Raw genomic sequence first — 115343 nt, 5'->3', positions numbered from 1 at the left:
GTATGTAAACGAACAACTTTTGCAATAATTAAAAATACGCCGATTAAAACAAAACTAAAGCCAATCATGTTAGCAGACATATAGTAACCTCCTATTCTATTAACAATCTAGCGACATTTAGAGAAACGACGCCAAAATTATTATAATAGAAAAGGAAGGGTCACTACAAGTGCAAACACTTTATTCCAAATATTGCGATTATTTCAATTTTAATATGAATTCTTCTATGCCATCATCTGGATACACACCCATGCGCGGAATTTCTAACCGATTAACTTCTTGATCCGCTTTTTTATATACAACAGTAAATGCAAGATCGATCCCGACATTATCCAAAGCCGTTAGATTAGCTTGGTCATACACACCATAAGGATAGGCAAACGCACGCTTCCTTCCGTCAAGCTTATTAATACTTGTTAACAAATCGGATTCTACTTCTCTTTGATCATGTGTAAGTAAATAGGGGGTGCCTGTTTCAGTTTGTTCATGTAATGCATCTGTATGACTTTGATACTCAAAAACATCAGCACCTGCTATGATATCATCTTCACTTAAATAGAGTGCATCCCCACTAGCAACCAAACCTGTTATTAAAAAAATGCTAGCAAAGAAATCATGACGTTTTAGGATCGGATAAGCGACCGTGTAATTATCTTTAAACCCATCATCAAAGGTGATCAATACACTTTTCTCTGGGATATCTAGCTCGCCATTAATAAATTGTTTAAACTCTTTTAAATTAAGGGTAACGTATCCTTGCGTAGCTAAATAATCCATCTGTTCTTCGAAGGCTTCACGACGAACAATCGTATCATACAAGCGCCCCTTTTCATCATAATGCCAGGGTTCAATATCTTCATCAGCTAAGATACGATGATACATTAATACAGCAACGGATTTAGCCTCTTCCCCTTCTTTTACATCAAATGGACGGGCGACTTCACTCCAATCCCCTTGTTTAACCATTGGTAGCGACCACTCGCGATTTAAATGTATTGGTGTATTTGTTAAGGCTTGGATAAAAGAGGGACCCATTAAATTGAATAACCCAATCATTGAAGCGATAAAACAAAGGGTAAAGATCATATTAAACTTCACAAAACACCCTCCTCTAATTGCAGCTGACCAACCCGTCGTGAAACATGCCAACTCTCTCTATTTCTAAAGTAGAGAAAGGTTCCGCAGATGACAAATAGAATCCCTAGTAGACGATAACTAACAACCTCGAATGGAATAAACAGACCGATTCGAATATAATCTCGAAACCTGTATCGAAAACCAAACCTTCCACTTACAACAAGTGCAACTATACTTTGATAACAGGCCATTAGCAAACTAATTAATCCTAGTGTTAATGGAATAATTAATGGTGTTTGATAGATAAGTAATGTAAAGGGAATGAAGATCATAAAGAAAGCATTAACCGTCCCTAACAAAAGCGAATCGAGCAACAAATAAAGAGATGGTAGGCATTTCATTTGTCGAAAGAAACGATACCGATATGTGATCACACAGTCAATAAACGCTTTTTGCCACCTCATTCTTTGATTAAATAAATCGGAAAAAGTCGAAGGACACTCTGTAAAACAGGTAGCCTTGGGCACAAATATGAGTTTCTCACCGGCACCTGTTTTTTTTATTAACTGCTGGATTTTCAATGTAATATCCATATCTTCTCCAACGGTTCGGCGGTACCCCCCTACCGCAATAAGCGCCGATTTCTTAAAGGTTCCAAAAGCGCCGGCAATGACGGTAATTGCCCCTAACTTAGACTGGACATGTTTATGCAAATAAAAGGCTGTTAAATATTGCAGCACTTGAAAACGAAGTAGGCCCGATAAACTAAACGTCGGCAACTTGCCTCGCATGCCTTGTCCAATATGGACAACACCACCAGCCGCTATAACCTTTGGATCAATAAATGCTTGTTGCATCTCGACAATCGCATCGGGAGCTAAAACACTGTCAGCATCTAGTGTGACCACTAATTCATGTTTTGCATAATCCACACCTGCATTAAGTGCATCAGCCTTCCCTCCATTCTCTTTATCTATCACATATAAATACGGATAACGTTTAGATTGATAGATGGCTTTTACTGTTTGATAATTTAGCTCCCCTCTTAGCTGTCGTTTAGTGCGTACTAATTTTAACGCTTTTTTCAAAACATGAAAGGTACGATCACTAGAACCATCGTTAATAAAAATAGCTTCAAAATGCTGAGCATGACTATTTAAAATGCCAGATAGACAATATTTAATTACTTTCTCCTCATTAAAAGCGGGAATTAAGATCGAAACTGATTTTAGAGCGTCGTCTCTTTGCTGCGGATAATGCTTCTTGTTCTGAAACAACGGAATAAACATATACAGTAATTGAAATATGAGAAACAGTGCATATAAAACCAAGGCAAACCATAGCATTAGCGTTCACCTTCTTTCAGTTGATAAACACGAATATAATCCACTTCATACGTTTGAGGAAATTTCGTTGTTTCATCAGGTGAACCTGGCCAATCCCCTCCAACTGCTGTATTTAAGTAAAGGTACATCGGCACTTGTGGGACAAAGGATGTTGTTCGATAACGCTCTACCCCATCAATTAACCAAATCAATTCATCTTTTGACCATTCCAAGACAAACGTATGAAATGTTTCCGAAAAATCAGGCCCTTTAAACGAAGCAGAATCACTTCTCAAGCGATCGTTCTCCAACCCATGTACAACCATCCAGACGCGATCAGGCTCATGACCTAGTAATTCGATAATGTCAATTTCAGGTAACCATGTTTCATCTTGGTTAGGCAGCATCCAAAAAGCGGGGAATATCCCTTGTCCCCGAGGTAGTCTTGCCCGGATTTCAACACGGCCATATAAAAAACGCCATTTGTCTTTTGTATGTAACGCACCTGATTGATAACTTTTATTCGTCTCAATCCGTAACTTCCCTTGGTCAACCTTCACTTGATTCGGATGATAGAATTGCAACTCATTGTTTTTATCTAGCCAACCTTCTTCTAATGTCCATTTACTTCTATTTACTTGCTCACCTTCAAATTCGTCTCGCCAAACTAACTGCCACTTAGGATGTAAAAAGCAAGTTGCTGTTTTTCTTTGATTAAGAAAAAGACTACTCATCTGATGATCAACTGCAGTCAATGTACTAGGAAAAGTATGATATGAAACCCTTAATATTTGTAAACCGATTAATGCCAACAAGCCTAACGTACACTTTAATACCCCTATCTTCATGCCCATCCCCCCCATTATCAATTGCTTCTAGTAATATATGGAGGGGATAATAGGATTAGAACTAGACTTTAGAAATGTGCATCGATAAATTTTAAATATTAATATTCTACTAGATTATCTTTAAAGGACAAAAAAGCATTTGATCACCAAGAATCGGTGATCAAATGCTTTTTCTTTCATTTTAGGCTAGTTATGTCCAGGCGATTTTATTTATTCAATCTCTTTTCTTCTTTTATAATCTTTAACGTAAACGTCCACGGCTTTAAGTGCCTCGACCACTTGATCAGCAGTCACCTCAAATGGCATATTTGTCATGGTATCGTTTGGATCGACTGCCAATTCTGCGACACGTTTCAAATCTTCATCTGAAGCCTCATCTAAATGAAGGGCTTCCATTGTAATCGGTAAGTCAAGTTTAAGCATAAAATCAATATAACGTTCAAGCTCTTCAATAGGTCGATTTTCTAGGACGAGCTGTGCAACAATACCATAAGCAACTTTTTCACCATGCGACATACTATGAATGTCACCGTGAAGTGCTGACAGTCCATTATGAATCGCGTGTGCGCCAGCTATACCACCATTCTCGAAACCTAATCCACTCAATAAGGTATTCGCTTCGACAACAGCTTCAAGAGCAGGGGTAACGACTTTTTCTTTATTGGCTGCATAGGCTTGGATACCGTACTGAAATAATATCTCTTCACATTTTTCAGCAATTGCATAACCTGCAATCGTTGCTTTTCCATCGTGCATATTCTGACCGTGTGCCTGTCTTGTCGCTCGCGCTTCAATTAATGTTGCTAAAGCATCTGAAATACCTGACGCCAGCATATGTGGTGGTCCTTGTGAAATGATACGTGTATCATTCATAACAAGGTCAGGGTTTTTATCATAAAATTGATATTTTTCAACCTCACCATCTTCTGTATAAATCACAGATAACCCAGAAGTTGGCGCATCTGATGAAGCCAATGTATTAAAGATGAGCATCGAAGCATCTAACTCTGCTGCCACAGCCTTTGCAGTGTCTAGCGCTTTACCCGTACCGACACCTAATACAGCATTAACATCATCTTTTTCTCCAATCTCTGTTATGCGCTCAATTTCTTTCATCGAACACTCGCCTTGAAAGGTTACTTTTGATATTCCGAACCCATCATTTTCTAATTCATGAATTAAATCATCTCCGCAAATTTCTTGCACGTTTTCATCAGCAAGTACAAGCACCTTCTTACCATATGGTTTAATATAGTCTCCAGCACGTGTCAATAAATCTTTTCCTTGAACATATCGACTCGGACTTCCAAAAATTATATCCAATGTAACCTGTCCTCCTTTGATTTTACAAACATAATGACGCTTGGTTATTGTATACCCAGTAATTGGAGCACTAAACATGTAATGAACGGATGATTGTCGCTTTTATAACATGTGAGCCAACTATTTCTCTATCGAACAATGCCCTATTCCCTATTCATATTTTGATAATTAGCTTCGCTTGTTCATGTATTCTTTCCCACGATGGAAGAAAAAAGACTGTGATATTCTCTTACAATTATGTAGTAAGAATATTCAGTTTATTATAAGATAACAACATATTCATCATGGCAAACGCTAAGGAGATGATGAAATTAGCACATTTATATGTGGGAAGGTGAGCTTTTCTAAACCTCACCTTCCACACCAATGTAGATGTTCACGCATTTAATCACATTTTTAATGATGTAAATGCGATTAACATGTCGCATTCCCCCTGTTCTCAGGCGACACCAAAACTTTAAGACCCTCATTAAATGAATGAGGGTCGTTTTTTTTGCTTTAATGATCAAAAGATTAACAGTGATAAGATCAATATATTTAGTGTCAAGTATAAGAAAAACTTACAAACTCAATAAAGGAGTGAACAAATCTGCGTTTTACCTAAGAGATACTAAATTTAATAGGTCATCCCTTCTATTTCAAAATGCCCGTCTGTTATTTTCTCACCATCTCGATAGATTCGAACAACGTAGCGGCCTGGTTCAAGCATGTCTTGACTCGGGTCATATAAATAGTCATAAAAACGTTGCCATGATGGATCAACACGCACTTCAAACTGACCAAGCATTTGTTCACCTGTCTCCAGTGTCTCTAGAACATGAACCTCTACACGTGATGCACTAATTCTTTCTCCGAATTCAACTTCATAATAAATAAGTTCATCTTGTGAAAAAGTATCTTTAATACCCGTCACACCACTAGGGCCTTCATCTGTTCCAAACACAACACCAGCCGTTAAAAAATAAGCATACATGGTTATCATTGCAAAAACAAATAAGATTAGTGAACCAAGTGCAAGTAGCACGCCAGGAACACTTGTCCCACCTGCTAGACTTATATCTCGCTCAGTTGCCTGCGTCATTTCAAAATCAGCTAATTTCTTTTTCGCATGACGATAATAGAGCGCATTCCCATATATACCAATTAGCACAGTAGTCCCGATATTAATAAGTGGTGCTAATATACCTAACAGGTCATCATTATCTAGAATAACTCCAATTAAACCAACAATAAAATATAATAGAAAAATAGCAAATATCGGTTTAAACATTCGACGATAGCCTAACCAAAAAATTCCCAAAAAGAAACCTGCTCCATTCCAACTTGCCGTTGTCGCAGGATCATGGGCAAACTCCCACTTTTGTTGATAATACGGATATTTCTTTCCAACAAAAGTAGCCAGCATTTGATCTTCACTTGATTCATCTGAAGTCACGCTGTCATTTAAAGATTGACCGCAGGCTCTACAAAAATTTTCCTCAACTTGATTCTCTCTCCCACAATTTGGACAATACATATCCATCCCTCTCTCTATTTTTAATAAAAATACTATACCATAATTATTGATTTTTTAAAGCTAACTTTTGAATTGGGCTAAAATAACTATAAAAACACATATACATGCTTTTTTATGTTTAAAAGGAATACTTAACTACTCAACTTTCGCCCACTGAAATAGTCATTCACCCCTCCCTGATCGTGTTCAATAGCGGTATTCAATAGGTTTGTTGACTTTACTTCTGCATGGATGTGTCGCATACGTTTAGAACGTGATTTCGTTTCGAAAAGCAATGGCTTCGCTTTTCGCGGGAATGGCTTCAGCTCGTGCTATTCCCACAGGATAAGGAAAGCGGCGTCGATCATACATTGCACGAAGAAAATCGTTCTTTATTTTCGAGGAGTCTTTGTATTTTTCCTGCGCTTTGTCCAGATTGTTCGGATTTTCATTACTTCTGTTTCGTTTTGTCTCCCCCTTTCTCTTATGCTATCTTGGCAGAATCCGAAAATTTAGATGAGAAAGTTGAGATAACGATAATACACCCCCAAACACTTGACTTTCAGTCTGTTTGGGGGAGCTCAGTATACAATATTTCTATGAAACGTTCTTGCGATTTTTCCATTTATTTGATAGATCATCAAAATAAGTATAAACAACAGGAATGAGTAACAACGTGAAAATGCTTGAAACGGTTAAACCAAAGATGACGGTAATCGCCATCGGTTGTTGCATTTCCGCACCTTCTCCAATCCCAAGTCCTAACGGAATCATCGCAAGTACCGTTGTTAGTGTCGTCATTAAAATCGGACGTAAGCGAGACGTACCGGCATCAATAATTGCTTGATGGCGATCGATATCACGTCGGCGTAAAATGTTAATGTAGTCGACAAGAACAATCGCATTATTCACAACAATCCCTGCAAGCATAATAATACCAATAAAACCGACAATACTTAGTGGTGTGCCCGTTATAAATAATCCACCAATGACACCAACAACTGAAACAGGTAGTGAAAACATGATAATAAATGGCGTCAAGAAGTTTTCAAATTGTACAGCCATAACGACATATACCAAGAATATTGACAACAATAGCACTAAAGCCAATTCAACAAATGCTTCCTCCATATCTTCAGCTTGACCACCAATCGTGTAATGATAGTCTTCCGGAAAATCAAAACCACTTAATTGGGCTTCAATCGCACGAGAAACTGTCCCGAGGTCATAACCAGCAATATCCGTATTAATCGTTACCATAGGTTGCTGATTGCCACGTTGCAATGAAGCTGGGGCTTGTGTTTGTTCAAGGTTAGCCACTTCATTTAATGGGAGATTCGCGCCAGTCTGTGTTTGAATCGATAAATTTTCTAAATCACTAATTGTATCATGATTAGCGTCAGGATAAATTAACCGTACATCAATATCATCACCAGCTTCTCGATATCGCATCACCGTCTGCCCGGATAGACGCATTTGTACCTGATTTAATATAGCCGCTTCATTCAGCCCATAGCGAGCAGCCACTTCACGATCAACACGGATTTCCATTTGTGGTTGGACTTCGTCGATAGAGGTGGAAGGATTAAATACACCATCAACTTCTTCAATTTCAGCCAATACCTCAGTAGCTAATTCATTTAACACCTCGTGTTCAGGACCTTGCAGTTCAATCGAGATCGGATCGCCCATCGACATGTCAGTCATTGCACTAACTGTGATTTCAGCACCTGCTATATTTTGAAGGTCATCATCAAGCTGTTGAACAAGTTGATTCGTTGTAATATCGCGTTCGCTAGCAGGAATTAATTCAAGCGTAAATGAAGCTGAATTGCCACTACCACCGGCTCCCGTCATTCCTCCCATCATATCGCCACTACCAATAGATAGATTATTGATGCGAATCAGATCCTGATATGCATCAATACGCTCATTAACTTCTAATGCAATAGATTCGGTATGATCAGATGTGGTGCCAGCCGGTAGATCAACATCTATACTAATTTGACCTTGATCTCCTTCTGGAATAAATTCTGTCCCAACAAAGGGAATAAGGGCTAAGCTACCCACTACAAGCAATATGGTTACTAATACCGTTGTCTTTCTAAACCGTAATGATTTTTCAAGCGCATGTTTATAGCCATTTGTTAAGCGATCTAAGAAACGATCAAACCAATAACGACGCCCTTTACCATTATCCCCTTTAATATCAACTAATAGTTTAGAAGATAGCATTGGTACAAGTGTAATTGCTACTACAAGTGCAGCAATTAATGCAAAAGCAACCGTTGCAGCTAGTGGGATAAATAACTCTGCCGCTATCCCTGAAACAAATATCATCGGTAAGAATACAACTAAAGTTGTCGTGGTTGAAGCAATAACCGCTGGTGCAAGTTCTGACGCTCCTAACTTAGCAGCTCCAAATCGAGAATAACCGCGTTGACGATAAGAAACAATATTCTCAAGGATAACAATTGAACTATCAACCATCATACCAATTCCTAGAGCCAACCCTCCCATCGTCAAAATATTTAACGTTTCACCTGTAAAATAAATCAAACTAAATGTTGCAATAACCGCTATTGGAATTGATACACCGATCACTAATGTTGCGCGGATGCTCTTCAAGAAGAGTAATAAAATTAATAACGCAAACACGCCACCTAAAATAATATTCTGCACAACCGATTGAATCGAAAGTCGAATAAACTCAGAGTTATCATAGACTAAGTCAAGCTCTACATCGCTAGGTAAAGCATTATTAATTGTATCAACACTAGCCAATACATTATCCGACACATCAACCGTGTTACTATCCGATTGTCGCATAATTGATAGCACAACAGCTTCTCGTCCATTAACTAAGGTCGTATCTGGCGTTGTGAACGTATCTTCAATTGAAGCTAAATCTTCTAAATGCAAAATCGATCCTTGCTCTGTTTGAATAATCGTTTTAGCAATCTCCTCAACAGAATGATAGCTTCCATCGATTCGAACTTGAAGGTTTTGATCCCCCCGTTCAATGGATCCTGCTGAAGCCGATTGATTCGATTGACCGAGTGTTTGCATGATCTGCTCCGCACTCACCCCATATTGTTGCAAACTTACTTCGTCTAATTCAATATTAATAATACGCTCTTGCCCGCCTTCGATCGAAACGGATGCTACACCAGCTTGACGCTCAATTTCTGGTGCGACTTGATCATCAGCAATCGTTTGAATCCGTGCCAGATCATCTCCTGATAGACTGACAGCCATAATCGGCATTTGATTAGGGTTAAACCGTAGTACATTCGGGTCACCAGCATCATCCGGTAAAAAGCCACTGACTTGATCAATCCGCTCGCGTACTTCAAGTAAAGCATTATCTAGATTTGTACCCATTTCAAACATCATAATGACTAATGAAGAACCCGTATTTGACTGCGTTTGAATCGATTCAATCCCTTCTATCGTTCCTAGCGCTTGTTCAATCGGCTCACTCACTTGATTTTCAACATCTTCTGGGGCAGCTTCAGGATATTCAATACTAACAACCGCAATCGGTAAATCAATATCTGGCATTAAATCAATGGGTAAGCCCCGTAATGAGATGAAACCTGTTGCAATCACTGCCAATACAAGCATAATCACACCAACCGGGCGCTTTACCGACGTTTCTACTAACTTCACGATTCAGCATCCTCCTCTGCTACGTTAACAGGCATGCCGTCATCTAATGTTAATTGCCCACTAATAACGACTTGATCTTCCGTTTCAAGTTCAGCTTCAATCGCAGTATAGTCAGATTGAATCATGACAACATCAATATCGACGCGCTCTACATGATCATTGTTAACAATATAAACAAATGCTTGGTCCCCATCTTCATTTAAAGCAGCTGTAGGAATTAACAGCGTATCTTCGATGGTGCGCTCTGCTATATGTACTTCAATAATCGCACCCACTTTCCAATCATGATCATTTTCCGCTGTTAAAGTTACAGTAAACATCCCGGTATCACCAGGCAAAACACTAACTTTGTCCACAGTCGCTACACCAGCTTCTTCTTGATCACGACCATAGATCTCAACTTCATCATCAACGGCAAATAAATCAGCATTTGTTGCTGTGACGTCAAGATCAATCAATAGTTCGTCAAGTGAAACAATGATTAGAGCGGGCTCTTCATCAGTTAATATATCGCCTTCTTCTATCGTCAAATTTGCCACTTGTCCATCTGTACCTGCCGTTAACTCTACTTCCATGCCTGTCTCCATCGCTGTATATGTAATCAGTAGATCATCTTCCTCTACTTGATCACCTTCGGCAACATGAACCTGGTCAACTTCACCGATCATTGGTGCAATCACTGGATGTGTTTCGCTCGGTGATGTTCGACCATAAAATTGTTTATCAACAACTAAATCCCCTTCAGTAACTGCATCCGTTTCAACAGTGACGATTCGTTCAGTTTCTTCCGCTTGTTCATCCGTCTCGTTAGAGCAAGCTGCTAATAATACAAGAAACGTCACTAAAATGAATATACTCTTTCTCATCTCTCTTTTCCTCCTCAAATCTAGTAACATCAAGTTAACCTTTCAAGTTAGGTATAATTTTTTGTTTGAACACTTGAATATATTGATATAATTCTGGAATAGCACTTAATTCATGAATGATACCCCTTAATAACATTGGATTGCTTTCGTCTTTTCTTAATTCACGTTTTAAAAGTACGACAATATCTTGTAGTTGACTTTTTTCTTCTGGGTCCCGATCTAAGCGAGCAATTTCAGCACGAAGCTGATCACAGTGGCCAGCGATTGATAAACCAGTATCTGCCTGTTTAATTCCTAACTGCTCTTCAGTCATTTGTGGAGACGGTTGATCCTCTAATAAGCCTAGTACAACACTTTTTAAACGCTCTACGATAAAAGTAGCCAATTGATCGGGGTCAAACTGCAACTCATACAGAACGATAACCTTGATATATCCTTGCATCAATCCATCATAAATAACTGAACAATCCATTAAATATGGAATAATCTTCTGACCATAAATATCTAACATGTGTTGCCTAGTTAGATGATAAATTTTTCCAATCACTTGTTTAGCTATTTGATCAATATTTTCGCCTACATTTAGGTTATCCCTAACACTCATCAACATATACCCTTTATGCTGACTAACCAACTGTAAGAACAGTGCTGTTTGTTTTACCAGCTTATCTTCCGGTGTACCTTCCTCCTCATTAATAGTATCTAGCTTCTCCATTACCATTTTGACATAATAATCAACAATCTCAGCGGTTAAGGCTTCTTTTGAAGCAAAATACAGATAAAATGCACCTTTGGATACCCCACTTTGTTCAACAATTTCTTGGATTGAGGTTGCATGATAACCTTTCCTTACAAACAACTTGATACTTTCTTCCAGTATCCGTTGCTTTTTCTCTTGCATACACCCACCTCTTTCACATATGACTGACCAGTCAGTCATTGTCGGTAATAAGAGGGTATCACACATTTTATATAGGAGCAAGCCGTGTAATTTGTAACTAATTTGTGAAGATGTGGCTGATGGAATAGAAATGAAAACGAAGAAATTATGATGCGTGTGACAATAGAGCATGGACTTGTAACCTTAGTCTGCTCATTAGCTTTTGGATCTCCTTCTTCTTGACATGCATTTTCACGGTAAGCAGTTCATAAGCCTTAAGTCTTTCAAGCAATCGATGGGGTTCAACATCTAAAAGTGTCATTGAGCGATACTTGTCATATGATTAAACAGTTCAACAAGAGAATCAAAATAATAATTAATATTTAAAAGGCCACAAGGGCAGTCGTTAACGCAAACCCATTTTGTTATCAAGCGCATATATTGCTCGACCATTTTTTTGTCCGCATCAAATCACCTTCAATTTTGTTTCTTTGTGGGATACGTGTTTCACAACATTTCTAATTCACTGAATAACGCAAGTAGTATTTAAACCTCAACACTTATTTTTAAACATCACCAAAAATCTCTCCCCTTTTTTAGATAAGTAGCTTGCCCCCAAATTTTGGCGCACTCATGGTTCCTTCTAGTCATCCATTTTTACCCTTGTTTGTAAGGTCAAATGTATTTTTGTCCTTGAAAACGAAAAATTTGAAAAATCTTCAATGACAATATATTCTCCAATCGGCTCATATCCAGCCTTTCTACATTTCTGATAAAATAAGGTCTGGATTTTTTCCACCTCACTATAGTCAGTAATATTAATATTAAAACAATAATAATAGCCTTCTTCCAATTCATAGGTAGAAAAGTTAGCTAATTGTTTAGGGTTTTTTTGATCATAAAGACAGTTAATACTTAAAGAATCAGTGAAAATTGTAAAAAATAAATAGCTATTATCGGAATAGTTTAAATCATGTTTTTGAACTAAATCGTATAATTCTTTTTCCGTCTTATCTATATTAATATCGTTGTCAACAATGTGAAGTGTCCGTTTTGGAAAATGCATGATTTTATCCGTATGTGTTTTAAAGTCAGTATAACTTTTTCTTAACTTATTTACAGAGCTTAAGGTACTTTTTAAAAACATCATTTCTTCATCAATTTGCTTTTCAATTTTGTCTAATATTTCAAGAAAATTATAATCATTTTTTTGATGTAAAATTGCTTTAATTTCAGTTATGGGGAGATTGAATTTTCTAAAAGTAATGATGATGTCAAGGATATCCAGTTCTCTATATGAATAAAGCCTATAGCCATTACTATCAATTAAATGGGGCTTGACTAACCCCTTTTTTTCGTAAAAGCGTATTTGTGAAGTCGTAAGATTTAAAAGGGTAGCCACTTCGCCTATTGTTAAAAAATTTCTCAATTTATACATCCTCCTTGACCTTGAACTAGGTTTAAGGTTTATTATAATGACTGATGCGAATGAAATCAAATCGACGCGTCGTGAAAGTCAAGTAATGAAGGGGTGTTTAAATTGGGAAAACATAGAACATTAGATTTAGGAAAAACAAATATTAATAGAATTTTTTGGGTGTATGCCCTACCTTCTATACTAATGATGATTGTACAAAGTACAGCTGCTTTTATCGACTCTGTCTTTATCGGACGCTATGTAGGCGCAGATGGTTTGGCCGCAATCACAATAAGTATGCCCTTACTTATGTTTCTAATCGGAATAGGGACAATGATTGCCGTAGGGGGAACAACGTTAGCAGGAATAGAAAAAGGGAAAGGGAATTTTGAAAAAAGCAACAACCTTTTTAATGTCACAACAAGTTTATTGCTTATTTCAGGTTTTATTGGAACCATTGTGATTTATACAATCATTCCTGCACTGACCAATTTAACAGGCGCAGAAGGCGCTGTTTTTCACAACACTGTGGTGTATACCGAATATATTGCTTTTTTTGTGCCATTCTTTCTTATCAATTTTGCTTTTGGTTTTTTCCTGAAGCTTGATGAAAAACCAGTGATCGTTGTTTTAATTATGTTAAGCGGCACTTTGGCAAATATAATACTGGATTATTTATTCATTGCAACATTTGATATGGGGATTCGTGGAGCAGCATTAGCAACAGGTATTTCACAAGCGCTACCTTTTGTTGTTTTCTTCATAGTTATTGTATTTAAATCTAATTGGAAAATTAAAAAACCAGAATTTTCTCTTTATGATATTAGAAGAATATTTTATAATGGCTCATCGGAGTTTTTGAGTAACATTGCAACAGCATTAACTGGTATGGTTTTTAACTATATTATTATGCTCAACATAGGTAGCGATGGTGTGGCAGCATTTGCAGTTGCGCTACAACTGGTTGGGATTGTTACTTCAATAAGTTATGGTATTGCTGAAGGGAGCCAAGTAGCAGTTAGTTATAATTTCGGGGCAGAACAATATACCAGAGTGAAACATATTAGAAAGTTGACTTTTAGAGTAAGCTTCATTTTAGGCATTTTGTTAGCTATAACTTCATTATTATTTAGCCAAGAGTTGGCAAGTATATTTTTAAGTGAGGATAGAATTATTAATATGGCTAATGAAATATTGGGCTACTATGCTATTTCCTTTATCTTTCTTGGCGTAAATATTAGTATTGCTACCTATTACACTTCCGTTAATGATCCTGCTCGATCAGTGATTCTTACATTATTTAGAAGTTTAGTTTCAACCCTTATAGGCTTAGCGATACTTCCCCTACTTTTTGGTGAGAGCGGTATATGGCTCACTGTAATATTTGTTGAGGTAGGTACGCTTATTATCGGATTTTTCATGTTAAAAAGAAATCCCTTTGGTAATGTGAAGGTATAGTATTAACTAAAAAACTTATATCTGCTTTGCTAATTTTTAACCATTCATATTTAGGAAGCCAATGGCTGACAAAGTGGATCTAAGTGTGCAGTTATATTTCCATGTACAAACCCTTTTAATACTTTAAAGATTGGAGAAACTTGATATATGCGTTTCAGTGGGTGGTGCCGTTCTTCCCGTTTGTTTAGTGAAGCAGGACATTGCGGTCGTTATCACCCCCTAAATAGATGAGTTCTACTCTCTATTTTCGGTGGGTGTTTTACGAACAGTTATTTATGATAAAAGACATCTCTTTTTCGTTAGTGTTTCCCATTCAATCACACCACAACAAATATTGAGGTGTTTTATAGTCATTCAACCTTCTCGTACGTTAAGCACATTATTTCGTTCCGAAAAGCAAGGAATTCGCTTTTCGCGGAGCTCATCCTATTCCCGCAGAAGTCTCACCTCTTGCTTATCTCCACTTAGACTGGGGGTTCATACGAAATGTGATTTCTCCATTTTTCGTGCGATCGCAACTCGCTTTCATGCAAATTTCTTACTTTTCGTGCGATCGCAACCAGCTTTCATGCGATTTCCTCGCTTTTCGTGCGATCGTAACTCGCTTTCATGCGAATTTCTCGGTTTTCGTGCGATCGTAACTCGCTTTCATGCGATTTCCTCGGTTTTCGTGCGATCGCAACTCGCTTTCATGCGAATTTCTCACTTTTCGTGCGATCGCAACTCGTTTTCATGCGATTTTCTTACTTTTCGTGCGATCGCAACTAATTTTCATGCGATTTTCCTATTTTTCGTGCGATCGCAACTCGCTTTCATGCGATTTTCTTACTTTTCGTGCGATCGTAACTCGCTTTCATGCGAATTTCTCGGTTTTCGTGCGATCGTAACTCGCTTTCATGCGATTTCCTCGGTTTTCGTGCGATCGCAACTCGCTTTCATGCGAATTTCTCACTTTTCGTGCGATCGCGGAAAGTAGAACATAGCTCACCTGCGCGTCTAAAACGAAAGGTATATAATCAATCGAAAATCTATATTCAAAGGCAACGCTCATATTTAATATGAGGGTTACCCTTATACCATCATGGCTGAACCTGAAAATTCAGATGGGAAAGTTGAGTTTGCTCATTCACCCTTCTCGTTGATCCAAAGCTTCTAAATGAAGCAGACATGTAAAAAGCATCTCCCCCTAACCTTGCTTGATTTCATTTAATTTGTAGTTGCCCTATCAAACCAAATAATCTTTGATCACATAAAAAACAAGTTCAAAATATCCAATACTTTTTAACTATGAGATAATCAAAAATAGGTCATATTAACGATTGAAATATATTTAGGGGGTAGATCTTATATATCCAATTAATTCATTTTATACGATCACAGATCAAACCTTATATATTCGCTCAGCTTATCAAGCGATCGCAAACACTGAAATTGAAGAACTTAAAGGTACACGTTATGTGATGCAATCTGTCCAACACATCATCGAACAGGCTTGTATTCAAAACGGATCCTCGTATCAAGGAAGAGCTACAGCCATGCAAGCCTTGTTTAAACTAAAACAAAATCCTCCAATCCCAATTAATCCAGCATATGATCTCTATGCTTTTGCCACCCATTCTCCACGTCAAGATCAATGTGTATGGATTATCACGAAACACATTAAGTATATTGATGAACGAGAAAAAGAGGCCATCATCCAATATACAAACGGCAAAGTATTAAGAATTCCCATGTCAAAAAGACGGGTCCAACGCGTTTGTGCTTATTTATATAAATATCACCTTTACTTTAAAAACCCGGTTGAATGTAAAACGAGTAAAGTATTTGCTTCTGAAAATTCACTAAGTAGCATTAAGGATACATATAATTAAGGCACAGGGCTTAAATACGCCAAATAAATAGATTTTATTTGCAACCAAAAATAACCACATATTTCTGCGAAGTAAGGAGTTTAATTATTTATAAAAGTGGAAACACGATAGTAAAAGCGTAAGGGGGATACCATGTCAAATAAAAAAACTATGGGTGTGATTATCGGTTTGCTTGTTTTTGCTGTTCTATTGATTTTAACGGTACCTTTTCTATTCAATGATAATCAGGAAAAACAAGTTGATCAGCAATCTGACCGAGATGAGAACAAACAAGAAGTGATTGATGATCAGCCAGATAGCGCTATCGAACCATTATCTGATGATCTAGCCAATCAAATCATCACAGATTATCGATCTGCATACAGAGAAATCATTGATGACCGTAATGATGGCCAATATTTAACCAACTTCGAATCTCTCGATGATGTCGATAGACACCTCACCACCATCATGACAGAGCAACACGCCCAATCCGTTCAAGATATGTATGTCCAAGATCATGATGATGGCATCTACCTTGTGCCAATGGATGGCGTTGTTCTCATTGACCCAGAAGAAAACTATGATGTTGAAGAAATAAGTGAAGATCATTATACAATCACCCAACAAAAAACAAATGCAATTATCGGACACGTTGAATTGATCTACCATGTGGAATGGATTGAAGACCAATGGTTAGTCGCTGATCTACAACAGCATGAAATCGAGCCGCCTTCTGTTGAAGAAACGGCTGATCAGGTTATTCAAGCGATAGCGGACAACGATTATCAACAATTAGCAGCATTCGCTGACGAGGATCAAGGTGTGCTATTCTCGCCTTATGTCAATGTTAGTGATCAAGATCTTATCTTTGATCAAGATGAGATTGCCCAATTTGCTCAAGATGATCACACCTATACTTGGGGACAGCATGATGGCAGTGGACAACCAATCGAATTAACAGCGACAGAATATATTGAAGCATTTGTCGATGTAAGTAGATTAATCGAACCCGATGAAGTTTTCATTAATCACTATAATCAGCATGGTAATGTGTTAAATAACTTGGAAGAAGCATTCCCAGAGGCCACAGTTGTTGAATATCATCATCAAGGTTCTGAAGAAGAAGGCAATATCGATTGGGAAAGCGTACACCTCGTATTTGAGGAAAATGCATTAGGTTTATGGCGCTTGGTCGCTATTGTCTCAGATCAATGGACGATTTAACCATGATCCAATGGGGATGGGACAAGACTAAACAGAAGAAGTTAAAATCCGAATGATTTAAACAAAACGAAGCTAAAACACATAGATCCCGGGTAAACAAATCTTTTCGATGGGGCGACACAGTCCCAGCACGGCTGAAGACCGACTCGGGAAGCTATGCTTACTTTACTTAGTTGAAGGTTAGACTAAACTCGTCACCTCGTGTGTCAACATCTAACCTACTTACAGCCTGCAGGCCCGAGGAAAGTGAAGGGTTTGCCAGAGTGTTATATATTGCTTAGATATTGATATTTGGATTACTTTCTAATTACTCTTTTGTCCCAATCTGTTTTTTATTTTTTCTCATTAAAAGCTATCCAAAACGACACAAATAGCTCGGATTGCATGTTTTTTTAGTCTAGTTATGATGGTTTTTTTAATAGATAACTTGTGTTAATTTATTTGTGTAAGCGTTTTCCGTTATTAAGATGCGCTTTTCTTGCTTTCCTACTGTTCCTCTTACATCACGCTTTCTTCCACATGCATATCTTTTTTGTTGAAACGCTTAACAATCAATCGAAAGGAGGTATCGAATACGTGACGCTGTTCTTGCCTTCAAAATAAAATCGAAAGGAAGATCAAGTAATGAAGAAAAACTTTACTGTCGTTAGTTTATTGTTCCTGTTACTTATCTTACCTACTCCAATTGTTTCTGCAGATGATTCACTTGATATTGAAGCGTATGCCCAAGACATGCAGCCCGGCTGGAATCTTGGTAACTCCTTTGATGCAGTTGGCCAAGATGAAACGGCCTGGGGAAACCCTCCTGTGACACAAGCATTAATTGATCAAATTGCCGCACAAGGTTATAACAGCATTCGTATTCCAGTCACCTTTGATCAGCGAATGGGACATGCACCAGATTACACCATTAATCAGGATTTTCTTGATCGTGTCACACAGGCCGTTGATTGGTCGCTTGATACAGGAATGAAAGTGATGATCAATGTTCATCATGACTCCTGGATTTGGCTTGAATCGGGTATGGCTAACAATCAGCAACAAACTGTTGCACGTTTTCAGGCGATTTGGGAACAACTTGCCGATCATTTCAAAGATTATCCGATTGAGCTGATGTTTGAAAGTATTAATGAGCCACGATTCAATGCAGACCCGTCTACTTCACAACAATATCTCGATCGATTAAATGATGAATTTCATCAAATTGTTAGAAACTCCGGTGGGCTTAATCACATGCGCCCACTTGTGATTCCAACACTAGACACAGGAGCGGAGCCAGAGAAAGTAAATGGTTTATCAAATTGGATTAATAGCAAGCAAGATCCAAATATGATGGCCACCATTCATTATTATGGATTTTGGCCGTTTAGCGTTAATATTGCAGGCGTAACAAGGTTTGATCATGAGTCGATTAATCATATGCACGACGCGTTCGACCGCGTTCACAACCGTTTTACTGCACAAGGTATTCCTGTCATCGTTGGCGAATTTGGCTTGCTTGGATTTGATACCGATCTCAATACGATTCAACAAGGTGAGAAGTTAAAATTTTTCGAATATATGATCCATTATGCAAAGGAAAAAGCGTTTGTTCATATGTTATGGGATAATGGCCAACATTTCGGTAGAACGTCTTTTCAATGGTCTGATCCCGACTTATATCAAGTCATGAAAGCAAGCTGGAGCGGTCGATCAGCTACAGCCGAAGCTGACTTTATTTACTTCAAGCAAGGTGAGCCTCTCACCGATCAGACATTAAATCTTAATCTAAATGGCCGCACCCTTGAATCAATTAAAATAAATGGACAGCGGTTATCAGCCAGCAATGATTACGCATTAAACGGTGATCAATTAACACTCAAGCACCAGGCACTCAGCCCATTTATCAACCTGAATCAGTTAGGAACCCGTGCAACACTTGAACTCCATTTTGATCAAGGAGCAGCTTGGAAAGTTAACTTAACTGTTTATGATAGACCAACTGTTCAAGCCAATAGCGGTGATTATCGAACTTTTCATATCCCAACTCAATTTAACGGTGATCAATTAGCTACAATGGAAGCACTCTATCTACATGGTGAAGCGGCCGGACCACAGAATTGGACGACTTATAAAGAATTCGGCTATGTCTTTTCTCCTGATTATGATCAAAATAGGGTTGTTTTCACATACAATGAGTGGGATCAGCATAGTCGGTTATTCGATGAGATCCGTCACAATGAACCGATTTTAATCCGGTTACATTTCTGGAGTGGTGAAGTGATTGAATATCAAGTCATGCGACAAGGCAATACCGTAACAGGATCACCGGTTACAAATTAATAAACCATCCTTTTTCAAAAAATTACACCTCTCAACATTCAAGTATTTGGTTTAACAAGCTAAATACTTATGAAAGTGAGAGGTGTTTCTCAATATTAAAATTAGTCTATGATCACACTTTTAGTCGAACGAAGCATGATCAATACGATCCCGCTCATCATTAAAACAAAGCCAAGTAGCAACCAATTAAATGTTGTCGTCGCTGTTTCTGGTAGGATATGTGTAACATCGACACGATCTTTAGACACATCTTCTAATTGAGGTGTGCTGCCTGAATCATCGTCTATCAGCTGTTCTTGATCATCATTAGTCATGATTTGCTCTTCATCATTATTAGGCGTACTTGCTGCGGTTTGATCCCATACCGTAAATACGCTAAAGTGATCGGTTATTGCAGTGACATAACCATCTTCGTACTCACCGCCCACTAGCTCCCAATTCTCTTGATCATTTAAATAGAAAATTTTCAAATCCTCTTGGTTATCCACTTCATTTGTATCAACAGCAAAAGATAGTGTAATGCCTTCTTCAAATGATGTAATCAACTCGTCACCATCTTCTATCGTGAATTGGTAAACCGGACTTAATCGATTATCAATGCCAGTAATTTTTTCAATGGTTAATGCAAAGGTGGTGTTGTCTGTGAAATTAACCATTGGGATATTTAACTGAATATCCTGAGCCACTACACTAAGCGTCGCCTTTTTGCTGACGAGATCCGCTAATTGTTCGGCTGTCAATTCGATTCGATAACGATCCAAATTAAAGTCGGCTAAATCAATCGTTAGTCTACCACCTTCAGCAAGGCGTGCAATCGAATCACCTTCAATGACCAGTCGATTTTGATCAACACTGACGTCCGCTTCGACATCTACTGCTAACTCGTCTTCTTTAAATGCAATAATATCCTCAGTACCTCGGGGCTTAAGCTGAATCGTATCTTGATATATACTGGAAATACCAGTAATGATGACTTGATCACCCACTTCAAAATGAAAATCATCATAATTGAGTCCTGTCCGGTTATCGACACGAACTAACACAGATTGATCATTAACCGTTGCATTAAATTCAAACGTTCCATATTGATTCACTTCATTTAAATTTGATATGGTTGCCCCCTCTATTTGAACAAGTTGGCCTTGATTGGCTGATGAGAGCTGATTCGGCATTAAATGAATGGGATCAGGCGTCGGCGTTTGCCCGACAATATCAAGGTTCTTAACGTCTGAGATTTGCACCTCGCCATTAAAAACATTTTTGCTACCCGTTAATACAATTTGATCACCAGCTTCAATATCTAGCTCAGTTTGATAAACATAAATGCCAGCTGTCTCATCTTGCAAATAGAAACCAGCACCACCCCAACTACCACTATTTGTTGTAGCTATACCTTCAACTTTCACTTGTTCACCATTACTAGCAGCCCTTGCTTCAGCAATACTAATTAAATCAAGTTCGGGTTCTTCAATTTCTTCAACAAACCGATAGCTAGTTGGGCTTCTTAATCCTGGTACCGAAAAATAATTGGCTAAATCACCCGTGATCTGAATGTGTTTACCTAAGTTATCTGGGTGATCAACTAAATTAAGATCTGCTCGAATATCGTTATTTGGTAATTGAACAGGTAAAATATGATCCATGTTTCGCTCATCAGGAGAATCGGCGAGCATCATATTGGTATTAACAAAAGGGCCATCAAAGTTCCCGGTCATTGTACCGACAATATAGCCTTGAACCGTTGCTATCCCTTGATTGTTTGCAATGGCTTCAGCCACTGTGATAAATTCTTGATCACCTTCTGATTGGTCAATCGTAATGCGAGAACCTTCTTGATAATCAATTGGGCCATCATATGACCTGATATAATCTACTATTGATTGCCAAACGAGGGGATATTCCCCCACGACCGTCTCAGCACCTAGGTTGTAAAAGTTACTGCCATGCATATAATCATTGTACGCAACTATATATTCCTTCGCCTCGTCAAGCGGGCTACCATCTGGTGATGTAAACGAAACATCAACAAATTGATTCCCTTCTTTAATCAATTGATAATGTATGCCAGACACTTGAATATCAACACCACCATGGTAATTTGACTGTGTTAAAATCACATCTTTTAGACGATCAAGATCTGTCTTTACAACCTCAATTCTATTACTATATTGATCTAAAAATTCAATTTGACTATCAGTGATCACGCCCGCTGGAATATTACCATTAACGGATGAGCCATTTAATAAAGCAAAATCAGCCCCTGTTTCTGCACGAACAGCATCTGTATATAGATTTCCTAGACCTGAATCTCCATCACGATTATTGACTGAAGACAAGCCATATTCAGTCGATCCAATCGGTTCACCTTCTATAGGTGCATCGGTCACTTCAATCGCAATTCGCTCATTGGCACTGTAATTAATCATTTGATCATTTGCGGTTAAATACTTTGCATACGTCAGCATCGCATCTGTCATCATACCGGTTAAAGCGTCTAATACCGCACCTTGGAAATCATAACCACTTCCACCGGTACCAATGTAGTCACTAACCGCAACGGTATAAGTCGCATCTGGATCTATCGGTTCATCCTCTATATAAAGCTCAGCATCAACATAACATCCTGTATTATTGGTTAAAATCGTATAATGCAAGCCTGAACTCTGCAAATCTATTGATTGTCGCCGTTCATATGAAAATTGAATCACATCTTTCAATGCTGCTCCAGTCATCTCATAAGTCATCATTTCATTTGCAAAAGGTTCAATCGTATAAATATCATGTACGGTAATCGGACCCACAGCAATATTTGCTCGAATGCCGCCATTATTAGTTAAAGCCACATCCGCACCCGTGTGATGTCGCATCGCATCTGTCCAGAAGTTACCTAGTGATGTATCTGTGCTCCCACTACGATTTAATCCTGTCTCGGTATAACCAATTTCTTCAGACAATAACTCGTCCATTTCTTCATTATATTGATCGACCATCGCTTGAATTTCACTATCAACTTCTGTTAAAGCACTCACATTTTGTAAAAAGCCTTCAACTGCTTCTACTTCGCCTGTTGACGGATTAAAAGATAGAATCACATTCCCAATATTCTCACCGTTGCCACCGGTTTGTACAATCGGCGTCCCATTAACAACAGCAGGCTGATTTAACGTTGTGTGTGAATGACCACCAATAATCAAATCAAAAAAGTCCACTTCTTCTGCAAGTTGACGATCCACGTTATAGCCAATATGCGTTAGTGCAATTAAAATATCAGTCTGCTCTACTAAATACTGATAGTCTTTAGCTGTTTCAATTGGATCTTCGAAGTGCATTCCTACCACATTAACAGGTGCTGTTGACGGAGGCGTTTCTGTTAACGATAAAACACCCACCGTTAAGCCATCAACGTCAAAAATATGATAGAGTTCAGGTTGGGGGAAATCGACTAACGTATCGTTACCCACCACCATATTCGCACTTAACCATGGAAAGTTAGCTTGTTCAATCCGTTTCACTGTCTCTTCTTGCCCATAATCAAATTCATGGTTACCAATCGCCATCGCTTGCAAGTCGATATGATTCAACAATTCCACAATCGGCAAACCATACTGCAAGTCTACTACCGGGTTACCACTAAAGATGTCACCCGCATCTAAATAAAGTGAGTGACTGGCTACTTCCCTTTCTGCTTTAATGTAAGCGGCCATTTTTCCAAAGTCATTAATTCGAGCATGGATATCATTCGTATGCAAAACCTTTAACTCTATGAGCTCATCTTCTTCAGCATGGCTGACAACTGGCATATTAAAGGTAAATAATCCGAACAGCATCACAACAATTAATATCAGTGCGCACCCTTTCTCCAACAATCGCTTGACTTGCATGTCTTTAACCCACTCCCATTCCATTTATTTTCATCACTTAAAGTTTACCAGACTATTGTAAAAATAATATAAAATAACTGTAAAAGTTATGTATCTATTATGAAAAAAGGTATAATTATAGCATAAGGAGCTGATCACATGATGACCGTTTACGTCAATAACCAGCGCATTGAACTATTTAATGGCGCCACATTGAAACATGCTTTGTTAAAGGCAAATGAACTGCTATATCATGATGTAAGAAAACGGCGTGCTGTGATTAAGGATAGTGAGGGGAATTTAACGGATTTAAATGGGGCTGTGATGAATGGTTGGCATTATATCGTTGTGTATGAATAATAAAACGAAACTTCAATGTTCCATATGTATCCATAATTTCCTCAAACCATTGTACCTTTGAATTAAACGTTATGGACTGATCGATCATGTCTGTATCAGCCATTTATTACCCCCCCTTCATTTTATCTATTCGACGATTGATAATCGCTTATGGTTGCACAGGTAATATAAAAATCAAATTTTATGATAAGCACAAATGACAAAACTTTTAACTATATCCATCCCGTTCTTAACATTAAATCTCTTTATACCAAGAGTTATTTTATCTATTAATAACAAAAAACTCAGTAACTTTATATCCGTTACCAAGTCCCCTGATTCTATTAATTCATTTGATTGCTCTAAAAATTAAAAGTGTTTTACCCTCACTCCGGCCAATTTAAGTCAAATTGAAGCACTTCTTCCCGAAGCACTTCACCATCACTGTCATATAAAATAAATGTCGCTTCTTCAAAAGGCTCATCTTCTAAAATAAGATACCACATCTGCCACTCTGCTCTACCAATCTCCGGTCGGTACTCTCTGCCATCATCAGTGATAATCACAATCTCTTCTGCATTTCCCGACACCGGGCCTCTTAAAATGACGCGATCGGTAATTTCAGCATAAGTCCCCTTCACCCAAGCTGTTTTCCTTTCCATACGATTACTAATCGCTTCAACAAATTGCCACCCCCGCCATGTTTTTTCTAATTCCATCACACCGAAATTATAATAAGCTGGGAAATCCCAACTATAAAAAACCAATGCCCGATCATCATCTAGATATTCAATCGCATAGACATCCTCGACATACTGCCTTAAGGTACGGAACTCTTGTTCAATGACTTCTTCAATATCTTGATAAGCATTTAATCGTTCAGATATTAAGTAACTGCCAATAGTGAGCAGGGTGATAACTGTTACAATAATCACTATGATTCTTTTTTTCAACGTGATCCCTCCAACTAATAACTAGCTATTCAAATCAAATTGCAGCACTTCTTCTCGAATTACTTCTCCATTTCTATCAAATAAAATAAATGTCGCTTCTTCAAAGGGCTCATCTTCTAAAATAAGATACCACATATTCCGCTCTGCTTTACCCACCGAGGGACAATACTCTCTACCATCATCAGTGATAAGCACAATTTCTTCTACCGCTGCTGTTACAGTACCTCTTAAAATAACGTGATCGGTAATTTCAGCATATACACCTTTCAACCAAGCATTTTCAATCTCAATCCGATTGCTTATTGCTTCAACAAATTGCCAACCCCGCCATGTTTTCTCTAATTCCAAAACACCTAAATTAGAGTATTCTGGATAACTCCAACTATAAAATATTAACACCCGATCATCATCTAGATATTCAATCGAATAAACATTTTCAACATATTGTCCCAAAGAACGAAATTCTTGTTTAATAACCTCCTCGATATCTTGATCATCAGTTAACATTTGAAATATTAGGTAACTAACAATAGTGAGCAGGGTGATAACTGTTACAATAATCACTGTTATTCTTTTTTTCAACGTGATCCCTCCCATAGACTAGCTATTTCTTTTGACATTATTCTTCTTCCCTAGACGGTTCGATCCCCAGATCAATGACTACATCTTCAATGTTTGAGGCCTCATATTTTTGGTAAAAAATATAATCAAGTAAAGTGATATAACTCACCCCTAAACCCTCAGAGGTAACGGTTGCGTCCTTATACATCTTTCTGATTACACCATTTAGTAAGTCTGTATCCTCAAACGACTTATGCACCTCAATCCAATCTCTTGCTTCAATCGCTGCTTCAGGATAGTCCAGTTCTGGGTAACGATCTGAAATAGCTTTCCATCGCTCAAGAATCGCTTCTGTATGCGCTGATGGATATAGCTCAACTTCTACTGGGAACTCTGTACTTTTATAAATCGCATCTAATGCATATTCACGTGCGATATAACTATATTCTCTTAGCTCTTCTGCAACAGCTTGCTCCTGTCTGGCTTTTGTTCCGTAATAATAAAGAAATACACCAATAAATATCGCGAACACAACAATCATTAACACTCTATACTTTAATGATAGATTCATACTCACCATCCTCTATTCCGTATTATTTGTCAATCAACTCTTCAATGGTTACTTCTTCTGATAGATAACCAAATTTAATATAGTGACTTCATTCACCATCAACCACTTGAATATGACATAAGTATGATATTTCCATTTATACAAAGTAGCTAAGAACTTAGTCCTATGCCATACAAAAAACTTAGTAACCAAACATCAGTTACCAAGTCCCCCCTGATTATATTTATTGATTGCTGTTCTTGATAAAGATGCTTTATCCTCACTCCAGCAAATTTAAGTCAAATTGAAGTACTTCTTCCCAAAGGACTTCACCATCGCTATCATATAAAATGAATGTTGCTTCTTCAAAGGGTTCATCTTCTAAAATAAGATACCACATATGCCACTCTGATTTACCAATATCCGGGATATACTCTCTGCCATCATCAGTGATAATTTCAATCTTATCTACATTTGCCCATGTTGGTCCTCTTAAAATAGCGTGATCACCAATTTCTGCATATACACCTTTTAACCAAGCATTTTTTCTTTCCATTCGATTGCTTATTGCTTCAACAAATTGCCAACCCCTCCATGTTTTTTCTAATTCCATCACACCAAAGTTAGAGAAATCTGGATGAGACCAACTATAAAAAATCAACGCCCGATCATCATCTGGATATTCAATTGCATATACATTTTCAACATACTGCCCTAAAGAACGAAATTCTTGTTTAATAACATCCTCAATATCTTGATTATCGTTTAACCATTGAAACATGAAGTAGCTGACAATAGTGAGTAGGGCGAAAACAACTATTACAGTACTAACTATGATTCTTTTTTTCAATGCGATCCCTCCAGCAATAACTAACTATTTTCTTGAAAATCATTCTTCTTCCCTAGGTGATTCAAAGCCTAAATCAATAAGTATATCTTCTATGTTTGAGGGTTCATATTTTTGGTAGAAAATATAATCAAGTAAAGTGGTAAAGCTACCTTTTAATCCCTCAAATTCTACCGTTGCATCTTCATACATTTTGTCTACTGTATCCTTTAGCATTTCAGCATCTTTAATTACACGATTAACTTTAAACCAATCCCCTTCTTCAATTGCGGCTTCCGGATACTCAAATTCAGGATAACGATCTGAAATAGCTTTCCACCTCTCAAGAATCGCTTCTGTGTACGCTGACGGATATAATTCTACTTCAACTGGGTTCTCCTTGCTTTTATATACCGCGTCTAAAGCATATTCGCGTACAATATAACTATAATCTCTTAGCGCTTCAGCATCAGCTTCTTCCTGTCTGACTTTCGCCCCATAATAATAAAGAAAAACACCAATAAACACTAATAACATAAAAATCATCAACACTTTATATTTTAATGATAGATTCATTGCTCACCATCCTCTATTCCACATTATTTTCAATCAGATCTTCAATGGTTACTTCTTCTGATAGATAACCAAATTTAATATAGTGACTTCATTCACCATCAACCTCTTCAATATGACATAAGTATGATATTTCCATTTATATAAAACAGCTAAGAACTTAGTCCTATACCATACAAAAAACTTATTAACCACACATCAGTTACCAAGCCCTCTGATTCTATGCTCTAAAAATTAAAAGTGTTTTTCCCTCACTCTGGCCAATTTAAGTCAAATTCAAGCACTTCTTCCTTAAGCACTTCACCATCACTGTCATATAAAATAAATGTCGCTTCTTCAAAAGGCTCATCTTCTAAAATAAGATACCACATCTGCCACTCTGCTCTACCAAGCTCTGGGATATACTCTCTGCCATCAGCAGTGATAATTTCAATCTTATCTACACTTGCCCATGTTGGTCCTCTTAAAATTGCGTGATCACCAATTTCAGCATACGTTCCCTTCAGCCAAGCGCGTTTCCTTTCCATCCGATTGCTTATTGCTTCAACAAATTGCCAACCTCTCCATGTTTTTTCTAATTCCATCACACCGAAATTATAAAAGGCTGGGAAATCCCAACTATAAAAAACCAATGCCCGATCGTCATCTAGAAATTCAATCGCATAGACATCCTCGACATATTGCCTTAAGGTACGGAACTCTTGTTCAATGACTTCTTCAATATCTTGATAAGCATTTAATCGTTCAGATATTAAGTAACTGACAATAGTGAGCAGGGCGATAACTGTTACAATAATCACTGTTATTCTTTTTTTCAACGCGATCCCTCCAACTAACAACTAGCTATTCAAGTCAAATTGCAGCACTTCTTCCCGAAGCACTTCGCCATCGCTATCATATAAAATGAATGTTGCTTCTTCAAAGGGCTCATCTTCTAAAATAAGATACCAGATCTGACGCTCTGCCTTACCAAGCTCTGGGGTATACTCTCTGCCATCATCAGTAATGATTACAATTTTATCTACACTTGCCCATGTTGGTCCTCTTAAAATCGCGTGATCGGTAATTTCAGCATATACACCCTTCAACCAAGCATTTTTTCTTTCCATTCGATTGCTAATCGCTTCAACAAATTGCCAACCTCTCCACGTTTTTTCTAATTCCATCACACCGAAATTAGAGAAATCTGGATGAGCCCAACTGTAAAAAACCATTGCCCGATCGTCATCAAGAAATTCAATTGCATAAATTTCTTCCATATAAATTCTTAATGAACGAAACTCTTGTTCAATGGCATCTTCAATATCTTGATTTTGGTTTACGAATTGAAAAGCAAAGTAACAAATAACGATTAACAATATAATGGTCATTGTAACCATTATTACTTTCTTTTTTTTCACACAATCCCCTCCAATAGATAAGCTAGTCTTTAATATTAGTCTGTTTCTTTAGAGGGTTCGATTCCTAAATCAATCAATACCTCTTCAATATACTGCGTATCATATTGATGGTACTTAATATAGTTAAAAAGAGTTGTAAAACTAGCCCCTGCTCCTTCTGGAGGAATCGTTGAATCTTCGTACATTTGATCCACTACTTCTCGTAGCACATCCGTATCTTCAAGAGATTCTTCCACTGTAAGCCAATCCTCTGCTTCGATCGCTGCCTCAGGATAGTCAAGCTCAGGGTAACGGTTAGATATTTATTTCTTTCCACCTATTAAGAATCGCTTCTGTATAAGCCGATGGATATACCTCTATCTCTATTGGATCCTCTTTACTTTTATAAACCGCGTCTAATCCATATTCACGTATAATATAGTTGTAATCAATTAGTTCTTCAGTAGCGGCTTGTTCCTGTCTGGCTTTTGTTCCGTAATAATAAAGAAAAATACCAATAAACATTAATAGCACAACAATCATTAACACTTTATATTTTAATGATAGATTCATACTCACCATCCTCTATTCCACATTATTTGCAATCCGATCTTCAATGGTTACTTCTTCTGATAGATAACCAAATTTAATATAGTCATTTCATTCACCATCAACGCTTGAATATGCTATTTCTATTTATATAAACCAGCTAAGAACTTAGTCCTATGCCATACAAAAAACTTAGTAACCAAACATCAGTTACCAAGTCCTTCTGATTCTATTTATTAGTTTGATTGCTCTAAATGTTAAGGGTGTTTTGTCCTCACTCCGGCCAATTCAAGTCAAATTCAAGCACTTCTTCATGAAGCACTTCACCATCGTTATCATATAAAATGAATGTTGCTTCTTCAAAAGGAGCATCGTCTAAAATAAGATACCAGATATTACGCTCTGCTTTACCAATCTCTGGTCGGTATTCTCTGCCATCACCAGTGATAATTTCAATCTTAGCTACACTTGCCCACGTAGGTCCTCTTAAAATAGCGCGATCACCAATTTTAACATATACTCCCTTTAACCAAGCGTTTTTCATTTCCATTCGGTTACTAACAGCTTCAACAAATTGCCAACCTCGCCATGTTTTTTCTAATTCCATCACACCAAAATTAGAATAATCCGGAAAACTCCAACTATAGAAAACCAGTACTCGATCATCATCTAGAAATTCAATCGCATAGATATCTTCTACAGTATGCTTTAATTCGTACAACTCTTGTTCAATGGCATCTTCAATATCTTGATTTTGATTTACTAATTGAAAACCAAAGTAACTAATAACGATTAGCAAGATAATAGTCATTGTAACAATTATTACTTTCTTTTTTTTCACACGATCCCCTCCAATAGATGAGCTAGTCTTTAATTTTAATCTGTTTCTTTAAGGGGTTCGATCCCTAAATCAATCAATACCTCTTCAATATACTGCGTATCATATTGATGGTACTTAATGTAGTTAAAAAGAGTTGTAAAACTAGCCCCTGCTCCTTCTGGAGGGATCGTTGAATCCTCGTACATTTGATCTACTACTTCTTTCAGTACATCCGTATCTTCAAGTGACTCTTCCACTGTAAGCCAATCTTCTGCTTCGATCGCTGCCTTAGGATAGTCAAGCTCAGGGTAACGCTCAGAAATCGCTTTCCATCTCTCAAGAATCGCTTCTGTATGTGCTGTCGGATATAGCTCGACTTCAATTGGATACTCTTTACTTTTATAAACCGCGTCTAATCCGTATTCACGCGTAATATTTCTGTAGTCAATTAGTGCTTCAGTAACAGCTTGCTCTTGTTGGAGCTTTGTTACGAAATAATAAAGTGAAAAAGCAGTAAATACGGATAATATAACAATCATCAACACTTTATACTTTAATGAAAGCTTCATCACTTCTCATCCTCTATTCAGCATAATTTGCAATCACAGCTTCAATATCCATATTTTCTGATATAAAACCTGATTTAATATAGTGATTTCATTCACCATCAACCGCTTCAATATGACATAAGTATGATATTTCCATTTATATAAAACAGCTAAGAACTTAGTCTTATACCATATAAAAAACTTATTAACCACACATCAGTTACCAAGCCCTCTGATTCTATGCTCTAAAAATTAAAAGTGTTTTACCCTCACTCCGGCCAATTTAAGTCAAATTGAAGCACTTCTTCCCGAAGCACTTCACCATCACTGTCATATAAAATAAATGTCGCTTCTTCAAAAGGCTCATCTTCTAAAATAAGATACCACATCTGCCACTCTGCTCTACCAATCTCCGGTCGGTACTCTCTGCCATCATCAGTGATAATCTCGATTTCATCTATACCTGCCCACATTGGTCCTCTTAAAATAACGTAATCGGTAATTTCAGCATATACACCCTTCACCCAAGCATTTTCTACTTCAATCCGATTGCTTATTGATTCAACAAATTGCCAACCTCGCCACGTTTTTTCTAATTCCATTACACCGAAATTATAAAAGACTGGGAAATCCCAACTATAAAAAACCAACGCCCGATCATCATCTAGATATTCGATCGCATAAACATCTTCGACATACTGCCTTAAGGTACGGAACTCTTGTTCAATGGCTTCTTCAATATCTTGATTATCGTTTAACCATTGAAACATTAAGTAGCTGACAATAGTGAGCAGGGCGATAACTGTTACAATAATCACTGTTATTCTTTTTTTCAACGTGATCCCTCCCATAGACTAGCTATTTCTTTTGAAATTATTCTTCTTCCCTAGGCGGTTCGATTCCTAGATCAATGACTATATCTTCCATGTTTGAGGGTTCATATTTTTTGTAAAAAATATAATCTAGTAAGGTGATATAACTCCCTCCTAAACCCTCATAGGCAATGGTTGCGTCCTTATACATCTTTCTGATTACATCCTTTAGTAAATCCGTATCTTCAAACGCCTTATGCACTTCAATCCAGTCTCTAGCTTCAATCGCTGATTCAGGATAGTCCAGTTCTGGGTAACGCTCTGAAATAGCTTTCCACCTCTCAAGAATCGCTTCTGTATAAGCAGACGGATACAACTCAACTTCTACTGGGAACTCTTTACTTTTATAGATCGCATCTAATGCATATTCACGTGCGATATAACTGTAATCTTTTAATGCTTCACCAGTGGCTTGTTCCTGTCTGGCTTTTGTTCCGTAATAATAAAGAGCAACACCAATAATTACGGATAACACCAAAATTATCAACACTTTATACTTTAGCGAAACCCTCATTAGTCTTCATCCTCTATTCAATATTATTTTTAATTATCTCTTCAATTTCTTTATCCTTTGGTAAATAAGCTGATTTAATATAGTTACTTAAGCTGTTATGAACCGCTTCAAACTGATCCGTAGAATCATTATAAAAGTCACTCACCTTATCCCATTGTTGCTGATCAATATACTCCTTCGGAAACGGGATATCCGAGTTCATCTGATGTGTCTGCTCCCAGCGCTCTAAAATGGCATATGTTGAATTAGTCGGTAAAACTTCTACCCACGTATCATTTTCATTAAAATAACCACTTTCTACGATTACCATTTCCATATTTAAATTGGATGCACTCGAAGTGGCATTTCCAATTGTAATTTGTTTGTTTAGCTCTTGTTTTTCTGATTGGTATTCATTTATCAGAACGACAGGTTGAAATACTGATTTTGTTGTAATATCCATAGCCAATTCCACAACTTTACCACCAATAAAGTAAGTGGCATGTTTACGCTTATATTCCTCCATCTCAGCAGTATCATCACTATTCAAGTTTGAGACCGCATTATCACCCATGTAATAAGTGACATTAACATCAACCAATGAAGTATTTGGAATCGGTTGTTGCAGATCAAGAAACGATTCTCTCACCTCTTCATTAGCATATTTAGAAATGCTAACTATTAATTCTGAATTTATAACATGTACTCGATTATTTACCTCTGCTAATGAAAGATCGTTAACCTGCACTAAAAACGGGAGATCTCCACCTGCTTCAAGATTAATTTGTTCTATATTTTTTTTGTGTTCCTTTAGCATTTTTTTATACATTATCAATCTTTTAATATAAGATGTATTTTCCAGACCTAATCGATCAGATTCCACCTTCATATAATCAGTCACTCTCAGATTACCACTATATAAGTAGGCTTCAATAAGAGCTATTTCAGAAATTAACGTTTCTTCAGAAACAAGAACATGATCATTCAAATGGGATTGCAGTTCATCTACATTTTGTTCTGTTAACATGTTAATAAGAGCGTTAATTTGCTCCCTTTTCTCATCTGTTAAATAGTGATTTTGTAAATATTGATACAATAGCTCTTGTTCAGAAGACGTCATGGAAACTCCTGCTTCCATCTTTGCTAAAATGGTAGCAAAGAGAGCATCATCAGAAAAAACTGCTTCTTGCAACCGTGTTAAATTCAATTTATCAAGGTTGGTTCCGCCTGAACCTAACTCCTCAATAAACGCATCCATTGTCGCATTTAAATTAGACAAACCACGCGTGACTTCCTTAAATCCTTTAGCTGCTTTCTCATCTGCACTCACCATGCCGTTCCAATAATTCTTAACCGCATTTTTTTCCATATCCGTTTCTATATTAACCCTATCATATATTCCATCATAGCTTCTAGAAAATTTGGCTTCACTTTCATTCCACGCTTCTGCTACATCGTCATATTCCTTCAGACGCTGGTTTAATTCATCACGATCAGCACTATAATTCCCCATCTAAGTTGCCCCCTTTTTTATACTAAAATTTGTATGGTTGTTTAGATTAATTATGTCATTCGATATAAAACGAACCTTCAATTAGTGAGTGTTTTCTTTACCCACGGATTGGTCATTGAGTGAATCTGGACATTAGCTTCCTGTTAGCTCACGACTAAATAAATTGACTTCTGCTCTCCATTTTATGGTGGAAATTTACGGAAGTCTATCTATGATAAACATACCTTTCCATTATACAGGTTTAATGGGTAATTTTTGAATATGACTAAAGTAGGGGAGTTATAGGGCTAAATCTTCACTAAGGTCCGATGACCTAGGTTTATTGAATGGGTAAAAGTTTAACATGGGTTAGTGTAGTTATTTAACGCGTTAAATGATCTTAACTAATCGATTCGTTTGCCTGCTCTTATTAGACCTTTATGCTTCCCAAGATACAAAAAACAGCATAGAGCTAAATGCCCTATGCCAAAATGAAATGTTTTTAATTAGATACTCAACTTTGTCATTTGAATTTTTAGGTTCAGCCAAGATAAACCTAATATTAATATAAGCGTTGCGTTTGAATATAGATTTATGTTTTAGACGCGAAGGTAAGCTATGTTCCGCTTTATGTGGATGTGTCTTGAGCTGCTCCCACAGGTGTCTACACATATCTCACCTACTAAATAGTAATATCTATCTTAATAATGGTTGTCTTTCAAGATCTCATCAAACGCCATTTCAATCCGTGGACGTACATCGGAATGGTGTCTCAGAATTAAGAACTTCTTCTTCAATTTATTTCGTGCGGTTGGGGTTACGCATTCCGTATGAACCACCCGTCTAAGTGGAGAAAAGTAAAGGGTGAGACTTCTGCGGGAATAGGATGAGCTGAAGATCCACTTGAGGCGTGATTTTTGCTTCACACAGTGGAATATTAGACTAAACCCGTCACCTCGTGTGACAACGTCTAATTGACCTACATCCTGTAGGCCCGAGGCCATCCCCGCGAAAAGCGAATCCCTTGCTTTTCGGAACGAAACAACATTCTAAACGTATTAAACGTATGAGAAGGTCGCAGGCGGACACATCCATGCATAGGTAAAATCAACAAGCATTATTGCATACCGCGTCTATTGAACACGATCAAGGTTGAATGACTATTTTCAGTCTACGAAAGTTTAGTTAGATAAATCCGCCCCATTGGTTTCGATCACTTTCTTGTACCAATAGAAAGACTTTTTCTTCTTTCTTTGATAGCTACCTTCCCCATAATCATCCGCATCAACATAGATAAAGCCATAACGTTTGGTCATTTGCGAGGTTGATGCACTAACAATATCAATACAGCCCCATGAAGTGTAGCCCATTAGATCGACACCATCTTTAATCGCTAAATGCATTTGCTCAATGTGTGATTGAAAGTAATTAATTCGGTAATCATCATTAATTGTTCCATCTTGCTCAATCTCATCTTTAGCACCCATCCCGTTTTCAACGATAAATAAAGGGATACGATAGCGATCATACAAATCTATTAAGCCTACACGTAGACCGATCGGGTCAATTTGCCAGCCCCATTCTGAAGTGGATAAGTGGGGATTCTTTACACCACTGGTTAAGTTCCCGCTTACTTTCTCCCTTTGGTCTGCATGAATCGAGGTTACGATTGACATATAATAACTTAAAGATAAATAATCAACGGTATGATGTTTAATTAAGCTCAAATCTTGTTCCGTCATGGTGACATTAAAACCCTGATCATCTAAATAATTTAAAACATGCTGCGGGTACTCCCCAAGTATTTGCACATCAGATGCAAACATATTACTTCGATTTTCCTGTTGTGCTAATAAAATATCCTCAGGATTACATGTTTCAGGATAGTGAACAACTTTCGTTAGCATACAGCCCATCTTTGCACCTGGGATGATTTGATTTAGATGCTTTTTGGCTAAAGCAGCCGCAACAAATTGGTGATGCAAGGCTTGATAAATCGCTTCTTCTGCCTGCTTCTTATCAGCATATTTCTCCTCTACGACACCTGCTGTGGTGAAAGGGTGTCTGAACACACTATCAATCTCATTAAACGTCAGCCAATAGTTAACGAGCCCTTTATATTCCTCAAAAACCACTTTACAGTATTTCACAAACATATCAATGACATCGCGAGAAGCCCATCCATCATATTCCTCAACTAAATACAATGGCATCTCATAATGGGATAAAGTCACTAGCGGTTCAATGCCAAGTCGCTTCATCTCAGTAAATAGTGCTTTATAATAGGCTAACCCTTTTGGATTCGGTGTGCTTTCAGTCCCTTTTGGAAACAGCCGGGTCCAAGCAATCGAAACACGTAAGACATTAAAGCCCATTTCTGCAAAAAGCCCAAGATCTTCTTTATAGCGATGATAAAAATCAATGCCGCGCCGTTTAGGATAATAAACCGTATCATCTGTAAGCTTTGCGGCTTTTATACCCTCAAGACCAACATGCCATTGTGCTTTATAATTTTCTACTGCTACCTTGGGTTTAAATGTTGCCACATCAGCAACGGACATCCCTTTACCATCTTTATCCCATGCACCTTCAGCTTGATTAGCTGCGATCGCACCTCCCCAAAGAAAATCGTCTGGAAAATAATTTTTTGTCATATACAGTCCCCCTCTTGATTAATTATTTAGCCATCTCCATCTTCATTTGTCTATTGGCAAGCCAAACAAATGGAATATAGAATAATGTACCTAAAGCAAGAATGATTAATTGAACAATAACACCGTTTAGACCAAAGCCAAGAAATGCACTTAAACCAAGCGGGATACCAAACGGTACGTCGACTATATTCGGTGTAATAAAACCAATATTTATCGCGAATAATCCGATACCTGTTGACATAACTGAGGCTAATGTAAACGGAATCGCAAAAGTTGGATTTAAAATAAGTGGCATCCCAAATACAACCGGCTCACTGATCCCAAATAGACCTGGTAATAGTGCTGTCTTAGAGATCGCTCGATGATCCTTTCGTTTAGAACTAATTAAGCTCGCAATAATTAAACAGAGTGTTAAACCGGCACCACCTGGTACAACAAATACCATCCAAAATCCCATCGTTACAGATTGTGTCGGTTCCAAACCCTGTTGAACAGCAGCAATATTAGCTGCTAAGGCAGCAATCGCTAATGGGTTTCGAATCGGTGAAACAATCAATCCACCATGAATTCCTAAAAGCCAGAATAGCTGGCTAATAAATACGATAAACATAATACCGATTGGATTTTGGAATAGCCCTTCTAATGGTGCTTGTAAAATTTCATAAATGTATTCATTAATATAGGTATCCGTCATATTGACGAAAATCCGTCCACCAATTGCTGTAATCAATAACGTAATCATCATTGGAATCAAAGCATTAAAAGAATTCGCTATCGCTGCCGGCACTTGAGCAGGCATTTTAATTCTTAATTTATCAAAGCTGATCAACTTACTAAATAATTCAACAACTAAAATCGTTAATATCATTCCAATAAATAAACCGGAAGCATTAATACCACCTACTGGTAAACCGGCAATCACTTCTTCAGCGCCTTCAATAACATGGGTGAGACTTTGCGGAATTACCGTTACATAGGCGGTTAATGAGATAAGACCACAAAGCATTTCATTTTGCTTATTCCGCTTAGCAAGTGTCATCCCGAGAATAAATACAATCGCCAACGTCATAATATTCATCGTTGCAAAGTTAATCGCATTAAAGGCTGGCGCAATTCCCGTTAAAAAACTAAAAAACTCAATTCGAGCAAGACCTGTTGTTTCACTCGTTAATATCGTGTTAAATAGCAAGGCAAAAGAACCAATGATAATGAATGGTAAATAGATCGTAAACGTTGTTTTGATTGAATTTAAATATTTATTTTCATCAACTTTTTCTGCTACAATGTTAAGCCCATCAGAAAATTTTTCGACAAAGGCCATTTTTTATTCCCCCTTTTCTATCAATTCTTCAGCAAATTGTAGAACTGCTGCACCGTCTCCTCTTCCATAATCAACGGGTTTAATAACCGCGACAGGGGCACGATCACCAACTAAACGCGTCACTTTTCGCTTCGTATGTTGAACTTGAGGCCCCAACAATAACACATCGAAGTTACCAAGTTCATCTTCAATTAGACTTTGGTCAATTGCCCAAATCTTATAGTCTTTACCTTGTTGTTTTGCTGCTTCTTCCATTTTCGAAACCAAGATACTTGTCGACATTCCGGCTGCACAGGCTAACATAATTCTCATTATTCATTCTCCTCCTTTTTTAATCCTGCTAATTGTTTGTAGATATGAAGGAACTCTTCTGCATGGGCGATATTAATCATCGCTGTTGTTAAATGATCTTGAGCATGAACCAATAGAATACTCAATTTTGTTTGTTCACCATTCGCCTCCTTTTGAATTAGTTGTGTTTGACTATCGTGAGCAAGACGTAATTCTTTAGCACCTTCTTCAATCAGTTTTTCTGCTTCAGTAAAATGATGCTCTCTTGCTTCTTGAATAGCCATCTGAGCTTTTGAACTCGCATTTCCCGCATGTAAAATCAATGTAAAACTTTCTTCATATAGCTCCATTTTTCGTCCCCCTTTCTATCTCTTAACTACATTTTATTATGTAAGCGTATACATTTGTAGGTTTGGATTTTCCGTTGGCAACCGAAAAAAAGACAAAGGATATTGCTTATCCTTTGTCTACAGTTGGCGAATCAACATTTGTAATTGCTTTTTACTTTTACACCGAATCATCGCTTGCACCGATTCTTTATTATTCAATAATTGCATAATCACTTGATACATTTTTTGTAAGTTTGTTTTGTTATCTTTCATTATATGAAGCATTAAAACCAATTGAACCGGCTTGCCACCCCATTGAATCGGGTCTTCCAATGTCATTAACGACCAAAAAGTTTCAGATGTTTGCGGATCAATCGCATGAGGGATCGCGACGAGATTACCAAATGCCGTCGTTGAAAGCTTTTCCCTTTCCACTACAGATGAAAAATAGGTAGGGGTCACCAATTGATGGCAAACAAGATCGTCAACCATATATTTCAATACATCTTCCTGCGTCTTTAAATCTTTTCTCAAATAGATATATGGCTCACGCAAATATTGATTCACGGTATTAAAACCATCTATGAGCAGCGTTTCAATCTTATTAACATCTCGATTCCCTAAAATCGTACTCACATGCACGACGGGCACATCTAATTTCTCTTTAATAGAAATTGTACTAATCACTAGATCAATGTCAGACAACGTTTCGTTAAATAAATTGTAATATTCGGTTGTTCCGACAATATTTAATTTATGGCCAAGTTCGCTCTTTAATTTATAAAGTAATAATTGTGCTGTCCCAAGGCCTGTGGCACAAACAATTAAACAACGTGGTGCATGATTGTACAAATGCTGTTGACGTTCTTGGGCGGCTTCAATATGTAGAGCAAGATAGCCCACCTCATTCTCGTCAATGTCAACTGCCATTCGTTCTTTAATCACTTTTGAACAACTTAAGGCGATCTCAAAAGAGAACGGATACTGTCCTTTAATATCTTCTAACATTGGATTTCGAATATTCATCTGATAACGGTAGCGATTAATAGCAGGCTTGAGGTGTAAGGCTAACCCTTTTACTAAATCGTCATCGCTCAATAAGTCTAATCCATATTTATTATTAATATGCTCAAGCAAACAAGTAACAAGTTTGTCAATCTCTTGATCAATAACTTCTTTAAAGGTTTCTGACTCAGCAACTGGATTCACCAGTTTGGTTCCTTGCAAGTGCATCGTTAAATAGAGCACTTCTTCTTCAGAAAAAATAATTGAGAACCGATTCCCAAGTTCATGAATAATATCAAGGGCAACCAGATATTCCTTACTCTTTAATACATTAACATCAATCGTTTTAACCGAATCAGAAATACTGTAACCACCTTCAATTCTTTTGCATGAAATCGCAATATGTGTGATTAAGTTCTGTAAGCTAATATCAGAAATGTAAATCCGGTTAATACGCAACTTGCCCAAAACAACTTCTTTTATTTCCGCCAATTTTTCAAAAGAAATAATTTCAACCCATTCTTCATCATGCTCAATCAAATCGCTTTTTTGATTAAAGATATATTCAGAGATACAATAGCGAATATTAAACTCTGAACCGATAATCTTTGTTCCATAATAAGGTTTCGTTTCCAATGATAAGTTATATTTATCAAGAATTCGCCTTACCTCTTTAAATTCATTTTTCAACGCTGATCTGGTCACAAACAATTCATCAGCTAATGCTTCTAATTTAATGTAATCACAAGTCATGAGTAACCGCTCCATAATGTAATGGACACGATCTTGAAATGTTTCGCACTCATGAATGTAATCGCTATCATTTAAGTGTTGTTTAAAAGACTGCTGATTAATAATATGCAATTGATAGCCTTTCCCTCTATGAGATACTACTTCTGCAACATCAGTAGGAATAAGCTCATGAATCGATTTCATATCATTTTGAATGGTCTTTGTACTTACTTGTAACTCTGTAGCTAGCTCTTTACTTGTGACAGGCCGATTTGATTCCGCCAACTTCACCAACATTTTACGTATGCGTCCGTCCACTACATGACCCCCATTTTCAGCTACGATTTCTATTATACTTTTATGATAGCGAAGAAAAGTTAAATTGTATAGAGCTTTAATTATAGCCATAGAAATAAAGGAACGCTTTAAGTTCACTTGAAGGAGTTACTCATCTATACCATTCAAAAAAGAGAATGCCTAAACATTCTCTTTAATACTATTCACCACTTGCATGATTGGATGCAGTGTAAAGAGGATCATCTGGTAAGTAAAAGCCTTGCTTATTAAGGTGGCGACGAATAAACCGCTCAAGTACCCCAGATTCTTGACTTAATTGTCTAATATGTTCAACTGATAAGGCGAGTTTAAAGTGACGATAGCAATCGTCTATAATTACAAGCTGGTAAATATCCTGTTCATAAGGTGATTTCCTCAAATCAAAGCTGTAATCTTCTTCGAGTTCGGCAAAAATTTGAGCGACAGCGCCAATAACGGCTTCAAATAGCATCTGTTGCTCCTTAACGCTTGTTCGTTCCAATAAAATCACTCCTTCTTATTATATACAACAACGCTAAAGAGTGACGAACCGAAAAAAACACCTCTTTAGTTGATGATAAAAGAGGTGCAATTCCTACGTATTTGTCATCATCCAAAGCACTCAAGCTTTGCTGGTCGGGGCACCTTACACAAGCAGGTTGCCGTGGAGTCATAGAGCCAGTTCTCTCGTCCACTCTTTATAAACGTATGTTGTTACTATTATTATAACATAAAATGGAGGAAAAATTACACAAGTCAATTGTGATATTGAAAATATATCACAATTTCCAGTTGCTAACCAACCGTTTGTCATGTCCTTTAACAGACTTATTTTCCGGGACGATCAGAACTGTTTCTGTTTTCAGAAACTCGTGCATTAACGCTATTCAAAACGATTACTTAATTTATCTAAGTGAATGAATATCAACCCCTAATTCATGCTATGCGTTATACTGTGACTATGACTTCCATAATCTAAAGGCCATCCTACTGGTAATGAGCCTAATTCCACTCCAAGAGTACCGCGCATTCTATATGTTGCTGAATGTGTTACTGTCCCTCCTGAGATTGAACTATTAGTACTGATATTATCTAATTCCGGATTAAACATCGCTCCCCAATCAGCACGAGCTAAAGAAAAGACTAGGCGATGGAGCAGAGGTGATTTGATTCGTCACTGTATTATAATGAATGGTCCCAGTAAGCGTAACGGTCCATTCTTGATAAAAAGAATTCGTTGTTGTGCTATTCGTTCCACTAGCTAGAAGTTAATCAGAGCTTAACAATACTATACATTAATGGTAACATATTTACATTTTCACGCAAACACAGAGCTTCTACATTTTTAATTCATAAGTGTTTTTTATAATAGAATCAATCTCATAATTGGCTTAGAGTCGAATTAAAAAATCATCTATAACAAAAGCTTGTCTAACTCAACAATTTATTTTTAACCTTATATGATCGAACACATCCATTCCCCAAAAAACAAACCTCTTTTCAATGTGAAAAGAAGTTTGTTTTAAAGGCTGTTTTGTTCATATACTTAGAACTTAATAACCCCATCCGCCATAGAATGACGCTCCAATGATAATTAACAAAATGAATAGCACAATTAAAAGTGCAAAACCTCCACCGAAACCAGCAGGAGCAGGTGCAGCTGTGTGGCAACCACTCATGATAATAACCTCCTTTAAGTCATTTCACCAGTAGTATATGTCTTTCAGTAAATTGTGTAATGGACATTGCCCCATTTTTTATACAACTGCCATATTGATTAAGCATTTTATTTAGCTAGGTGAAATTACGCATTGGCAGTTTACTTGACGGACCCATCTGAAATACCTTTAATAATATATTTTTGCAAAAACATATAAAGGATAATAATTGGGATAATCGCAAGCACTAACCCGGCTAAAGCTAGGTTCCATTGTCTCGAATACTCTCCAAAGAAGTAAAATGTTCTTAATGGGATCGTATGCATGCCTGCTCGATTAATGACCAGGGATGGTAATAGATAATCGTTCCAAAACCAAATCGCATTTAATACAATAACGGTTACTGTCGTTGACTTCAACATTGGGAACATGATGTACCAATAGACTTGAAACCTATTACAGCCATCCATAATTGCTGCCTCATCCAAAGCTTTAGGTATACCTCTTAAGGCACCAAAGTATAAAAAAATCGCCAAACTTGAGCCTAATCCTAAATACATAATAGCCAAACCCGTTCGGTTAAGCATATCCACCTTACCGAATATCGCGATAAGTGGAATCATAATCGATTGAAAGGGAACAAGCATCAAGATCGCAAAAATAAAGTAGATCATTGAACTTGTCTTTGAAGGACGTCTTGATAAAGCATAAGCAGCCATAGACGTACAAAAGACAATTAAAGCAATACTACCTGCAGTCACAATTGTAGAGTTGAAGAAACTTTGGATAAAATCGAGTCTTGCAAAAGCGACCGGATAGTTAGCTAGCGTAGCATCGATCGGCAAATTCAATGGACTTGTAAAGATTTCACCTCTTGTTTTAAAAGAGTTGACAATTACAAGATAAAACGGATAGATCCATAATAAACAGGTTAATCCGCCAATGACCATAAACGAGTAACGAGAATAGCTTTTGTCATTCATTATAAATCGACCTCCCGCTTACGTGTGAAATAAATCTGAATCACAGAAATTGTCGCAACAACGATCAAGAAAATTACTGCTTTAGCCTGCGCATAGCCCATCTCTCGTGTCATAAAAGCGGAATTGTAAATATTCATCGTTACCATTTCAGTTGAACCAAACGGCCCACCGCCTGTTAATGCCATATTTTGATCATACACTTTAAAGGCATTAGATAATGTTAAAAAAAGACTAATCGTAAACGCTGGTGCAATCAGCGGGAATTTAACATGACGAAAACGTTGCCACGCATTAGCACCATCAATCGTTGATGCCTCAAGCAGTTCTTTCGGTACATTATTTAGAAATGAAATATAGATAACCATAATATAACCACTCATTTGCCAAACAAATAGAATAACCAATCCCCAAAAACCCGTTCGGGTACTAGCCAACCAGTCATTAAAAATCCCCCACCCTGTCAATTGTGCGAGACCATCAAATGCACGAATAAAGATAAACTGCCAAATAAAACCGAGGATAATACCGCCAATCAAGTTAGGCATAAAGTAAATGGTTCTAAACACGGTACTTACTTTGTTTGACTTCTGTGTGACTAATAGAGCAAAAGCAAGCCCAATAACATTAATTCCAATTATAGAAGCAATTGAAAAGCCTGCTGTAAAACGCAAACTATTTAAAAAATTTTGATCGGTAAATAAACGGCGATAATTATCAAAACCTACAAAACTTGAGATTTGAAAACCATTATAATCTGTAAGTGAATAATAGATACCTTGTACAAAAGGCACAATAATGACGAACGTAATCGCAAGTAAACACGGTAATAGAAATAACCAATAAGTCGATTTTTTGAACTTCACTTTTACACCACCTTAGAGAATTCGGATGCACGCTTAAATGGACGGCATCGAAATCGGTCTTGTTGTCTCTTAAGATCTAACCTTTCCTCAACATCAATTGCCTACGTTACCAATTTTTTATAAAACGAACCTTTAGTTTTCATTTTGCTAATGGATCGTTGAGAGAATCAGGACATTAGCATCCGTTAGCTCCCGCCTAAATAGATGGGCTCTACTCTCTATTTTGAGGCGGGCGTTTTACGGACGGTTAGCTGTGATAACACTGCAAAAAACATTTTTATCTTTTTATCGCACCTAAACTTTATCAGTTTACTAGGGTGAGAATATTAAAGAAAGAGGTGGAGTCGAAGCGCAAATACTCCGACTTAACCACCAATTATCGCATTTGTGAATATTGTGTACGCGTCACTTCTTTAAAGTCGTCCCAACTCATATCACCATTTAAATATTTCTGAAACTCTGGAAACAAGACGGTATTAAAGAAACCATCAGGATAGAGATTGTTAGCCCAAATTGCTGTCTCATCATTTAATAATGTTTGGTAGATTTCTTGTGACAGTTCATCTTGAATTAAATCTGAATCATAGTCTTCGTGTGCAGGAATATAGCGAAAATCAGTCATAATCATCTCTTTTCCATACTCTGATGTATACATCCAATCTAGAAAGTCTTTCGATGCTTCAATTTCAGCCTCTGACTTCTGCCCGTTAACACCCCAGAACCACGATGGCCCAGCCGCAATGACACCTTGGTCATCTGACTCGATAAAGAGTGGGAGAATACCTAATTTATCAGCAACAAAGTCTGGATCAATATCCATTAATGTTGGGATAATCCAATTTCCTTGGTGTATAATTGCTGCCCGGTCATTGACAAATAAATCTTCGACTGACGTACTATAATCTAATGATAAAATCGGCTGAACATTATATTGATTAATAAGATCTGTATAATCTTGCAAGCGATCACCATACTGATACGTTAATGATTCTGCCCCATAACCCTCGATCACACTATGGTTAAACTCTGCCGAACTAAAATGGGCGCTAAATTGACTGACTACCCAATCCTCTGCACCACTAAAAGCAAAGACAGCTTCCAATCCCAATTCCTCTTTTTGACTATCAATCGTCTCCACTGCTGAAACAAAATCCTGATAAGAATCGATGGCGTCTGGATTAACACCCGCTTGATTGAAAATTTCTCGATTGATCATCCAACCAAACCCCTCAATATTCAGCGGGATTCCATATGGTGTGCCATCCAATGTTGCACCTTCTAGTGTGCCTTCAATTGCGGTTTGCGCTGCTTCCATATCAGAAACATCGGTCAAATAATCTTGATAGGTTTCAACATCTGAAAGACCACCGAGCGTAATAATATTAGGATCTTCACCAGATGCAAACCTTGCTTGTAAAGCAGAAGGGGCATCTTCCCCGCCACCAACCGTTGTTAAATCGATATTGACATGCGGGTGCTCATCCTCATAGGTAGCAATAAGCGCTTCCAATTGATCTCGGGTTTCCACTTTTATGTTAAAAACAGAAATGGTAACATCCTCACCATCAGCACCGCCATTGTCACCAGATCCACACCCTGCAGCTATTAGTAATGTTAAACTTAAAATCCCTATTGATGTAAATAAACGTTTCATTATAAACACCCTCCTAAATAAATATGAACTTCGCCAAAGAGATAAACTACCGCTTCCCTTTACCACTTATTTTACATTTCTAACATAATAGTAATTATACGTACTAGCTTTTAGCAAACCTTTCTAATCACTCAACTTTCAAACACTGAAAATCGTCATTCAACCTTGATCGTATTCAATAGACTTGTTGACTTTACTTTTGCATCGATGTGCCGCATGTGACCTTCTCATACGTTAAGAACGTTATTTCGTTTCGAAAAGCAAGGGATTCGCTTTTCGCGGGGATGGCCTCGGGCCTACAGGATGTAGGTCAATTAGACGTTGTCACACGAGGTGACGGGTTTAGTCTAATATTCCACTGTGTGAAGCAAAGCTCACGCCTCAAGTGGATCTTCAGCTCATCCTATTCCCGCAGAAGTCTCACCCCTTGCTTATCTCCACTTAGACTGGGGGTTCAGACGGCATGCGATCGGAACTAATTTTCATGTGATTTCCTCACTTTGCATGCGATCGGAACTAATTTTCATGCGATTTCCTCACTTTGCGTGCGATCGCAACTAGCTTTCGTGCGATTTCCACTTTGCGTGCGATCGTAACTAGCTTTCTTGCGAATTTCTCACTTTTCGTGCGATAGCGGATTCATGCGATTTCCTGATTAAGCCCAATCGCATGAAATAAAGCACTATTTAGCAGGTGAGATATATGTGACACCTGTGGGAGTAGCTCAAGCCACACCCACGGAAATCAGGACATAGCTCACCTGCGCGTCTAAATCGAAAATCTATATTCAAAGACAATATTTACCCTTATGCTATCTTGGCTGAACCTGAAAATTCAAATGAGAAAGTTGAGTAACTAACCTTACAGATTAAGCTCTAGTTTCTGTGAACCATAAAGAGAAATGACAGACTGACCTGCTTGATTTTGTTTTAATTCTCCACGCGTACATGATTGAATGTTTTGATCATGACAAACGATTTGATAATGTAAAGCTTCCATGTCTGTTTCAATATAAATCACTTGATGATCAAGACAGGCGGTCACATGACCTTTTTCGTCACCTTTTTGATCAACAAGCCATGCATGTGCTGGCTTCCCTTCTTGCAATTGGTAAAGTGTGAATGTCGGTTGATACGTGTAGTCATAATCGGGTACATCATCACGATAGCCTGTGATTAAGATCGTATGCTCCCTTACATACAACGGTAAGTTAAAGTAGTCATATTGATCATGATGCCAACCCCCACCTCTGACAACTTCACCTGTTAGTAAGTGCGTCCACTTACCCTCAGGTAAATAATAGGAGGCTTTTCCATCTGAATTAAAGATAGGTGCAACCAATAATGAAGAACCAAGCATATATTGACGATCCAGATAATGTGTCGTCAAATCTTCAGAAAAATCGAGTAACAACGGACGCATTACCGGTAACCCTGTTTGATGATTGTCCACCGATTGTCCAAATAAATACGGCATTAACGTATTTTTTAACTTAGCGAAGTAACGAGTGACGTCAACCGCTTCCTGGTCAAACACCCAAGGAACACGATAAGATGTCGAGCCATGTAACCGAGAATGGGTCGATAATAGTCCAAACGCTGTCCATCGTTTAAATAAATCGGGTGTAGACGTGTTCTCAAAACCACCAATATCATGACTCCAATAGCCAAATCCAGACAAGGCAAGTGACAAGCCGCCTCTTAAACTTTCAGCCATTGACTCATACGTAGCATCACAATCTCCACCCCAATGGACAGGAAACTGTTGACCACCTGCTGTTGCAGCGCGTGCAAATAAAACAGCCTCATTTTCACCACGTTCTGCTTTTAACAAATCAAAAACAAGTTTATTATAGAGATAGCTATAATAGTTATGCATTTTGTTTGAATCAGAACCATCATAATAGACAACATCTGTCGGGATTCGCTCACCAAAATCCGTTTTAAAGGTATCTACACCCATATCTAATAATGCTTTTAATTTTTGCTGGTACCATGCGCAGGCCTTTGGATTTGAAAAATCAACGATCCCCATACCTGCTTGCCATAAATCCCATTGCCAAATCGATCCATCAGCGCGCTTCAATAAAAAATCATTTTCTGCAGCTTCGTCAAATAACTTCGACTTTTCTGCAATATATGGATTAATCCATACACTAATTTGTAAACCTTTCTTTTTTAAGCGTTGTAACATTTTTTCAGGTTCTGGGAATAAATCATGATCCCATTCGAAATTACTCCATTCAAACTCTTTCATCCAAAAGCAATCAAAATGAAAGACACGTAAAGGTATATCCCGTTCAGCCATACCATCAACAAAATGATTTACGGTTTCTTCATCATAATTCGTTGTGAATGAAGTCGTTAACCACAAGCCATATGACCATGCGGGTGGGAGAGCAGGTTTACCTGTTAAGCTTGTATAATTGCGGTAGACATCTTGCAAGTCCTTTCCATTGATGACAAAGTAATCTAACACCTCGCCTTCTAAGCTAAATTGTGTTTTCGAAACTGCTTCAATCCCTACTTCAAAACTAACTTTATCTGGATGATTGACCAATACACCATACCCTTGATTACTTAAAAAGAATGGTACGTTTTTATATGCTTGTTCAGAACTCGTCCCCCCATCTTGATTCCAAATATCAACGACTTGCCCATTTTTAATAAATGGACTAAAGCGTTCACCTAAACCATAAATTTGCTCACCTACAGCTAAATTTAATTGACCACGCATATACGTGGATTGATTCGGACCTTTAATCCAAGCAAGACCTTTTAGATTAACCTCCGTTAATTGTTTGGTCTGGTCATAGAAATAGATGTGAAAAGGATCATATTCAACTCTGACCACGGTTTCACCGGATTTCACCTCCAAATAATTATCCTGTTGATCGACCGTTAAAGCAAGCTCCTGTTTATTCAGCTCAAATGCAGGGTTGGGATTAATCGCCCCTTTATGATGCCAAGCCTTAATTTGAAATACATCCGCCAATGGTGAACTGATCTCAATGGTTAATGAAGCAATATTTAGCGTATTTCCTCGGTGAGCGATATATTGACAAGGGGCGTATAAAGTCACTTTTTCCCGGGAAATATTGAAATCTCTAACCATATACGGATGATTAATCTGATAACCCTGTTTCGTTAACCAAAAACCATCTGTAAATTTCATTTTATCCTCCTAGCAAAACTTTTTCACTAACTTTTTTGTAAACCCTTTCATTTTGATATATTTAATATTATACTGACTGAATAAGAGATTTTATTGTACAATTACAATCTTTTGTTGCACAATTATGATATTTTTTGGAGGGTGATTATGGAAGCCTCAATTTTGTTAGAGAATCGCATGCATGGTGATACGATGTTCCCAATTCGAGTGTACACGGTTGACTATCTGGATGGTGAAGTGATTTTTAATTTACATTGGCATCCTGAATTTGAATTTCTTTACTTAGAAGAAGGTGAAATAACCTTTCAAGTTGGCACCAATCATTATGATTTGAAGCAAGGAGATATCTGCTCCATTCGCTGCGAGGAACTTCATGGTGCCTACCCAGTAAAAGGGAGGTCATTCAAGTTACACGCAATTGTTTTTCACCTGAACTTAATCAAAAGCTTTACCTTTGACTTAATTGATAATGAATACCTTGACCACTTACATGCTATTGACTTTCCGCCATTTAAACGCCTGCAAACACCAAGAGCAAAAGTGCTATTGCAACAATTACTCGATACGTATTTCAATAAAGCGTATGGTTTTGAAATGGAAGTGAAAGGCTATTTATACTTAATTCTAGCTGATCTTCTTCGTGATAACTCACAAAACGTCCACCATGTATCACCAGAAGTCGCAAATAAATTAAATATTATTAAAGCGATTATGCAATATGTTGATAACCATCTTGATCAGCAAATAACGATAGCCAAGCTTGCTGAGCAAGCACAAATGAGTGAAGGGCATTTTAGTCGCTTTTTCAAATCAATCGTGCGTATGACACCGATTGAATATGTCAATTCAGTAAGAATTAATAAAGCTTGTGAATTACTGAAAAAAACAGATAAAAAAATCATTGAAGTCGCAATGGATGTTGGTTTTGATAACCAAAGCTATTTTATTCGGACGTTTAAAAAACAAAGAAAGTGCTCACCTTCCCAATTTAGGAAGGATGGGATTGATATATGGTGAAATAATTTTACAAACCTATATTCGGTAGCCATAGTAATTAATATATCAAAATGTTAAACTAGCCTTAATACTGTTGAAAATTCTCTTTCGATCATGAATAGTTTTCTCCATATATTTTTTGAAAGTGGATAAAACGAACCTTCAATCAGTCGGCGTATTCGTTTGATGGTTAGTTGAGTAAATCAAGACATGAGCGTTCGTTATCACCCAAACGATTGACCTCTGTTCTCTATTTTGAGGTGAGGGGTTTACGAACGGTTATCTGTGATAAATGTAAAATTGAAGCAACTCATTTTATAGGAGGAATCTATATGTCTGGGCTTGAAGTTTTTGTGGGTTTAGCTATTATTACTGGACTAAGTGCCTTATACACAAAATTTAGAAAAAAAGTCGGTTCACGTTACGTTGAACAAAAGCTTCAGCAACTTGATCAACATATTTACCAAACCATCTCGAATGTTAAGCTAGACGAGCAAACCCAAATTGATCATGTTGTTCTCTCCGTTTACGGTATTTTCATCATTAAACGTGTAAACCAACACGGTACCATCTATGGTGGTTCATCCGATCAGGAATGGACCTGTCAACTAAAGAAACAGAAACAAACGTTTCCAAATCCAATTAAACAACAACCAACGCTTATTTCCACAATGGCAAAACACTTAGGTATAAAAGAAACATACATCCATGTTATGGTTGCCTTTGCGAATAATGCTGAATTGGTTATCGACCAACCACTGATTAAAGCAAAACAAGTGACCCATTATGATCAGCTTCCTGAGCTAATCCAATCCTTTTCAACCCCACAATTATCTAAACAGCAGATTCAAACCCTTGCAGATAACTTTTAAAAAAACATCCATTCGTGTGGTGCTAGTAGTGATGAATAACTTTTTAAAAATTGGCATAGTCGTAAATGTTGCGGCTATGCCTTTTGTTATGCTTTCTAACCCCGTTGATTTCCTCTTCAGGTGGACGCTTTCCGCGGGCATGGCTTGAGCCTCCTCGGAAGAAAATCACTTCCTGCGGGGTCTCAAGACTCATGCTATTCCCGCTGGAGTCGCCACCTTACGTTCCAATCAACTCATTTGTACTTTCACATTTGGTTCTATTTCAATTACTCCGATGTAGTTGTAGTAGATTTGTATGTGTTGATCGTTTTTACCGTTTACGTTTTCTGCTTGGTAAACGACAATTTTATCAATAAATTCTCTTATTAATTCAGGGTTGATGATTATTCATGATATTAATAATGCACTTGATACAAGTACAGAAGAAACAATAAAAAGAACCTTGCGGGAACGTATGTCGAATAGTAAGTTTTTTATTTTACTAGTCGGAGAACATACGAAATATCTCTATCGCTTCGTAAGATGGGAAATTTTTTTATAAATAACTACATTGATGATATTCCATTATTTGATGAACAAATAATATAATGATTTACATTTACAAGAGAAGTGCTAAGAGAAAGCAATGATCGTTTATTAGGGAAAAAAACGCGATATAAGCTAGGAAGTATATTTCAATATCAAAATGAATATCTTTTAACTGCATTTTCTCGTTTCGATGAAAAAAATAGGGCGTATCTTTCAATGCAAGATTTCATAGGATGCTTATTAGAATTTTGGAATGAAATTGATATTATATATGGTGGGAGTACCATTGTTATACCATTATTGGGTTCGGGGATAACTCGTTTTAGAGGATACGAAAATGTCTCTGAACAAGAATTATTAGAGCTTTTATTGTGATCATTCAAGGTAAGCCGTATTCGTTTTCGCTACCCATCAAAAGTAAGTATAGTTGTCAGTTAGAAAAAAGATAAAATTTCTTTGTTTCAACTAGTTAATTTTGATAAATAACAAAAGAGGCTGAGACAAAACCAAAAAGAAGTAATGAAAATCCGAACAATCTGGACAAAGTGCAGGAAAAATACGAAGACTCCTCGAAAATAAAGAACGATTTTCTTCGTGCGATGTATGACCGACGAGGCTTTCCTTATCCTGTGGGAATAGCACGAGCTGAAGATCCACTGTGTGAAGCGCACACAGTGGAATATTAGACTAAACCCGTCACCTCGTGTGACAACGTCTAATTGACCTACATCCTGTAGGCCCGAAGTCGTGCCCACGGCTAGGGAGACACTAGGTTTACCAAGATGTCTCCCTTGTGCTTGGGAGAGTGAAAGCGAAGTATTTTTCCGAACGTCATCTGTCCTCAGATATTTATGTTCGGATTTTACCTTTCTAATGACGCTTTTGTCCCAACCCCTTTCCCCGCTCAAAGACCGTCATTTCGCCTATTTTATTTCCATCACTACGAACAATCCCATTCGCCTGTGTTCTAGCGAATGGATTAGCTTTTCTTATCCTTAGCATTTTATACTTTGCTAACTTTAGGCTGTCTGTTTCTTATTTGAAATGTCAACCCACACCGCTACGATTAAAATGAGACCTTTCACAATATATTGCCAAAATGTTTGGATGTTCATCATGCTCATCCCATTATCGATACTCGCCATAATTAACGCGCCGATAATGGCACCAACTATTTTTCCTTTCCCACCTGTTAAGCTTGCACCACCAATGACACAAGCGGCAATCGCATCGAGTTCATACATATCACCAGCGCTTACCGTGGCAGCATTTAATCGACTGGTTAGCATAATACCAGCTAAACCAGCCAAAGCCCCCATTAATACAAAGACATAAAGCGTATGACGTTTAATATTGATTCCTGAGAGTGCTGCCGCTTCTTCATTGCCACCGATAGCATAGATATAGCGTCCAAATGCGGTTTTATTCGAAATAAAAATGAATAAACCACCAAAGAAGACAACAATCAGCATCGGTAAAGGCACCCCATAATAAAGACTTAACATAAATGTAATCAAGAGAATTCCTGCACCATAAATTGTCACTTTCCCATAGTCAACAAGTGGTGAAGCAAGCTGGAGCGCTAACTTATTTCGTTTGATCCGATCTTTCCATGTTAAGAAAAAGAATAGAGCAACCATAACTATCGCAAGAAGATAACCCAAACTATATGGAAGATAGCTATTTGAAATAAAGCGGAAGCTTGGTTCTAAAGGAGCTATCGTTCGCCCTTGACTTATGCCAATTAATATCCCGCGAAAGATGAGTTGACCACCTAACGTAACGATAAAGGCCGGTACAGCACGATATGCCACCCACCAACCTTGCCACAACCCAAGTAATGCACCAGCAATAATACCAACCGCAATAACAGACACCGTTCCCCATCCATACCAAACCTGGAGGATCGCTGCGATTCCACCCGCTAAGCCAGCTAGTGAGCCAACTGATAAATCAATATGTCCAGAAACAATAATTAAGGTCATCCCAATCGATAAGACAGAGATAACTGCCATTTGATTAAATAAATTGGATAAGTTACGAGGTGATAGAAACTCTCCACCTGTAAATAAACTAAAAATAAGCGCAATCGCTATTAATGCAATGATTAAAGTATACGCTTGTACATTTAAGCTAATGTCTATTTTCGGCTTTTGTTCAGTGTCCTGATGATTTAACTGCTTCATTTTTACCCCTCCTTAGCGTGGCATAGGTCATAATCTTCTCTTGTGTTGCTTCTGTCCTACTCAAGTGACCAGTGACTTCACCTTCAGACATTACCATGATCCGATCAGACATTCCTAACACTTCAGGTAATTCTGAAGAAATGATAACCACTGCAACACCTTGAGCCGCTAATTCATTAATAATTTTATAAATTTCATATTTAGCACCAACATCTATCCCTCTTGTTGGCTCATCTAAGACCAAGATTTTCGGATCGGTAAATAACCATTTACTTAAAACAACTTTCTGCTGATTTCCACCACTTAATTGTGAAACATCGGCTTCTAACGAATGCGATTTTAATCGCATTTTTTTCGTTAACTCTTCAGCCCTCTTCACTTCCAACGTTCGATCAATTAAGTGATTCGGCATCACTTTTTTCAGAGCAGCCAACGTTGAATTTTTCGAGATTTCCATCCCCATGACTAGCCCATATTTTTTACGATCCTCTGACACATAAGCTAAACCTTTTGCAATGGCGTCTGAAGGTTTTCTAATATTAACTGCTTCACCAGAGATAACAACCTGCCCTGATGACTCTCCGGGATAGCCACCAAACAAACTTGTAAACAACTCTGTTCGTCCAGCGCCCATTAAACCAGCAACACCAAGAATTTCACCTGCGCGCAGACTAAAGGACGCATGTTTGACAAGCAAATCTCCCGTCAAACCATGCTTAAATTGATAATCTTGAACCGTTAAAACTTCTTCTCCAATTTGATGTGCTTGATAGGGGAAAAATTCAGTAAGTGCTCTCCCGACCATTTTCGAAACAATTTTATCTTCTGTTAACACATCAATCGGATCTGTACTAACGGTTTTTCCATCACGTAACACCGTCACTGAATCAGCTATCTCTAGCACTTCACCGAGCTTATGAGATATATAAATACATGTTACACCTTTGCTTTTAAGTGCTCTTAATAGGCGCATCAACACGTCAACATCGCTCTCGGTTAATGCTGCAGTCGGTTCGTCTAAAATAAGAATATCGGCTTTCTTTGTTAGCGCTTTAACAATTTCAATAAGTTGTTGTTTTCCAACGGTTAAATCACTGACTCGCATTTGAGGATCAACTTTTAAACCGATTTGTTCAAGCCAATATTGTGCTTCAGCATAGAGGCTATGCCAATCAATAACAGGCTTTTTCATCCGCTCATGACTTAAAAAAATATTTTCTGCTACTGTCATTTCTGGTACTAAAGCTAATTCCTGATAAATAATGGCTACACCTGCGTCTTGAGACCCTTTTATATCCCTAAATGCTACCGGTTGACCATTTATGAAAATATCCCCATGATAGTTTCCTGTCGGGTACACCCCACTTAATACTTTCATTAATGTTGATTTCCCTGCACCATTTTCACCACACAATGCATGAATCTCTCCCTTTTTTACAGAAAAGCTCACACGGTCCAATGCCTTTACACCTGGAAATGTTTTTGTGATCTGCTTCATTTCTAACGCATATTGACTCACTATTTTTCACCGCCTTTATTGACAAGCTTTATATTACGAACGAAATCCTTGATCCTGGCCTATAAAACGAACCTTCAATCCGTGGACGGAGGGCTACAGGATGTAGGTCATGCAGACGTTGCCACAGGACGTGGCGGTTTTAGTCTACGACCTTACCCATCCACGGATAGTTCGTTGAGTGAATCAGGACATGACCGTCCGTCATCGTCTCGCCTAGATAGATGGACCACTGTCTCCATTATACGGTTGACGGACGGTTATCCGTGGTAACATTACAACTATTTATATGTTCTAACGCAAAACCAAAGAAGAAGATAAATCCCCCTCATTTGGGTTATACATTGTTCTATGGTTGTTCAGGTCTATCTTGCTCTGGAACATTGCGATAGATATCATCATAACTATGGAATTCATCTGCAATAATCGTATCGATAATATTATCTTGTGTGACAGGAATAGGGTCTAATTTTATAAAAGGAACATCTGTTGTCTCATTATTTACGGTTTCATCAACTTGCAATGCCTCTCCGTTCGCCAACTGAACAGCAACTTCGGCATTTCTTGTGGCGATCGCGCGAATCGGTTTATAAATCGTCATCGATTGCGTTCCTTCAGCAATTCTTTGTACGGCTGCTAAATCAGCATCTTGACCAGAAATAGCAACTTCTCCAGCTAAATTTTGAGCACTTAATGCTTGTATCGCACCTCCAGCCGTACTATCATTTGTCGCTACAATCGCATCAATATCGTTATTATTAGAGGTTAAGGCGTTTTCAACAATGCTAAGTGCATTTTCGGCTGACCATCCATCAGCCCACTGATCTCCAACAACTTCTATATCACCGCTATCAATAAGTGGATCTAAAACGTTCATCTGACCTTCTCTAAACATGTGGGCATTATTATCTGTTGGTGCTCCTCCCAACAAGAAGTATTTTCCGTTCGGTACATTTTCAACTAAGTATTCCGCTTGCATTTCTCCAACCCTTACGTTATCAAATGAGACATAGGCATCAACATGTGCATTATTAATTAATCGATCATAGGCGACAACAGGAATTCCTTCTTCATTCGCTTGTTCAACAACAGGACTTAACGCATCAGAGTTATTAGCAATAATAACAAGAACATCTATCCCTTGCGAAAGCATATTCTGAATTTGTGATAGCTGTCTTTCGTCTTGTCCATCCGCTGATTGAACAAGTACATTTGCTCCTAATTCTTCAGCTTTTTCTACAAAAATATCACGATCATGCTGCCAACGTTCGAGTGTTAAATCAGCTACTGATAGGCCAATCGTTAAATCAGCATCTTCCCCACCTTCTAATTCAAGATCCTCCCCACCAACATCTTGATCAACCGCTTGCCCACAACCAACTAGAAAAAACAGCATAGCTAACCCTAACCACTTAATAATAGACACGTTAAACTTTTGCAAATCGATACCCCTTTCTCTTCCTTAATGTTTGAATACGCTTACATCATAGCAAAATATATATTGTTTGTCTACTCGATAAACTAAGTTTAATTAAAAAAATATTATTAAAGTGACGCTTAAAATAGGTGTCAACACATCAACATGTGATATTTTACATTTACTATATCAAGGAAATACTATCAAATTTTTGTAAAACATGCTATGATAAAACAAACTTTAAAAGTGAGGTGTGTTCGGATGATAAAACAAAAATGCAATTTAATAGCACTTGCCATTTATCATGATGATGATTTCGGTGAAGAAGTAGCTATGCTCTATAGTCCGATCAGTTTTTATTATTTTCCAATCCCAACACGACACATCTTAGAAACAACTAAACATAGTGGACATTTATTTGTCACTGAACTTCAGAATGCCTATTTCATCCCCAGTATTGATGTGACAAGGAAATTAAATGAATGGAGAAAACGGAAATAAGATGAAACACACATAGAGAAATCACAATTCCCATGATAGAACATCTACAAAATCGAGCAACTGTAGATGTTCTTTTTTCTTTTTTATCTAACGTTATAACCTGGAAAATGCCGAAAAACATTTGAATTCTTACATTGCTTATCTTTTAAACAATCAATCCTCTTTTCCGCTAGTCGTGATCTCCTTTAACAACGTGTCGATTTAGAATATCTCTGAGCTCACTTTTTCTTATTAACGCATAGTATGTTTCCATTCGTCCATACTAATAGCGATGACTTTTTTTCTGCCCGTTGGTCTGGGCGCAATCACACAGATCTCATGTTAGGGGTATTTATAATGGCTCGAAAAAAAGCGCGATCCAATGTTAAACAAACGGATCAACTAAATACAATGCTTAAACAAGGCGAGAGAGAGGTCGATCCTAACCTATCTATAAATATTAATAAGTTAGAGAGTTTATTTAATGGGGATAGTGACTTCACTGTTCGTCCCTTTAAATTGATTGGCAAATATCCTGCAGCTATTATTTATTTAAATAGTATTGTCGATAAGAAAGGCATCAATCAAGATATCCTTAAACCTTTGATGAATCAACAATCCGGCTATTCATTTGAAACGCTCAATTTCGAACAGATCAAAACAGTGATCTACGAAGAACTCATTTATCAAACGCAGGGCAGTGAAGAAACAAAATGGACATCTATTATTGATCATATTTTACGAGGTTATACGATTGTTTTAGTCGATCAAGTTAAGCTTGCTTTTGCTCTTGATACATTTGATGTGGCTGAACGTAGCATTAGCCAACCTGAATCTGAACAAGTGGTTCGTGGTCCACGAGATGGATTTATCGAATCGCTATCAACAAATATTTCCTTAATTCGATTTCGCCTTCCTGTTTCTTCCCTGCGGATTAAGTCATTGAATATTGGGCAACTGACCCAGTCAAAAGTAGCTGTTTTTTATTTAGATTCGATTGTAAATCCAAGTTTACTTGAAAGTGTTATTGACCGTTTAAACCAAATCAAGACTGATCGTATACTTGACGCTGGTTATCTCGAAGAGCACCTTCGGGATGCCCCTAAATCGCCATTCCCACAAATACAATATACTGAAAGACCAGATGTCGTTGTTGGGAACTTGTTAGAAGGTCGAGTCGTTATAATTGTTGATGGTTCACCTTTTGGTTTGATTGCACCAGCAACGATTACACAATTTTTGCATACACCTGAAGATTACAATGAACACTTTCTAATAAGTTCAGCCACTCGGGTGATTCGGCTTATCTCTTTAGTACTGTCATTAATTATGCCGTCACTTTACTTAGCAGCGATCTCTTTTCACCCGGAATTAATTCCAACTCGATTTGCGATCGCGATAACAACGGGGCGCACTGGTGTGCCTTTCCCACTATTTCTTGAGATATTTATCATGGAAATTGCCATGGAAATTTTACGAGAAGCGACCATTCGGATGCCAAAACAGGTTGGTGCTGCTTTAAGCATTGTCGGTGTCCTTGTCGTTGGACAAGCCGCTGTTGAAGCCGGATTTGTCAGCCCATTAACCGTGGTTATTATTGCATTAACGACGATCGGATCGTTTGCCACACCGAGCTACAATATCGCGATCGCCTTACGGTTATTGCGCTTCCCAATGTTAGCTATGACAACTATACTAGGCTTATATGGTTTTATGATCAGCTGGATTATTATTTCTAACCATTTACTTTCGCTCCGTTCCTTTGGTGTGCCCTATTTACAACCACTCTCTCCGGGGAATTGGAATGATCTTAAAGATGCGATTATACGAACCCCGTTACGTTGGTTAAAATATCGTCCAGATGCCCTCAATACGAAACACAGACAAAGACTCAAGTAAGTCACTCATTCAAACAAAGACCTGTGGTACGAGTGGGTTTAATTGAGTGATCTGCAATCCTACAGGAATAGCATGAGTCTTGATCCCCGTAGCGAGATGAACTGGTGAGTGAGGAAGCTCACCATGGTCGTGAAAAGCGCCAGCCACCAGTGAAAGATAACGCGCTAGCAAAGCTGTTATTCAGAAAAATAAGTGAGAATTAATAGGCGAAAAAAAAAGCCTAAACATATGATACGAGAGGGTGTCCTAATGAAAGCAAAGGGTGATCAAATCACAATGCTGCAATATGTTTGCATTCTTGTCAATAGCACCATTGGCATTAGTGTGCTATCTCTACCACGTTGGGGCGCATCAAGCGCCGGCACAGCCGGTATTTTGGCAACCTTTATTGGCTTAATCTTGTTTTTTATTTTGCTATTGGCTATTATTTTCATAACATCAGCATATCCTCAACGCAATTTCTTTGAAATAACCTCTCTCCATCTCGGAAAAACTTTAGGAAGACTTATCAGTATTAGCTTTTCGATACAATATATTATTCTAACTTCAGTTATTATTCGAGAATTTACAGAGGTCATGGCCACCACTTTATTAAGAAAAACGCCACTTCTGGTTACCATTTTTGTCTTAGTCTTAACTGTAGCCCTTTCAACAAAAAAATCGCTAATCGACTATGGTTATATTAACTATTATTATTTCCCATTTATTATTATTCCTGGACTTTTATTGATTAGCTTTTCTTTACCTAATATTGATTACACCTATATACTCCCAGTTTTAGGAAATGAAATAACATTGAGCTCAATTCTCAAAACAAGTACCGATATCATCATCCTACCTTTTTTTCAAATTGGTTTATTTACATTATTTTTAGTCATTCCAAATATGAATAATCCCAAAAAAGCTTTAAAAGGTGGGATGATCGGTTGGATGATCATTACCATCATGATTATGTTAATGACGACAGTCACGTATGCCGTATTTGGTACAGAACAAATAAAAGATGAAGTATGGCCTGTTTTAGCCTTAACTCGAACAATAAGATTAGCTATTCCACCATTACAAAGATTGGATGTCTTCTTTATTTTATTTTGGGTGGTTACCGGATTTACAACGATTTTCAGCGGCTATTTGATTGCGACTTCCTTCTTTGCTCAAAGCTTTTATATTAAACACACTAAATTAGCCTATTTGTTCTTACCCGCCTTTTTTTTTATGGCACTTGCTTTTGATAATCATGTACAACTGTATGAATTTATGCAGCAAATCGGACGAATAACATTGCTGATAACGACTAGCTTATTCCTTATCTTAGTGATCATGACTTTATTTAAAAAAAGGAGGGCAGCAAATGAAATACCTTGATAAAATAATCTGTATCGTCATAGTTCCTTGTCTGCTCCTCCTTAGTGGCTGTTGGGATCAGGTTGAAATTGAATTGCGCGCCACCGTTGTGGGCCTAGCAATTGATCAAGCCGATCATCATGAGATTGAAGAAGATTACATTACGCACCCCGAATACCGTTTGGAAAATATAGAAGGATTATATAAAATAACGGCACAATTAGCCGTTCCTGGTCAAGTGGCCTTAGGACCTGAGGAAGGTGGAACAGGTGGATCTGTTGATGATAATGTCTGGGTGGTTGAAGGATATGGCTACACGATTGGTGCTGCGCTTCAAAGTATTCAACAAAAATTAGCCCATGAGCTTTTCTTTGGCCACCTGCAAGTCATCATTGTATCCGATGCGACAGCTAAAGAAGGATTAGCAGACATCGATGATTATTTCCAACGTCGCAATGAAATTAGAAGAACGATTTGGCTCGCTATATCTAAAGGGGATGCGGCTACTACAATGGCTGTCTCACCTAAACTCGAGCAAATTCCTGCCATCTATTTATCAACCACATTAGACCACGCTGTAGAATTAGGTAAATTTCCTGAAAAACGACTCGGCGATTTTTGGATTAACCAAAAAAGTTTAGGTGAAGAAGCCATGCTCCCTTATATTGAAATTGATGACAATAATATTCGAATCGGTGGGATGGCCTATTTTAAAGGAACAAAACTGATCAATATGATTGAGCCTTATCAAGTAGTGATTTATAATGCCGTGACCGGATTTAATCCGAGTGGAGCGAACATTATGTTCCCAATTGAGGACGGTCATGTTTTAGCCATGTCAAGACATCGCGATGTCGATTATCAGATTGAACTTGATAATGGTCGACCTAAAATTGACGTGCATGTCAGTGTACATGCTGAAATTAGAGAAAAATCAGACGCGATTGAACTAAATAGAGCCGAAGATGTCGAACGATTAAATCAACAAACTGAAAAAATCATGGAAAAGGACACCAAGTTGTTTCTACAACAAATGCAACAAGAGCAAACAGATGTCTTTGGCTTTGGTGAACAGGTTAGAGCAAGGCTCCCCGAATATTGGGATACACATGTACAAACAAACACAAACTGGCAACAATTGTTTTCACAAATCACGATTAACGTCAACTATGACATAAACTTTGATCGAATTGGGATAAAGTCGGATTAACGGTCAAGTATGTCGTGATAAAACGGATCGTCACCAATGATAAGCGTACGATCACACAGCTCTTTTATTTCGTTCATATCATGAGAAGTATACACAATAATTGTTCCTTTTTGTTTGGCTAACCCTTTAAGATATCCATTAATTTCTACCCGGGACTTAAGATCAATACCTACCGTAGGCTCATCCAATAACAGCAGCTCTGGTTCGTGAATTAAACTAATGGCAAGATTAAGCTTTCTTTTCATACCACCTGATAAGTTTTTCACCTTTTCTTCCCATTGATTAAGTTGCATATCTGTACAAATCCGCTTCAATTGTTGCTCTGTTTTGTTTACCCAAGACAACTTTTCAAAAAAGACCATGTTGTCTTTAACGGATAAGTCTTCCCACAAAGCAATATCTTGTGGCACATAGCCGATTTTTTTTCGTATCTGTTTAACATGTTTGCGATAAGGTTGTTGATGCAAGAGTACTTGCCCCGAAGTTGGTGACATGAGGGTAGCTAGTATTTGCAATAACGTTGATTTCCCAGCGCCATTCTCACCAATTAAACCGATCACTTCACCTCGACTAATTTGATAATTGATTCGATCTAAAACGTGTTTTCTCCCATATTTTTTAGTTACTTCTCTTATTTCGAGCATAAAAGCCTCCTTCTTTAGCATACCACAAGACTAAACCAACCACAGCCAACATTAATCCACGCCATGAGGCTTGATCATTTAAAAAGGCACGTAATGGATTTAACGGCAGCATCGATTGAATCAATTGATGACCCTCTCCTTCTATTTTAAAAGAGCTATTGATCAGCGTTAGCCATAAGACAAAACTAATGGCTGTCGCTTGATAAAGATAGCGATTTTTCCAAATCATAGCTAATAAAAACGAGAAGACAGCGATCATAACCCGATAGCTGAACAGTGTTAGTATGCTAAGCTGTTCTCCACGATAAACATTTAAAACCACAAGCGTCAGCCCATCAACAAGCAACAACATTATCAGCAGCATCATCAAGCTGATCAGTAAAAAGCAACGATAACTCACTTTCATATATTGAAAACGAATCCGCACATGTTGGCTTTTTTCAGTGATGATCCAATCAAATAGAAACAAGGTTGATAACGTACTAAGGAGTACCCATACTTGCCAATATAGCTTGAGTTCATCATGCTCAGCAAGCGACTGATCTTCACCGCTTATCGTAAGGTCTGTTGACAGAATGGAAGAGGCTTGATAAAACTGTTCAGCGGTAGCTAAAATCTCATCACTGTTCCACTTATCTGGTTGTTGATGAGCTTCCGCAAGACCAACCACAGCTGATTCTGCTTTAACTTTGCCTGTATCCGCCAAGATAGTAGAGGTAACCAATTCTTTTACATAAGGATAGGCAAGTGAGTGCTCGGTATAATATGCCTCAACCAAATGCCGTTGTTCACCATGTTCAATCCGCTCTTGATAACCTTCAGGAATAAGGTAGACACTATCTAATTGATTGCGGTTTAAACGGCGAATTGCCTCTCGTTCTTCAAACTGTTCAGCATTAACTGTATCTACTTGTGCAATGGTTTGGTATAACTGTTGTGCCAATTCCGTTTCCTCTTCAAGCACAATACCAATCGGGACAAGGAATTCATCGCTCACATCCTGTATGAACGGGACAAACAATAACGTCCCAATTAACGGAAGCCAGAGCCAAAATAGATAACTGAGCACATGTTGTTTCCAGAGCATCAGTCGTGCTATGCATAACTGCATCATTTAACTCGCCCCCTTATCACTGAACCCGTAACCATTAAGAAGATACCTATGAGACTACATCCATAAAGTAAAGCAAATTCTGCATGAAAGCGACCATGTAAAATAATTTGTTCTAACCAAGTAAACACATGGTTAGCAAAGAGATAGCCCACTTCATCTTGAATAGACACAGGAAAATAAGCTTGCGGAATGGTTGCACCGCTAAGCAATAGCATGCCAACCATAGCTAACATTTGGATGATTAGCTTTAACCTCTGACTCAATGGTAAATAATCAATTAATATGAATAGCTCTGAAAAGATAAAGATGTACAAACCGACCAATAAAGCGATGAACCATAATTGATCAGTGGCTAAAGATAACGGTAACCAATAATGGATGAGAGCAAATGAGCTGATCGCTAACACGATCATGATTAACAACAGTGTAATAAGCAACGCAATTGCTTCATGCAAATCGGTTAAACCATATAATATCATTCGCTTTTTCATCCGACGATCTTCGTTTTTGTGCAAAATAATATATAAGCTAAACAACCAGATCGTTATTAATACAAACCAAATCGCGATAGTGAAATAAACAAGTGGCGAATGATATAGACTAATTTGTACTTCATGTTCTTGTAAGGCTTGATCCTTTGCTAAAGCATGAAAGAAAAAAGATTGGAACTGTTCAAACAATAACAATTGCCGTTCTTCTTCTGCCAACAACGTGCTTGCATAATAATCAACCGTTAATATATTGGCTTGCGCACTTTCAATATAATCACCGATATTGTCAACAAATCCTTGGACAAGCTGACCTTCTAACCTTTTATTCGGATGACCCACAACCTCTAGCTCCACCGATTCTCCACGAAGTAATGACGAGAAAAACTGCCTAGGGAAATAAAGATATGCATCGAGTTGCTCTGCGGCGATTGCCGCTTCAGCATCACTTTCTTGATATGAGGTAAGATCAATGTAATCAATCGACTTAGAAACCTCTTCCATGACGTGCACAAGCAGATTTGTTTGATCCGTTTGATCCAAATTAACGATACCGACATGAATTGGCTGCTGCGTAGGTTGCTCAACTATAGCAATGACCAAATAACCGATGACACTTAAAAGAATAATCGGAGCAAGCAAAACAAGAGGAAGTGACAGCCACTTCCCCTTTAATCGCTTGAAATGATTTCTTATTAACACTGAAACGATTCGAAAACCATCCATCTGCTTCACCCGCTAAATAATTCCTAATATAAAGATTCAAACATAAATTGTTGCAGCCAATTTTCTGCTTGTACAGACAGTTCTGATTCAACATAATCGTATAGCTGATCAGCATCCATATCTGTTAATACTTTCAATTCATTCGTCGGTGGTTGCTCAATACCACCTATTGTTTTTTCTTCTTGATTAACCGTTAGACCAAATAGTTCCGTATAACCATACATTTCTTCCGCTAAAGAAAAATGGTGCTCTGCACTCATAATATCATTATCAAAGTTAGACTGACCATGCCAAGTTAATGAACCTATTGACATCCCTGCACTTTCAAGGGCAAAGCGACGATCAAATGATTTCGTTCCATCATCTTCATTTTGTTCATCCAATTCAATGATAAGCTGACCTTGATCATCCAATGATAGGATCATTTCATCTTTAAAGCCATTTTCGTCTCGCATTAAATTTGCTTCTATCCCTAATGTCCCTTGATCGCCCCAATGATCGGTCACCGTCATTAAGTAATCAATCCGTTGCTCTTCACTTGTAATATCATGCGTTCCATTAATTTCTAAAGACTCGGTTACATCATATTCAGTATTATAAATATCAAAAACAAATTCACGATTCACAATAATATCATTATAAACCCAAATCGTAGATCGTAATTGTCCCGGGAGATACACTTCTTCCAACTGATAACGCAACGTTGTGATCATCTCTTGATAAGCATCTCGATAAATATCTTCCATAGATCCCATTGGATAACTAAATGGTGTCATACTCATTGACTGTTGCTCGACCATCATATCTATCATAATATCTTCTAAACGCTGATCAGCCTCAAGCTTATCAAGCAAGTCGTTCAAAATGCCTTGAACCACTTCATCTGACAAGTGCATGTCAATCTTCTCAGTCTTTACTTCTTGATCACCTAAAGTGATCGTTTCATCGGATACGTCAAATGCTTCTTCTGGAATCGCTTGATAAAGATAATCGATATATTCTGCTTGAATATAGTCAAGGTCTTCCTCAGATATTAGAAAATAATTGTCTGTGTCGAATAAAAAGCTAAAATCTAACTCATCTTCACCTTCATAATAAGGATTTAGATTTGACATGAACTCACCATATTTATTACCGTCAATCATTAATGTGTCGTCGGTAAAAGGCATGTTATAATACAATTGATTTCCTTCTATGTAAACATCTAATCCATCAACTTCAATACCCGCTAACTCACCACTGACTTCACCTAAAATTTTCTCTTCCTCTCGATCTAATGCACCAGTAATTGTGATTTCCATGCTGTTTAATAACTCGGTAAATGACCCATCGATACCATAGCCATAACTTTCAGGTAAATTAAGCGCCAATTGTAACGTTGATTCAATAGCGTTATTCTGACTATGCTCGTACCAAGCCAACTCTTCAGCATAACGCGCCTCAAATTCATCTTGTAGCTGTTGATAGTAGTTACGTTCAGCTAAAAAATATTTTTCTTTTGGTGATGATGAGAAAAAAACGAAAAAAATGACAATAGCTAACAACATCACCGCCCCTGCTGCTATCAAAATTTTCTTTTTGCTTTTTGCTTGTTCTTGTTCATTATGGGTTACTTCCTCTGTCATATTCCCTCTCCTTATCTCTGTTTCTAATGTTGGTCTGCACGCTTTTATAGAAAGCGCAACTATCTATATAGTAACATTGCTGCTTTATCGTTTACTAGACAATTTTGTAAATTTTTAAAACATTTTGTCGAAACCGCTATCAATTTAAACTATTTAGTAGTGTATTTTAAATCGGACACATTTAGTCATACCTTTGTTATAGGTACCGATTTCTCAACAACAAAAAAGTCCTGTTTACATTAAACAGAACTTTTTTAATATAATCTGACGCCGATTTAAAGTTGCCGAAAATCTGATTCTTTGTCAAATGACGTTGGTGAGAATTTTTGCCGGCAATTTTATAGATGAATTTCACAAACATTCAAGTCGGATTATGCTGCTTGAATGTTTGATTGGTTAGGTGCATTTTGGACTGATTTCGATTCAATAGATCTTAACTTAATTTGAATGTCTATCTACACGTGAATTCATACGGGTTCGGTCAGGATCCTGCAGGAATAGCACGAGCTGAAGCCGTGCCTGCGGAAATCGAATCACTGGATGACCGAACCCATTTCTATTTTTAAAGAAATAGAAAAGACGTTAACAAAAGTCTACCCCTATTTTACAAACGCATGAAATGGAGAATTCCCTTCACCACGTCAAATAGTATAAAACCGAAAATCTGGTATCTTCAGCATTCATCTAGAATGTTAAATTTTTATCGTCATATTTTTTGTTAGTTGGCGAATTAACCAGGCTAATAATCCGATAATCAACACAATCCCCAATCCAGAAACGCCTGATGGTAGAAAGTCCATCGTAAGTGGCCCACTCGGTAGTGGTAAGTCAAGCGACACTCTAAATAATAAATCCTCTAATCTTATTAAAATAATAGATACAGCAATAGATAGCAGACCCACAATCATATGTTGGCGAAAACTTGCACTAATGAACCAACCCACTAAATAATAGATCAATGCGTGAATACTAAAAATGAAAATTGCTAGCCAAGGGTTGGTCTGTGGATCAACAAAAGGAGATATAATTGCTGATTGAACGATGTCACCAATAAAATCTCGTTCAGTATCTAATATTATTTCATTAATGGCCATTTCTTTTGTTGGTATAGCTAAATAACGGAAAATCAATTGTTCGACCTTTGTAACAAGCGTGGTCAAGATCGGCATCACCAACGATAATCCAAGCGTGGCAAGAAATGTCCCTTTATAGTAATCTCTTCTTGTCACACCTAATTCAATAAAATAAGGCAAAAAAGTAATGGCTATCATGCCAATAATCAGCATAAATATGTGACTGGCCACAAAGGTAGAATGGTAATAACTCTCAACCTCATTACCTTGAGTAGATGCGATGACTGTTTTAATGATTTGAATCACCAACATGACACCTAAAAAACCAAGCGCCCACATAAGTTGAGCAACAAATAGGTCTTTAGTTACTTTTAGGTAGATTAAAGGTTTCTTCATTGCTGTTCCTCCTCTGTTAAATGGATAAACAAATCTTGTAACGCCACTGGCCCTATTTCAAGCCCTTCACTTATAGCTAGCCGTTCCTCTGCCTCAGTAAGTTCTCCATAAAGCATAACCGATTTGGTATGCCCAAGTTGTTCGGTTCGGAGCGCGGTCTTGCCTTGAACAAATGAATCAACGGCATCTGCATCACCGGTAATGTTGACCCCTTTTTCAATAAGTGAGTGATAGTCCTCATGAAGTAAAATATTTCCTTCATGTATTAAAATAACGTCATCAAAAAGGTAATCCATTTCCGAAACGAGATGGGTGGATAAGATCACCATCCGTGGATGGTTTTCTTGATCTTTTAATAACGCTTTATAAAAAAGCTCACGCGCTGGTGCATCCATCCCAAGATATACTTCATCAAATATCGTGATTGGAGCGCGTGTTGCCAATCCTATCGTTACATTTAGAGCAGCTTGCATCCCTTTAGAAAGCTTACTAATCGGTTTGTTTACATCCAACTTGAAGGTCTTAATCAAAGCATCAGCATAGTCTCGATCAAATTGTGGACGATAACGTTCAATGTTGCTCAACATATCTTTAATATTGTCGGTCTCATCTTGATAGTCTTTATTATAAAGAAGCGCTACTTGTTGCATGATGTCAGCATTTTCAAAAGGAACTTCACCATTAATGGTAAGCTCACCTGAACTTGGTTTTATAAAGGAAGCAATAATCGATAACAACGATGTTTTGCCCGCACCATTTCTTCCAAGCAACCCATATATCTTTTTACTATCTAATTCAAAACTCACCTGTTTAAGCGCCTCATGCTTGCCATAAGTTAAAGATAACCGTTCTGCTTTGACATTCATTCTCTATCACGCCCTTTTACATATTTTATATAGCCAACAACTTCACTTTCTGTTATACCTAATTTATCTGCTTCGCGAACTAGCTTCCGAACATAATCATCAACAAAAGTTGCCTTCCTCTTTTCGATTAGTTTTTCTTTTGCTCCGGCTGTAACAAACATACCAATCCCCCTTTTTTTATACAAAATTTCTTCCTCAACCAATTGGTTGACGCCCTTTGTAACGGTCGCGTGATTTATTTTATAAAAGTTAACCAATTGATTAGTGGAAGGTGCTTGTTCCCCTTCCTTTAATTGATCGTTAATAATCTGATCTTCAATTTTCTCACGGATTTGCACATAGATCGGCTTATCTTGTTCAAAAGGTGCACTCATGTTTATCCCTTCAATCGTTTAGAGTTATCATTAAGTTATCCGGTAAATCGGTTATATACTTATGTATATAACTATAATAGACAAACGATTAGAAGTCAATGATTTTAGTAGGCGTTTTGAAGCAATAAAACGAAACTTCCATCAGTGAAGCATTGTCGTTCTCCTCCCACTGATTGCGGGTTCGTTGAGTGAATCAGAACATTAGCGTCTGTTGTCACTCATCTAAATAGATTTAGCTTTGTTCTCTCTTTTTGAGGTGGCTGGTTTACGGACGAGTATCTGTGATAAAACGGATAGGAGAAAGAAACTCAACAAACAAGGGTGGTGAACTATGATGAGAAATATCAAAACAAAGCATGCTTCATTTCCTTGTCATTCAAGTGAGGTTAATCCAATGAAACGGTTAAATGCAGAGCGATTACGTGATGGAATGGAAGAAAGAGTTAATAATAACCGATATTATCAAGGTAATTATTTTAGACTTTTTTGTGATTTTAAAAGGTGTTATGATCCATTTAAAAACGACATCGACGTGTTCACGCTATCGATGCCGTTATCTGACTTTTGCTTATCTGCAATATCAATAATCATTGGGATAACTTTAGTACCGCCATCACATTACGAGCCGTTCGCGTAAGATTCTCACTTCCACGTTGTAAGGCTTCCTCTAATGTTGTTAATTCTGGAATAATACTAAATACCGCATCAACACCGTGATCGTAAACGGATTCAAATCCACTATTAATACAACCAGAAAGCACAATAACAGGCTTGTGATACTTTTTGGCAACTTTACTTACCGCAATCGGTGTCTTGCCATAAATGGTTTGATGATTGATGCCACCTTCACCAGTAATGACTAAATCAGCTTGTTTAATCTTTGTTTCAAGATTTAACAATTCGACCATCAAATCGCCACCTCTTTTTAATTCGGCACCTAAAAACGCTAGTAATCCAGCACCTAAACCACCTGCAGCACCAGCCCCTGGCACTTGATCAACAGCTTTTCCTGTTACTGTTTCGATCACTTTGGCATAATGCGTTAAGTTCTGATCAAGCCGTTCAATTTGTTGTTCTGTCGCTCCTTTTTGCGGTCCATATATCGCTGAAGCACCTTGTGGACCTGTCAGTGGATTATCAACATCACACGCCACATTAAACGTGACATCTGGAATGCGTGGATGAAGCTGACTGAGATCAATCGTTGCCAGCTCACTCAAGCCACCACCGGTTGGAACAATAGGCTCACCTGCTTTATTTAACAGTTGCCCTCCTAAAGCGACAACCATTCCAGCACCACCGTCATTGGTTGCACTACCACCAATACCGAGTAATATTTCTTCAACACCAGCATCAAGTGCATCTTTAATTAATTCCCCAACACCATATGTCGTTGTTTCTTCTGGATTTCTTTCAGCGACTGTTAATTTATCTAAACCGCTTGCAGCTGCCATTTCAATAACAGCGACTTTACCATCACCCGACAAACCGTAAAACGCTTCAACTGGGGCTTGTCTTGGTCCTTGGACAGTTAACTGTTTTAATGTACCCCCTGTCGCATCAACAAGCGATTGAACGGTTCCTTCACCACCATCTGCCATTGGCACTTTTGTAATCGTTGTCGTTTGATCAATTGCTAAAATACCTTGCTCAATCGCAGTCGCCGCTTGGTAAGCGGTTAAACTTTCTTTAAACGAGTCAGGTGCAATAACGATATGCATTTGATTCATCCCCCTTTTTAATCTATTAACCTATGCCCATCACGCCATAAAGTAGAATCGATATAAGCATAAGTACGAAACCAATTAATGATTCATAAGGCACAAGCTTTAAACGTTCTTTAAAGCCCATTAATACACTACCACCCGTTGCATGGAAAAAGCTCCCGTGTGGTAAATGATCGAGAACGGTTGCCCCAGTATGAACCATCGCAGCACCGCCAAGTGCACTAAACCCTGAATCTAGTAACGGTTGACTAAAGACTGAACTCGCGACAATCGCTCCTGATGTTGTCGAAGCAGTTGCAGCTGACATTAACACCCCTGATAATGGGGCAAGTAAGAAAATCGGTAAACCTAATGTTGAGACCCCGTCTATTAATAATGTACCTAATGTTGAATGTTGAATAATACCAGCAATTGTTCCCGTACCAATAAGTAGAATCGCAACGTTAGACATCTTCTGCAAGCCAAATTGCGCCTGTCCTAAAATGCCCTTAACTTTTCCCATCACCAACGAACCAACTAAACCACCGATAGGCAATGCAATCATCGGATCGATTATCACATTAAATAATGGTCGTAACGATAACAACAGTACAGCAACAAGTGGCGCCGTCATCGCACGAAAGAAGCTCGGTAGTTGCTTATTCGCTTGATCATTATTTTTTAAATCGCTATCTGAGATTTTAACACCTTTGTTGGTTAATCGCTTTGCAATAAAATAAGTAACAAATAATCCAACTAAACCGGGAATCACACCCGCAAGCATAACCGAAGTAAGCGGGGCATCAAACGCTTCTGAAATAGCAATCGTATTAGGATTAGGTGACATCACATTTCCAGCCTTGCCACCCCCAATCATCGCTAGTAATATCGCTGTTTTACTAATATTTGCTTTCTTTGCGATAACTAAAGCGATCGGTGCAACGGTAATGACCGCAATATCAATAAACACACCAACAGCTGTTAATAGTAGCGTAGCCAATCCTAAAGCAAACAAGGCACGCGTTTCACCAATTTTTTCAATAATCGTTTGCGCAATTGATTCAGCAGCACCAGTCGTAATTAAAACACCAGCCAATATCCCAGCGGCTAGTATTCTTAAAATAGCTGTCATCATACCTTGCGCGCCACCTATCATTAACTCAACGGTCTCCGGTAACGAAGCACCTCCAACTAATCCGCCTACTAAAGCACCAATAATTAAACCATATACAGGTGGGGTTTTTAGAAAAATCAAGCCAATCGCAACAAGTAGCCCCACGATAGCTCCTAATGCGCCAATTTCAACACCCATCGTTGTCATCCTCCTCATCATGTAAACGTTTACTACAATGCTAAGTTTACAATATCCTTGCATTCAATAGATATATTTTCTATACTGATATTTGTGAATAATAACACAATATTTTAGGTACCCAGAACAAATAGCTAGTATTTATAACTTTTCATATATCTATTGAGCCTATAAGATTGAACGCGCTTACGCTTTTTCATTGACGAATCAACTTAAGTGATGATAAATGAGATGGAGAACAAAAGCAGCAAAGGGGGGAACGCAGATGAACGTTAGTGTAACATTAGCACAAGAAATTGTTGAACAAATGAAGCAAATTATTAATCAAGAAGTTAATTATATGAATCAAAAAGGGATCATTATTGCCAGTACTGACCCAGATAGAATCGGTAATTTTCATGGCGGGGCCAAAACAGTCATTGAAACCGATCAAAATCTTATTATTGAATATGATCAACAGTTCACCGGTACAAAAAAGGGGATTAATATTCCTGTTAGAATGGAAACCGAGACCATTGGCGTTATTGGCATTACTGGTGAAAAAGAAGAAGTCGAGAAATATGGGGAAATTATTAAGAAAATGACAGAGATCTTAATAAAGGAAAATTATTTAAATACGTTATCTTTCCAAAAACGTGAACAGGACCGGCTATTAATCGAAACACTACGGCAACATAAGCAGTGGGATGAACAGACAAAAACACAACTCAGCTTACTTGACTTTGATCGATCACTCAATTATACCTGTGTCGTTGGCAAACCTTCATCGTATTTCTGTAATCAAGAACATGTCTATCATGGGCTCGACCATTATTTTACCAATAATCAGTCGTGCCATTATACGGTATTACAAGATACTGTATATCTATTATTTAAAACCGATCTTGTGACGACCGTAACTCGTGAACTTAATAAATTAAATCATTTCCTGTTTCAAGAATTAAAATTAAACTATCACTTTGGTATAAGCCCAATGAAAAACGCCGCTGTCACGATTTATCAACACTTTAAGCAAGCAGAGCATGCCTCAGCATGGGCATTAGTAGAAGCTCAAACAATCGTCCTTTATCAAGACATGGATCTAGGCCTGCTCGTCACAACAATGAAAACAGAAGCAAAAACGGCATTTGTCGATAAGGTTCTCGGATCTATACCAGAAAAGGAACGTGAAACACTTAAAGAGATTTTATTAACCTATGGAGCGAACAACAAAAGTATTAACAAAAGCTGTGAAACTTTATTTATTCATAAAAATACTTTCCAATATCGACTCAATAAACTGAAAGACTATACTGGCTACGACCCTAAAGATATAAACGACTATGTAAAACTGTATTTAGCCTTTATTTTGGATGACTAGAGGGATTATGCGTTATCGGAGTCATTAACTATCACTATTAAATATATAATCGGTTGTCACTTATAATCCTTCACCGTTTGCACTTAGTTGAAATAGTCATTTGACCAATTGAACATTTTGTTGTTTGATTCTATCAAAAATGACGTTGGTGTGTAAAACCAACGTCATCTGTTTTGATAAAACGAACCTGCAATCAGGACATTAGTGCCCGTTTTCACCCACCTCTACCGATTTGCTCTACTCTCTATTTTGAGGGAGGTGTTTTACGGTTGGTTATCTGCGATAATAGAAAAACGGTTAAATATTATAATTAAAAAATTCCACGAATCATTTGTTTTGCTATAGAAACTTGATTAATGCGTAGCTGCGACTCATCCAAATGAGAATCCACTTTTAACACTGCTTAGCCATATGAACAGGAGACGTAATAATAGCACCAGACAAAATATCAAGATACTATTGCTGATTTAGTGTAATACCAGCACCTGTTAGGGTTAACTCAATTGATTTTTCGTCACCTTCAGTATTATGATATAATATGAATCCCAAATCATTGACAATAGGTATATTAAGCTCTCTAAACGATTCACTTATTACATCGCCTGTTATAGTGATATGCTGACCGTTTTCTGCGTTGTAAGTCAGTTCTTCAAATTCATCTATATAAAACACCGTATAATCTCTAGTTGATCCCTCGTCATCTTTAGCTACAGAGAACGAGATCGTAGAACTTAACTGATTACCACCTTGTGATTCCAATACTAGTTCGACATTTCCTCTTCGACTAATTTCTACAGTAATTTTTTCTTGGTAATCGTTAGCATGCGTTTCATACGCTCCCCAAGTTCCTTGAAGTGGATGTGATCCCCAAAAAATAAAAAATCCAAGTCCAACAATTGCAAAAGCAATGATTAAAAAAGATACTTTCTTGTTTGTTTTAATGAGGTTAATGATATTATTAAGTGAACGCTTGTTGTTTTCTGGTGTAAATGTTTCTTGACTAGAAAATTCAGCTTGATCTACCTGCTCTGCAATGAATTGATCACCACATTCAATACAGAAATCATTTTCTATTGCTTGTTTTAAACCACACGCCTTACAGTACTTTTGCTCGTCTTCCATGTTCAATCTCCTATTAAAATGCTTCATATTATTTAACTTCATGCATTAATGTTCCTGTTGTCATTTATCGTTACTTTTGTTTTCCATTTCGTCTAAGTCTAGCGTCTATACAACGAGAACTTTACGCGCTCGCTTTACTTTTTTGTGATTACCTAATCAATAAGATCAGCTGATTTTAATTTTAAAATTTGGTCTTCATCATCATAGACCATGATCGCCTCAAATGTTAATGTTTGCGTATAATCATCTTGACTAGCTCCATAATAATGACGTGTTTCAACATCTAATTCATAAATGACAGCATAATCATAGATATCAAGTTGCTCAAATTCTTGAATACTAGCTGTATAATTAACGCTTTGTACTTCTTCGTCATCATTATATCGATCGGCTGTATTATTAAATGTCTGGTATAAACTGTTATCACGACCATCTACAAGTAGAGCCTGTATATCCGATAATCTAGAATCCGTCTCCCCCCAACTTATTAAGTAGCCTACATCTCGATAAAGTGCATTCAATGTGGATTGAGCAGATTCAACATTGGCAAGTTCAAATAAGATATGATAATCATCCTGATATTCTGTCACATGGATAGGTTCAGATGCCAGGGTTTCTGATTCGTACGCTTTCTTCAATTGAAGTAAACTATTATCATTTAACGGCAAAGGTCCAAATTGCCCCTCTCCATCTGATAATTTGCCAATTTCAACGTCATCTAGATAAACCGTCGCATCTTCTATATCCGATGTGACTGAAAAAAGAATGCTTCTTAAAGGAATGGTTACTAAATAAGTATCAGAACTCGATAAAATATCTTCTGTCTTCACATTTTCTAAGGGGATATCTGAATCAACAGCAGCGCTAAATTGGTAACGCCCTGGCGCAACAGGACCCACAGAAACCAAGTCATCAGCATAATAAATACCCGCTTCTTCATCATTAATTGCAATGACGGCTCCATCAATTGATGATTCAATGGCTAAGTAAACAGGATTCATCACTAATTGATAGCGATCAAACAAGCCAAAATGCGAGCCTTCCTGTTCTATGTATAGCTCATTACTTGAATTAAATGCATCATTTCTATTCCTCATTCGTTCAACTAAACGACTTAAATACTCATTATTATCATTTAAATAATCCATATAAGGTGCAATAGATTCTTCCGTCACCTCAAAACTCGGATCATATGTGACAAGCTGCTTAACCAAATCACTTGACTCTCGATTTTGTATTGATGCTATAAGTCTATCAATTTGAGCATCCTCTGCGTAATAGTTGTCCAACATTCGATAACTGATAAAGAGTAATAAGATCAAAGAAAGGACAGCACTAATAATCAACTTATTTCTTTTAGACATCGGCGATTTTGGCTGGGGTGGTGGCGTTACACTTTGTTTTTTCGTTATCTCCCCACTTTCTTGTTCCCTTTCCACTTGCACTTGAGTTAGGGGAACACCACACTTGTTACAGAACTTTCCCTTATGTTCATTTTTTGAACCGCATTTTTTACAATACACTAAAATCCCCCTCTAATTTACATCAACATATTTTTACAAAAACAACTAAAATACTTGTTTTTTCGACAATGTTCATTTATTATATATCTGTTTGGTATACCAATCAATACTACTAAGACTATTTTATTATTTATAAAGCTTTTATTCGATGTCTATTGATGCGATACCCTTTCAGTGATTACTGTCACTGTAATTCACCAATTATGCCATATTATTTACTACCATATGACAACTATTTTGCCACTTAGCGCCAGGCTGTTTGCCACTACAAACCTCCTATATAATTAGTGAGCACACTTATGGTGTGACACTTTTTATAGGATGTTTTTGTTTGATTCATTATCTAAGGATTCTAGAATTGCACCATGAGAGAACCAGTGGAAGAGAGATTGCCTCAAGTATGTTATATTTTTCCAAAAAGCAACAAAAGTCTTTGAATTGGCTGAAAAAAAAGGATTTGGATGCCCCTTGGAGGACGAAATGCCGGATCAATTGAGGAATTTCTCTTTCCTGAAAAGACTATAGAGGGAGCTGGAAGGCGACCTGTGAACGTTGATTATATTCATGAAGAGTTAGTGAAGCCCAATGTGACACTTTCACTTCTTCACCATAATTATGAAGCTGAATGTGATACCAACCAAAGGGTTCCCTATTCCTATCGTAGTTTTGCACGCTACTACAGTAAGTAGGCGGATAAAACGAACCTTCAATCAGTTGGAGTTTTCGTTCTTCGCACACTGATTGAAGGTTCGTTATATTAAGTCTTGAATATCCAGTAGCATTCTAATATCATGAGAGTATGACAAGTGCGTTCCCTCCTGGATTGGTTTTCGTCGACTTTAATTCTACAGGGAAACGCACTTGTTTTCTATCTATATAATAGAAAAGACGCCAGTGAATTTTGATCCTGGTTTCACATAATCATGAAATGAGGATTTCTCTTCACCAACATCAAATATTATACAACCATTAGATAAAGGAGCCTAAACTATATTTGGTATTTACCTATCTAAGTCAAACACTTCTTTAACAACAGTTTCAGAAGATGTCCCGTTTTCTAATGAGCAGAACTTGTTATAGAACTCCTCTTCTTTCTTACCAAATTGATAACCCTCTTTATCAATTCGTTTAATATAATCAATAATTTCCTCGGTTTTTTTAACAAGTGGCCCTGGTGCTTTCTTTTCAAAATCAAAGTAGAAACCTCTTAAATTATCGCGATAATCTTCAATATCATAGACAAAAAATAACATGGGGCGCTTTAAGTTTGCGTAATCAAAGAATACAGAAGAATAATCGGTAATTAATATATCTGACAACAGATAGAGCTCACGTATATCTTCATAATGTGAAAAGTCATAAACAAAACCTTCATATGAGGAGATATCCAGATTTTCTGCTATGAGATAATGCATTCTTAACAAGATAATATACTGATCACTCAAGCTTTCTTGCATCTGATCGAGATCAAATTCGAGATTAAACTTATATTTACCTTTAGCATAAAATTGATTATCTCTCCAAGTCGGAGCATATAATATAATCTTTTTATCTTTAGGCAAGTTGTTTTTATCTTTTAGCTTATTGATCATTGACGTATTATTATGATTAACAAGGATATCATTTCTCGGATAACCAGATTCAATCATTGTTTTATCAAATTGGAAAGCACGCCTGAAAATTTCAGTAGAATAGGGATTTGGTGAAATTAAGTAATCCCATTTTGACACTGCTCTCATAAAGTTCGCTCGATATCGCTCTGAATTTGTACCAGGCATTTGAACTTCATCAATATCTATCCCTAACCTTTTTAATGGTGTACCGTGCCATGTTTGAAGATAAATAGTCCGTTTAGGTTTTTTGATCCATAGCGGCATCCGAGCGTTTACCACCCAATAGCGTGCCCTTGTCATCTGAATCAGCCATTTAACAGAAAAACGTCTAATATAGTTAAGGTTTTTTCCTTTAAACTTATACACATTTCTACGGTCTGCACTCCAATACATTTTATATTCTGGATGATGCTCAAGCATATATTCATAAATCGCTCTTGGATTATCACTATATTGCTTACCCATAAAACTCTCAAACACAATCACCTTATTTTTAGTATTAGGAAGCATACCAATAAAATTAAATACGCTCTTATATAATCTTAAAAGAGATTTACTTCTTCTAACTCTGGTCCATTCTCTCTGAATATTTCGTTTCAACTCTCTAATCAGACTATATCTTGTAATACTCAAAGATAAGTAATGTGCTCTTTTCGTTTTCCTAAGTAAGAATTTAACTTTATCGTTATCCAATTTAGAAATTAAGCGCTTAGGTATATTGGTTTGATGCGAACACTTTACTCTAATACTCCTAATTACTTCCTGATCTCCATTAACCTTATATTCTAAATCAATATAGAAGCTAAAATAAATATTTTTTAATAGATCTTTATTAAAATACTTAACAGGATCAAATTCACCCCTAAAACCATTAATGGTATTATTAATTTTTAGATGATCATTGACGTTTAAATGGATATCTCTTCTTTTTTCTGGATCTAGTGGCACATTAATCTCATCTTCATTCAAATTATTTTTAACAACTAACCGCATACCTCCAAAAGTGTATTCATCTTCTTGATATAGTGGAGGAAAGTTGATTAACCCAGATAGCGAGACTTTCCCATTGTTGTCTAACATTAGTTTGTCGATCTCTGCAAAGAGTTTGTAATCATTGTACCTGAAAGAAAGATTCCCTTTACCCGTTGTATAGGGATAAAATAGCTTCTTTTCTTTTTCTAAACTTAATGCTAAGTATCGATAATGTTTGAAATCACTTTTTATTCTTTTTCTTTTAATATTTTCTTGGTCTTCTTCAATCACAAAAAACAAATCAAAGATATGGTTATTAAAAATATGCTTAGCTGAGTCTTCTATCTGATCTGGGTCTAAGATGAATTCAAATAGTTTGAATGAATTCTCTTCTCCAATAACATTCGGTAAAATAACTGTTTCTGAACCATCATTACGACAAATTAATATGAAATAGTGATGGGCATCAATTGCCTTTTCCTTAATCGGTACTTTTATTCGATAACCATTATTTTTCTGTGAAATTTCGAATATTTCCGCATGATTCCATTTTTGTGAATTCATTTTTATGCTCCTTGATTTTTACTATTTTCCGTTCTTATTGTACCAAACCTTTGCTTACTATTCACATTAAATATTAAATTATTACTGATTTAAAGTTAAACATCAAATAGCTCACACCCATTAATCAGGTATGAGCTATTAATACTCTATTAATCACGACTAAACAAGTCCCTCGTATAAACTTTATCTGTAACATCTTTTATATCTTCAGTTAATCGATTAGTAACAATCACGTCAGATAACTGCTTAAATTCATCAAGGTCTTTGATAACACGCGAGTGATAAAACATATCTTTTTGTAAGACAGGCTCATAAACGACAACTTCAATTCCTTTAGCTTTCAAGCGTTTCATCACACCTTGAATCGCTGATTGTCTAAAGTTGTCGGAGTCTGTTTTCATCGTTAAACGATAAATACCAACGATTTCAGGTTGTCTAGCAATAATGCTATCGGCAATATGGTCTTTACGCGTACGGTTAGCATCAACAATGGCACCGATAATATTATTTGGCACATCCTGATAGTTCGCTAACAATTGTTTCGTATCTTTCGGTAGGCAATAACCACCATAACCAAATGAGGGATTATTGTAATGGGTACCAATCCTTGGATCAAGACCAATCCCTTCAATAATCTGTTTTGTATTTAAACCACGCACCTCTGCATAGGTATCTAATTCATTAAAGAATGAAACGCGTAACGCTAAGTATGTATTTGCAAACAGTTTAATCGCTTCTGCTTCTGTTGAGTCAGTGAATAAAACTTCGATGTTCTCCTTAATCGCACCTTCGACTAATAGATCAGCAAATACCTTAGCACGCTGAGATTGTTCACCAACGACAATACGTGATGGATGTAAATTATCATAAAGCGCTTGTCCTTCACGTAAAAATTCAGGTGAGAAAATGATATTTTCTGTTTTAAATTTTGCTCTAACTTCTAAGGTATAACCCACTGGAACCGTTGATTTAATCACCATCGTTGCCTGTGGATTAATATCAATCACATCCTGAATCACGTGTTCAACCGTACTTGTATCAAAAAAATTTTTCTTCTCGTCATAATTTGTTGGTGTTGAGATAATGATATAATCTGCACCTTGATAAGCTTCTGATGCATTCGTTGTTGCTGTTAAATTCAATTCTTTATTCGTTAGAAAGTCTTCAATCTCTGCATCAACAATCGGCGATTGCTTTTTAGTAATCATATCTACTTTTTCTTGCACAATATCGAATGCAACCACTTGATGATGTTGTGCTAAAAGAACAGCATTAGATAAGCCTACATACCCTGTTCCTGCTACTGCAATTTTCATTCGGTACACCTTCCTTAAGTGTTATGGTAGTATTCCATATACCAATCAACAAACTGCTTTAAGCCTTGATCAATCGTTGTCGTTGGTTTAAAACTTGTTGCTTTTTGTAATGGTTCAATATCAGCATACGTTGCTTTGACATCACCAGGCTGCATCGGTAAAAATTCTTTCTTCGCTGTCATTCCAAGATGTTTTTCAAGTGTTTCAATAAAGTTCATCAACTTGACGGGTTGATTATTGCCAATATTATACAAACGATACGGCGCATAGCTTGCACTTGGTTTTGGATGTTCACGGTCAAAATCCGGATTAGCTTTTGGCGGCTGATCAATTAGCTTTACAATCCCATCGACAATATCATCAACATAAGTAAAATCACGCATCATCTCACCATTATTAAAGATTTTTATCGCCTCACCGGCCAAGATCTTTTTCGTAAACGAAAAGTAAGCCATATCCGGTCTTCCCATCGGTCCATAAACGGTAAAGAAACGAAGTCCAGTCGTCGGTATATTATACAAATGACTATATGTATGTGCCATCAGTTCATTAGATTTCTTCGTCGCCGCATATAAACTAACCGGATGATTGACTTCATCATCCGTCGAGAACGGCATCTTCACATTGGCACCGTAGACTGAACTTGAAGATGCATAAATCAAGTTCTTCACTTGATAGTGTCGAGCCGCTTCAAGGATGTTGACAAAACCAACGACATTGGATTCAGCATAAACATGTGGGTTTTCTAAACTATAACGCACACCGGCCTGGGCCGCAAGATTGATAATAACATCGATATCATCATTTTCAAACACTTGATTTAAAGCTTGTCGATCTTCCAAACCCGCTTCATAAAAAACAAAGTCTTGATACGAAGCAAGCAACGCAAGTCGATCCCGCTTTAATTGAACATCATAATAATCATTGACATTATCATAGCCAATGACACGATGACCGTTATCTAATAATTTTTTTGAAAGGTGCATGCCGATAAAACCGGCAGCGCCTGTGACTAATATATTCATACACTAACTCCTTTGTTGTAAATTATCTAAAAAATGACGGTAATTATTTGAGCAAACCTGTTCACCATATTTTAGAGGTGAGTACAAGTCTTAAATAAAAAACAGATTTAAACTTCAAATTTTTTTGAAGCATATGCCATCCCAATCAACAACCAAATATAAACAACATCCAAATGCACACCGATATTTGGAGTCGTTTGATCCATTGCATACCATTGGAAACCATTTCCGGTTATAGTCCACTGAATAAGTATCACCATCAATACTATGCCTGAAATATTCCTATTCAAATTTTTTATAAAAAGACTTCTTATTTTAATGCCTCTAATTATAAGATAGTGATACAATAAAGACCCTATTACACCTATTTGCATAGAGAGATACAAAAATGAGTTATGAGATGAATTCCAGCCTATTTCTTCAAATAAATAAATCCCAAAACCATTTCCAGTTATTATAAAATTATTTTCTTTAATATAGTTTATGGAATCATACCATATAGTTTCTCTCGCACCTACATTAAGGCCACTGGAAGTTTCAAACAATCTTTGAAAAGTTGAAAAAGAAGAATTTCGTAATATAAAATCCATATCAAAGAAACTAAAAATGACTAAAGTCAAAATAGCAATTATCATAGAAGCTGTTATTTTTTTATTTGTACGTGGTAATTGACAATAAAATATGAACAGACCAATTATTAGTGCCATGAAAGATGTTCTTGAACCTGAAGATAATAATAAGTATAAAGAAAAGACAAGAGATACAAGATAAAACACTTCAAATCTGTTGTAATTTTTTTTAAAAAAATACAGAAGAAATACTGACAAAAAAACAGAAATTAATAGAAGTGGTGCTTCGTAATTCGGATTCTCATAAATCCCTCCCGAAGACCTGATGGACTCACTTGCAAGTAAAGTTCTATTAAGAATATAATTTACAATATTATAAAAGAATAAAGAGAAGACAATATATTCATATATAATGAGCATGTCTTTTTTCTTATTTGCTATATTTATAGTTAACAAACACACTATAAACGGTATAATAAGTGCGTATATTATACTATTTATTGTTATATAAATATCTTTTGAATTAAGCAATGAAATGATCGATATTATTAATATACCATTAAATACAACTACAGTTTTATAATCTATTCTGACAGTTTGCTTAAAAGAATTTAGTATGCGAATAACTAAAATTAAAACAGCTATAAAAGTATAATTAAGTAAAAAAGGATATATAATAATCGCCCAAGTATTACCTGTATAACTTATCCAATTTTGAATAGGAAGACCTATGAAAAAGAGAAATAAAATATAATAATTATTTTTCTTAGATGCAATTTCAAATATTGTCCATAATAAAAATAAATTACTAAGCCCGTAAAAACTTGTGGCTAAGGTTGAGTTTGCTTTAAAATCTATAACATCTAGTAATATGAACAATACTAGAATGACTACTGATACTCCAATGTTAATAATAGTATTTGGTGTGAGCCTTGGTAAGAACATTTTTTTATAAGGTTTAATCTTTTTTTCCATATATAAATAACTCCTCAAAAGGTTAAAAGTTTCTTATTTCTTAAACAAAGCTGAAACTGATATACATGTAATCTAAATGATCATCAATTAGCTATATAAATTTTAATATAATAATTAAAAAATAATCAATATACATAAGAGACAATATTGGTTTCTCACTTTACATGCATTCAACACATCTTTGCAAAAAAGAAACCCAAATTAGAAATGGATCTTGTATTGTTTTTCGAAATATGTTTGATATTCTCCAGAAATAATTTCCTTCCACCATTTTTCGTTATCCAAATACCATTTAATAGTTTGTGATATCCCTGTTTCAAAATTATATTCGGGTCTCCATCCAAGTTTCTTCAATTTAGTCGAATCAATTGCATACCTTTTATCATGTCCTAACCGATCTTGAACAAACTGAATCAACTCTTCTGATTTTCCTAATTCTTTTATTATAGTCTTAACAATATCAAGATTCGTTCGCTCATTATGCCCTCCCACATTATATACATCACCAATTACCCCCTGATGCATAACTAAATCAATTGCAGCACAATGATCATATACATGTAACCAATCTCTAACGTTTTCTCCTGTACCATATACAGGTACCTTTTCATCATTTAGAGCGCGTGATATAGTTAACGGAATTAACTTTTCCGGAAAATGATAAGGGCCATAGTTATTTGAGCAGCGGGTGATATTTATAGGTAAATTATACGTTTCATGATAAGCTCTTACCAACAGATCAGAAGAAGCCTTACTCGCACTGTATGGACTGTTCGGTTGTAAATGAGTTTCTTCTGTAAAAAAAGTATCCGGATCAAAATCCAGTTCACCATATACCTCATCAGTGGATATATGAACAAATTTTGTTATTGATGCATTTTTAGCTGCATCTAAAAGTATCTGTGTTCCTCTTACATTAGTTTGTATAAAGATACCTGGATCGGCAATTGATCGATCAACATGACTCTCCGCGGCAAAATGTATGACGTAATCAAAGTGATTTTTATTAAATAAATCTATAATTACCTCGTGATCAGAAATATCCGCTTTTATAAAATGGTAATTATTATTCTTCTCAATTTCTTTATGCTTTGTTAAATCTCCTGCGTAAGTTAAATAGTCTAAGTTAAATATCTCATACTGCGGGTACTTATTTAACATGTAATGAACAAAATTACCGCCAATAAAACCTGCTCCTCCAGTAATAAGAACTTTCACGTTCTATACCCCCTTGTCGTTATTTGCACTACCAATTTCATTCAAGTATTGACCATATTCAGTTTTCATTAATGGTTTAGCCAACTTATTTAATTGTTCTCTATCAATATATCCTTTAAGAAAAGCAATCTCTTCTATGCAAGCAATATAGAGACCTTGACGTTTTTGAACTACCTCCACAAAATTAGAGGCTTCTAGAAGTGATTCATGTGTTCCTGTATCTAACCAGGCTAACCCTCGCCCTGCAAGCTCAACATTTAGGGTACCTCTGTTAAGATAGTGATTAATGACTGAGGTAATTTCTTTCTCTCCTCTAGCGGATGGTTTTACTTGCTTTGCAACATCAACTACACTATTATCAAAGAAATAAAGACCTGGAACTGCATATGAAGATTTCGGTTTAGCAGGCTTTTCCTCAATCGAAATAGCCTTTAAGTCTTCGTCAACCTCTACAACACCATAAGATCTAGGGTCTTTTACGAAACACCCAAAGATAGTTGCTCCTTCTTCTAGTTTCGCTGCTTCCATAAGACGGTTACCAAAGTTTGAACCGTAAAAGATATTATCTCCTAAAACAAGAGCAACCGGAGAATCACCAATAAATGTTTCGCCGATAATAAACGCTTCTGCTAACCCATTTGGTTTTTCTTGTACAGTATATTTAAATGACATACCTATATCACTACCGTCACCCAAGAGTTCCTCAAAAACTTTAACGTCTCTTGGCGTCGATATAATTAAAACTTCTTTTATACCCGCTAACATTAAAACTGATAATGGGTAGTAAATCATCGGCTTGTCATATACTGGGAGTATTTGCTTTGATACTGCTTTTGTTAATGGATAAAGGCGTGTTCCAGATCCGCCCGCTAATATAATTCCTTTCATTTTATCATGCTCCTATTCAATATGCTTGTCCCTAACTTTTATTTCCCTCTTTAGAATAATCTGAATAATAGCAAATAAACTTACATAACTTAGTGTACTTATAATCGCAAATATAGTTAATGTATAAAAAGGTTTTAAATTCAATGAATATGCAACAACAAAGACAGCTACAATCATGATTAATCTTGTAATGTTAATAATTAAACCAATGTTTTGTTTCTCAATAACCTCTAATATACGACCTATCGGCAATATTATAAAATGAGCATATGCAACAAATGACAATATTCGAGCATATTCACCTGCAGTATACCAGTTATCCCCATACACAATACTAAATAACCAAGGACCAAATATAACAAAGGCAAGTAATGGAACTAAACCAATAAGAGCTAATTTTATTGAAAGGCTTAGTGACAGTTTTTTTATTTTTTTAGGATTACTTTTACCGATACTAGCAACTTCTGAATAAAAAACTTGTGAAACTGATTTTGCCAATAGGCTAATTGGTAAATTAACAATTGAATTTGCTAATCCATAAAATCCTGCTATTGCTGTATCAAAAAACGCAGTTAATATAATTATGGGTGCTTGAACCCCAGCAGTATATATATAATTGCTAGGCGCTGAATATAGTGGAAACTTAACATATCGAACTGCTAACTTCTTCATTTCTCTTATTTTGATCGCATGTATAAATACTTTCCTTTTTTTTATTAGTGGGGAAGAAAGACGTGTAATTCCACCACTTTGTCCTACTATATGTCCTAAAATTAATCCTGAGGGGCCGAAACCAATTAAACCTAAACTAATTTTCCCAATAGCTGACGTTATGCTTCTGATGATGTGTGTAATAGTGATTATTTTAAATTCTTTTATACGTAATGACCATTGCAAAACAATATTATGTAAACCTAAGAATAAAACCCCCAAGGGAATAAAGTACATATACTTAATTAACACTTCACTATTCAGTAAGCTAATCAAATATTCTCCCCATAAAAACAAGACGACTAGCAGACTTAGAGTAAAGATTAATAATACAGCCAATGATATGGTCAATAGATTAACTGCCGAACTATCATCTTTAGCAATTGGAATTGCTTTTTGATAATCTAAAGAAGAGCTAATGCTTAAGATCGTTAATACTGAAATATATACAGATAGCACACCATATTCATTTGGTGGATAAATTCTTGTAATTATTGGAGATGTTAGAATAGAAAGAACTTGTGCAAATGCTGTACCACTTATAATTAACATAATATTTTTAATGAATTTATTTTCTAACAATTCGGCTAATTTCTTCACTTAATCCTACTCCTAATCTAGTACTACTCAGTAGACTTAATCAATGCTGATTTTGTTAATAAAAAACTCCTTTATAGATAAAACCACTTCAAGAATGTCTGTCTCACTAATATTATAATACATTGGTAATCTTAACAATCTCTCGCTATGACTAGTCGTATACGAATCTTCATTTAAAAAGACTCCGAATTTACTTCCTGCCGCTGCTGAGTGCAAGGGGATATAATGAAATGCCGTTTGTATGCTTTTAGATTTTAGATATTCTATCAATTCCGCTCTTTGATTAATATCTCGACACTTTATATAGAACATATGAGCATTATGTTCACAACTTTTTGGTATAGTCGGTAACTCTATTAAATTTTTTGTCTCAAGCTCTTGTAACCCTTCATAATAGATATGCCAACTACGAAGACGATCATCATTAATTTTATTCGCTACTTGTAATTGAGCAAATAAAAAAGCTGCATTTAATTCACTAGGAAGATATGAGCTACCTAAATCTACCCATGTATACTTATCTATTTGACCACGAACAAACTTGCTACGGTTTGTCCCCTTCTCTCGGATAATCTCAGCGCGCTCAAAAAATTTTTCATTTTGGATTAGTATCGCTCCGCCTTCCCCCATTGTATAATTTTTTGTGTCATGAAAACTAAAGCATCCAATATCCCCTATCGTACCTAATGCTTTTCCTTTATAGGTAGACATTACACCTTGTGCAGCATCTTCTATAACATATATACCGTACTTATCTGCTAAGCTCATAATAACATCCATTTCGCAAGCTATACCTGCGTAATGTACTGGAATAATTGCTTTTGTCTTATCTGTAATGGCTGCTTCAATTAAATTCTCATCAATATTCATGGTATCTGGTCTTATATCAACAAAAATTATTTTTGCACCACGTAATACAAAAGCATTAACTGTTGATACAAATGTATATGATGGTGCAATCACTTCATCTCCTGGCTTAATATCTATAAGCATAGCTGCCATCTCCAAGGCATGAGTACACGAAGTCGTTAAAAGTGCTTTGGGCGTTTTAAAAGTATGCTCAAACCATTCATTGCAACACTTAGTATATTTCCCATCCCCACTAAATTTATTATTTAAGTTAATTATTTCATTAATATATTTCAATTCCTTTCCAGTTACTGGTGGTTTGTTAAATGGAATCATTTTAATTCTCCTTTAATATAGTAATACCAGTGATCAATACTTTTAATTTGAAAACCATATTTAATATAAGCGTTAATGGCATTTGTATTTCTCCCCTGAGTTGATACCCGAATATATTCAATTGAAGAATCAACAGCTAATCTATCAATATAACTTAGTAAAGATTGAGATATGCCCTGTCCTCTATAATCCGGAAACACACCCAACAGTCCTATATCAATACAGTTTTTGTTTATCTTATACGTTACGAAAGCTGCCAGCTTACCATTTACATAAAAACCTATACATTCATCATCCATTTTTCCAGATGAACTGTTAACTAGCCATTGATAATAAAATTCATTCACTTTTTTATGTGAAAACACATTAAATCTGCTATTTCCCCCATATAGTTGAAAGAAATATTCTTTATAAGGTTTAAGTTCAGATGCTAATAGCGGCTTAAATTGTGAAAAATCTATTTTTAATTCTTCATTTCTCTTTATAAAAGTAATTTTACTTTCTTGAAATTTAAAGTTATTGTCTTCTAACTCATGGATAAAGGTTAAATCACTTACATTCGGTAGAGCTTGAATTAAAAAATTTTTATCCATCACTTGATCAAATTCTAAAGTCTCAATTTTAGTTAGGTGAAAAATATCAATTCCCCAAAAAACAGAGTCCCATTGCATTTTTTTCATAAAAATCCATTCTTTCTAAGTAATATTTTTTTAAGATAAGAAAATTTTCTTCCAATCGCTAACCAATTTTTCCTTTGAGAACTGTTCTTTCATTAATTTATGATTTTTCTCTATATCAGTGGTAGAGATAGGTTCCAAGACATCCTTAAAATCATTATTTGCACTATATACAACCAGTCCATGGTCCTCACAGAAACTCCAAGTAGTAATTTCCTCACGAATGTAAACTTTCTTTCCTAGACTCAATAGAGTTGAGATATTACCTAAACCTCTCTGTCTTCTATGATTAAAGATAGCAACATCTACTTTTCCTAATAAGTTAAGATAGTCTTCATAGAGCATAAATTCTAATATTGGTAAAAATCGACCTTCTCCGAATATTTCCATTCCTTTATCAATAACTTCATTTACATATTCTTGTTTTCCAGAATATGATAACGGGCAAATAATTTCAATGTTTTCATTTTTAAATTTAGCCAATTTCTCAAAAACTTCAATATGTTCATTTGTGGAATCAGCAGAATTACCAACCTGAATGTATATCCTTCCTTCCTCTTTGTTTATTTTATTTAAATCGATCTCTTTGTATAAATTACTTGGATATATAAAGGAGTAGTAATAATTCCCCTTAGCTCCATACCATTTCTTAGCTAGCTCGTAATCACCGTACAGGTGAGTAATCAAACCACCGATATTTCTTATTATGCCTTTTCTAAATATTTCTTTTATCTTAGCTTGAAAAGACTTGTCTCTATAGTGATATTGATAAAGATCTCCTCCCCATATTATCCAGTTACACTTTTGCAGTTGCTTTTGTTGACATGAGAGAATTGCTAAAGAGTATTTACTTAAATTTAATCCATGAAAATAAACTTTCTCCGCTTTCCTTATTTCTTTTAATAAACCGATTGCGCCTTTAAAATTAGCAGATATTGTATTAAAGCGTTTTAACTCTGCACTTAACTTTTGTTCTTTACTTACCTGTATTAAAAATCTGTGCTCTTTAGTATCAAAATTATCTTTTATAAATGCAATAAATGGTGACGAAAACTTTTGATTTTCATCACCTGAAAATACATGGAGATATTTCATCTTACACCTCGTCGACAGTTATATAATTTATACTTATATAATATAAAAGAGATTGAGAGTTCTTTAAAAACTTCTGCACACACTTCTATCACTACAGTTTTTTATTTTTTTATATAAGCATCTGAAAGTGCTACTAATAAAGGATAACATAAGCCATAGAGAGAGTATTAACCAAACTACAATTGTTTTAATGTAAATTTTTTTAATTCTAATTGAATTGAATGTAAACAAAATAATTACAATAGCTCCTAATAACCAATTTAGATAAAATATTGAATTACCCCTCATGACTGAAGATGAAATTATTGCTAATAACAATATACTAAACAATATATACTTAGTGTTTTTATCATTTGTTTGTTCATTCATCTATTTCAAACTCTCCCAAGTTCTTTTGCATATTTTTTAACAACATATTCACTAGAAAATCTTCGACCTGATTCTTTTATTTTATTTATATCCCATGTTTTATTCAGAGCTTTATTTATTTTTGTAGAAAGATCGGTAGTGTTTAGGTATTCTGATAAATAGCCATTAATATCATCTATTATTATCTCAGAAGGTCCCGATGGACAATCAAATGCCACTACAGGAGTACCAAGTGATATAGATTCTATTAACACGTTTGGAAATCCCTCAAATAATGAAGACAGCACAGTGAGGTTCGTATTTAAATAATATCGTTTTATATCATTGCTAAAACCAGTAAATATTACTGAATCTTCCATGCCTAATTTTTTTATTTCTTTCTTTAATGAACTTTCAAGAGGTCCATCACCTACAATCCTTAAAGTTAAATCTGGTATAGTTTTAAGTGACATTTGAAAGGCTTCTATTAAATAACTCAACCCTTTTTGTTCCACTAATCTTCCTACAAAAAGAATCTCTTTTCCATTCTGTGATTCACTTATCGTTTCTAATTTTAAATTTGTCTTCTCTTCAAATATTTGATTAACAGGGTTATTAATAACAACTACTTTTTCTTTAGGGAAATTGTAATTAGATACCAAATCTTCTTTCATTCCAATTGATTGCGCTATAACCATATCTACATTTTTATATAACTTTTTAATTATTATATTAACAATATACTTATGCCAAAGAGATTTTTCTTTTTTAGATTTCATTGATAAGGTGTTTATATTTCTAGAAACCACTTTAAGCTCATTCCTCATAAAAAACTTTAATATCATTAATATTATAGCTAATTGATGATTAAACACTAGAATTTTTTGGGGACATTCTTTTTTACAGTATTTATAAATAGAAAAAATAGCTTTTCTACTGTGATTTTTATTCAAATTCTTAAATGTAACCTTATCATTTAAGTGTTTTTTATAGTCATTATCTTTCAATCCTAAAACCACTAACCTTACATCATAACCCAAGTTAATTAACCCATTAACAATAGTGACACACACTCTTTCTGCCCCTCCACCACCTAATGAACTAATAAAAATATCAATCCGCTCACTCATATTTACACCTACTCTACTAGACATTTAATTAACGAGTTTATTTTTAGAACTCAATTCATTTTTCCATTGTTCTAAAATGATTTTCTTTGAAAACTGCTCTGCCTTCTCTTTACATTTTTTTTTCATCTCATGGAGTGAATTTTTATCATTGTGATACATATCAATTAGACTACACATACTTCTTATTAAAAAAAATAATTCTTTCTCATAACTATTTTTGTAAGAGGATTTCTTAGGGAATATAAAACCATATTTAGTTAATTCTATATTGCTGTTATCATAATCCGGAACATCCATGAGCTCTTTCGGTCCTGATAAACAATTTTTGCTGATTATGGGGATACCAAGAGCTATTGATTCTAACAATACATTAGGAAAACCTTCAAATTCAGAATTTAAAATGAACATATTGGATTTATATATGTATTTAAACGGATTTTCTATATTTCCTAACAAAAAAACTTCATTTTCTAAATTTAATTTGAAAATAGTTTTTTTAATTTTCTTTTCTAAACCACCACTTCCGATTATAACCATTTTATAATCAGGGTATTCCTTTTTAATTTCAGAAAATGCCTCAATCAATTGTATTTGGGCTTTTTGAGGTATTAATGATCCTACATTTATAATAACAGGGTTTTTAAAAATTTGAGCATGAGCAGGATTTATCTTTTCTGTCTTCAACTTATCCACATTTTCTAAATCAATAATATTATAAATAACCTTTATTTTTTCAGCTTCTATATTAAAGTTCCTAATTAGATCTTCTTTCGATTCATTAGAATTAACAATTATTTTATCAGCTTTAGGATAATATTTTTTTATTAAGTGCATCCTATAAACATATTTAAAATGAGCATATCTTTCTGATAGATAATTCCTCACAGATATTATAACTTTGTGATTAGTTTTTTGTGCAACTCTTATATTTATAATGTTACTTCTTTCCAAAAAAGATACTACTATATCTTTATTACTAAACTTAGTTATTAATTGATTGATACTTTTATTATCTTTGTAAGGGCGTAAATATAATTTAATAATCTTTGAATTCATAGTTTCACAAGGAGTTTTATTATTCAATTTGTACTTTACTTCATCCTCTAAAAGGATTACTTTATCAAAAATACCATTGTTAATTAAATAAGTTGCTTGGCGTTCCGCACCACCGTATACCATGTTATCTATTATTAAATATTTCAAATCAAATCATCCTTATCCATAAGCATACTAGCTAATTCATTTTTGTTGTCTTAAATATTTGCTAGAAAAGTATTTTAACATCCACATGGGTGCCACAAACATAAATAATTGTCCACTAGTAACCACCATTAAATCAATTAGTGAACAATGCCCTCGTCTCCATATAGTATACTGAACATCGATATAACTTTTACAGTAAGACCAACTTTTTCTTCGTTTAAAATTATCTTCATTCGATCTGAACAAAAGTAAAGATTCATCAATATTAGCAGCCTTGTGGCCTTTATTAATCATCCGGGAAAATAAGTCTAAATCTTGCTTTCTTCTTAGATTACCGTACCCTCCACTACTAATAACTGCGTCTTTCTTAAACATGACAGTAGGGTGGTTAAAAGGACTTCTTCTCTTAATGAATGCAACAATATCTTTGTGACTTGTAGGTACAACCCTTGAAGATACAACATTAGAAGGTTTCTCATAAAACTCATCAATCATTGCTCCTACAATACTTAATTCACTATTTTCTTGAAACATTTTCAACTGTTTTTCACAGCGCTCTGGTAGTGAAATATCATCAGTATCCATTCTTGCCACTAGTTGATTTGAACAGTAGTTCAAACCTATGTCTAAAGCTTTGCCAAGACCCACATTAGTTTCTAGTGGAACCAATTTGATAAGGGAACTAAACTTTCTATGATAAATTGAAAGTATGTCTTCTAATTCCTGAGTTAACTCTCCATCTTTCACAATAATGATTTCATCAGGTTTGACTGTTTGTTCTAACATACTATCAATACTTTTTGTAAGATATTCTGATTTTTCTTTATAATATAGAGACATTAATACGCTATACTTCTGATCCAACCTATTACCCACTCTCTGTTACTCGAATCGATGTTTTTAAATCATTGACTTGGTATTCATGTTTATAGTCACTAATCGCCTGCTCATACACAAGATTACCAAACACTTTATTGACAAGTTGGATTCGATTAATAAATGGTTTGATTAATGGATTAAATATTTTTATTAATCTGATGTGCTTTCCATGTGTTTCTGCAATTAAACTTACCATCTCACTTGTCTTAACGTATGCTTTATTTTGCGGAAAGAATAACCCGGATTCCTCATGGTCAATCACTAGACGTAAAAATTCGGTTAAGTTATCGATATGCAACATGCTTCGTTGGTTATCGATATTAGGGAAAAACGGTAGTTTTCGTGCTACTTTGGCTAGCTTCGGATAATTTCCTTTTGAACCTTTCCCATAAATCATTGGTGGACGCAAAATCATCACTTTAAACTGCTCATCTGAGATCGACATGATACCTTCTTCTGCTTGAAGTTTACTGTCACCATAGAAATTACTTGGATTAGGCTTCGTTTCTCTAGTGATGACTTGCATCTCTTTGGAGCTATCACCATATACAATAATACTGCTCATAAAGATAAATTGTTTTACGCCTTCTGCTTTAGCTTTTTTGGCGGTTTCAATCGTTAGATCGCGATTGACTTTATAATATAAATCTTGTAGTTTTGGATCTCTCGATACATGCGCAATCCCGGCAACGTGAAAGACGACATCATAGGGAGAGAAGTCCGCTTCTTTCCACTTGTCGTCTCGCATATCTAAGCTATTGATCTGATAATCATCGGGATATTGGGCTAGCCAGTGCGTTAAGCTGTTGCCAATATAACTGTTTTTACCTGTAATTAAAATGCGCTTCATCGTTAGATGGACTCCTTCGCTTTTTGTTCTGCCTGTTCAGTCTTGCCTGTTCCGCCTTCAACGACGCCATCACTTCTTAATACTGAGAGGAAGGTCCCGAAAAAGCATTTCAGATCCATTTTCACTCCGAAATTTTTAATATATTCACCGTCTAGACGAGCTTTTACCTCTATTGGCAATTCGTCACGCCCATTAATTTGTGCCCAACCGGTTAAGCCAGGAAGCACATCATGGACATTGTACTTATCGCGTTCTTCAATTAAGTCATATTGGTTCCATAACGCGGGGCGCGGACCAACGATCGCCATTTGTCCAGCTAAAATATTAAAGATTTGTGGTAATTCATCAAGACTTGTTTTACGCAAAAACTTGCCCATTGTCGTAATGTATTGGGTGGGATCAGCTAAAAGATGTGTTGGTGTATCTTTAGGTGTATCTATCCGCATCGTTCTGAATTTTAAGATATGAAAGGGCACTTTATCTTTACCTATTCGCTTCTGTCTAAATAGAATAGGACCTTTTGAATCGATTTTAATTCCAATGATAAGAACAAGAAACACAGGCACAAGTAGGATAAGGCCGACCATGGCTAAGGTGATATCTACTAATCTTTTAATTTTGATGTACATGGTGATCATCTCCTTTAAAACGTTTAAGAAATGCTCGATTTAACTTCCTGATCCGCATAGACGATCCGCATAAGTTCATCTTTCAGCTGTTGTTGATTATATTGATCAAATTGGTCAATTAATCGTAATAATTCATTGGTATCGACTGCTCTTGTGCGCCCAACATAGATCTTTTTATAAATTTCTCCGGGGTGTATTTCATCATCATCAAGTAATTCTTCATACATCTTCTCACCCGGTCGAATGCCGGTGAATTCTATTGGGATATCTTCTAGTGTATAGCCTGATAGTTTAATAATGTTTTTTGCTAAGTCAACAATTTTAACAGGTTCGCCCATATCTAGCACAAAAATTTCGCCACCTTTGGCTAGTGTGCCTGCTTGAATAACTAAACGCGATGCTTCTGGTATGGTCATAAAATAACGGGTCATATCTGGATGCGTGACGGTGACAGGGCCTCCATTGGCAATCTGTTTTTTAAACAGTGGAATAACCGAGCCACGACTGCCGAGTACATTACCAAATCGAACGGCAACAAACTTGGTTTCACTCTTGGCTGCTAAATCCTGAATCACCATTTCAGCAATCCGTTTTGTTGCTCCCATCACATTAGTTGGATTAACCGCCTTATCTGTTGAAACAAGGACAAAGGTATCAATATTATAAGTGTCAGCAGCTTCGGCAACATTTTTTGTACCAATCACGTTATTCTTAATGGCTTCATGTGGATTATATTCCATCAATGGTACATGTTTATGGGCAGCGGCATGATAAATGATGCTCGGTTGATAGTCACTAACAATCTCAAACATCCGCGCCCGATCTTGAACATCGCCGATTATTGGAACGATCTCCGTTTCTGTTCCAGCAAAAACTTGGCGTAACTCCATATCAATCGAATAGATACTAAATTCACCATGTCCGACTAATAGGATTCGACCTGGATTAAAACGCATCAATTGCCGACAAATTTCCGAGCCAATTGATCCCCCGGCTCCTGTGACCATTATCGTATGACAAGAAACATATTGTGAGATCGCTTGAATATCCAACTCAACGGGTGGGCGCCCTAATACATCTTCTACATCAACATTACGCAATGCCTTAACTGATACACGCCCCGTCGCAATATCTTCAATTTTCGGCAAAATTTGCACCTTTGCTTCTGTTTCATTACAGCTTGCTATAATTTCAGTCAGCTCACCGTTGCGCAATGAAGGGATCGCAATAATAATATGATCAATTTTTTTCATTTCAACCACTTTTGCGATATCAGCAGTTGTTCCAGCGACTCGGATATTAAAGAGGTGCATTTTTTGTTTAAAGAGGTCGTCATCTACAAAAGCCACCGGATAAAGATCAGAACCGCTAGGTCCTGTTGTTAATTGACGGGCAATCATCGCGCCTGCAGCACCAGCACCAACAATTAATGTCCGTTTCCGCTTCTTATCTGAACTAATGTAGCGATCTCTAAATAAGCGCCAAATGAAGCGTGACCCACCGATAAAAGTCACATGTAACAACCAAGTCACAATCAATGCGCGCCGATAAACAGTAAAGTTATTAATAAAAAATTGAATAATAGCTGTTGAAATCACAGATAGAGAGACAGCATAGACAATTGCTTTAAGCTCATTCACACTCGCATAAGCCCAGACTTTATGATAAAGTTTAAATAAGAATGCATATATATGGTGAAAGATCAATAATGCTAGCATACTTGCAAATACGGTAGTGGATGACCAAACTGTCATCGATGGATAGACAATCCACGATGCTACAATAATTGTTGATCCAACAACTAGTGTATCTAATAGAATAAGTAAAATCATCCGATTTCGATAGGACATAGGACGAGCTCCTTTTAATAAATTCATCTTTATGGATATGAAGAGAATGCAGCACAATTCCTGCAACTAAATCATTTTAATTATTGCTTCACTTTAAACTGCTCTGTCAATTCAAGTAACATCTTCTTGACATCCTCACCAATCTCTTTATCTTGTAAAGCAAATTCAATCGTTGTTTGAACAAAACCAAGCTGTTCACCCACATCAAAACGATGCCCTTGAAAATCATAGGCGTAAACCTTTTGGATTTCATTTAACATTTGAATCGCATCGGTTAACTGAATCTCCCCTCCAGCACCAATTTGCTGACGATCTAAGAAGCGAAAGATTTCTGGTGTGAAAACATAGCGTCCCATAATCGCTAGGTTAGATGGCGCTGTACCCAATGCTGGTTTTTCAACAAAGTGATTAACTTGATAGCGACGGCCATTTTTATCACCTGGATCAACAATGCCATAGCGATTCGTGCGGTCTTCTGGTACTTGTTGCACACCAATCACTGATGATTCTGTTTCTTCATATTGATTAATCAACTGTTTTAAGCATGGCACATCACTTTGGACAATGTCGTCACCTAGAAGGACAGCAAATGGTTCATCGCCAATAAACTTACGCGCACACCAGACGGCGTGACCTAAGCCTTTCGGTTCCTTTTGACGTATATAATGTATATCAGCCAAATTCGTTGACTGCTCAACTTTATGCAATAAATTAAGTTTATTCTTTTCTTTTAAATTTTGCTCAAGTTCTGGTGCGAAATCAAAATGGTCTTCAATTGCGCGCTTTCCTTTACCTGTTACAATAATAATATCCTCAATTCCTGAAGCAACCGCCTCTTCAACAATGTATTGAATCGTTGGTTTATCAACAATTGGCAACATTTCTTTTGGCATGGCCTTCGTTGCCGGTAAAAAGCGAGTCCCTAAACCTGCGGCTGGAATAATTGCTTTTTTGACTTTCTTCATTATATATTAGCTCCTTTACCGAAAGGTATCGTTTTAAAATAGACCGAGAAACTTTTTCTTTGTAATCCGATGTGGCTCATCAACATAAATCGTTTCGCCATCTATTAACAGTTGTGCATTTTCCATAAATGTATATAAGTAGTGTTGACCATACAAGTCCTTGAATTGCTCCGTTGCTTCCGCCATCATAAAGCTTCGTGATTTGAGATTATGCGCATCTGAAGCAATAAAATGTGTTAAATTCGTTTCAATTAATTCATGAGAAAATTTCTTAATCTTCTTACCAAATTTACCAACAAGACTTGCTGCAGTCACTTGTGTTAACACCCCATTACGAACGAAATCATAAAGGTGATTAGGATGTTCTAATAATTCTGTATTCCGTTCTGGATGAACAATAATTGGTGTTATATTATTCACTTGCAAATCGAATAATAGCTTTTCTGTATACCTTGGCACATGGTTAGTAGGTAATTCAACAAATGCATATTGACTTGTCTCATTTAGAGTTAATAATTCGCCTCGCTCGAAATCTTCAACCATTTCCCCATAAATTCGTATTTCTTGTCCCGGTAAAATCGTTAATGGAATATCAGCTTCATTAATTTTTGCGTTCAATTGTTTAACATGTTGTAAGATTGATAGCTTATTATTTTCATACTGACCATTTTTATGATGAGGTGTTGCAATAATCGTATGAACCCCTTGACAAACAGCTTCCTTCGCCATGGCTAAACTGTCCTCAAGCTGCTTTGCCCCATCATCAATTCCGGGTAATATATGACAGTGTATGTCGATCAAATGCAACACTCCCCTTTCGTTTGACTTTATTTGGTTTCGTTTGAGGTCAACACTAAAAGTATAGCAGTTTCCTTCAGTAATTGAAACCTCAGTTAACTCTTTTTAATCGTTGAATGTATTAAAATTAATGGTAGAATAAGCTTAATTTACTAACTAATTCACTCCATACTTCTAAGTAACCTAAAATAAATCAAACAACTTCCTTTTTTTAAAACGCTGAGGCTGTTCAACCTCAAGCATCTGCCCATCAACTAAAGCTGAAGCATTCATTTAGAGTATTAAGCCTCGACCGCCATGCTGTTTTTTAATGAGCTGATCAGCTTCCTCTATACAGAAGGGTGAGTCAGACACCTGAATCTATTAAGTGAGCAAGTTCTGCATCTCGTATTTCTGCTACGAAGTTTTTAACTTTTTTGCCATACTTTCAAGTAAGACTTTGTTTTAAAACTTGCGCCAATATCCATTCATAGAGTAGATTGGGTGTGGATAGAATGTGTTATTTCGCTCAGGTTGCGTTACAATTGGCGTCAAACCATGAACTTTCAGCTCAAATAATAGCCGTTTCAATTGCGCGGGGAATCGCCTCAAAAGGTAATTCAATATAGATATGACTGCTATTTCGATTAATCTCTAATAAGTGACCGCGCTCGTGATCTCTAATCATATCATGATAGAGATAAACTTCTTGTCCAGGTATCACGGTTACTTTTATCCCTTCAGCCTCTAAGCGATCATTTAATAAACGAGTTTCCTCTAGATATGTTGGCTTTTAGATTGTTAAAATGACTACGCTTATGGTGCAGTAGCTATAATCATATCAGCACCTTCACTCGTAGCAATTCTCCCTATTATAACATTTTCTTCCATAAGCATGGATCTATCATCAAAGTTGGAAACAGGTGACAATGTGTATCAATCATGGAAAACATCCTCGTGTCTGAATTCTTTCCATTCTTAAACAAAACTTATTACATTTCTAATCGATGTATAAGTCGAATTGTAAACTAAGAAAGCAAAACTGCTATATTTAACATATTATAACAGCCTCCAATTAAAAATCATATCATCCAAATTTTCTATTTTTCAAATTAAATAGTTCTTTTTACTCATTACTTAAGAATCTACCACAAACCCCGAAATAAGTAAATAATCTACCATATATAACTTTCCTGCTCAGAGCTGTCATCTTTCTTGCCAGAATACTTTTTTACGCGCGAACACTCGCTTTTTTCGTGCGTTCGCTCAATCCTTTCATGCGATTTCCTCGTTTGTCGTGCGTTCGCTCGAAAAACTTAGATTAAAAAAAGAACCACCTGTAATTAGGCAGTTCTCAGATCTTACGGGTCCTATGAGGATAACCGGAATTTAAGCAGTTGTTGCGACTAGATTCGGTCGCTTATTGAACAAGAAGCTCACAGCAAGTACGTTGATAAAGAAAGATGGCAACAAGTATGAGCCATTATAAACAAGTGAGTAGACCCAAATGTTCATCCCATCAATTAATGATTCAAAAAAAACGACACCTGCTAAATAGTGGGCAACAAACCGTAATAAAATGCCGACAAGCACACCTAGTGTTACCATACCAATAAAGCGTTTTGTATTGTCATTTTTCAAAGCTGACTGGACCGCAGGCGCAAAGAGACCGGCTAAGCCAAGTACGGTGAAGGCAACAGGGTAATCTAGAGCGCCTTGAACAGGATGGGCAATCCAAGCCGTGCCTGTTGCGATTTGTAACAACCCAAAAAGAAATCCTGCAAGTAAACCACCTTTTAATCCCCAACGAAAAGCAACAATAAAAATCGGGATCATCGCAAATGACACCGATCCACCTTGCGGCCATATTTTAAATGCTAGAAAAGGTAATAAGTCTAAAGCAAGTGCAAGTGCTGTAAAAACAGCAATTTCAATTAAAAATAATGTTTGTTTTGATTGCAATGGCTTTTCCTCCTAAATCGTTAATAAATTTGCCAAGCTAAGCAGTAAATCTGACAATTTGAAAAATGCAGATGCACTTATCTTTATAAAAAACTGCATTTATCTATTTACACTTAGAAAGTACAACACTTTCTAGCGCACACAAAAAAAGCAATGCCTAGGGGATGCTTCCTGATGGAGGACCCACTTACATTGCTTCATTCGTGCCATCAAAAAAGCCACCATCCCTACGCTAGTACTAACTAACAGGTTCATAGGGTCAGAACATAACGTGTTCAATCTCAGCTGACCAATTCAGCTCCCCTTGAAGGCTTGTATCATATACTTTTTTTGTTATTTTCATTATACCGAAACCTTAGATAAGACGCAACGATCAAATAAGCTCAAATCAAAATATCTTTCCACTTACCTTATCACATCAAGATGTTAGAGCAGATCAACTGACCATCATTTTAAACTAGCAAAGAAAACGAACCTTCAATGATTTGTTTGGTAAGTAAATCAGGACATTAGTGGCGGCCGTTATCACGCGTCTAAATAAATAAGCTATGCTATCTATATTAAAGTCGGGTGATTGACGGACGTTTATCGGTGATAAATATGATCAAATGAAAAGGATATTTTTGATTTAATACGAAGGCTCTCACTATCTTTTGATAGTGAGAGCCTTTGTTTTATCTTTTTAACTTTGTATGACCATCAATGATCGTATTTTCTATTCTCCGTAATAATAATACTGATTCTTCGTAACTTCCCGATCATTAAGGACAACACCTAATAACTTTGACTTGGCGGGTTCAAGTAGTTCTTTCGCCTTCATTGCTGAGTCTTGATCGGTTTGTTTACTTCGCACGACAAGTAAGGAGCCATCTACCACATTCGCTAAAATTTGTGCATCGGTCACAGCTAAAACTGGTGGCGTATCAAAAATAATCAAGTCATAATGGCCCTTCGCTTCTTCAATAACTTGTTTCATCGCCTTTGAACCGAGTAATTCTGACGGGTTTGGTGGAATCGGACCGGAAGATAGAATATCTAACCCATCAACATCCGACTTCGTTAGCGCTTCAAGTAAGGACATCTCCCCTACTAATACACTGCTTAATCCTCGCCGATTATCAACACGGAAAGTGTAATGCACTGTCGGCTTGCGCATGTCAGCATCGACAAGCAAGACTTTCTTTTCTTGCTGAGCAAAAACTATCGCTAAATTAGCGACCGTTGATGATTTCCCTTCAGAAGGGCCAGCTGATGTTACAAGCATCGTATCAAGGGTTTCATCTACTGCAGCAAATTGCAAGTTCGTTCTAATTGTCCGGTATTGTTCAGATATCGGTGAACGCGGATTAAGCTTTGTAATTAAATGGCGTACATTATTATTAACTAGTTTTTTTCGCTTTGCCATGTAGACTTCCCCTCTCTCTGGTCGTTCGTGCCGCTACATGACTTGACACAGCCAAATCACGATCGTTTATGTGTGAGACAACACCGATAACTGGTAAGGACAGTACTTTTTCTACATCGTCTTCTGTTTTCACAGAAGTGTCTAAAAACTCCAGCAAAAAGGCAAGACCTACACCTACCATAGCTCCTAATACAAAGGCAATTGCCGCATTTAATGTGAGATTTGGACTAACCGGTGATGGATTAGCAGATAATTGCGCTTCATTTAAAATGCTGACATTATCCACCTTCATCAGCTCATCAATCTGATCTTGAAAAACTTCAACAACGGTATTCGCAATCGTGACCGCCATCGCTGGATCAGGGTCTGTCGCCGTCACCGTAACAACTTGTGAATTATCTTCATTCCCTACTGATAATTTATCACTTAATACATTCGAGGAAATGGTTAAATCTAATTCATTAATCACTTCATTTAATATGCGATTACTCTTAATAATGACATTGTAAGTATTAATTAGTTCAACATTTGTCCGTATGTCATTTAACTCAACCGCTGACTCGGTTTGTGCATTATTTTGATTAACTAAAAATTGTGAGTTCGCCTGATAAATTGGCGTAATAAAGAAAATCGTCACCAATCCGCTAATCAGTGTAGCTCCAATGGTTAATGATAAAATAAGACCGAGTCGCTTTCTAATGACTTGGACGATTTCTTTTAGTGAGATAGTTTCCTCCATATAAAAAGTCCTCCTGCTTAAACGCTTTCTCTATCATTTCCTGCTTTATTCATCAATGATTCTATTACACAGAAAACATTATAGCATAATTAATTGTCGAATTGGGGGGTATATTAGTCATTTTTAAAATTAACACTGTCAAACATTAAATGAAACTTCATTCAGTGAGCGTTACAACTAAATTGGTAGTTGAAGGAATCAGTTAGTTCCTGCCTAAATAGGTTATCTATGCTGAATATTTGAGGTAGGCGTTTTACGGGTCGTTATCTGTAATAAAAAAAGATGACTTAAGTCATAAGCACCAGAAGAATAATGGGTAAATTGTTCTTATTTTGTCGATTTTATTGGAAATCTGAATGATTTTGGTATACTTGTAATGGTGCATAGTTTTATTATACATAGTTGTAAAAAAAAGGCTCAGGGGGCGCTAAATATGTTGATTGATCGTTTTATTGACGAGCAGAAATTTTACCATCATTTTCAACCGATTTATTATCTTCAGACTAATAAACGTTTAGGAGTTGAAGCATTATTAAGATCGACTGATTTCCCAAATCCTGAATTAGCATTTGAAGCGGCCAGACGTAGTGGACGATTGTATCAGCTTGATACGGCTTCTATAAAAAAGGCAATCGCTACCTTTGCTGCTTCGACCATTAGTCAAGATCAAGATCGACTATTCGTTAATGTATTGCCCTCTACATTAGTTAACGATCGCTTTCCTGCTTTTATTGAACAAGCGCTTGAACACCATCAATTATTAGCGAGTCAAATTGTGCTTGAAATCTCTGAGTCTGAGCGTATGGATCAGTTAGCTAACCTCTACTATCGAATCAATCAACTCAAAACAACAGGACTTTACTTTGCTTTAGATGATTTAGGTAAAGGTTATGCTAATTTTGATGTCATGATTGGCCTTGATTTTGACTACATTAAATTGGATCGGTTATTCAGCGCACAACTTCAAAAATCGAGTAAAAAGAAAGCATTGATTCAATTTTTCAGGGATTACAGTGAAAGCCAGGGGATTGGTTTAATTTTAGAAGGCATTGAAACGAATCAAGAATATAAACTGGCTTGCCAACTTGGTGTTCATTGTGGGCAAGGTTACTTTTTAGGGCGCCCTACTTCTTTAGAACAGCACCAATGATTACTATTTTTAGCAAAGGATGATGAAATGAATTTTTGTAAACATTGTGGTCAACAGCTTAATGAACACGATCATTTTTGTAAGAGCTGTGGGGCCGCTATTCAGACCGTTCAGCAAGCGCTGACGACAGGCGAGCAAAAACAATCGATCAGTAAAAAAATCAAACAAGCAAGTAAAAAACAAAAAGTCATTGGCTTTTCGCTTATCGCTATTATTATTATTTTCATTGCAATCTATCAAATAGGGCAGCAGTTTATGAGTGTCGATCGTTTGATTAATCAATTTGAAACAGCAATAACTGAGCGTGATGCCGACGCACTAGCGTCTATACTCACAACGAATAATCAAGATTTAGAAATTGATGCAGATCGTATTGAACGCTTGTTCGAATATCTTGAAGAGTATCAGATGGATTCAAGTATGTTAGCCGACAACCTCCGCCTGAAATATAACGGTGAACTTGAAGATGACTTAAATAACTTTTTGCCATTTGATATTCAGGAAGACTCAATGTTTTTCTTTAATCGCTATCAAATCGTTGTTAAACCGATCACGATAAGCGTCGATGCAGATTACGCCGATACAGTGATTCAACTAAATGGTGAAACAGTGGCAACAACCGATCAAGACAATCAAACGATCGATATTGGCCCACTATTACCGGGACTGTATTTTCTCGAAGCCGAATTCGAAAGTGAGTTTGCCTATTTAACTGATGCTAGAGAATTGGAACTTTTCAATCAAGATGATCCTTATATCGAGTTATACTTCTCAAGTGACTCTGTACAATTCTCTGTTGACTATAGCTTAATTGCTGAAGAGATACAATACTATATTGACGATCAAGAAGTGGAGCTTGATGATCAATATAGCTATCGTCCCATTTCATTCGATAAAGTTAACTCAGCTTATGCGACATTATCTTTTCCTTGGGGAGAAGTCCAATCCGAGCAAAGTTCAGTTGACGCACGGATTGTGTACTTAGATGTTGACTCACCCTTAGATGAAGCAGCTAAGACGTCGATAATTGAAGTGGTTGATCAATTTGGCACAGAATTTATTGAGGCACATGTTGAACGCGACCCTGATTATTTTAATGTAACAGATGAGTGGGTACTAGATGAATATTTGATTGATAGTATTGAGGATATGATCGACAATGACCTTTATTGGCACGGATCTCATATTGAGACGCTAATTGATTTAGACAGCTTTTACGTTTGGTACGATGAAGACGAGCAAAGGTTCTATACAGATGTTGATGTTGAATATCACTTTCAAATTGCAGAAGCTGAGTCTGAAGATGACTTAGCGGAACAAGATCTAGAAGCTGTGGAAAATACTGTTCAACTTGATCTGATCTATGATCAAGCACAAGACCAGTGGCTCATTCATGATTACTGGCTAAAATACAGTTTTGACAGATCAAACCTTGAACAGATTACCCATGACTAATTTAATGCTAGATTAGATCGTTATTTTTCGCTATAATAGGCAAAGTCATTAATTTTTTAAAAGGAGAGAGATGAAGTTATGAAGTGTCCTAAATGTCAAGCAACTCTTGACGAAGATGCCGTTTTTTGCACCCATTGTGGGGCAAAAGTTCAAGAGGAAACAGCAACAGAGCAAGCACCTGTTGTTCATACACCAGCAAGCGAAGTCAATCAACAAGATAATGTAGAAACAGGTTCTCAGCAACAAGCGGAGCAGCAAAATCAAACGGCAACAGAAAATGCTTTCCTAGCAACGAGTAAAGATGTAGGTCAGAAATATTGGCAGTTTGCTCTTAATGCAATTAAGCAACCTTTTCAAACAAGTCTTCGAATGACCGACCAACGAGATGATACGATTAATGGTATAATTACACTTGTATTATTTGCTTTCTTGTTCGCATTACAATCCTATCTTGTCGTCTTAAATCAAACATATGGTTTTTTAACTCCATCATTCTGGGATTTAGGGATGAAGTCATTTTTTTATACGGTTATTACTTTTGCACTTATGATCCTTATTACATTTGGAATCATGGCATTATTTAAAATAAAGGTAAGCTACATCAAAACATTAACCCATTTCGCAGCTTTGCAAGTGTTACCAACAGCGATCGCCCTTGTCTCATTACTAATCACTTTATTAGGTAGTTATGAGCTAAGTAACCTGCTGATTTATTTTTCTCTATTGATTTTTCTAATTCATACTGTCAGCCAGTTCTTTGTTCTTAGAGAAGTTTATGATCACAAAAGAAAAACAGACGTGACTTATATGGTTCTCTTATTTTATGTCGGCTTATATATTCTCATTTTATTATTCGGAGAACTCATTGTTGCTAGTTTCTTTTATAGCTTTCTCAATACACCATTCGGTCTTTAATTAACAAGTGCTTTTATTTATCACAGATAACTGCCCGTCGTAAAATAGAGAGCAGCGCTCATCTATTTAGGCGGGTGCTAACGGACGCTAGCTCAACGACCAAGCAGTGGGAGAAGAACGCCTCCCGCTACTTGGAGGTTCGTTTTATAGTAATTCTATTAGACACAAAATTGTCACAATCGCGTGAAAGATTGGCACTGTTGGATTTTAATGATTATTGATCATTTTTTGTGATTTATGCAACTGTTCAGAGAAAAACGAATATGCTAAACTAGGTTTCAATACAAGATGTTGTGTTGGAACCTTTTATTTTATACAATATATAGTGTCAGGAGTGGATGGTATGCAAACACCAACAATGACAAATCGAAGCAATGATCAATTAATGATGGCTCTTAGCGAGATTGTCGATGCTAGTAATCAAGACTTAATACAGGAAAATGCCAATGTCGATGGCCAATCCCCAATGGGGCAAATGTCTAAGTTTGGCTCTGAGGCAGCTAAGCATTATGCCAAAAGTGAATTATTGAGCTCAGATGTGGTTGAGGCAATGAATAATAATTTCATTCACCCGCATGACCTCGACTTTATGCCGACAGGAACAACCACATGTGCACAAATTCCGCTTGGTGCCATTTTAAAAGATGGCTTTAATACTGGGCACGGTTATATGCGAGAACCTGCTGATATTGTCAGTGCAATGGCATTGTCTTCTATTATTTTTCAATCTAATCAAAACATGCAACACGGTGGCCAAAGCTATCCGATGTTTGATTATGACTTAGCTCCATATGTACGCAAGTCTTATTTAAAACATAAGCGTCGTTTAGCAAATTATCCGATCGAATGGGATCAAAATGAACTTGAAGCAACAGCTTGGCAAGAGGCTGATCGTGATGTCTATCAAGCTTGCGAAGCGTTCGTACATAATTGTAACTCCATGCACTCACGCGGTGGCGGACAAGTTCCATTTGTCTCTGTCAATTATGGAACAGATACGTCCAAGGAAGGACGCATGCTTGTTAAAAATTTATTGCGCGCAACAAAAGCTGGACTTGGAAATGGCGAAACACCGATCTTCCCTATTCAAATTTTTAAAATGAAAAAAGGATGCAATTTCCAAGAAGAAGATCCAAACTACGATTTATATCAGCTTGCACTGGAAACAACTGCGAAGCGACTATTTCCTAACTTTAGCTTTATTGATTCAAGTGTGAATGTCCAACATTATGATGGTACACCAGAATCAGAAGTATCTTACATGGGATGTCGAACACGGGTAATGGCTAATCGTCATGGTGATGAAAATAGTATTCAACGAGGCAACTTGTCGTTTACATCGATTAACCTTGTTAAAATGGCCCTTGTTTCACAAACCGTTGACGGCTTCTTTGATCAGCTTGGTCATTATGTTGATCTCGTAGTTAAACAACTGTTAGAACGCTTTGAATTTCAAGCACAAAAACAAGCCCAGCATTTTTCCTTTTTATATGGTCAAGGTGTATGGAAAGGAAGTGAACAGTTAAAACCAACTGACACACTTGAAGAAGTCCTTAAGCAAGGGACACTTAGTGTCGGATTTATCGGACTAGCTGAAGCATTAGTCGCGTTAATAGGTGAGCATCATGGCCAGTCAGACCGCGCTTATCAACTCGGTTATCAAATCGTTCAATTTATGCGCGAACGCGTTGACCAAGCTTCTGATCTATATGACTTAAACTTTTCATTAATTGCCACACCAGCAGAAGGTTTATCAGGTCGCTTTACGAAAAAAGATCGTGAAAGCTTTGGTATTATTCCAGGGGTTACAGAGCGTGACTATTATACAAACTCGTTCCACATTCCCGTTTATTATCAAATTCGAGCGATCGATAAAATTCGTCTTGAAGGCCCCTTCCATAAAATCTGTAACGGTGGTCACATTTCATATATCGAATGTGATGGGGACGTCACCAAAAATATAAAAGCACTCGATACACTTGTCAAAGCGATGGCTGAACATGATTTTGGCTATGGGTCAATTAATCACCCTGTCGATCGCTGTAATGACTGTGGCTATACAGGCATTATTAACCAAAGCTGTCCAAGTTGCGATAATGCTGATGAAGAGAAGATTGAGCGTATCCGGCGAATTACCGGCTATCTCGTGGGTGACATGAAAAAATGGAACACCGCAAAACGAGCTGAAGAAAGCCAACGCGTTAAACACCAAGGTAAGTGATTTTATGCGTGTATTGAATATATTGCATGACTCTGTTGTTGACGGTGAAGGGATGCGAACGGTCATCTTCTTTGCTGGCTGTCCACATTTTTGCAAAGGATGTCACAATCCAGAAAGCTGGAATATTCGCAATGGTAGTGAAATGTCAGCTGATGAAATTGTTGCTGAGGTAATGAGCAATCCTTTATGTGATGTTACCTTATCTGGTGGCGACCCTTTCTTCCAAGCAGGTGAAGTTGCTGAAGTCGCTAAACGATTACGAGAAAACGGGAAAAACATTTGGGCATATACGGGTTACACACTTGAGCAACTCCTAGAATTAGGTGGCGATTATACGAAATTATTAAAACAATGCGACGTCCTAGTAGATGGACCATTTATCTTGGCTGAACGTGATCTCAGTCTTGATTTTCGCGGCAGTCGAAACCAACGTATTATTGATTTAAACGAAATTGCGGAACTGGCTTAAGCCAGTTCCTTTTTTCATGCGATTGCTCCTTCCTTTCGTGCGAATTTCTCATCTTTCGTGCGATCGCTCCTTCCTTTCATGCGAATTTCCTATCTTTCATGCGATCGCTCTTTCCTTTCGTGCGAATTTCCTATCTTTCATGCGAATTTCCTATCTTTCATGCGATCGCACGAAAAATTAATGACTTATACCAGTGGATTCAAATCATATCGTGTTTGCTTGCCTTTTCCTTGAAAAGGCAGCTGTGCTTTCAAGAGTAATCGTCTGATCGTATAAGGGGAGTCGACTTTTAAAAAGTAACGTGCTTGTTTATTTGTTATATATCGTGAAATTAACTTTCGATAATCAATTAATGCATCTATATGAGCATCATCATCTTTCATCTCACATATCGGACATTTCCATGTTCCATGTACCCGCTTAACCAATCCTTTTTTGCAATGCCTGCAGTGAACGCCAACTTGAATTTCACTGAAATCAATATCGAATCTCGTCAGCACATCTTCTTGCTTTCTAACATGTAATTGCTTGAGATGATTAGCCAGCTTTCTGATTTGATTAAACGTTGTTATCACTTCATAACGTTGATTTAACACGGTTAACCTTTCAGGTAACTGCTGGATCAAAATGCAATCTTCAGGCTCACTATCATTTAAAATCACATTATCGTGACTAAATACGACAATAGGATGGATCGGTCGTTGGGCATAACCTAAGTCACTCAATAACATCGCTAGTTGGTTACTTTGTAGTTGTGCTTGGGTTAAGGGGTCGGGAAAACTTCTCTCGTTGCCATTGTATAGCTGAATGAATTGTCGTGCCTTGTTAAATGAAACGTGTCCGCTTAAATGCTTTACTTCAATGACGTAACAAGCAGCTCTCGTTAATATTAAGCGATCCATTTGAAAATAGTGATCACCCCTCCGCAAACGTAAACTAGCAAGTTGACACGCTTGACTGAAGGATGTCAATTTCAAATAATAATCCAGCTGCTTCTCTCCATTAAATCCTGCTTTCTCCCTTCGATAATGATCTTGAATACGTTCAATGCGTTGATCTCGCTTCTGATAACGTCTACTGACAACTTCTAATTGCTGAAGAAGCTCCGTTTGCTCTAATGTCAATATAGTTTCAATCATCTTAATACTGATCCTTTCTAAATAACCGATTTAAGCAATAAATAGGTTGGTTAGCTTTTGTGATATAAGGTAATTTAGCTTCACGAATCAGCGGAACAATTGATTGTTCTGAAGGTAAACCAAGGCATTGATAAAGCTGGCTTAATGACAAATGTGGACCATAAAGGATAGCAAATTCTCTGAGGGTATTAACATAAGCATGTGGATAGTAATGATGACAGTTCGGACACGACCAAGCTTGTTGCTGATAAGTTAACATAACTGTTCGACAATTTGGACACCAAACCCCTTTCTTAATTGCTGTGTCAGGAACGTGATATGTGGAGATGATCCGATTGCAACTATTTTTCTGAGTGAAGATTTGCTTGATATACCTAAGTTCAGTTGGAGAAAGATAAACCGTTTGATAGTGGTGAGCAATTGAGGCGATATCACAAAAAGGATCGGATAACGGGTGGATCGGAACATTCAAAGTTGAGGGGAGCCGTGATTTAATCGAAATGAATTTTCGATTAGCTTGTGGGTCAATGATAAATAGTACAGTTGGTGTAATGAGAAGCGCATCGACAACTTCACTATAATTAAATTTTAAATATGGATAACGGGTTTCTAAGTTAAGTCGACGTTGATACTGATGTTGGTAAGCCTTAAGTAGAACACTTAACCTTTGATAATGCGCACCATATCGATCCAATCGCGGGAGAAGAATCCCTAATTGAATATGTTGAGGGTCACGGTTAACTATTATTATTACCTCCTTTAATGCTACGATTTTTTCATTATAGCGATGAAAGTAGAAAAAAGCGAGACTTTTGACAAAAATAGAATCGGTTCGACAGTTTTCTTTTTGTTCCTATTGATATATACTATACTTCGTATAACGAATAATTAATAGGAGTGTCTATATGGCTTTACAAATAAATGCCGAAAAAATATGGACGAAAGATTTTGCCCTTATTTGTGTAGCAAATTTCTTTATTTTTTTGGGCTTTCAAATGACTTTACCCACGATTCCTCTTTTTGTTCAAGAGCTTGGTGGCACTGATCAAATGATTGGTTTAATAACAGGTATTTTTACATTTTCATCTTTATTGTTTCGACCTTATGCAGGACATGCACTTGAATCAAAAGGTAGACAAATTATCTATATGACAGGTCTGGCTATTTTCGTCCTGTCTGTTGGTTCCTATGCGATCGTTCCTACCATCGCATTTCTCCTTATCATGCGTCTCGTTCAAGGGGTTGGTTGGGGATTATCTACCACTGCGACCGGAACGATCGTTACTGATTTCACACCACTTAACCGACGTGGTGAAGGGATGGCTTATTTTGGTTTTTCAGGAAATCTTGCGCTTGCTATCGGACCTACACTTGGATTAACGCTGGCAGGGACGCTTAACTTTACCCCACTTTTTTTAATTATCGCATCACTTGGACTGATTGCTATCTTACTAGCGACACAAATTAATTATAAAAAAGTTGAAGCCATGCCCAATAAATCGACAACTGTAAAATTTGATATTTTTGAAAAAAGTGCTGTTAAACCCTCTGTATTGCTGTTCTTTGTCACGGTTACTTTTGGGGGGATCACATCTTTTCTTCCATTATATACTAACCAACAAGGCGTCCAAGGGATTGAACTCTATTTCTTATGCTACGCTATTGCTTTGTTGATTTCTAAAACATTCTGTGGCAAGTTGTATGACCTAAAAGGGCATATTTATGTTTTTTTACCAGGTGCAGTTTTAGTCGTGTTAGCGATGCTTAAGCTGTATTGGTTACCTGGAAGCTGGGCCTTACTCGTCGCAGGTGCATTATATGGTCTAGGATTCGGCAGTATTCAACCTGCACTTCAAGCTTGGGCCATTAACGCAGCGCCAACTCAGCGGCGTGGGATGGCCAATGCAACTTTTTTTGGCGCATTTGATTTAGGTGTTGGTGCTGGTGCGATGCTATTTGGTTTGATCGCCTCATTACTCGGTTATCAATTCATTTATTTATTTGCCGCTTTATCTGTATCAATTACCATGATGGTTTATATTGGGTTATTGATTAAATACGGTCAAGAAGGGTAAACTAAAAACGCTGTTAACAAAACCACTAACCTTTTCATTACCATTTATTGAAAACTTACTAATATAAAAACCTTGTAACTTTTATCATAAAACAAGAGACTAATAGTGTAGAACTTTACAAATTTGTTACAACTATTAAATATATGAATAAACCAATTTACCTTTCATTTTAATAATAGTACAATAGTTGTTAGTGTTATGTATTTTGTTAAGTTAAGGGGATTAATGATGAAAAAAAATAATCAAGCTAGATCACGAGCAATGAAAAGACAAGTTAAAAAAAGAAGTCGCAAGCGAAAGCTGATTTTATTTATATTAGTACCGATTTTACTGTTGGTTACGGCCACATCTGTTTACGCCTTAAATATGCTAAATCGAGCACAAACTGCTGTAGACAATGCCTATGAAGATGATGGCAGAGACCGTTCAGAATTGCGTGACATTGATGTTGATCCCGGAAAAGATCATGTATCGATTTTGTTTATTGGTATCGATCAAAGTGAACATAGAGATAATGAAGGCAATGCACTCTCAGATGCGTTAGTATTAGCAACATTAAATAAAGACGAGAATAGCGTAAAATTACTTAGTATTCCTCGTGATTCATACGTCTATATTCCAGAAGTAGGTTATAATGACAAAATAACGCATGCCCATGCTAGAGGTGGTTCTCGTGCTACCATTGATGCCGTTGAAGGCTTTCTAGATATCCCAGTTGATTACTTTGTCCGCCTTGACTTTCATGCTTTTGTTGATGTCGTCGATGCTTTAGGTGGAATAAACGTTGACGTACCTTATGAATTTACTGAAATGGATTCTAATGACCAAAAAAATACTATCCATCTATTCCCTGGAAAACAGGAAGTTAATGGAGAAGAAGCTTTAGCTTTAGCACGGACAAGAAAATTGGATAGTGATATTGAACGTGGTCGTCGTCAACAAATGATCATGGAATCAATTTTAGACAAAGCGGTATCAATAGGTTCTGTCAATCGATTAGGGAACATCATTGATGCCGTTGGTGACAATATGGCCACTAATTTAACTTTTAATGAAATGACAAGTTTTATTTCGTATGGTATTTCTGGTGATTTAAATGTTGAAACCTTAAACCTTGAAGGTAGTGATCTTTATTTAGAGAATTCAGTTGGTCAAAATATTTATTATTATCAACTCGATGAACCCCATTTAGCTGAGGTTAAAACGATATTAAAGACACATTTAGACTTAATGGACAAAACAGAGCAATTTGGAACAGACAATGCTTACTTAGAGAATCAAAATGAAACTAATCTGACACCTTAATATTATTAGCAATAGATAAAATGAAAATTCAAATAAATCAAATCTTTAAATATAACGGCCTTCTCCTGTTCTTTAAAAGGTGAGGGCTGTTTTTTACCCTGTACAATATTTGGTATCGGTGAATGCTTTTGATGAAGTTATTGCTTGATCATCAAAAGCATTCACCGATACCATTTTTCTGTTTATAGATAGAAAACAAGTAAATTTCCCTGTAGAATTAATTTTAACCACGAAACAACCTGGACGTCGAAAGTAAACACAAACGTATGAGATAAAGTTACCAGTACACTTGTCATTGGATAAATTTAAGTATACGAAAGGACCATGGCGTTAATTTATATTGATGGGGAATCAAGGGAAATTTCCTGATATTCTCCCTCATCGAGTTGACCGTACAATCAAAGGTCATTTTATCACCTACTACACTCTAGAACAGCGCACAAAAGTAAAGACTGTCACCATTGATATGGTTGCGGCTTACGTTAATATTATTAAGAAACGCTTTCCTAACGCAGACATCATCATTGATCGTTTTCACATCGTTCAATGAATCAGACGCGGGTTAAGGCTATCCATATCTTTAATACGTCTAACGGTGAAGATGTAAAACGTATCGCTAGCTAAAAGGTTACTGGCGACTGTTACTTCAATCACGCCTCCCATACAGAGTATAAGCACTACCGACTGTTTGGCCAGTTCTATTGGCACGATGCTGAACTGTAAGTTAACTATGAGCTGTATCAAAACCTCTTAAGCGCTTTTTATAACAAAGACTATAACGAGCTCTAGAGCTTGCGCGTTATTTTGTTTAAATTTTCATAACCCAAACATAAATAACAGAGCCTAAAAAACCTGTAAAGAAATATAATTTTATATTTCTTTACAGGTTTATTTAAGAAATGTTTGAATTAACGAATGCTAAGGTATTGATGATTTGAACCAGCGCTAATCCAAGCCTGACTATTTTCAAAATGAATTTGATACCATCCATTTGATGTAACTAAATTATCATTGGAATCCAGTACACCTCTTACTACATTACCATTATTTAAATTGCCAACAATCGTGTTGCTTGTACTAGGACCACTTCTAACATTTAAACTGGTTGCAGTGATTTGCAACACATTAAGAGCATTAACATATTGTTCAGAAATCCAACCTTCAGTTCCATTGTAGATAGCTTTGTACCAGCCTTTATTATTTGTACCTAACAACTCTAATCTAGTGTTTCTATCCGCTATAGTCGTAATAATTGTACTATTAGAAGCGGTAGAAGGTACTGATCTGAATCTGACACCTGTACCAGTAGTAATACCAACAGAACCACTAGGAAAATCAGTGAATTCAATTACATTGGGTGGTGGATTGGGACCACTATAGCCAGGTTGATTCTGGAACTGTGGCACATCAAATTTTAGTAAATAATTATCTAAAGAATTGTAAATGTTTGCAATTCTATTTGTTGGTATCTGTGCCCAGGCAACATGTGTTGCATACTGATGGTGTCCAGGATTACCAGGATTCCATCTCATTTTATATAATGTGTCTTGTCCAACACTAATATAATTTCTGGCAACAAATTCTGCCCCCCCAATAATCGCAGCTTCAGGGGTAAACCAACCTTTATTATAGGCATATTGAGCACCACTAGAAACAGCAGAACCGTCGTAAGCAGCTGTACCATACATATTATATACTTTTCTACCATTTACGGTAACACCTTGAGCTAACGCTGAAGAACCATTTCCTGTTTCGTGCAATGCATGAGCAATAAGATAAGCTTCATTGATATTAAAACGGTTTGCAGCCTCTATAAATGCACCAGCTGTCCCAGCCAAAGTTCCTGTTGAACTATTTAAAATTGAACGATTGACTTCACTGGCGTTTAACCCTGCAGGTGAAGATAGAACAAGGAATTGATAGAAGCCGTTTTCTCCTTCTCTAAAGTTAGAAGGATTCGCATAGTATTCAACTAAGTTTCTACCTGCATCAATGGTCCCTGTACCATTTGCTTGTGGGCTACGGGTCATCTGAATATCTATCATACTACTAAACGTATAGTTGTAATTAGTATAATGGATGTTTGTGATCGGATCGAATCTGACATCATTTTTATGAATATATCCAGTTCTTTGTTGCCCATTAATGATCACAATTGCTTGATACCATTCAGACGAGAATGTTTTGAACTGCAAGGATTGCCCTCTAGAATAGGATCTTAAAGTGCTAGAATCTCTTGATGCTCTTGAATAGACGTTAGTGGTAGACTTATCTGCATAACCGGTTAGAGATTCCTGGGTGTCAGAGATTGTTTCAACATCATTTTTATGAATATATCCAGTTCTTCGCTGCCCATCGATGATCACAAGCGCTTGATACCATTCGTTAGAGTATGTTTTGTACATCAGAACATGCCCTGATTGATAAGACCGCAAAACGTTGGAATTTTTTGAAGGTGCTGAATAAACATGGGTTTGCTTTAATGCAATACCTTCTAGTGACTGCTGATTAGATAAATCAAGTGTTTCAACATGATCCTTATGAATGTACCCTGTCTGTTGTTGCCCATTGATAATCACAATCGCTTCATACCAGTTGGCAGAAAGGGTTCTGTACTGCAAGAGGCGACCCGGGCTATAGGATCTTAATGCACTAGAGCTCGTAGATGGCTGTGAATAAACATGGGTTTTATCACGTAAACTAAGACCCTGCAGTGATTGCTGATTAGAGCGATCAAAGGTTTCAACATGATCCTTATGAATGTACCCTGTCTGTTGTTGCCCATTGATAATCACAATCGCTTCATACCAGTTGGCAGAAAGGGTTTTGTACTGCAAAAGGCGACCCGGGCTATAGGATCTTAATGCACTAGAGCTCGTAGATGGCTGTGAATAAACATGGGTTTTATCACGTGAACTAAGACCCTGCAGTGATTGCTGATTAGAGCGGTCAAAGGTTTCAACATGATCCTTATGAATGTACCCTGTCTGTTGTTGCCCATTGATAATCACAATCGCTTCATACCAGTTGGCAGAAAGGGTCCTGTACTGCAAAAGGCGACCCGGGCTATAGGATCTTAATGCACTAGAGCTCGTAGATGGCTGTGAATAAACATGGGTTTTATCACGTGAACTAAGA

Annotated in this window: 98 protein-coding genes and 2 riboswitches (1 of these 100 running past the window's edge); of the genes, 22 read left to right on the top strand and 76 right to left on the bottom strand. The window is 36.8% G+C overall.

The annotated features are described in order from the left end of the window. The 10 genes from JOE23_RS00485 to JOE23_RS00440 form a co-directional block, all read right to left on the bottom strand. On the bottom strand, positions 1-80 hold the 5' portion of the coding sequence (locus JOE23_RS00485; protein WP_204435327.1) for a sodium/glutamate symporter. 1333 nt of this gene lie to the left of the window's left edge; only the first 80 of its 1413 coding nucleotides appear in the window; it begins with the start codon at positions 78-80; its stop codon lies off the left edge, out of view. A gap of 118 nt (positions 81-198) precedes the next feature. Further along, entirely contained in the window at positions 199-1098 is a 900-nt protein-coding gene (locus JOE23_RS18125) for a polysaccharide deacetylase family protein (protein WP_204435326.1), read from the bottom strand. Then, positions 1095-2423 carry a glycosyltransferase family 2 protein gene (locus tag JOE23_RS00475; RefSeq protein ID WP_204435325.1) on the bottom strand — a complete coding sequence of 443 codons (1329 nt, stop codon included), beginning with the start codon at positions 2421-2423 and terminating at the stop codon, positions 1095-1097. The genes JOE23_RS18125 and JOE23_RS00475 overlap by 4 nt, the downstream gene beginning before the upstream one ends. Then, positions 2423-3250 carry a glycoside hydrolase family 16 protein gene (locus tag JOE23_RS00470; protein WP_204435324.1) on the bottom strand — a complete coding sequence of 276 codons (828 nt, stop codon included), beginning with the start codon at positions 3248-3250 and terminating at the stop codon, positions 2423-2425. The genes JOE23_RS00475 and JOE23_RS00470 overlap by 1 nt, the downstream gene beginning before the upstream one ends. A 210-nt stretch (positions 3251-3460) precedes the next feature. Then, on the bottom strand, positions 3461-4573 hold the full coding sequence (locus JOE23_RS00465) for a glycerol dehydrogenase (RefSeq protein WP_204435323.1): 1113 nt from the start codon (positions 4571-4573) through the stop codon (positions 3461-3463). Positions 4574-5189: 616 nt separating this feature from the next. Beyond that, complete coding sequence (locus tag JOE23_RS00460; protein ID WP_204435322.1) at positions 5190-6089, bottom strand: DUF2628 domain-containing protein; 900 nt, start codon at positions 6087-6089, stop codon at positions 5190-5192. Positions 6090-6665: 576 nt separating this feature from the next. Next, positions 6666-9740, bottom strand: coding sequence for an efflux RND transporter permease subunit (locus tag JOE23_RS00455; RefSeq protein ID WP_204435321.1), 3075 nt, complete (start codon positions 9738-9740; stop codon positions 6666-6668). Next, positions 9737-10606 carry a biotin/lipoyl-containing protein gene (locus JOE23_RS00450; protein ID WP_204435320.1) on the bottom strand — a complete coding sequence of 290 codons (870 nt, stop codon included), beginning with the start codon at positions 10604-10606 and terminating at the stop codon, positions 9737-9739. The genes JOE23_RS00455 and JOE23_RS00450 overlap by 4 nt, the downstream gene beginning before the upstream one ends. Positions 10607-10640: 34 nt before the next feature. Then, positions 10641-11507: a TetR/AcrR family transcriptional regulator gene (locus tag JOE23_RS00445; RefSeq protein WP_204435319.1), complete on the bottom strand. Its 867-nt coding sequence runs from the start codon at positions 11505-11507 to the stop codon at positions 10641-10643. Positions 11508-12129: 622 nt separating this feature from the next. Continuing rightward, a complete protein-coding gene (locus tag JOE23_RS00440) occupies positions 12130-12915 on the bottom strand; it encodes a MerR family transcriptional regulator (RefSeq protein WP_204435318.1) in 786 nt (261 codons plus the stop codon). A gap of 111 nt (positions 12916-13026) precedes the next feature. Here JOE23_RS00440 and JOE23_RS00435 point away from each other — a divergent pair, with 111 nt between their 5' ends. The 4 genes from JOE23_RS00435 (at position 13027) to JOE23_RS00420 (ending at position 19760) form a co-directional block, all read left to right on the top strand. Then, complete coding sequence (locus JOE23_RS00435) at positions 13027-14361, top strand: MATE family efflux transporter (RefSeq protein ID WP_204435317.1); 1335 nt, start codon at positions 13027-13029, stop codon at positions 14359-14361. Positions 14362-15707: 1346 nt separating this feature from the next. After that, the gene (locus JOE23_RS00430) at positions 15708-16232 is read left to right on the top strand and encodes a competence protein ComK (RefSeq protein ID WP_204435816.1); all 525 of its coding nucleotides are present in this window, start codon (positions 15708-15710) and stop codon (positions 16230-16232) included. 132 nt (positions 16233-16364) lie between these two features. Beyond that, complete coding sequence (locus JOE23_RS00425; protein WP_204435316.1) at positions 16365-17438, top strand: hypothetical protein; 1074 nt, start codon at positions 16365-16367, stop codon at positions 17436-17438. A gap of 624 nt (positions 17439-18062) precedes the next feature. Next, positions 18063-19760, top strand: a complete 1698-nt coding sequence (locus JOE23_RS00420) for a cellulase family glycosylhydrolase (RefSeq protein ID WP_204435315.1) — start codon at positions 18063-18065, stop codon at positions 19758-19760. 101 nt (positions 19761-19861) lie between these two features. Here the strand turns inward: JOE23_RS00420 and JOE23_RS00415 are convergent, their stop codons facing one another. Continuing rightward, positions 19862-23665 (bottom strand): 5'-nucleotidase C-terminal domain-containing protein, encoded by a 3804-nt coding sequence (locus tag JOE23_RS00415; RefSeq protein ID WP_204435314.1) that lies wholly within the window; start codon positions 23663-23665, stop codon positions 19862-19864. 114 nt (positions 23666-23779) lie between these two features. Here JOE23_RS00415 and JOE23_RS00410 point away from each other — a divergent pair, with 114 nt between their 5' ends. Beyond that, a complete protein-coding gene (locus tag JOE23_RS00410; RefSeq protein ID WP_204435313.1) occupies positions 23780-23980 on the top strand; it encodes a hypothetical protein in 201 nt (66 codons plus the stop codon). 365 nt (positions 23981-24345) lie between these two features. Here the strand turns inward: JOE23_RS00410 and JOE23_RS00405 are convergent, their stop codons facing one another. From JOE23_RS00405 to yicI, 25 genes are all read right to left on the bottom strand, one after another. Further along, a complete protein-coding gene (locus JOE23_RS00405; protein ID WP_204435312.1) occupies positions 24346-24912 on the bottom strand; it encodes a hypothetical protein in 567 nt (188 codons plus the stop codon). Between the two features lie 21 nt (positions 24913-24933). After that, on the bottom strand, positions 24934-25494 hold the full coding sequence (locus JOE23_RS00400) for a hypothetical protein (RefSeq protein WP_204435311.1): 561 nt from the start codon (positions 25492-25494) through the stop codon (positions 24934-24936). 37 nt (positions 25495-25531) lie between these two features. After that, positions 25532-26044, bottom strand: coding sequence for a hypothetical protein (locus JOE23_RS00395; RefSeq protein WP_204435310.1), 513 nt, complete (start codon positions 26042-26044; stop codon positions 25532-25534). A 259-nt stretch (positions 26045-26303) separates the two neighbouring features. Beyond that, positions 26304-26873: a hypothetical protein gene (locus tag JOE23_RS00390; protein WP_204435309.1), complete on the bottom strand. Its 570-nt coding sequence runs from the start codon at positions 26871-26873 to the stop codon at positions 26304-26306. A gap of 39 nt (positions 26874-26912) precedes the next feature. Beyond that, positions 26913-27425 (bottom strand): hypothetical protein, encoded by a 513-nt coding sequence (locus tag JOE23_RS00385; protein WP_204435308.1) that lies wholly within the window; start codon positions 27423-27425, stop codon positions 26913-26915. Between the two features lie 248 nt (positions 27426-27673). Next, a complete protein-coding gene (locus tag JOE23_RS00380) occupies positions 27674-28240 on the bottom strand; it encodes a hypothetical protein (protein WP_204435307.1) in 567 nt (188 codons plus the stop codon). A 21-nt stretch (positions 28241-28261) separates the two neighbouring features. Then, complete coding sequence (locus JOE23_RS00375) at positions 28262-28822, bottom strand: hypothetical protein (RefSeq protein ID WP_204435306.1); 561 nt, start codon at positions 28820-28822, stop codon at positions 28262-28264. Positions 28823-28857: 35 nt separating this feature from the next. After that, positions 28858-29058 (bottom strand): hypothetical protein, encoded by a 201-nt coding sequence (locus JOE23_RS17755; protein WP_239585191.1) that lies wholly within the window; start codon positions 29056-29058, stop codon positions 28858-28860. A gap of 58 nt (positions 29059-29116) precedes the next feature. Then, complete coding sequence (locus JOE23_RS17750) at positions 29117-29374, bottom strand: hypothetical protein (protein WP_239585190.1); 258 nt, start codon at positions 29372-29374, stop codon at positions 29117-29119. Between the two features lie 250 nt (positions 29375-29624). Beyond that, complete coding sequence (locus tag JOE23_RS00365) at positions 29625-30191, bottom strand: hypothetical protein (protein ID WP_204435305.1); 567 nt, start codon at positions 30189-30191, stop codon at positions 29625-29627. A gap of 35 nt (positions 30192-30226) precedes the next feature. Continuing rightward, positions 30227-30739 carry a hypothetical protein gene (locus JOE23_RS00360; protein WP_204435304.1) on the bottom strand — a complete coding sequence of 171 codons (513 nt, stop codon included), beginning with the start codon at positions 30737-30739 and terminating at the stop codon, positions 30227-30229. Positions 30740-30987: 248 nt separating this feature from the next. Further along, positions 30988-31554, bottom strand: a complete 567-nt coding sequence (locus JOE23_RS00355; protein WP_204435303.1) for a hypothetical protein — start codon at positions 31552-31554, stop codon at positions 30988-30990. A gap of 37 nt (positions 31555-31591) precedes the next feature. After that, a complete protein-coding gene (locus tag JOE23_RS00350) occupies positions 31592-32104 on the bottom strand; it encodes a hypothetical protein (RefSeq protein ID WP_204435302.1) in 513 nt (170 codons plus the stop codon). A 13-nt stretch (positions 32105-32117) separates the two neighbouring features. After that, on the bottom strand, positions 32118-33596 hold the full coding sequence (locus JOE23_RS00345) for a hypothetical protein (RefSeq protein WP_204435301.1): 1479 nt from the start codon (positions 33594-33596) through the stop codon (positions 32118-32120). A gap of 1160 nt (positions 33597-34756) precedes the next feature. Then, positions 34757-36229, bottom strand: coding sequence for a glycoside hydrolase family 1 protein (locus JOE23_RS00340; protein WP_204435300.1), 1473 nt, complete (start codon positions 36227-36229; stop codon positions 34757-34759). Between the two features lie 22 nt (positions 36230-36251). Next, on the bottom strand, positions 36252-37550 hold the full coding sequence (locus tag JOE23_RS00335) for a PTS sugar transporter subunit IIC (RefSeq protein ID WP_204435299.1): 1299 nt from the start codon (positions 37548-37550) through the stop codon (positions 36252-36254). A 3-nt stretch (positions 37551-37553) separates the two neighbouring features. Continuing rightward, entirely contained in the window at positions 37554-37862 is a 309-nt protein-coding gene (locus JOE23_RS00330; protein ID WP_204435298.1) for a PTS sugar transporter subunit IIB, read from the bottom strand. After that, positions 37862-38191 (bottom strand): PTS sugar transporter subunit IIA, encoded by a 330-nt coding sequence (locus tag JOE23_RS00325; RefSeq protein WP_204435297.1) that lies wholly within the window; start codon positions 38189-38191, stop codon positions 37862-37864. Before JOE23_RS00325 ends, JOE23_RS00330 begins: the two co-directional genes overlap by 1 nt. Before the next feature lie 117 nt (positions 38192-38308). Beyond that, complete coding sequence (locus tag JOE23_RS00320) at positions 38309-40225, bottom strand: PRD domain-containing protein (RefSeq protein ID WP_204435296.1); 1917 nt, start codon at positions 40223-40225, stop codon at positions 38309-38311. A gap of 178 nt (positions 40226-40403) precedes the next feature. Then, the gene (locus JOE23_RS00315; RefSeq protein ID WP_204435295.1) at positions 40404-40724 is read right to left on the bottom strand and encodes a hypothetical protein; all 321 of its coding nucleotides are present in this window, start codon (positions 40722-40724) and stop codon (positions 40404-40406) included. A 101-nt stretch (positions 40725-40825) separates the two neighbouring features. Beyond that, positions 40826-40929, bottom strand: a riboswitch (SAM riboswitch). An 846-nt stretch (positions 40930-41775) separates the two neighbouring features. Continuing rightward, positions 41776-41901 (bottom strand): YjcZ family sporulation protein, encoded by a 126-nt coding sequence (locus JOE23_RS00310; protein WP_204435294.1) that lies wholly within the window; start codon positions 41899-41901, stop codon positions 41776-41778. Between the two features lie 140 nt (positions 41902-42041). Further along, entirely contained in the window at positions 42042-42863 is an 822-nt protein-coding gene (locus JOE23_RS00305; RefSeq protein WP_204435293.1) for a carbohydrate ABC transporter permease, read from the bottom strand. Next, on the bottom strand, positions 42863-43726 hold the full coding sequence (locus JOE23_RS00300) for an ABC transporter permease subunit (RefSeq protein ID WP_204435292.1): 864 nt from the start codon (positions 43724-43726) through the stop codon (positions 42863-42865). The genes JOE23_RS00305 and JOE23_RS00300 overlap by 1 nt, the downstream gene beginning before the upstream one ends. A 376-nt stretch (positions 43727-44102) precedes the next feature. Continuing rightward, positions 44103-45380: an ABC transporter substrate-binding protein gene (locus JOE23_RS00295; RefSeq protein ID WP_204435291.1), complete on the bottom strand. Its 1278-nt coding sequence runs from the start codon at positions 45378-45380 to the stop codon at positions 44103-44105. An 861-nt stretch (positions 45381-46241) separates the two neighbouring features. After that, positions 46242-48554, bottom strand: a complete 2313-nt coding sequence (gene yicI / locus JOE23_RS00290) for an alpha-xylosidase (RefSeq protein WP_204435290.1) — start codon at positions 48552-48554, stop codon at positions 46242-46244. Positions 48555-48701: 147 nt separating this feature from the next. Between yicI and JOE23_RS00285 the strand changes: the two genes are divergently transcribed. Continuing rightward, entirely contained in the window at positions 48702-49571 is an 870-nt protein-coding gene (locus tag JOE23_RS00285) for a helix-turn-helix transcriptional regulator (RefSeq protein ID WP_204435289.1), read from the top strand. A gap of 311 nt (positions 49572-49882) precedes the next feature. After that, positions 49883-50422 (top strand): nuclease-related domain-containing protein, encoded by a 540-nt coding sequence (locus JOE23_RS00280; protein ID WP_204435288.1) that lies wholly within the window; start codon positions 49883-49885, stop codon positions 50420-50422. Positions 50423-50650: 228 nt separating this feature from the next. On the opposite strand, the gene JOE23_RS18220 is transcribed toward JOE23_RS00280, so the two are convergent. Continuing rightward, on the bottom strand, positions 50651-50788 hold the full coding sequence (locus tag JOE23_RS18220; RefSeq protein ID WP_420827526.1) for a DUF4368 domain-containing protein: 138 nt from the start codon (positions 50786-50788) through the stop codon (positions 50651-50653). 13 nt (positions 50789-50801) lie between these two features. Between JOE23_RS18220 and JOE23_RS18215 the strand changes: the two genes are divergently transcribed. Then, positions 50802-50963 (top strand): TIR domain-containing protein, encoded by a 162-nt coding sequence (locus JOE23_RS18215; protein ID WP_204435287.1) that lies wholly within the window; start codon positions 50802-50804, stop codon positions 50961-50963. 68 nt (positions 50964-51031) lie between these two features. Further along, the gene (locus JOE23_RS00265) at positions 51032-51325 is read left to right on the top strand and encodes a macro domain-containing protein (protein WP_338021869.1); all 294 of its coding nucleotides are present in this window, start codon (positions 51032-51034) and stop codon (positions 51323-51325) included. 644 nt (positions 51326-51969) lie between these two features. On the opposite strand, the gene JOE23_RS00260 is transcribed toward JOE23_RS00265, so the two are convergent. From JOE23_RS00260 to xylF, 3 genes are all read right to left on the bottom strand, one after another. Next, the gene (locus JOE23_RS00260; RefSeq protein ID WP_204435285.1) at positions 51970-53136 is read right to left on the bottom strand and encodes a sugar ABC transporter permease; all 1167 of its coding nucleotides are present in this window, start codon (positions 53134-53136) and stop codon (positions 51970-51972) included. Continuing rightward, on the bottom strand, positions 53108-54655 hold the full coding sequence (locus JOE23_RS00255) for a xylose ABC transporter ATP-binding protein (RefSeq protein WP_204435284.1): 1548 nt from the start codon (positions 54653-54655) through the stop codon (positions 53108-53110). Before JOE23_RS00255 ends, JOE23_RS00260 begins: the two co-directional genes overlap by 29 nt. Positions 54656-55001: 346 nt before the next feature. Then, positions 55002-56093, bottom strand: a complete 1092-nt coding sequence (gene xylF, locus JOE23_RS00250; protein WP_204435283.1) for a D-xylose ABC transporter substrate-binding protein — start codon at positions 56091-56093, stop codon at positions 55002-55004. Positions 56094-56330: 237 nt separating this feature from the next. Here xylF and JOE23_RS00245 point away from each other — a divergent pair, with 237 nt between their 5' ends. The 4 genes from JOE23_RS00245 (at position 56331) to JOE23_RS00230 (ending at position 61002) form a co-directional block, all read left to right on the top strand. Further along, positions 56331-56570 carry a hypothetical protein gene (locus tag JOE23_RS00245; RefSeq protein WP_204435282.1) on the top strand — a complete coding sequence of 80 codons (240 nt, stop codon included), beginning with the start codon at positions 56331-56333 and terminating at the stop codon, positions 56568-56570. A gap of 336 nt (positions 56571-56906) precedes the next feature. Continuing rightward, a complete protein-coding gene (locus tag JOE23_RS00240; protein ID WP_204435281.1) occupies positions 56907-58448 on the top strand; it encodes a spore germination protein in 1542 nt (513 codons plus the stop codon). A 249-nt stretch (positions 58449-58697) separates the two neighbouring features. Further along, positions 58698-59813 carry a GerAB/ArcD/ProY family transporter gene (locus JOE23_RS00235; protein WP_204435280.1) on the top strand — a complete coding sequence of 372 codons (1116 nt, stop codon included), beginning with the start codon at positions 58698-58700 and terminating at the stop codon, positions 59811-59813. Continuing rightward, on the top strand, positions 59800-61002 hold the full coding sequence (locus JOE23_RS00230; protein ID WP_204435279.1) for a Ger(x)C family spore germination protein: 1203 nt from the start codon (positions 59800-59802) through the stop codon (positions 61000-61002). The genes JOE23_RS00235 and JOE23_RS00230 overlap by 14 nt, the downstream gene beginning before the upstream one ends. Here JOE23_RS00230 and JOE23_RS00225 read toward each other — a convergent pair. From JOE23_RS00225 to JOE23_RS00185, 9 genes are all read right to left on the bottom strand, one after another. Continuing rightward, entirely contained in the window at positions 60999-61646 is a 648-nt protein-coding gene (locus JOE23_RS00225) for an ABC transporter ATP-binding protein (RefSeq protein WP_204435278.1), read from the bottom strand. The two genes, JOE23_RS00230 and JOE23_RS00225, sit on opposite strands and share 4 nt — an antisense overlap. Further along, entirely contained in the window at positions 61621-62760 is a 1140-nt protein-coding gene (locus tag JOE23_RS00220) for an ABC transporter permease (RefSeq protein WP_204435277.1), read from the bottom strand. The genes JOE23_RS00225 and JOE23_RS00220 overlap by 26 nt, the downstream gene beginning before the upstream one ends. Further along, positions 62757-63974, bottom strand: coding sequence for an ABC transporter permease (locus tag JOE23_RS00215; protein WP_204435276.1), 1218 nt, complete (start codon positions 63972-63974; stop codon positions 62757-62759). Before JOE23_RS00215 ends, JOE23_RS00220 begins: the two co-directional genes overlap by 4 nt. A 23-nt stretch (positions 63975-63997) precedes the next feature. Further along, entirely contained in the window at positions 63998-65599 is a 1602-nt protein-coding gene (locus JOE23_RS00210) for a flagellar basal body-associated FliL family protein (RefSeq protein WP_204435275.1), read from the bottom strand. Positions 65600-66291: 692 nt separating this feature from the next. Further along, positions 66292-67068, bottom strand: a complete 777-nt coding sequence (locus tag JOE23_RS00205) for a hypothetical protein (protein WP_204435274.1) — start codon at positions 67066-67068, stop codon at positions 66292-66294. Then, complete coding sequence (locus tag JOE23_RS00200) at positions 67065-67934, bottom strand: ATP-binding cassette domain-containing protein (RefSeq protein WP_204435273.1); 870 nt, start codon at positions 67932-67934, stop codon at positions 67065-67067. Before JOE23_RS00200 ends, JOE23_RS00205 begins: the two co-directional genes overlap by 4 nt. Further along, positions 67931-68308 (bottom strand): GntR family transcriptional regulator, encoded by a 378-nt coding sequence (locus JOE23_RS00195; protein WP_204435272.1) that lies wholly within the window; start codon positions 68306-68308, stop codon positions 67931-67933. Before JOE23_RS00195 ends, JOE23_RS00200 begins: the two co-directional genes overlap by 4 nt. 587 nt (positions 68309-68895) lie before the next feature. Continuing rightward, on the bottom strand, positions 68896-70029 hold the full coding sequence (locus JOE23_RS00190) for a glycerate kinase (protein WP_204435271.1): 1134 nt from the start codon (positions 70027-70029) through the stop codon (positions 68896-68898). A 25-nt stretch (positions 70030-70054) separates the two neighbouring features. Then, positions 70055-71326: a GntP family permease gene (locus JOE23_RS00185; protein ID WP_204435270.1), complete on the bottom strand. Its 1272-nt coding sequence runs from the start codon at positions 71324-71326 to the stop codon at positions 70055-70057. Positions 71327-71591: 265 nt separating this feature from the next. On the opposite strand from JOE23_RS00185, the gene JOE23_RS00180 reads away from it, so the two are divergent. After that, a complete protein-coding gene (locus tag JOE23_RS00180) occupies positions 71592-72686 on the top strand; it encodes a CdaR family transcriptional regulator (RefSeq protein WP_204435269.1) in 1095 nt (364 codons plus the stop codon). A gap of 456 nt (positions 72687-73142) precedes the next feature. Here JOE23_RS00180 and JOE23_RS00175 read toward each other — a convergent pair whose 3' ends face one another. The 24 genes from JOE23_RS00175 to JOE23_RS00060 all read right to left on the bottom strand — a co-directional run bounded on the left by JOE23_RS00175 (position 73143) and on the right by JOE23_RS00060 (position 101476). Further along, the gene (locus tag JOE23_RS00175; RefSeq protein ID WP_204435268.1) at positions 73143-73808 is read right to left on the bottom strand and encodes a hypothetical protein; all 666 of its coding nucleotides are present in this window, start codon (positions 73806-73808) and stop codon (positions 73143-73145) included. A 152-nt stretch (positions 73809-73960) separates the two neighbouring features. Continuing rightward, the gene (locus JOE23_RS00170; protein ID WP_204435267.1) at positions 73961-75331 is read right to left on the bottom strand and encodes a zinc ribbon domain-containing protein; all 1371 of its coding nucleotides are present in this window, start codon (positions 75329-75331) and stop codon (positions 73961-73963) included. Positions 75332-76332: 1001 nt separating this feature from the next. Next, positions 76333-78480 (bottom strand): CDP-glycerol glycerophosphotransferase family protein, encoded by a 2148-nt coding sequence (locus JOE23_RS18035; RefSeq protein WP_204435266.1) that lies wholly within the window; start codon positions 78478-78480, stop codon positions 76333-76335. Between the two features lie 149 nt (positions 78481-78629). Further along, positions 78630-79796: a nucleotide sugar dehydrogenase gene (locus tag JOE23_RS00160; protein ID WP_204435265.1), complete on the bottom strand. Its 1167-nt coding sequence runs from the start codon at positions 79794-79796 to the stop codon at positions 78630-78632. A gap of 14 nt (positions 79797-79810) precedes the next feature. Continuing rightward, entirely contained in the window at positions 79811-80821 is a 1011-nt protein-coding gene (locus JOE23_RS00155; protein WP_204435264.1) for an NAD-dependent epimerase, read from the bottom strand. A gap of 107 nt (positions 80822-80928) precedes the next feature. Further along, on the bottom strand, positions 80929-82365 hold the full coding sequence (locus JOE23_RS00150) for an O-antigen ligase family protein (RefSeq protein ID WP_204435263.1): 1437 nt from the start codon (positions 82363-82365) through the stop codon (positions 80929-80931). A gap of 201 nt (positions 82366-82566) precedes the next feature. Further along, entirely contained in the window at positions 82567-83583 is a 1017-nt protein-coding gene (gene rfbB, locus JOE23_RS00145) for a dTDP-glucose 4,6-dehydratase (protein ID WP_204435262.1), read from the bottom strand. A 3-nt stretch (positions 83584-83586) separates the two neighbouring features. Then, complete coding sequence (rfbA, locus tag JOE23_RS00140; RefSeq protein ID WP_204435261.1) at positions 83587-84471, bottom strand: glucose-1-phosphate thymidylyltransferase RfbA; 885 nt, start codon at positions 84469-84471, stop codon at positions 83587-83589. 12 nt (positions 84472-84483) lie between these two features. Further along, entirely contained in the window at positions 84484-85782 is a 1299-nt protein-coding gene (locus JOE23_RS00135; RefSeq protein WP_204435260.1) for an oligosaccharide flippase family protein, read from the bottom strand. A 36-nt stretch (positions 85783-85818) separates the two neighbouring features. Then, positions 85819-86967, bottom strand: coding sequence for a dTDP-4-amino-4,6-dideoxygalactose transaminase (rffA, locus tag JOE23_RS00130; protein WP_204435259.1), 1149 nt, complete (start codon positions 86965-86967; stop codon positions 85819-85821). Next, positions 86964-87647 carry a GNAT family N-acetyltransferase gene (locus JOE23_RS00125; protein WP_204435258.1) on the bottom strand — a complete coding sequence of 228 codons (684 nt, stop codon included), beginning with the start codon at positions 87645-87647 and terminating at the stop codon, positions 86964-86966. The genes rffA and JOE23_RS00125 overlap by 4 nt, the downstream gene beginning before the upstream one ends. A 30-nt stretch (positions 87648-87677) precedes the next feature. Beyond that, positions 87678-88739 carry a TDP-N-acetylfucosamine:lipid II N-acetylfucosaminyltransferase family protein gene (locus JOE23_RS00120; protein WP_204435257.1) on the bottom strand — a complete coding sequence of 354 codons (1062 nt, stop codon included), beginning with the start codon at positions 88737-88739 and terminating at the stop codon, positions 87678-87680. Positions 88740-89113: 374 nt separating this feature from the next. Further along, complete coding sequence (locus JOE23_RS00115) at positions 89114-90217, bottom strand: glycosyltransferase (protein WP_204435256.1); 1104 nt, start codon at positions 90215-90217, stop codon at positions 89114-89116. Positions 90218-90241: 24 nt separating this feature from the next. After that, positions 90242-91420, bottom strand: a complete 1179-nt coding sequence (locus JOE23_RS00110; protein ID WP_204435255.1) for a glycosyltransferase — start codon at positions 91418-91420, stop codon at positions 90242-90244. Positions 91421-91456: 36 nt separating this feature from the next. Next, entirely contained in the window at positions 91457-92284 is an 828-nt protein-coding gene (locus tag JOE23_RS00105; protein WP_239585189.1) for a glycosyltransferase, read from the bottom strand. Positions 92285-92288: 4 nt separating this feature from the next. Then, a complete protein-coding gene (locus JOE23_RS00100) occupies positions 92289-93149 on the bottom strand; it encodes an NAD-dependent epimerase/dehydratase family protein (RefSeq protein WP_204435254.1) in 861 nt (286 codons plus the stop codon). A gap of 2 nt (positions 93150-93151) precedes the next feature. Next, a complete protein-coding gene (locus JOE23_RS00095) occupies positions 93152-93778 on the bottom strand; it encodes a sugar transferase (RefSeq protein ID WP_204435253.1) in 627 nt (208 codons plus the stop codon). A gap of 23 nt (positions 93779-93801) precedes the next feature. Beyond that, positions 93802-95628, bottom strand: a complete 1827-nt coding sequence (locus JOE23_RS00090) for a polysaccharide biosynthesis protein (protein WP_204435252.1) — start codon at positions 95626-95628, stop codon at positions 93802-93804. Positions 95629-95708: 80 nt separating this feature from the next. Further along, complete coding sequence (galU, locus tag JOE23_RS00085; RefSeq protein WP_204435251.1) at positions 95709-96593, bottom strand: UTP--glucose-1-phosphate uridylyltransferase GalU; 885 nt, start codon at positions 96591-96593, stop codon at positions 95709-95711. Between the two features lie 33 nt (positions 96594-96626). After that, positions 96627-97394, bottom strand: a complete 768-nt coding sequence (locus JOE23_RS00080; protein WP_204435250.1) for a tyrosine-protein phosphatase — start codon at positions 97392-97394, stop codon at positions 96627-96629. Between the two features lie 547 nt (positions 97395-97941). Further along, positions 97942-98094, bottom strand: coding sequence for a hypothetical protein (locus JOE23_RS00075; protein WP_204435249.1), 153 nt, complete (start codon positions 98092-98094; stop codon positions 97942-97944). A gap of 665 nt (positions 98095-98759) precedes the next feature. Continuing rightward, positions 98760-99332 (bottom strand): energy-coupled thiamine transporter ThiT, encoded by a 573-nt coding sequence (gene thiT, locus JOE23_RS00070; protein ID WP_204435248.1) that lies wholly within the window; start codon positions 99330-99332, stop codon positions 98760-98762. 207 nt (positions 99333-99539) lie between these two features. Next, positions 99540-99647: riboswitch (TPP riboswitch) on the bottom strand. A gap of 400 nt (positions 99648-100047) precedes the next feature. Then, positions 100048-100737: a CpsD/CapB family tyrosine-protein kinase gene (locus tag JOE23_RS00065; RefSeq protein WP_204435247.1), complete on the bottom strand. Its 690-nt coding sequence runs from the start codon at positions 100735-100737 to the stop codon at positions 100048-100050. Next, on the bottom strand, positions 100712-101476 hold the full coding sequence (locus tag JOE23_RS00060) for a YveK family protein (protein WP_204435246.1): 765 nt from the start codon (positions 101474-101476) through the stop codon (positions 100712-100714). The genes JOE23_RS00065 and JOE23_RS00060 overlap by 26 nt, the downstream gene beginning before the upstream one ends. Before the next feature lie 433 nt (positions 101477-101909). Between JOE23_RS00060 and JOE23_RS00055 the strand changes: the two genes are divergently transcribed. From JOE23_RS00055 to nrdG, 5 genes are all read left to right on the top strand, one after another. Further along, positions 101910-102626 carry an EAL domain-containing protein gene (locus JOE23_RS00055; RefSeq protein WP_204435245.1) on the top strand — a complete coding sequence of 239 codons (717 nt, stop codon included), beginning with the start codon at positions 101910-101912 and terminating at the stop codon, positions 102624-102626. Positions 102627-102653: 27 nt separating this feature from the next. Next, the gene (locus JOE23_RS00050) at positions 102654-104081 is read left to right on the top strand and encodes a zinc ribbon domain-containing protein (RefSeq protein ID WP_204435244.1); all 1428 of its coding nucleotides are present in this window, start codon (positions 102654-102656) and stop codon (positions 104079-104081) included. 78 nt (positions 104082-104159) lie between these two features. Further along, positions 104160-104996: a zinc ribbon domain-containing protein gene (locus JOE23_RS00045; protein WP_204435243.1), complete on the top strand. Its 837-nt coding sequence runs from the start codon at positions 104160-104162 to the stop codon at positions 104994-104996. A gap of 343 nt (positions 104997-105339) precedes the next feature. After that, the gene (locus tag JOE23_RS00040; RefSeq protein WP_420827524.1) at positions 105340-107217 is read left to right on the top strand and encodes an anaerobic ribonucleoside triphosphate reductase; all 1878 of its coding nucleotides are present in this window, start codon (positions 105340-105342) and stop codon (positions 107215-107217) included. 4 nt (positions 107218-107221) lie between these two features. Beyond that, a complete protein-coding gene (gene nrdG, locus JOE23_RS00035) occupies positions 107222-107686 on the top strand; it encodes an anaerobic ribonucleoside-triphosphate reductase activating protein (RefSeq protein ID WP_204435242.1) in 465 nt (154 codons plus the stop codon). A gap of 185 nt (positions 107687-107871) precedes the next feature. Here nrdG and JOE23_RS00030 read toward each other — a convergent pair whose 3' ends face one another. Both JOE23_RS00030 and JOE23_RS00025 read right to left on the bottom strand, forming a co-directional pair. After that, positions 107872-108825, bottom strand: coding sequence for an NERD domain-containing protein (locus JOE23_RS00030; RefSeq protein WP_204435241.1), 954 nt, complete (start codon positions 108823-108825; stop codon positions 107872-107874). 1 nt (position 108826) lies between these two features. Continuing rightward, a complete protein-coding gene (locus JOE23_RS00025) occupies positions 108827-109519 on the bottom strand; it encodes a hypothetical protein (RefSeq protein WP_204435240.1) in 693 nt (230 codons plus the stop codon). Between the two features lie 211 nt (positions 109520-109730). Here JOE23_RS00025 and JOE23_RS00020 point away from each other — a divergent pair, with 211 nt between their 5' ends. From JOE23_RS00020 to JOE23_RS00010, 3 genes are all read left to right on the top strand, one after another. Continuing rightward, positions 109731-110900 carry an MFS transporter gene (locus tag JOE23_RS00020; protein ID WP_204435239.1) on the top strand — a complete coding sequence of 390 codons (1170 nt, stop codon included), beginning with the start codon at positions 109731-109733 and terminating at the stop codon, positions 110898-110900. A gap of 228 nt (positions 110901-111128) precedes the next feature. Continuing rightward, positions 111129-112205 (top strand): LCP family protein, encoded by a 1077-nt coding sequence (locus JOE23_RS00015; RefSeq protein WP_204435238.1) that lies wholly within the window; start codon positions 111129-111131, stop codon positions 112203-112205. Between the two features lie 343 nt (positions 112206-112548). Beyond that, the gene (locus JOE23_RS00010; RefSeq protein ID WP_239585210.1) at positions 112549-112755 is read left to right on the top strand and encodes a transposase; all 207 of its coding nucleotides are present in this window, start codon (positions 112549-112551) and stop codon (positions 112753-112755) included. A 358-nt stretch (positions 112756-113113) separates the two neighbouring features. Here the strand turns inward: JOE23_RS00010 and JOE23_RS00005 are convergent. Continuing rightward, on the bottom strand, positions 113114-115343 hold a 2230-nt coding region (locus tag JOE23_RS00005), incomplete at its 5' end, for an SH3 domain-containing protein (RefSeq protein ID WP_204435236.1).

The organism is Amphibacillus cookii, assembly GCF_016908375.1.
Taxonomy (GTDB): Bacteria; Bacillota; Bacilli; order Bacillales; family Amphibacillaceae; genus Amphibacillus_C; species Amphibacillus_C cookii.
The sequence above is the reverse complement of the archived record's forward strand: the minus strand, read 5'-3'. Positions and strand labels throughout refer to the sequence as shown.

Bases quoted from the DNA above. Each gene is read 5' to 3' on its own strand.
- JOE23_RS00475 (WP_204435325.1), bottom strand. From the start codon at position 2,423: ATGCTATGGTTTGCCTTGGTTTTATATGCACTGTTTCTCATATTTCAA.
- JOE23_RS00470 (WP_204435324.1), bottom strand. From the start codon at position 3,250: ATGAAGATAGGGGTATTAAAGTGTACGTTAGGCTTGTTGGCATTAATC.
- JOE23_RS00460 (WP_204435322.1), bottom strand. From the start codon at position 6,089: ATGTATTGTCCAAATTGTGGGAGAGAGAATCAAGTTGAGGAAAATTTT.
- JOE23_RS00450 (WP_204435320.1), bottom strand. From the start codon at position 10,606: ATGAGAAAGAGTATATTCATTTTAGTGACGTTTCTTGTATTATTAGCA.
- JOE23_RS00445 (WP_204435319.1), bottom strand. From the start codon at position 11,507: ATGCAAGAGAAAAAGCAACGGATACTGGAAGAAAGTATCAAGTTGTTT.
- JOE23_RS00425 (WP_204435316.1), top strand. From the start codon at position 16,365: ATGTCAAATAAAAAAACTATGGGTGTGATTATCGGTTTGCTTGTTTTT.
- JOE23_RS00420 (WP_204435315.1), top strand. From the start codon at position 18,063: ATGAAGAAAAACTTTACTGTCGTTAGTTTATTGTTCCTGTTACTTATC.
- JOE23_RS00415 (WP_204435314.1), bottom strand. From the start codon at position 23,665: ATGGAATGGGAGTGGGTTAAAGACATGCAAGTCAAGCGATTGTTGGAG.
- JOE23_RS00410 (WP_204435313.1), top strand. From the start codon at position 23,780: ATGATGACCGTTTACGTCAATAACCAGCGCATTGAACTATTTAATGGC.
- JOE23_RS00395 (WP_204435310.1), bottom strand. From the start codon at position 26,044: ATGAATCTATCATTAAAGTATAGAGTGTTAATGATTGTTGTGTTCGCG.
- JOE23_RS00385 (WP_204435308.1), bottom strand. From the start codon at position 27,425: ATGAATCTATCATTAAAATATAAAGTGTTGATGATTTTTATGTTATTA.
- JOE23_RS17750 (WP_239585190.1), bottom strand. From the start codon at position 29,374: ATGAATCTATCATTAAAATATAAAGTGTTAATGATTGTTGTGCTATTA.
- JOE23_RS00360 (WP_204435304.1), bottom strand. From the start codon at position 30,739: ATGAAGCTTTCATTAAAGTATAAAGTGTTGATGATTGTTATATTATCC.
- JOE23_RS00350 (WP_204435302.1), bottom strand. From the start codon at position 32,104: ATGAGGGTTTCGCTAAAGTATAAAGTGTTGATAATTTTGGTGTTATCC.
- JOE23_RS00345 (WP_204435301.1), bottom strand. From the start codon at position 33,596: ATGGGGAATTATAGTGCTGATCGTGATGAATTAAACCAGCGTCTGAAG.
- JOE23_RS00340 (WP_204435300.1), bottom strand. From the start codon at position 36,229: ATGACAAAAAATTATTTTCCAGACGATTTTCTTTGGGGAGGTGCGATC.
- JOE23_RS00335 (WP_204435299.1), bottom strand. From the start codon at position 37,550: ATGGCCTTTGTCGAAAAATTTTCTGATGGGCTTAACATTGTAGCAGAA.
- JOE23_RS00330 (WP_204435298.1), bottom strand. From the start codon at position 37,862: ATGAGAATTATGTTAGCCTGTGCAGCCGGAATGTCGACAAGTATCTTG.
- JOE23_RS00325 (WP_204435297.1), bottom strand. From the start codon at position 38,191: ATGGAGCTATATGAAGAAAGTTTTACATTGATTTTACATGCGGGAAAT.
- JOE23_RS00310 (WP_204435294.1), bottom strand. From the start codon at position 41,901: ATGAGTGGTTGCCACACAGCTGCACCTGCTCCTGCTGGTTTCGGTGGA.
- JOE23_RS00305 (WP_204435293.1), bottom strand. From the start codon at position 42,863: ATGAATGACAAAAGCTATTCTCGTTACTCGTTTATGGTCATTGGCGGA.
- JOE23_RS00295 (WP_204435291.1), bottom strand. From the start codon at position 45,380: ATGAAACGTTTATTTACATCAATAGGGATTTTAAGTTTAACATTACTA.
- yicI (WP_204435290.1), bottom strand. From the start codon at position 48,554: ATGAAATTTACAGATGGTTTTTGGTTAACGAAACAGGGTTATCAGATT.
- JOE23_RS00285 (WP_204435289.1), top strand. From the start codon at position 48,702: ATGGAAGCCTCAATTTTGTTAGAGAATCGCATGCATGGTGATACGATG.
- JOE23_RS00280 (WP_204435288.1), top strand. From the start codon at position 49,883: ATGTCTGGGCTTGAAGTTTTTGTGGGTTTAGCTATTATTACTGGACTA.
- JOE23_RS18215 (WP_204435287.1), top strand. From the start codon at position 50,802: ATGATTATTCATGATATTAATAATGCACTTGATACAAGTACAGAAGAA.
- JOE23_RS00260 (WP_204435285.1), bottom strand. From the start codon at position 53,136: ATGAAGCAGTTAAATCATCAGGACACTGAACAAAAGCCGAAAATAGAC.
- JOE23_RS00245 (WP_204435282.1), top strand. From the start codon at position 56,331: ATGATAAAACAAAAATGCAATTTAATAGCACTTGCCATTTATCATGAT.
- JOE23_RS00240 (WP_204435281.1), top strand. From the start codon at position 56,907: ATGGCTCGAAAAAAAGCGCGATCCAATGTTAAACAAACGGATCAACTA.
- JOE23_RS00235 (WP_204435280.1), top strand. From the start codon at position 58,698: ATGAAAGCAAAGGGTGATCAAATCACAATGCTGCAATATGTTTGCATT.
- JOE23_RS00230 (WP_204435279.1), top strand. From the start codon at position 59,800: ATGAAATACCTTGATAAAATAATCTGTATCGTCATAGTTCCTTGTCTG.
- JOE23_RS00225 (WP_204435278.1), bottom strand. From the start codon at position 61,646: ATGCTCGAAATAAGAGAAGTAACTAAAAAATATGGGAGAAAACACGTT.
- JOE23_RS00220 (WP_204435277.1), bottom strand. From the start codon at position 62,760: ATGATGCAGTTATGCATAGCACGACTGATGCTCTGGAAACAACATGTG.
- JOE23_RS00215 (WP_204435276.1), bottom strand. From the start codon at position 63,974: ATGGATGGTTTTCGAATCGTTTCAGTGTTAATAAGAAATCATTTCAAG.
- JOE23_RS00210 (WP_204435275.1), bottom strand. From the start codon at position 65,599: ATGACAGAGGAAGTAACCCATAATGAACAAGAACAAGCAAAAAGCAAA.
- JOE23_RS00205 (WP_204435274.1), bottom strand. From the start codon at position 67,068: ATGAAGAAACCTTTAATCTACCTAAAAGTAACTAAAGACCTATTTGTT.
- JOE23_RS00200 (WP_204435273.1), bottom strand. From the start codon at position 67,934: ATGAATGTCAAAGCAGAACGGTTATCTTTAACTTATGGCAAGCATGAG.
- JOE23_RS00195 (WP_204435272.1), bottom strand. From the start codon at position 68,308: ATGAGTGCACCTTTTGAACAAGATAAGCCGATCTATGTGCAAATCCGT.
- JOE23_RS00190 (WP_204435271.1), bottom strand. From the start codon at position 70,029: ATGCATATCGTTATTGCACCTGACTCGTTTAAAGAAAGTTTAACCGCT.
- JOE23_RS00185 (WP_204435270.1), bottom strand. From the start codon at position 71,326: ATGGGTGTTGAAATTGGCGCATTAGGAGCTATCGTGGGGCTACTTGTT.
- JOE23_RS00180 (WP_204435269.1), top strand. From the start codon at position 71,592: ATGAACGTTAGTGTAACATTAGCACAAGAAATTGTTGAACAAATGAAG.
- JOE23_RS00175 (WP_204435268.1), bottom strand. From the start codon at position 73,808: ATGGAAGACGAGCAAAAGTACTGTAAGGCGTGTGGTTTAAAACAAGCA.
- JOE23_RS18035 (WP_204435266.1), bottom strand. From the start codon at position 78,480: ATGAATTCACAAAAATGGAATCATGCGGAAATATTCGAAATTTCACAG.
- JOE23_RS00160 (WP_204435265.1), bottom strand. From the start codon at position 79,796: ATGAAAATTGCAGTAGCAGGAACAGGGTATGTAGGCTTATCTAATGCT.
- JOE23_RS00155 (WP_204435264.1), bottom strand. From the start codon at position 80,821: ATGAATATATTAGTCACAGGCGCTGCCGGTTTTATCGGCATGCACCTT.
- JOE23_RS00150 (WP_204435263.1), bottom strand. From the start codon at position 82,365: ATGGAAAAAAAGATTAAACCTTATAAAAAAATGTTCTTACCAAGGCTC.
- rfbA (WP_204435261.1), bottom strand. From the start codon at position 84,471: ATGAAAGGAATTATATTAGCGGGCGGATCTGGAACACGCCTTTATCCA.
- rffA (WP_204435259.1), bottom strand. From the start codon at position 86,967: ATGATTCCATTTAACAAACCACCAGTAACTGGAAAGGAATTGAAATAT.
- JOE23_RS00125 (WP_204435258.1), bottom strand. From the start codon at position 87,647: ATGAAAAAAATGCAATGGGACTCTGTTTTTTGGGGAATTGATATTTTT.
- JOE23_RS00120 (WP_204435257.1), bottom strand. From the start codon at position 88,739: ATGAAATATCTCCATGTATTTTCAGGTGATGAAAATCAAAAGTTTTCG.
- JOE23_RS00115 (WP_204435256.1), bottom strand. From the start codon at position 90,217: ATGAGTGAGCGGATTGATATTTTTATTAGTTCATTAGGTGGTGGAGGG.
- JOE23_RS00100 (WP_204435254.1), bottom strand. From the start codon at position 93,149: ATGAAGCGCATTTTAATTACAGGTAAAAACAGTTATATTGGCAACAGC.
- JOE23_RS00095 (WP_204435253.1), bottom strand. From the start codon at position 93,778: ATGTACATCAAAATTAAAAGATTAGTAGATATCACCTTAGCCATGGTC.
- JOE23_RS00090 (WP_204435252.1), bottom strand. From the start codon at position 95,628: ATGTCCTATCGAAATCGGATGATTTTACTTATTCTATTAGATACACTA.
- galU (WP_204435251.1), bottom strand. From the start codon at position 96,593: ATGAAGAAAGTCAAAAAAGCAATTATTCCAGCCGCAGGTTTAGGGACT.
- JOE23_RS00065 (WP_204435247.1), bottom strand. From the start codon at position 100,737: ATGGCAAAGCGAAAAAAACTAGTTAATAATAATGTACGCCATTTAATT.
- JOE23_RS00060 (WP_204435246.1), bottom strand. From the start codon at position 101,476: ATGGAGGAAACTATCTCACTAAAAGAAATCGTCCAAGTCATTAGAAAG.
- JOE23_RS00055 (WP_204435245.1), top strand. From the start codon at position 101,910: ATGTTGATTGATCGTTTTATTGACGAGCAGAAATTTTACCATCATTTT.
- JOE23_RS00050 (WP_204435244.1), top strand. From the start codon at position 102,654: ATGAATTTTTGTAAACATTGTGGTCAACAGCTTAATGAACACGATCAT.
- JOE23_RS00045 (WP_204435243.1), top strand. From the start codon at position 104,160: ATGAAGTGTCCTAAATGTCAAGCAACTCTTGACGAAGATGCCGTTTTT.
- JOE23_RS00040 (WP_420827524.1), top strand. From the start codon at position 105,340: ATGCAAACACCAACAATGACAAATCGAAGCAATGATCAATTAATGATG.
- nrdG (WP_204435242.1), top strand. From the start codon at position 107,222: ATGCGTGTATTGAATATATTGCATGACTCTGTTGTTGACGGTGAAGGG.
- JOE23_RS00030 (WP_204435241.1), bottom strand. From the start codon at position 108,825: ATGATTGAAACTATATTGACATTAGAGCAAACGGAGCTTCTTCAGCAA.
- JOE23_RS00020 (WP_204435239.1), top strand. From the start codon at position 109,731: ATGGCTTTACAAATAAATGCCGAAAAAATATGGACGAAAGATTTTGCC.
- JOE23_RS00015 (WP_204435238.1), top strand. From the start codon at position 111,129: ATGAAAAAAAATAATCAAGCTAGATCACGAGCAATGAAAAGACAAGTT.
- JOE23_RS00010 (WP_239585210.1), top strand. From the start codon at position 112,549: ATGGGGAATCAAGGGAAATTTCCTGATATTCTCCCTCATCGAGTTGAC.